The 109,146-nt window shown below is 72.4% G+C and carries 88 protein-coding genes, 1 tRNA gene and 2 riboswitches (1 of these 91 only partly in view); of the genes, 42 read left to right on the top strand and 47 right to left on the bottom strand.

What is annotated here, in order from left to right:
• The 4 genes from APR03_RS11915 to APR03_RS11900 form a co-directional block, all read left to right on the top strand.
• The coding region (locus APR03_RS11915; RefSeq protein WP_253835915.1) for a hypothetical protein at positions 1–322 on the top strand (322 nt) is incomplete at its 5' end.
• 137 nt (positions 323–459) lie between these two features.
• Positions 460–1,353 carry a DNA-methyltransferase gene (locus APR03_RS11910; RefSeq protein WP_253835913.1) on the top strand — a complete coding sequence of 298 codons (894 nt, stop codon included), beginning with the start codon at positions 460–462 and terminating at the stop codon, positions 1,351–1,353.
• A gap of 117 nt (positions 1,354–1,470) precedes the next feature.
• Positions 1,471–2,061 (top strand): TetR/AcrR family transcriptional regulator, encoded by a 591-nt coding sequence (locus tag APR03_RS11905; RefSeq protein WP_253835911.1) that lies wholly within the window; start codon positions 1,471–1,473, stop codon positions 2,059–2,061.
• A gap of 63 nt (positions 2,062–2,124) precedes the next feature.
• On the top strand, positions 2,125–3,531 hold the full coding sequence (locus APR03_RS11900; RefSeq protein ID WP_253835910.1) for an amidase: 1,407 nt from the start codon (positions 2,125–2,127) through the stop codon (positions 3,529–3,531).
• Between the two features lie 155 nt (positions 3,532–3,686).
• On the opposite strand, the gene APR03_RS11895 is transcribed toward APR03_RS11900, so the two are convergent.
• The 4 genes from APR03_RS11895 to APR03_RS11880 all read right to left on the bottom strand — a co-directional run bounded on the left by APR03_RS11895 (position 3,687) and on the right by APR03_RS11880 (position 7,442).
• A complete protein-coding gene (locus APR03_RS11895) occupies positions 3,687–4,103 on the bottom strand; it encodes an Imm1 family immunity protein (protein WP_253835909.1) in 417 nt (138 codons plus the stop codon).
• Positions 4,104–4,692: 589 nt separating this feature from the next.
• Positions 4,693–5,076 carry a nuclear transport factor 2 family protein gene (locus APR03_RS11890; RefSeq protein WP_171107488.1) on the bottom strand — a complete coding sequence of 128 codons (384 nt, stop codon included), beginning with the start codon at positions 5,074–5,076 and terminating at the stop codon, positions 4,693–4,695.
• Between the two features lie 202 nt (positions 5,077–5,278).
• A complete protein-coding gene (locus APR03_RS11885; protein ID WP_253835908.1) occupies positions 5,279–6,241 on the bottom strand; it encodes a 3-hydroxyacyl-CoA dehydrogenase in 963 nt (320 codons plus the stop codon).
• A gap of 124 nt (positions 6,242–6,365) precedes the next feature.
• Complete coding sequence (locus tag APR03_RS11880) at positions 6,366–7,442, bottom strand: alkene reductase (protein ID WP_171107485.1); 1,077 nt, start codon at positions 7,440–7,442, stop codon at positions 6,366–6,368.
• A gap of 199 nt (positions 7,443–7,641) precedes the next feature.
• On the opposite strand from APR03_RS11880, the gene APR03_RS11875 reads away from it, so the two are divergent.
• Positions 7,642–8,352: a CPBP family intramembrane glutamic endopeptidase gene (locus APR03_RS11875; RefSeq protein WP_253835907.1), complete on the top strand. Its 711-nt coding sequence runs from the start codon at positions 7,642–7,644 to the stop codon at positions 8,350–8,352.
• Positions 8,353–8,380: 28 nt separating this feature from the next.
• Here the strand turns inward: APR03_RS11875 and APR03_RS11870 are convergent, their stop codons facing one another.
• On the bottom strand, positions 8,381–8,989 hold the full coding sequence (locus APR03_RS11870) for a TetR/AcrR family transcriptional regulator (RefSeq protein WP_171107481.1): 609 nt from the start codon (positions 8,987–8,989) through the stop codon (positions 8,381–8,383).
• A gap of 195 nt (positions 8,990–9,184) precedes the next feature.
• Here APR03_RS11870 and APR03_RS11865 point away from each other — a divergent pair, with 195 nt between their 5' ends.
• The 3 genes from APR03_RS11865 (at position 9,185) to APR03_RS11855 (ending at position 12,241) form a co-directional block, all read left to right on the top strand.
• Positions 9,185–10,282 carry a Gfo/Idh/MocA family protein gene (locus APR03_RS11865; protein ID WP_253835906.1) on the top strand — a complete coding sequence of 366 codons (1,098 nt, stop codon included), beginning with the start codon at positions 9,185–9,187 and terminating at the stop codon, positions 10,280–10,282.
• 887 nt (positions 10,283–11,169) lie between these two features.
• A complete protein-coding gene (locus APR03_RS11860) occupies positions 11,170–11,745 on the top strand; it encodes a hypothetical protein (RefSeq protein ID WP_253835905.1) in 576 nt (191 codons plus the stop codon).
• Between the two features lie 67 nt (positions 11,746–11,812).
• Complete coding sequence (locus APR03_RS11855; RefSeq protein WP_253835904.1) at positions 11,813–12,241, top strand: hypothetical protein; 429 nt, start codon at positions 11,813–11,815, stop codon at positions 12,239–12,241.
• Positions 12,242–12,305: 64 nt separating this feature from the next.
• Here the strand turns inward: APR03_RS11855 and APR03_RS11850 are convergent, their stop codons facing one another.
• The 3 genes from APR03_RS11850 to APR03_RS11840 form a co-directional block, all read right to left on the bottom strand.
• A complete protein-coding gene (locus APR03_RS11850; protein ID WP_253835902.1) occupies positions 12,306–13,490 on the bottom strand; it encodes a tyrosine-type recombinase/integrase in 1,185 nt (394 codons plus the stop codon).
• Positions 13,491–13,496: 6 nt separating this feature from the next.
• On the bottom strand, positions 13,497–13,739 hold the full coding sequence (locus tag APR03_RS11845; RefSeq protein WP_253835900.1) for a helix-turn-helix domain-containing protein: 243 nt from the start codon (positions 13,737–13,739) through the stop codon (positions 13,497–13,499).
• 184 nt (positions 13,740–13,923) lie between these two features.
• Positions 13,924–13,997, bottom strand: a tRNA-Met gene (locus APR03_RS11840).
• Between the two features lie 111 nt (positions 13,998–14,108).
• Here APR03_RS11840 and APR03_RS11835 point away from each other — a divergent pair.
• Both APR03_RS11835 and APR03_RS11830 read left to right on the top strand, forming a co-directional pair.
• Entirely contained in the window at positions 14,109–14,924 is an 816-nt protein-coding gene (locus tag APR03_RS11835) for a nicotianamine synthase family protein (protein WP_253835898.1), read from the top strand.
• Positions 14,925–14,964: 40 nt separating this feature from the next.
• Positions 14,965–16,344 (top strand): DUF2252 domain-containing protein, encoded by a 1,380-nt coding sequence (locus APR03_RS11830; RefSeq protein WP_253835896.1) that lies wholly within the window; start codon positions 14,965–14,967, stop codon positions 16,342–16,344.
• Between the two features lie 112 nt (positions 16,345–16,456).
• On the opposite strand, the gene APR03_RS11825 is transcribed toward APR03_RS11830, so the two are convergent.
• The gene (locus APR03_RS11825; RefSeq protein ID WP_253835894.1) at positions 16,457–19,486 is read right to left on the bottom strand and encodes a UPF0182 family membrane protein; all 3,030 of its coding nucleotides are present in this window, start codon (positions 19,484–19,486) and stop codon (positions 16,457–16,459) included.
• A gap of 142 nt (positions 19,487–19,628) precedes the next feature.
• The gene (locus tag APR03_RS11820) at positions 19,629–20,729 is read right to left on the bottom strand and encodes a YlbL family protein (protein WP_253835928.1); all 1,101 of its coding nucleotides are present in this window, start codon (positions 20,727–20,729) and stop codon (positions 19,629–19,631) included.
• A gap of 172 nt (positions 20,730–20,901) precedes the next feature.
• Here APR03_RS11820 and APR03_RS11815 point away from each other — a divergent pair, with 172 nt between their 5' ends.
• Positions 20,902–21,441, top strand: coding sequence for a SprT-like domain-containing protein (locus APR03_RS11815; protein WP_253835892.1), 540 nt, complete (start codon positions 20,902–20,904; stop codon positions 21,439–21,441).
• 7 nt (positions 21,442–21,448) lie between these two features.
• On the opposite strand, the gene APR03_RS11810 is transcribed toward APR03_RS11815, so the two are convergent.
• Complete coding sequence (locus APR03_RS11810; protein ID WP_253835891.1) at positions 21,449–22,933, bottom strand: zinc-dependent metalloprotease; 1,485 nt, start codon at positions 22,931–22,933, stop codon at positions 21,449–21,451.
• A 176-nt stretch (positions 22,934–23,109) separates the two neighbouring features.
• Here APR03_RS11810 and APR03_RS11805 point away from each other — a divergent pair, with 176 nt between their 5' ends.
• A complete protein-coding gene (locus APR03_RS11805; protein WP_253835889.1) occupies positions 23,110–24,180 on the top strand; it encodes a ThiF family adenylyltransferase in 1,071 nt (356 codons plus the stop codon).
• Between the two features lie 4 nt (positions 24,181–24,184).
• Here APR03_RS11805 and APR03_RS11800 read toward each other — a convergent pair whose 3' ends face one another.
• Entirely contained in the window at positions 24,185–24,550 is a 366-nt protein-coding gene (locus APR03_RS11800) for a WhiB family transcriptional regulator (RefSeq protein WP_308216487.1), read from the bottom strand.
• 504 nt (positions 24,551–25,054) lie between these two features.
• Positions 25,055–27,121, bottom strand: a complete 2,067-nt coding sequence (locus APR03_RS11795; protein ID WP_253835887.1) for an ATP-dependent helicase — start codon at positions 27,119–27,121, stop codon at positions 25,055–25,057.
• Positions 27,122–27,181: 60 nt separating this feature from the next.
• On the opposite strand from APR03_RS11795, the gene APR03_RS11790 reads away from it, so the two are divergent.
• Entirely contained in the window at positions 27,182–27,451 is a 270-nt protein-coding gene (locus APR03_RS11790) for a mycoredoxin (RefSeq protein ID WP_253835885.1), read from the top strand.
• A gap of 13 nt (positions 27,452–27,464) precedes the next feature.
• Here the strand turns inward: APR03_RS11790 and APR03_RS11785 are convergent, their stop codons facing one another.
• The 3 genes from APR03_RS11785 to APR03_RS11775 all read right to left on the bottom strand — a co-directional run bounded on the left by APR03_RS11785 (position 27,465) and on the right by APR03_RS11775 (position 29,720).
• Positions 27,465–28,382, bottom strand: a complete 918-nt coding sequence (locus APR03_RS11785) for a macrolide 2'-phosphotransferase (RefSeq protein WP_253835884.1) — start codon at positions 28,380–28,382, stop codon at positions 27,465–27,467.
• Positions 28,383–28,476: 94 nt separating this feature from the next.
• Positions 28,477–29,358 (bottom strand): DUF1700 domain-containing protein, encoded by an 882-nt coding sequence (locus APR03_RS11780; RefSeq protein ID WP_253835883.1) that lies wholly within the window; start codon positions 29,356–29,358, stop codon positions 28,477–28,479.
• 29 nt (positions 29,359–29,387) lie between these two features.
• Positions 29,388–29,720, bottom strand: coding sequence for a PadR family transcriptional regulator (locus tag APR03_RS11775; protein WP_253835882.1), 333 nt, complete (start codon positions 29,718–29,720; stop codon positions 29,388–29,390).
• 101 nt (positions 29,721–29,821) lie between these two features.
• Here APR03_RS11775 and nudC point away from each other — a divergent pair, with 101 nt between their 5' ends.
• The gene (gene nudC, locus APR03_RS11770) at positions 29,822–30,733 is read left to right on the top strand and encodes an NAD(+) diphosphatase (RefSeq protein ID WP_253835881.1); all 912 of its coding nucleotides are present in this window, start codon (positions 29,822–29,824) and stop codon (positions 30,731–30,733) included.
• A 12-nt stretch (positions 30,734–30,745) separates the two neighbouring features.
• Here nudC and APR03_RS11765 read toward each other — a convergent pair whose 3' ends face one another.
• The 3 genes from APR03_RS11765 to APR03_RS11755 form a co-directional block, all read right to left on the bottom strand.
• Entirely contained in the window at positions 30,746–34,165 is a 3,420-nt protein-coding gene (locus APR03_RS11765) for an ATP-dependent helicase (protein ID WP_253835880.1), read from the bottom strand.
• The gene (locus tag APR03_RS11760; RefSeq protein WP_253835924.1) at positions 34,162–37,512 is read right to left on the bottom strand and encodes an ATP-dependent helicase; all 3,351 of its coding nucleotides are present in this window, start codon (positions 37,510–37,512) and stop codon (positions 34,162–34,164) included. The genes APR03_RS11765 and APR03_RS11760 overlap by 4 nt, the downstream gene beginning before the upstream one ends.
• Before the next feature lie 157 nt (positions 37,513–37,669).
• On the bottom strand, positions 37,670–38,653 hold the full coding sequence (locus APR03_RS11755; protein WP_253835879.1) for a DUF3152 domain-containing protein: 984 nt from the start codon (positions 38,651–38,653) through the stop codon (positions 37,670–37,672).
• A gap of 192 nt (positions 38,654–38,845) precedes the next feature.
• Here APR03_RS11755 and APR03_RS11750 point away from each other — a divergent pair, with 192 nt between their 5' ends.
• From APR03_RS11750 to APR03_RS11740, 3 genes are all read left to right on the top strand, one after another.
• A complete protein-coding gene (locus tag APR03_RS11750) occupies positions 38,846–39,067 on the top strand; it encodes a DUF3107 domain-containing protein (protein WP_253835878.1) in 222 nt (73 codons plus the stop codon).
• A 305-nt stretch (positions 39,068–39,372) separates the two neighbouring features.
• Positions 39,373–41,013, top strand: a complete 1,641-nt coding sequence (locus APR03_RS11745) for a DEAD/DEAH box helicase (RefSeq protein ID WP_275977416.1) — start codon at positions 39,373–39,375, stop codon at positions 41,011–41,013.
• A gap of 86 nt (positions 41,014–41,099) precedes the next feature.
• Positions 41,100–41,396 carry a DUF1905 domain-containing protein gene (locus APR03_RS11740; RefSeq protein ID WP_253835874.1) on the top strand — a complete coding sequence of 99 codons (297 nt, stop codon included), beginning with the start codon at positions 41,100–41,102 and terminating at the stop codon, positions 41,394–41,396.
• Between the two features lie 17 nt (positions 41,397–41,413).
• On the opposite strand, the gene APR03_RS11735 is transcribed toward APR03_RS11740, so the two are convergent.
• Complete coding sequence (locus tag APR03_RS11735; protein ID WP_253835872.1) at positions 41,414–42,049, bottom strand: MarC family protein; 636 nt, start codon at positions 42,047–42,049, stop codon at positions 41,414–41,416.
• On the bottom strand, positions 42,046–42,894 hold the full coding sequence (locus APR03_RS11730; RefSeq protein ID WP_253835870.1) for a PHP domain-containing protein: 849 nt from the start codon (positions 42,892–42,894) through the stop codon (positions 42,046–42,048). Before APR03_RS11730 ends, APR03_RS11735 begins: the two co-directional genes overlap by 4 nt.
• A gap of 162 nt (positions 42,895–43,056) precedes the next feature.
• Here APR03_RS11730 and APR03_RS11725 point away from each other — a divergent pair, with 162 nt between their 5' ends.
• Positions 43,057–43,893, top strand: a complete 837-nt coding sequence (locus APR03_RS11725) for an alpha/beta fold hydrolase (RefSeq protein WP_253835868.1) — start codon at positions 43,057–43,059, stop codon at positions 43,891–43,893.
• 12 nt (positions 43,894–43,905) lie between these two features.
• Positions 43,906–45,441 (top strand): aminopeptidase P family protein, encoded by a 1,536-nt coding sequence (locus tag APR03_RS11720; RefSeq protein WP_253835866.1) that lies wholly within the window; start codon positions 43,906–43,908, stop codon positions 45,439–45,441.
• A gap of 92 nt (positions 45,442–45,533) precedes the next feature.
• On the opposite strand, the gene APR03_RS11715 is transcribed toward APR03_RS11720, so the two are convergent.
• Positions 45,534–46,490, bottom strand: coding sequence for a type IV toxin-antitoxin system AbiEi family antitoxin (locus APR03_RS11715; RefSeq protein WP_253835864.1), 957 nt, complete (start codon positions 46,488–46,490; stop codon positions 45,534–45,536).
• 739 nt (positions 46,491–47,229) lie between these two features.
• Complete coding sequence (locus tag APR03_RS11710) at positions 47,230–48,204, bottom strand: YflT domain-containing protein (protein ID WP_253835862.1); 975 nt, start codon at positions 48,202–48,204, stop codon at positions 47,230–47,232.
• Positions 48,205–48,277: 73 nt separating this feature from the next.
• On the opposite strand from APR03_RS11710, the gene APR03_RS11705 reads away from it, so the two are divergent.
• Complete coding sequence (locus APR03_RS11705; RefSeq protein WP_253835859.1) at positions 48,278–49,588, top strand: magnesium transporter MgtE N-terminal domain-containing protein; 1,311 nt, start codon at positions 48,278–48,280, stop codon at positions 49,586–49,588.
• Positions 49,581–50,102: a DUF1003 domain-containing protein gene (locus APR03_RS11700; RefSeq protein WP_253835857.1), complete on the top strand. Its 522-nt coding sequence runs from the start codon at positions 49,581–49,583 to the stop codon at positions 50,100–50,102. The genes APR03_RS11705 and APR03_RS11700 overlap by 8 nt, the downstream gene beginning before the upstream one ends.
• Positions 50,103–50,105: 3 nt before the next feature.
• Here the strand turns inward: APR03_RS11700 and APR03_RS11695 are convergent, their stop codons facing one another.
• Entirely contained in the window at positions 50,106–52,070 is a 1,965-nt protein-coding gene (locus APR03_RS11695) for a hypothetical protein (protein ID WP_253835855.1), read from the bottom strand.
• Between the two features lie 125 nt (positions 52,071–52,195).
• Here APR03_RS11695 and APR03_RS11690 point away from each other — a divergent pair, with 125 nt between their 5' ends.
• The 4 genes from APR03_RS11690 to APR03_RS11675 all read left to right on the top strand — a co-directional run bounded on the left by APR03_RS11690 (position 52,196) and on the right by APR03_RS11675 (position 58,607).
• Complete coding sequence (locus APR03_RS11690) at positions 52,196–53,335, top strand: Mrp/NBP35 family ATP-binding protein (RefSeq protein ID WP_253835854.1); 1,140 nt, start codon at positions 52,196–52,198, stop codon at positions 53,333–53,335.
• An 85-nt stretch (positions 53,336–53,420) separates the two neighbouring features.
• Positions 53,421–55,511 carry a choline BCCT transporter BetT gene (betT, locus tag APR03_RS11685; RefSeq protein WP_253835852.1) on the top strand — a complete coding sequence of 697 codons (2,091 nt, stop codon included), beginning with the start codon at positions 53,421–53,423 and terminating at the stop codon, positions 55,509–55,511.
• 2 nt (positions 55,512–55,513) lie between these two features.
• Positions 55,514–57,016 carry an aldehyde dehydrogenase family protein gene (locus APR03_RS11680; protein ID WP_253835850.1) on the top strand — a complete coding sequence of 501 codons (1,503 nt, stop codon included), beginning with the start codon at positions 55,514–55,516 and terminating at the stop codon, positions 57,014–57,016.
• Entirely contained in the window at positions 57,009–58,607 is a 1,599-nt protein-coding gene (locus APR03_RS11675) for a GMC family oxidoreductase (protein WP_253835848.1), read from the top strand. Before APR03_RS11680 ends, APR03_RS11675 begins: the two co-directional genes overlap by 8 nt.
• 9 nt (positions 58,608–58,616) lie before the next feature.
• Here the strand turns inward: APR03_RS11675 and APR03_RS11670 are convergent, their stop codons facing one another.
• The 3 genes from APR03_RS11670 to APR03_RS11660 form a co-directional block, all read right to left on the bottom strand.
• Positions 58,617–59,846: a type II toxin-antitoxin system HipA family toxin gene (locus tag APR03_RS11670; RefSeq protein WP_253835847.1), complete on the bottom strand. Its 1,230-nt coding sequence runs from the start codon at positions 59,844–59,846 to the stop codon at positions 58,617–58,619.
• Positions 59,839–60,099, bottom strand: coding sequence for a helix-turn-helix domain-containing protein (locus APR03_RS11665; RefSeq protein WP_253835844.1), 261 nt, complete (start codon positions 60,097–60,099; stop codon positions 59,839–59,841). The genes APR03_RS11670 and APR03_RS11665 overlap by 8 nt, the downstream gene beginning before the upstream one ends.
• Positions 60,100–60,224: 125 nt before the next feature.
• On the bottom strand, positions 60,225–61,214 hold the full coding sequence (locus APR03_RS11660; protein WP_253835842.1) for an NAD-dependent epimerase/dehydratase family protein: 990 nt from the start codon (positions 61,212–61,214) through the stop codon (positions 60,225–60,227).
• A gap of 655 nt (positions 61,215–61,869) precedes the next feature.
• Here APR03_RS11660 and APR03_RS11655 point away from each other — a divergent pair.
• Positions 61,870–63,948 carry a beta-galactosidase gene (locus APR03_RS11655; protein ID WP_253835840.1) on the top strand — a complete coding sequence of 693 codons (2,079 nt, stop codon included), beginning with the start codon at positions 61,870–61,872 and terminating at the stop codon, positions 63,946–63,948.
• 48 nt (positions 63,949–63,996) lie between these two features.
• A complete protein-coding gene (gene galK, locus APR03_RS11650; protein ID WP_253835838.1) occupies positions 63,997–65,229 on the top strand; it encodes a galactokinase in 1,233 nt (410 codons plus the stop codon).
• 55 nt (positions 65,230–65,284) lie between these two features.
• Here the strand turns inward: galK and APR03_RS11645 are convergent, their stop codons facing one another.
• The gene (locus APR03_RS11645; RefSeq protein ID WP_253835836.1) at positions 65,285–66,109 is read right to left on the bottom strand and encodes an exodeoxyribonuclease III; all 825 of its coding nucleotides are present in this window, start codon (positions 66,107–66,109) and stop codon (positions 65,285–65,287) included.
• Positions 66,110–66,292: 183 nt separating this feature from the next.
• On the opposite strand from APR03_RS11645, the gene APR03_RS11640 reads away from it, so the two are divergent.
• The gene (locus APR03_RS11640; RefSeq protein WP_253835835.1) at positions 66,293–67,021 is read left to right on the top strand and encodes an alpha/beta fold hydrolase; all 729 of its coding nucleotides are present in this window, start codon (positions 66,293–66,295) and stop codon (positions 67,019–67,021) included.
• An 84-nt stretch (positions 67,022–67,105) separates the two neighbouring features.
• Complete coding sequence (locus APR03_RS11635) at positions 67,106–67,762, top strand: trimeric intracellular cation channel family protein (RefSeq protein ID WP_253835833.1); 657 nt, start codon at positions 67,106–67,108, stop codon at positions 67,760–67,762.
• Between the two features lie 17 nt (positions 67,763–67,779).
• On the opposite strand, the gene APR03_RS11630 is transcribed toward APR03_RS11635, so the two are convergent.
• The 3 genes from APR03_RS11630 to glyA all read right to left on the bottom strand — a co-directional run bounded on the left by APR03_RS11630 (position 67,780) and on the right by glyA (position 70,564).
• Positions 67,780–68,265, bottom strand: a complete 486-nt coding sequence (locus tag APR03_RS11630) for a VOC family protein (protein ID WP_253835830.1) — start codon at positions 68,263–68,265, stop codon at positions 67,780–67,782.
• Positions 68,266–68,397: 132 nt separating this feature from the next.
• Entirely contained in the window at positions 68,398–69,279 is an 882-nt protein-coding gene (locus tag APR03_RS11625) for a bifunctional methylenetetrahydrofolate dehydrogenase/methenyltetrahydrofolate cyclohydrolase (RefSeq protein ID WP_253835828.1), read from the bottom strand.
• 4 nt (positions 69,280–69,283) lie between these two features.
• Positions 69,284–70,564: a serine hydroxymethyltransferase gene (gene glyA / locus APR03_RS11620; protein WP_253835826.1), complete on the bottom strand. Its 1,281-nt coding sequence runs from the start codon at positions 70,562–70,564 to the stop codon at positions 69,284–69,286.
• A gap of 96 nt (positions 70,565–70,660) precedes the next feature.
• Positions 70,661–70,747, bottom strand: a riboswitch (ZMP/ZTP riboswitch).
• 131 nt (positions 70,748–70,878) lie between these two features.
• Here glyA and APR03_RS11615 point away from each other — a divergent pair.
• Positions 70,879–71,817 carry a hypothetical protein gene (locus APR03_RS11615; protein ID WP_253835824.1) on the top strand — a complete coding sequence of 313 codons (939 nt, stop codon included), beginning with the start codon at positions 70,879–70,881 and terminating at the stop codon, positions 71,815–71,817.
• A gap of 30 nt (positions 71,818–71,847) precedes the next feature.
• Here the strand turns inward: APR03_RS11615 and APR03_RS11610 are convergent, their stop codons facing one another.
• Positions 71,848–72,357, bottom strand: coding sequence for a GNAT family N-acetyltransferase (locus APR03_RS11610; RefSeq protein WP_253835823.1), 510 nt, complete (start codon positions 72,355–72,357; stop codon positions 71,848–71,850).
• Between the two features lie 94 nt (positions 72,358–72,451).
• Here APR03_RS11610 and APR03_RS11605 point away from each other — a divergent pair, with 94 nt between their 5' ends.
• Positions 72,452–73,096 carry a GNAT family N-acetyltransferase gene (locus tag APR03_RS11605; protein WP_253835821.1) on the top strand — a complete coding sequence of 215 codons (645 nt, stop codon included), beginning with the start codon at positions 72,452–72,454 and terminating at the stop codon, positions 73,094–73,096.
• Positions 73,097–73,105: 9 nt separating this feature from the next.
• Complete coding sequence (purU, locus tag APR03_RS11600) at positions 73,106–73,969, top strand: formyltetrahydrofolate deformylase (protein WP_253835819.1); 864 nt, start codon at positions 73,106–73,108, stop codon at positions 73,967–73,969.
• A 147-nt stretch (positions 73,970–74,116) separates the two neighbouring features.
• On the opposite strand, the gene APR03_RS11595 is transcribed toward purU, so the two are convergent.
• From APR03_RS11595 to APR03_RS11575, 5 genes are all read right to left on the bottom strand, one after another.
• Positions 74,117–75,007, bottom strand: a complete 891-nt coding sequence (locus APR03_RS11595) for a carbohydrate ABC transporter permease (RefSeq protein WP_253835817.1) — start codon at positions 75,005–75,007, stop codon at positions 74,117–74,119.
• The gene (locus APR03_RS11590; protein ID WP_253835816.1) at positions 75,007–75,882 is read right to left on the bottom strand and encodes a carbohydrate ABC transporter permease; all 876 of its coding nucleotides are present in this window, start codon (positions 75,880–75,882) and stop codon (positions 75,007–75,009) included. Before APR03_RS11590 ends, APR03_RS11595 begins: the two co-directional genes overlap by 1 nt.
• A 4-nt stretch (positions 75,883–75,886) precedes the next feature.
• Positions 75,887–77,236: an extracellular solute-binding protein gene (locus tag APR03_RS11585; protein ID WP_253835815.1), complete on the bottom strand. Its 1,350-nt coding sequence runs from the start codon at positions 77,234–77,236 to the stop codon at positions 75,887–75,889.
• Between the two features lie 233 nt (positions 77,237–77,469).
• Complete coding sequence (gene pulA / locus APR03_RS11580) at positions 77,470–82,932, bottom strand: pullulanase-type alpha-1,6-glucosidase (RefSeq protein WP_253835814.1); 5,463 nt, start codon at positions 82,930–82,932, stop codon at positions 77,470–77,472.
• A gap of 98 nt (positions 82,933–83,030) precedes the next feature.
• Positions 83,031–83,477, bottom strand: coding sequence for a GNAT family N-acetyltransferase (locus APR03_RS11575; protein ID WP_253835813.1), 447 nt, complete (start codon positions 83,475–83,477; stop codon positions 83,031–83,033).
• 74 nt (positions 83,478–83,551) lie between these two features.
• Here APR03_RS11575 and APR03_RS25240 point away from each other — a divergent pair, with 74 nt between their 5' ends.
• A complete protein-coding gene (locus APR03_RS25240) occupies positions 83,552–85,039 on the top strand; it encodes an MFS transporter (RefSeq protein ID WP_253835812.1) in 1,488 nt (495 codons plus the stop codon).
• A gap of 100 nt (positions 85,040–85,139) precedes the next feature.
• Positions 85,140–86,669: a glycosyltransferase family 39 protein gene (locus APR03_RS11565; RefSeq protein ID WP_253835811.1), complete on the top strand. Its 1,530-nt coding sequence runs from the start codon at positions 85,140–85,142 to the stop codon at positions 86,667–86,669.
• 37 nt (positions 86,670–86,706) lie between these two features.
• Here APR03_RS11565 and APR03_RS11560 read toward each other — a convergent pair whose 3' ends face one another.
• The 3 genes from APR03_RS11560 to APR03_RS11550 all read right to left on the bottom strand — a co-directional run bounded on the left by APR03_RS11560 (position 86,707) and on the right by APR03_RS11550 (position 93,925).
• On the bottom strand, positions 86,707–90,360 hold the full coding sequence (locus APR03_RS11560; protein ID WP_253835810.1) for an ATP-binding cassette domain-containing protein: 3,654 nt from the start codon (positions 90,358–90,360) through the stop codon (positions 86,707–86,709).
• Between the two features lie 197 nt (positions 90,361–90,557).
• Positions 90,558–92,768, bottom strand: coding sequence for an NADP-dependent isocitrate dehydrogenase (locus APR03_RS11555; RefSeq protein ID WP_253835809.1), 2,211 nt, complete (start codon positions 92,766–92,768; stop codon positions 90,558–90,560).
• Between the two features lie 167 nt (positions 92,769–92,935).
• Positions 92,936–93,925 (bottom strand): malate dehydrogenase, encoded by a 990-nt coding sequence (locus APR03_RS11550; protein WP_253835807.1) that lies wholly within the window; start codon positions 93,923–93,925, stop codon positions 92,936–92,938.
• 173 nt (positions 93,926–94,098) lie between these two features.
• On the opposite strand from APR03_RS11550, the gene APR03_RS11545 reads away from it, so the two are divergent.
• The 4 genes from APR03_RS11545 to APR03_RS11530 all read left to right on the top strand — a co-directional run bounded on the left by APR03_RS11545 (position 94,099) and on the right by APR03_RS11530 (position 97,949).
• Positions 94,099–95,085 carry an aquaporin gene (locus tag APR03_RS11545; protein ID WP_253835806.1) on the top strand — a complete coding sequence of 329 codons (987 nt, stop codon included), beginning with the start codon at positions 94,099–94,101 and terminating at the stop codon, positions 95,083–95,085.
• 147 nt (positions 95,086–95,232) lie between these two features.
• Positions 95,233–96,000: a septum formation family protein gene (locus APR03_RS11540; RefSeq protein WP_253835805.1), complete on the top strand. Its 768-nt coding sequence runs from the start codon at positions 95,233–95,235 to the stop codon at positions 95,998–96,000.
• Positions 95,997–96,791: a CD225/dispanin family protein gene (locus APR03_RS11535; RefSeq protein ID WP_253835804.1), complete on the top strand. Its 795-nt coding sequence runs from the start codon at positions 95,997–95,999 to the stop codon at positions 96,789–96,791. The genes APR03_RS11540 and APR03_RS11535 overlap by 4 nt, the downstream gene beginning before the upstream one ends.
• A gap of 45 nt (positions 96,792–96,836) precedes the next feature.
• Entirely contained in the window at positions 96,837–97,949 is a 1,113-nt protein-coding gene (locus APR03_RS11530) for a septum formation family protein (RefSeq protein WP_253835803.1), read from the top strand.
• A gap of 18 nt (positions 97,950–97,967) precedes the next feature.
• Here APR03_RS11530 and APR03_RS25235 read toward each other — a convergent pair whose 3' ends face one another.
• Positions 97,968–98,414, bottom strand: coding sequence for a DUF3017 domain-containing protein (locus APR03_RS25235; protein ID WP_253835802.1), 447 nt, complete (start codon positions 98,412–98,414; stop codon positions 97,968–97,970).
• A 109-nt stretch (positions 98,415–98,523) separates the two neighbouring features.
• On the opposite strand from APR03_RS25235, the gene APR03_RS11520 reads away from it, so the two are divergent.
• Positions 98,524–99,915 carry an NAD(P)/FAD-dependent oxidoreductase gene (locus APR03_RS11520; protein ID WP_253835801.1) on the top strand — a complete coding sequence of 464 codons (1,392 nt, stop codon included), beginning with the start codon at positions 98,524–98,526 and terminating at the stop codon, positions 99,913–99,915.
• 136 nt (positions 99,916–100,051) lie between these two features.
• Here APR03_RS11520 and purH read toward each other — a convergent pair whose 3' ends face one another.
• Together purH and APR03_RS11510 are read right to left on the bottom strand one after the other, a co-directional pair.
• Positions 100,052–101,704 (bottom strand): bifunctional phosphoribosylaminoimidazolecarboxamide formyltransferase/IMP cyclohydrolase, encoded by a 1,653-nt coding sequence (purH, locus tag APR03_RS11515; protein ID WP_253835800.1) that lies wholly within the window; start codon positions 101,702–101,704, stop codon positions 100,052–100,054.
• Positions 101,705–101,737: 33 nt separating this feature from the next.
• A riboswitch (ZMP/ZTP riboswitch) is annotated at positions 101,738–101,824 on the bottom strand.
• Between the two features lie 57 nt (positions 101,825–101,881).
• Positions 101,882–102,931, bottom strand: coding sequence for an NAD(P)-dependent alcohol dehydrogenase (locus APR03_RS11510; protein ID WP_253835798.1), 1,050 nt, complete (start codon positions 102,929–102,931; stop codon positions 101,882–101,884).
• Between the two features lie 93 nt (positions 102,932–103,024).
• Between APR03_RS11510 and APR03_RS11505 the strand changes: the two genes are divergently transcribed.
• Positions 103,025–103,615, top strand: a complete 591-nt coding sequence (locus APR03_RS11505; RefSeq protein WP_253835796.1) for a TetR/AcrR family transcriptional regulator — start codon at positions 103,025–103,027, stop codon at positions 103,613–103,615.
• 4 nt (positions 103,616–103,619) lie between these two features.
• Here APR03_RS11505 and APR03_RS11500 read toward each other — a convergent pair whose 3' ends face one another.
• Positions 103,620–104,870 carry an MFS transporter gene (locus APR03_RS11500; RefSeq protein ID WP_253835794.1) on the bottom strand — a complete coding sequence of 417 codons (1,251 nt, stop codon included), beginning with the start codon at positions 104,868–104,870 and terminating at the stop codon, positions 103,620–103,622.
• Positions 104,871–104,952: 82 nt separating this feature from the next.
• On the opposite strand from APR03_RS11500, the gene APR03_RS11495 reads away from it, so the two are divergent.
• Complete coding sequence (locus APR03_RS11495; RefSeq protein ID WP_253835791.1) at positions 104,953–105,525, top strand: winged helix-turn-helix domain-containing protein; 573 nt, start codon at positions 104,953–104,955, stop codon at positions 105,523–105,525.
• Here APR03_RS11495 and APR03_RS11490 read toward each other — a convergent pair.
• The 3 genes from APR03_RS11490 to purN all read right to left on the bottom strand — a co-directional run bounded on the left by APR03_RS11490 (position 105,468) and on the right by purN (position 108,722).
• Positions 105,468–106,781, bottom strand: a complete 1,314-nt coding sequence (locus APR03_RS11490; RefSeq protein ID WP_253835788.1) for an MFS transporter — start codon at positions 106,779–106,781, stop codon at positions 105,468–105,470. The two genes, APR03_RS11495 and APR03_RS11490, sit on opposite strands and share 58 nt — an antisense overlap.
• Before the next feature lie 63 nt (positions 106,782–106,844).
• On the bottom strand, positions 106,845–107,840 hold the full coding sequence (locus APR03_RS11485) for a type IV toxin-antitoxin system AbiEi family antitoxin domain-containing protein (RefSeq protein WP_253835786.1): 996 nt from the start codon (positions 107,838–107,840) through the stop codon (positions 106,845–106,847).
• A 237-nt stretch (positions 107,841–108,077) separates the two neighbouring features.
• A complete protein-coding gene (gene purN / locus APR03_RS11480) occupies positions 108,078–108,722 on the bottom strand; it encodes a phosphoribosylglycinamide formyltransferase (RefSeq protein WP_253835783.1) in 645 nt (214 codons plus the stop codon).
• A gap of 69 nt (positions 108,723–108,791) precedes the next feature.
• Here purN and APR03_RS11475 point away from each other — a divergent pair, with 69 nt between their 5' ends.
• A protein-coding gene (locus tag APR03_RS11475; RefSeq protein WP_253835780.1) for a maleylpyruvate isomerase family mycothiol-dependent enzyme crosses the window boundary here: on the top strand, positions 108,792–109,146 show its 5' portion. The gene runs 284 nt beyond the window's last position; 355 of the gene's 639 nt are visible here — the first part of the coding sequence; it begins with the start codon at positions 108,792–108,794; its stop codon lies beyond the right edge, outside the window.

Here is a 109,146-nt window from a genome sequence, read left to right as displayed (position 1 = left end):
GAACGACACCCTGCCGTCCTGGCTCACCCCACGGCCTGCCTGCTACGCCGACACCGAGGACGGCGGCTACGTCGAAGACCCCGGACACGTCGAGATCCTCTCGATGCTCGCGGACCTGAACGCCACCGACAACACGTTCTTCGTGATCTACCCCGAGGACGAAGACATCGACTGGTCGATCTCGGTCCACACCCGCCCCGGAGCGTTCGGCGGCTACGAGATCGAGCACCGCGACCCCGCCACCGGCGAGCAAGCCACCACCGTCGAAGCCGACCACGCCACCATCGCCACCCACGTCCTGGACTGGCTCAGCCACCGCTGACCACTTCCGAAACACGCCCTAGTGCAACACCTGGCGAGCATGACGAACCGAAATCCTGGGCCGGATCGGTACGGACCAGACGACAGCACCGTCACCGTTCTGGTGTCCGCGCTGTCCTGTCCGGTGACCAGAGCGCGATGACGCCCTACTACACCGACGACGCCGTCACGCTCTACCACGGGGACGCGGCGGCGACCCTCGCGCACCTCGAGCCCGGGTCGGTCAGTTGCATCGTCACGTCGCCGCCCTATTTCGGGCTGCGGGACTACGGCGTGGATGGCCAGCTCGGGGCCGAACACTCACCGTCCGCGTATGTGGAAGCGCTTCTCGCGGTGTTCCAACAGGCGCGTCGAGTGCTCACTGAGGACGGCACGCTGTGGCTCAACCTGGGTGACGCGTACTCCAGCGGAACTAGCGGACAGTCAAACCTGACGGAGCTCACCGGCGGTGGCCAAAAGGCCGACTCGTCGAAGACCTCTCGAGCGCGCGTCGATTCTCTCCCGTCCAAGAACCTCCTGGGCCTGCCATGGCGCCTGGCGTTCGCGCTTCAGGACGACGGGTGGGTTCTGCGCAACGACGTTATCTGGTCAAAGCCCAACGCGATGCCGACCTCGGTCACCGATCGCCTGGGCAACCGCCACGAGCATCTCTTCTTGCTCTCGAAGGCCCAGCGCTACTGGTTCGACCTCGACGCGATCCGTCAGCCGTACGACGGCGACCGGGCGCCTTCTCGGCGCGCCCGCAGCGGACATGCGAACAAGCCGAACACGATCGCCCGCCCCTGGGGCGGGATCAAGCAGCCGCAGCCGAACATGGAAGCCACCGGCACCGCCCACACCGCAGCACACGAGCGTGGCCGCAACCCTGGTGACGTGTGGACCATCGCCACTCAACCGTTCCCCGGCGCTCACTTCGCGACCATGCCACCCGCTCTTGCTCGGCGCTGCGTGCTAGCCGGGTGCAAGCCCGGTGGAACTGTCTTGGATCCGTTCTCCGAACCGCACAGGTTCGCGCGAACGTATGCGAGTTGAGGTTCGACTTTCCCAGGTGTCGGCGAGGGACCAGGGACTCTTCGACCATGGTGGCGCTGTGTCTACGCGCGCAAGCGCGCTAGACGACTGGTCTACTCGGCATGGTACGGTTCTTCCATGCCCGCCACCCCGATGGATACCCGCCAGAACATCCTGGACACCGCGCGGCAGATCGTTGCACACAAGGGCTTCTCAGCCGTCGGCCTCAACGAGGTGCTCAGCGAGGCCGGCGTGCCCAAGGGCTCGTTCTACCACTACTTCCGCTCCAAGAACGTCTTCGGCGAAGCGATGCTCGCAAGCTACTTCGAGGACTACCTGGCCACCATGGACCGGATCTTCGGCGAAGCGGACAGGAACTCCGCGGAGCGGCTGATGAGGTACTGGGAGCACTTCTACGCCGTCCAGAGCGCCGACGATTTCCAAGGTGGCTGCCTGGTCGTCAAGCTCGCAGCGGATGTGTCCGACCTCTCGGAGATGATGAGGACCTCGCTGAAGGATGGCACCGACGCGATCGTCGACCGGATAGAGCAGACGATCATCAGCGGCCTCGCCGACGGCTCGCTGTCCGTCGGCACCGACCCCCGAGCGACGGCCGAGTCCCTCTACCAGGCATGGCTTGGGGCCAGCCTCCTGGCCAAGGTCCAGCGCAGCCCCGGTCCGCTCGATCGCGTCATGACGTCAACCCGCCGGCTGCTTCACCTGCCCTGACACCCGCCGCCCCGCCCCCGAGGCAGCCATACCCTGCTAGCCGACTGGTCTACTGGAGATCCCATGACTTCCGAACTCATCCATGCCGATGCAACGGAGCTCGCCGCACTCATCCGCACCCGTGAGGTGTCGCCCGTGGAGGTCGTGCGGGCGCACCTCGACCGCATCGCGGCGACCAATTCCAAGGTCAACGCGATCGTCACACTGGCGGACGGTGCGCTGCAGGCCGCGAAGGCGGCGGAAGAGGCACTCTCCGCAGGAGCCCCGGTCGGCCCGCTGCACGGTGTGCCCTTCACGGTGAAGGACTCGTTCGACACCGCCGGGGTGCTCACCCAGCGCGGCTCGCCGATCTTCAAGGGCCGGGTCCCGGACACGGACGCGACCAGCGTGGCGCGCATCAAGAACGCCGGTGGCATCCTGCTCGCCAAGACCAACCTGCCGGAGTTCTCGTACTCGACCGAGACCGACAACCTCCTGACGGGGCGCGCGAACAACCCGTGGAACCTTGAGCGCACTCCCGGCGGATCGAGCGGCGGTGACTCCGCGGCGATCGCGGCAGGCATGACACCGTTCGGTCTTGGCAGCGACCTCGCCATCTCGGTGCGCGGACCGGCAGCGCACACGGGCATCGTCGCGCTCAAGGCCACACACGGCCGCATCCCGACGACGGGCACGTGGCCCAGGGCACCGCGCCGCGACTGGCACGTCGGACCCATGGCACGCACCGTCCGCGACATCGCACTGACCTACTCACTGCTGACAGGACCAGACGGCGCCGACGGGTTCGCCACGACACCCCGCGAGCTCGACGCGGGAGTGGGCCCTTCGCCGGACTGGCCTTTGCGGGTGGGGTGGCTGGTCGACTCCGGACTCGGGCCGGTCGACGCGGAGGTCGCCGCGACCGTCGAGCAGGCCTCCGAAGCTCTTCGTGGCCTCGGCGTCGTGGTCGACGAGGTGCACATTCCGGCACTCGAGCATGACAACCCCCTCGACCTGTTCAACCAGCAGCACGTGATGGAGGTCAAGCCGGCCTTCCGGGATGCCACTGCTGGCCACGAAGCAGAGATGTTCAAGATCTCCAGGTCCATGCTCGCTGGTCCCGAGACGTCGGTGGAGGACTACGTCCGTGCAGAACAGGGAATCGAGCGGCTCAGAGACGGCTTCGCCGAGTTCTTCCAGCGGTATGACGCGCTGCTGCTGCCGGTGTTGCCCATACCCGCCCACGCGCACGGGCTGTCAGAGTTCGTCATCAACGGCCAGACGGTGCCCGCAACGCACATCCAGACCGCCACGGTCCCGTTCAACGTGACCGGGCTACCGGCGCTGTCGATGCGCTTCGGCACCAGCAGTGACGGACTTCCCATCGGCGTGCAGCTGGCGGCCACATGGCTTGCCGAGTCGACAGTGCTGCATCTGGCCTCCCTGCTGGAAACAGTCAGCCCCGTCCGTGGCCTCCACCCTGAGCTCTGACCCGACAGGACGCCAGCGGCACATGGCCGTCGCTGGCGTCCTGTCAGAAGACAGGGCGACGTCCGTCTGTCGTAAGCAGAGGGTACCGTTGAACCGATCTGCAAGGTGGCGTCGGCAATACGAATGGGATACGAGGGGCCTCCGGCAACGTGGGTCTAGTCCATCGATTGCTCGGCCCATGCGATCCGGCCCGAGGCTCGACCGGTCCGAACGAAATCGGCGGCTATTTCGCGTGCTTGGGTAGGTGTAACCCTCGTGTACTGCGGCTCTGCGGTAAAAGTGCCGCCGGGACGCTCGTAGCGTACATCTGAGCCGTCGGTCAGCACCTCATTGGCGGCGTAGAGCGCGAGACCGTCCTGGTGGACGAGCACGCGGGAATGGGTGGGATGCCCGACAAGGAACTGCACCATGAGAGGACGATCAGTCGGGAGATCTATGTCCCACAGATCGATCTCGAAAACACTGCCCGCAATGTCGGCATCGGCCTCTGCGAGGTCGTACGCGCGTCGAAACTCGTCGACGCCGTTGACGGGCATTCTGATCGCGCCGTGATCGAGCGTTCCCCAGGACATGATGTACAAGCGTGTAGTTCTCACGGCCTGTGTGTCGAAGCGGTGGTTCATCGGGCAGTCGGTCCGCAGGAACTGAGACGGGTTCCCGAGAGCTGTGTGCGCTGAAGGCTGGAGTACTCCGAGGCCAAGACGTTGCCGAGAATCGCCGCCCAAGCGCTGGTCGATTTCCAGGTGCTCCATCGCCAGCGGCGGGCTCCTCGGGACGTGGCTGCAGTTGGCATAGGATCCTTCGGGCTGTCGGTCCGACGTTCTTGGTTCTGTACGGTCTGCTGGTGCGGCAGCTCGTCGTGCATAGGCCCAGCGCGTTCGGCCGGCCACGTGGCGCTAGAGGAGGTCGTCCGTCCCGCTGGCGCTCGGTGACGTTCCGCAGCCTCGGGGCGGAGGACGCGACCGCGGTCGCCGAGGCCCTGGCCGGGAGCCGCTCTCACGTGGACCAGGCCAGTGGCAGTCCCGCTCGGATCCAGCTCGGGTTAGCCCAGCGTGCAGCCGTTCTCCGCTTGGAGCGCCTGGCCGGGGGGGTGAGCGCGCCAGGGGTCCATGGTGGGCGCACCATGCAGGCGATAGGTCGGCATGGTGCGCTCGCCCACGGTCACCAGCGCACGGGGCTGCCCTCGGTATCGACAGGCTCCACGTAGAAGCGGGCCGACTCGATGACGCCTTGGCTGATCACCGTGATGGCCACCCCGCGGAACCAGAACTGCCCGTGCTCGCCGACGTCGCTGGTGTACTCCCACTCGGCCCAGATCTCGTCGCCGCTGTGGACCCTGGACTCCGCCCTCGCGTACACGGTGGGATGGGCAGCAAGGATTCCCTCCCAGTTGCGCCGCACGTTCTCGCGACCGGTGAAGGACCGGGCGGGATGCGCCGGCGTGGTCACCGAGTATCCGGGCGCGAAACAAGTCTCGATCGCGTCAAGGTCATGGGCGTTGATCGCCTCGACGAGGCGATCGATCACAGTGGTCGTCGAAGTCATGTCCAGTCCTTTGCGGTGGCACCGGCCGCGTCGTCCGCGCGGACTGGGGCGGTCGGGTTCTTTGGTTCTGGCGTTCTGAGCGCCTGCACAGCTGTGGTTTCGAGGTCGGCGCCGTCAGGCAGGAGACATCCGCGTCGCGACATGATCGTCGGGCCAGCGTCGTCAGCGCCGATCATGGAATCGGATCGCCGTGCGAGCCGACTCAGCGTGGGCCTGTTGATGCCGCGCCGACGAGTGCCGCGATCTGGGGTGCCGCCTCGATGTCCGGGACAGAGAGGAAGTCGGGGCTCTGATAGGCGGGGCTCGGGTACTCGTAGTACCCCTTGCCGGACAGCAGCCCGAGGTCTCCCTTGTCGACGAAGCGCTCCTTGATGTACTTGGCGTTGGCGAGCATCTGGGCGTCGCCGTTCTTCTCGCCCCAGTAGGCCAGCACGTTGTGTGCCGTCGTCATCCCGATCACGTCATACCAGCCCATCGGGCCGAGCTTCGCACCGCCCAGCAGGTAGGTCCGGTCGATGTCCTCGGGTGTCGCGATCCCGTTGGTCACGAGGGTCTGCGCGGCGTTGAGCAGCGGGACGAGCCAAGAGTTGAGAACGTAGCCGTTCTGCTCCTTGCGAAGCGGGATCGGCACCATGCCGATCTCGATTGCGAACTCGACCGCCTGCGCGATGGTGTCACGCGAGGTCCCGTCGTGAACCATGATCTCGGTCAGGTTCATCTTCCAGATCTGGTTGGCGAAGTGCAACGTCAGAAACTTCTCCGGTCGACCGGTGTCAGCGGCGAAGTCGCTGGGCAGCAGCGTCGAGGTGTTGGTGGCGATGATCGTGCGCTCCGGCAGCAACGGCGCCAAGCTGGTGTACAGCGCCAACTTGATCGACGGGGCCTCCGGGACTGCCTCGATCACGAGGTCCGCCTCAGCGACCGCTGATGCGAGATCTGTGGTGTAGGTCAGCCGCTGATGGGTTGCGTCGATGTCGGCGACGGTGGCACCCAGATCCGCCCTGTAGATCTCGGCGTAACTGTCGATCGCGAGCTTGCTGCGCTCGAGCGGTTCCTCGGCGATGTCATAGACCACCACCGTCTTGCCCTTGAAGGCGCTGTGCCAGGCGATCTGACCGCCGAGCACTCCGGACCCGAGAACCGTCAGCTGGTTGAGAGTGGACATGAGCTGCTTCTTCCTTCTTATCGTGGGGTCGATCGGTCTGCTTGTGGCTGACGGATCGAGAGGGTCAAGGGGTGAGCCGCCGCTCTGGTGGGTCGCCTGTGGGCGGCTCACCCCTCGATGGTTTCTAGCTGCGCGCGAGCGTCGGGTAGTCGGTGTAGCCGGTGTCGTCGCCGCCGTAGATCGTGGTCTGGTCCACCTCGTTCAGCGGGGCGCCGGTGCGGAGCCGCTCGACGATGTCCGGGTTCGCGAGCGCGAACTGCCCCAGCGGGGCGATGTCGGCGAACCCGGCCTCGATGTCGTCGGCGATCTGCTCACGGCCGCGTCCGTAGCGCACGACGAGGACCGAGTTAGGCCACAGGCCGCGCAGGGAACCCAGCAGCTCGTCGTCACCGACGTGGAAGACGTGCAGGTAGACGAGGTCGAGCTTGGCGAGCTCTCCGACCAGGTGCGTGTACTGGGCGCGCACCTCGGCCGGTTCGCCCTCATGGAGCCCGCCGAGGGGAATCGCCGGTGAGATCCGGATGCCGGTGCGGTCGGCTCCGATCTCGTCCGCGACAGCACGCGCCACCTCGATCGCGAACCGTGCACGGTTCTCCACGGAGCCGCCGTACTCGTCGGTGCGCTGGTTCGCGTTCGGTGCCAGGAACTGGTGCGGCAGGAAGCCGTTGCCGGCGTGGATCTCCACGCCGTCGGCGCCGGCCGCGATGGCGGAGGCCGCCGCGTGGCGGAACTCGCCGATCAGGTCCTGGATCTCCGAGACGCTCAGTTCCCGCGGCACCGGGGTCTGCTGGGGTCCGGCCGGGGTGTACACGTCCTGTTCCGCCGAGATCGCGGAGGGTGCCAGCGGCTGACGGTGATGCGGCGTGTTGTCCGGGTGCGCCATGCGCCCCGCGTGTGCCAGCTGGATGAAGAAGTGTCCGCCCGCCGCGTGCACCGCGTCGGTCACGGCCTTCCAGCCCTCGACATGCTCGGGCGTGTAGATCCCCGGCGTGCTCATGTTGCCCTGCCCGTCGTCCGACGGCTGGGTGCTCTCGGAGATCAGCAGGCCGAGCGACGCCCGCTGGGCGTAGTACTCGGCGGCGAACTTGCCGGGGGTCCCGTCGGGGTTCGCGCGGCTGCGGGTCATCGGCGACAGGGCGAGGCGGTGGCTGAGGTCGAGCCGACCGAGTGTGTAGGGCTGCCAGAGAGAGGAAGAGCTCATTGCTTGTGTCGGTCCTTTGCAGTGAACGGGTCGCCATCACCCTCGGCGCGGTACCAGGTCGCATCCGCGCCGCCCAGACGTGCCGGGACAAGGACCGGTCCGCCTGTACGATGATGACTGCACTCATAACTGAGGCCAGTCATTTTGTATTCCCGGCTACTGCGGCCTCGGTGACATCGCCGACGACAGAGGGGTAGTCATGGGCAGATCGACGTACGAACCACCGGCAGGGCGGACTTTCCTGGAGCGGCCCGGGTGGCCGGAGGTGTTGGCGGGCGCCGCCGCATATGGCGCCTCCTTGCTGCTGGTCGCAGTGCTGTTGCCGCTCGTGACAGACCCTGTCGTCCACGGCAACGTGGGACTCGTGGTCTCAGGGGCCATGGGGCTTGTTGCGCTATCTGTCGCGGTCTTGATCCGCATCCGCGGACTGGCGGCCTTTGGCTTCCGGCGGGCTCGGCCGCGACATCTCCTCGTCGGTGCCCTGTTGGGTCTTTTCGCCTACGTGCTGGGCACCATCGCTGCAATCGTCTACATGGTGGCGACCGGGGGTGTGCAGAACGTTCAGGAGAGTTATCAGGCGGCAGCTGCGGGCGGCGGCTTGTCGCTCGCCTTTGCGCTCGTCGCGGGCGCGGTGATCACACCGCTGGGTGAGGAAGGGTTCTTCCGCGGCGTGGTGGCGAACGCCTTGCTAGCCCGGTATGGGGCCTGGGTCGGTGTGCTGGCGAGCGCGGGAGTCTTCGCCGTCGCCCACGGGATCAACCCGATCATGCCGGCGGCGTTCGTCGTGGGTGTACTGACCGCGATCCTCTTCCGGTGGTCGGGTTCGGTCTGGCCGGGCGTGGTGCTGCACGGCGTGAACAACGCGACGGCGCTACTGATCCCGCTCATCGTCGAGCTCGTCGCGGCATGACGAGATTCGCCAGGCCGTCGGCCGACTCTCAACTGACAGCCGGAAGCACGGTCACGATCTGCCGGCGGATGGCTTCCATCACCTCGGCCAGGGTGAAGGCAGGGTCGGCATGCGAAGCCATGGTCAGGAACAGGATCGCTGAGATCACCTGGGCCCGGACGGCCGCGTCGTCCCCGTCTCGGCCGGTGTGCTCGGCGATAAGGTCCGCGACCGCCTGCTGGGTCTGCCCGACGATGGACAGTGCGGTGGCCCGGTTGGGCTCGGCGGGGTCGCCGAACATCATCTCTCGCAGATAGGTATGCCCGTTCTCGATCGGAGCCCGGTTGCACTCCACGATCGGAGTGGCGAGCGCGATCACGGCATCCACGGCGTTCGTGGCTTCCTGAGCGGCGGCAAGGCCCCGTTCGAAGGCGGCGGAATAGCGCGCGTTCTGCACGAGGAGCAGCAGGTCACCCTTGGACTTCACGTAGAGGAACAAGGTGCCAGCGCCGATGTCGGCCTTGTCGGCGATCTCCTGAGTGGTGACGTCGTCCACACTCCGCTGGCTGAACAGCTCGGTGGCAGCCGAGACGATCCGATCGAGCTTGGCCTGCTTGTTCCGCTCCCGCCGGCCGGGCGCGTATGGCTCTCGAGGCATAACCTTCCTTCCTGGAACAAAAGGTGACCCGACTCAGTTCTGACCACAGTCAGCGACGGGCGAGTTCTGTTCCGGGCGCGCTCATTGTCCCATCCGGCCGTGGCATGGCCTGGTGGCCTGGTGGCGTCCCGTGGGCGACATCGGCACGGCAACCGTCACCCACCTTCCACATGTCTACAGAACAGGTCGGGGTAAATGAGTCAGGATCGTATTCGGGTCGGCATTATCGGGGTCCATCCAGAGCGGGGCTGGGCTACGACAGCCCACATACCCGCCTTGCAACAGCTGGCGGAGTTCGAACTCACAGCGGTAAGCCATCACGACCACGAGACCGCCGCCGCTGCCGCGCGCAAGTACAACGTCCCTCATGCGCTCAGCACTGCCAGCGACCTGATCAACCACCCCGACGTCGACCTCGTCGTCGTCGCCGTCAAGGTCACACGACACGAAGAACTCGTCACCAGCGCTATCGAGGCAGGCAAAGCCGTCTTCTGTGAGTGGCCACTGGGCGTCCACCTTGACCAAGCCGTCAGGATGCGCGACCTCGCTCGCGCCCGGGGCATTACCACGGCGATCGGACTCCAGGCTCGGGCGACACCGCCATTCGCGTACATGCGTGATCTCGTCCGGGACGGGTACGTGGGTGAGGTGCTGTCCAGCACGATGATCGGCGCTGGCGTCATCCTCGGTGAGTCGATGAGCCGGGTCCAGGAGTACACGCTCAATCCGGAGAACGGGATCGGGCTACAGCATGTGATGTTCGCCCACTCCATAGATGCCCTGCTCCATGTGCTTGACGGCCGATTCGCCGACGTGAACGCGTTCTTCGCCACGCGACGCTCGACGGTCAGGATCGAGGAGACGGGCGAGGTCCTTCCCATGTCCGTCCCCGATCAGCTCGTGGTCAACGGCACGCTGGAAAATGGCCCCGTCGTCGCCGCCCACTTCCGCGGTGGTCTCTCGCGAGGAACGAACTTCCACTTCGAGATCAACGGCACGAAAGGTGACCTTCTCCTCACCAGTCCGGTCGGCTACACCGGGACAGGCGGCTTCACGCTGAGAGGAGCCACCGGCACCGAGACCCCACATGCCCTGGTCATCCCTGGACCGTACGGCGCCGACCGCTTCGTCAACGATCCGGCACAGGGCGTCGCCAGCGCCTACGCGCAGCTTGCCTCGGATCTCAAGTCCGGAACCCACCTCAGCCCCACTTTCGACGATGGGGTCGAGCTGCACGAGTTGATAGACAGGATCGAGCGCAGCGGTGGCCTTGAACGGCACCGCCCAGACTGAGACCGCCGCGGCGGCCGTCGGGAATGGATCGGGAAGTGGTCGGGGCCGTGCCGATTCCATTCGTCGGCTTCACCCGTACTCCGATTTCGCCGAGATCGATCCGCGCACCGGAAGGCGAATTGACCCATCCGGCCCTGGACCATGCCCCGACCAGCCAGATCGCGCAGAACTTCGGCTCAGTGAGTCCTGCTTTCTGCAGCAGTTGAGGACTGATCTCTCGCCTCACCAGCCCGAATACTGCTGTCACATCTGACACGTGGTAAATGCCGTCGAGGGCCTGGTGCGCGGCTGGACCAAGGCCAGGCCCGGTCAGGCGTACTTCGTCACCGACCGGCATCGGGTGGTCCTGCGCGAGTTTCTCGAGGAGCAGTTCACGGACTACGGCCTGTACGCGCCGATCCCCGACGTGGACGCCGAGACCGCGGCCGAGCAGATCCGTCCCGGCCCGCTGGTTCCTCGGCCAGCCGTGCCTCCTGCACACCGACAAGCCCGCTGCCGAGCTCGGCTACGCGCCAGTCGTCACCCAGGCCGCCAGCCTCGCCGCGCTCCGCACGTCGTTACTGGTCATGTACGCAAGCCTACTGGGGGAAGGGGCTACGGGTTCAATGCTTTGAGTTCCGCCACCAGTGCCGATGTATCGCCAGGCCCGTGAATGACGTCCTAAACCTCCCGGGTCTCGCGGAAGGCGATGTCCTCGCGGTGGACGGCCCCGACGACGTAGTGGAGGGCTGCCTCGGGGGTGATACCCAGCGCTTCAGCGACTACGCGTGGGTCGAGTCGTTGAGTGAGCCATGAAACCGTCAGCGACGGTGGTCCTGCCGACTCCTGTGTCGCTCGCCGGCCTGACCGACCACTGCACGTCGGCTCAAGCCCGTCGGCTGCGACAGGTGGTGCTGCGCACCGTCGTCTCCTCGACCGGCCCGCTGGTCCTGGTCATGCTTGTGCTGGTCGTGGCCATGTTCGTTTACCAGTACGGCTGGCCGACCGCGATCGTCGCGGGAGCCGTGTACAGCACGGTGGTAGTCGTCATGGTCGGACGGATCATTCAGACGGCTGTCCCCGTCCGACGCCAACGTCACCACCCGCGACACGCGACGTACGTGCTGCAGGGCGGGGCAGCAGTGATCGAAGCCCGGATCACCGACCCGGTCCGAGGCGCCGCGGAATTGGCCAACCATGCCAAGGTTCCCGGGACACCCCCGGTCGTCGTCCGGGCGATGCGACAAACCCTGATCACCGCGATCCTGCGCACCAACCCGCAAGCGACTCTGCGGATCACGACCCGCGTCCCCGCGCTCGCACGCCTATACGCAGAAGACTTCGACGCCGCCGCCGAGACGCTCGGCCTGACCCACCGGAGCGTCACGCTCCCGGTGCGGCTGTCACAACGGGTGACCGGGCTGCGGGACCTGGTACTGCTTTCGCCCGGACAGCGAGCTGATGCAACGGAACCACGCCGATAGGCGGCCGATCTCGGCGCCGGCCGCACACCTGTCAGTGTCACGTTCCCGCATAGCCCAGGAGCCGGTCATGCTGACTTACAACCAGCCGCAGCACACGGCAGAAGATGCCGCCGAGGCCATGCGGAACCTGGTGTTTGCGACCCGCACCTTCGCCGACCCGTGCGACACCTACTGGGTGGTATCCGACCTGGCAGCCACGGCCCGTCGCATGGGACAGGTCGCGACCCAGGTCGCCGCCGCCCACAGACAGAACCTGCACCTGGCCCACGACCACACCGGATCCACCGCGCTCGGCGGAGTCAAAGCCCTAACCGCAGCGGCGCACCTGCGCCGGGTCGCCGATCTGCTGCGGCAGGCACACACGAGCCTGGACCTAGCCGCGAAGCATTCCGGTGCGATCGCCTGGTATGGCACGGTGCCAGCACCCACTGGCAAGAAGCAATTCCCGGCTTGCCAGGATCGACGGTCGGAGGCCACCGGCAGGCAGCGGGGCTAGTGCGGCGGGCGCGACGAGGGGGCGGCATCGAATGAGCCGCCCCCTCGACGCGCACTGCTCGGATCTACGTTTCCTTCGGTGCCAGTTCCTCCAGGATCTCGGCGGTCCGGTCGCTCACGTTCTCGTCCTTTTCGATGTAGTGCAGCTTCGTGATGTCGGACGAGGTGTGCCCCAGCAGCTTGGCCGCAAGGTCCGCACCTGCAGATCGCTCGATCGTCGTAGCTACGGTCCGGCGGAAGGAGTGCGGCGTCACCCAGCCCAGTCCGGTGTTCTTCAAGATCTCGCGAAGACGTCGTCGCACATTGTTCGTTGTGAGAGGAGTCCCGTTGCGGGTCTCGAAGATCAGCCCGTCGGGCCGAGCTCCAGCAACATCGACAAGGCGCTTTCGCAGCGCCTCGGCGGTGTACGACGGAACCGCAAGGCGGCGGACCGACGCGCGCGACTTCGGGTGTGGCTGACGGTAGGTCGGCTTCCCCTTGAGCGAGACGATCGTTCCGCTGATCCGGATGGTCGCCGGCGTGGAGGTCACGTCCACGTCGCACTTGCGCAGTGCCAGAACCTCCCCGATCCGCGCCGAGGATCCGATCATCACTTCGATGATCGCTTCCAGCTGACCATCAGGTTTCGGGCCCGAGAGACCCTCCTGGCGACGCCAGCCTTTGGCCGCTGTGCGGACCACTTCGAGTTCTGCATGTGTCAGGGCTCTGGCCTCGGTGTGCGAGCGCTTGAGCCGCTTCACGCCAGCCACGGGGTTACGCTCGATCGCTTCGTACCGCACTGCCAGCCCAAGAGCGAGGCTCAGGACGGTCTTGGCCTGCTTGGCCATGCTGTGGCTCCGATTCTTGGCGAGCGACCGCAGGAACCGGTCGACGCGAGCGACCGTGATCTCGCGAAGGGTGTACCCCTCGAACGCCGGACGGACGAGCTTGTCCATGTTGCGCTCGTAGAGAGCGCGCGTGTTGGGTGCGAGCTCACCGTCCAGGTCGAGGTCCTCCAGCCAGACGTCGACAAGGTCTCCGAATTTGCTGCTGGGTCCCAGGTCCCCGACTCGCGAGGACACTCTGCCGCGCTGTGCGAGCTTCACCTTGAGCTTCGTCTCTGCGGCTTTCGCAGTCTCGGCACTGGCCTCGACCAATCGAAGGTGCCCGTCGACGTCACGGAACTTCGTGCGTGCGCGATAGTTACCGCTCTGGAGCTTGGCGGTGTAGATGTCCCCGAAGGTGCCGATCGGGATGCGCTGCCTAGCCACGACTCATCACCGACTCTCCGACAACTGGCCGGGCTGCGACTCGCGCTGCTCGGACAGCCAGGTCCGCACGTCGCTGACTGTGTATCGCAGGTGCTTGCCGACCCACACGCCACACGGACCCTTCCCCGCAGAGCGCCAGTCGCGCACCGTCGAGACGGGGATACCGAGGTAGGTAGCGAGGTCGTCCGCGGTCAGGAGCGGTTCCAGACCGCTCCCCGGGAGGGCAGTGGGAGTTATGTTCGTGTCCATGTTCGTCAGGGGCAGCAGCGCATCCGACGAAACCTGGGGCAACCCGCGCGAACTCTGGACGGGTACGACGCAACCTCACGGCGAGCACCCTGGGGAGCTCAAAGAGGTGCCAATGGGATGGGAGGGTCAAGTCTCCAGAAACCTTTCAGGCCCGGGATTCCGCAGAATCCCGGGCCTGATTTCGTAGCGGGGGCAGGATTTGAACCTGCGACCTCTGGGTTATGAGCCCAGCGAGCTACCGAGCTGCTCCACCCCGCGTCGGTGATCCCTACTTTACGCACCCCGACGACCGATACGCAAACCGGGACGGGCGGTCGAGACGCAGGTCACAGAGCATCGAACCGATCCGGACGTGGAACCATCGTCCCCATGACGACGGAGCTGAGCGAGACCATCCCGACCGCCGACCGCATCGTCCACCTCACCGACCAGCTCTCCGCCCTGCCCCATCTGCGACCCGACCCGCGCACGAACGCCCTGTTCGGCGATCTGGTGCACACCGTCCTCTCGGCCCCCGAACGGCACGCCCGCGACATCCTGGCGCACGAGGAGGTCCGCCGGCGCACGGCCGCCGTCCGTGACCTGTCCGCACGGGGCGAGACCGCCCTCGAGCACGACTGGGCCGAGCGGATCATCGCCGCCTCCGACCCGCACGCCGCGCTCGCCGCGTTCCCCTACCTCGACAACTACGTGCGGCTCACCGCCCTCGAGGTCCGGCTGCTGCGGGCGGCAGCCGGCACACCCTCCGCCGTCGCCGTCGTGGGGTGCGGGCCCCTGCCGCTCACCGCGTTCGGGTACGCCGACGCCCTCGGCTGCCCCGTCGTGGGCCTGGACCGGGCCGAGGACGCGGTGGCGCGGGCCCGGCGAGTCTCCGCGCGCCTCGGCTCCCCGGTCCGGTTCGAGCGGGCCGACGCCGCCGACGCCGACCTGGCCGGGTACGACGCCGTCGTGCTCGCGGCGCTGGTCGGCGAGACGCCGTCCGACAAGGCTGCCGTGCTCGCCCGGATGGCCGCCGCGATGCGGCCCGGCGCCCACCTGCTGGCGCGCAGCGCGCACGGGCTCCGCACGCTCCTGTACCCGCCCGTGGACCTGCGCGCGATGCCCGGCTTCGAGGTGCTGGAGGTGGTGCATCCCACCGACGACATCATCAACTCGGTGGTCGTGGCCCGCCGCCCCGAACGATGAGGATCTACTACGCTCGAGCTCCGGCTGCCGAAGGACCACCATGACGATCGCTCCTGCTGTCTCCCGCGGTGCCGAGGCCCGGCGCCGGCTACCCCGCCGAGCCCTCGCGTCGCTGCACCTGGCCGCGGACCGGGACCCCGTCGGCATCCTGCAGCACCAGCACACCACACGGCTGCAGGAGCTCGTCCCGGTGCGGGTGGGCCGGATGCTGGAGTCCCCGTTCGCGTTCTTCCGCGGCAGCGCGGCTGTCATGGCCGCCGACCTGTCCGCCGGGCCCACCACCGGGCTGGAGGTCGTGGCCTGCGGTGACGCCCACATCTCCAACTTCGGCTTCTACGCCTCGCCGGAGCGGGAGCTGGTCTTCGACCTCAACGACTTCGACGAGGGCGGGATCGCTCCCTGGGAGTGGGACGTCCGGCGGCTGGTCGCGAGCATCTACATCGCCGCCCGGGCGAACGGCTACTCGGAGGCGGCGTGCCGGGCCGCCTCGCGGGAAGCGGCCCGCAGCTATCAGAGCACGTTGCGCGCGTTCTGCACCCGATCGGCGAGGGACCGCTACTTCGCCCGCGTGGACACCTCCCAGGCCGCGGCGCACTTCGGGGCCACGGGCCGGAACGCCGTCGCGAAGGCCTCGGCGAAAGCCCGCCGACGCACCTCCGAGCAGGTGCTGCGCAAGCTGACGACGCGGACCGACGACGGCGCCGTACGCATCATCGACCAGCCGCCGCTGGTCCAGCACGTCGACCACGCGACCTTCGACGAGATCGAGGACCTCCTCGCCCAGTACCGGTCGACGGTGCGCGAAGACGTCGCCTACCTGCTGTCCCAGTACCGGCTCGTCGACTTCGTCCTCCGTGTCGTGGGCGTGGGCAGCGTCGGCACCCGCTGCTACCTCCTCGCCCTGCAGGGGCCCACCGGAGACGTGCTCTTCCTGCAGGCGAAGGAGGCCCGGCCGACCGTGCTCAGCACGCACGGCGGCCGGCCGGCGGCCGTCCCGGGCGGCGGGGCGGACGCGCACCCCACCGAGGGGCAGCGTGTCGTCGCGGCGCAGCGCATCCTGCAGGCCAGCTCCGACCCGTTCCTCGGGTGGATCACCGGGTGGGCCGGCGAGAGCACGGACAGGCACCGGGTGGACTACTACTGGCGGCAGTTCCGGGACATGAAGGGCTCGGTGGAGCCCCGCGACCTGAGCCGCAAGGAGTTCGTCGCCTACGGCTCGCTGTGCGCCTCGGTGCTCGCCCGGGCGCACGGCCAGTCCCCGAACGCCGACGCGATCGCCGCCTACCTCGGGCGCGGCGACAAGGCCGTGGACGCGCTGGCCGAGTGGGGCGGCGCGTACGCCGACCTGGCCGAGAGCGACTTCGCCGCGTTGCAGGACGCCGTGCGCACCGGCCGGGTGCCCGCACCCGCCGGGGAGTGAACGGGTCCCACGAGGCAGGATCGCGGCCGGTGGTGCTGTCCCGCGCCCCCGACGAGTCAGACCTGCAGGTCACCGGGGTGACCTGCAGGCCTGACGAGGGAGGGAGCGGGGATCAGCCCTGCTGGGCCTCCTCCGCGGCGATCGCGTCCTCCAGCGCCTGCTGGAGGCGGTCCTGTGCCTCGCCGTACGCGGCCCAGTCGCCCGCACGCTGTGCGGCGTTCGCGTCCTCCATGGCGTCCGCGGCCTCCCGCAGGGCGGCGTCGAGCTCGCTCGTCGGGGCACCGGCACCCGGCTCCTCGCCGGTGTCGCCGCTGGGCTCCGTGGAGGGCTCGGTCGACGGCTCCGTGGTCGGCTCGGTACCCGGCTCCGCGTCGTCCGGCGGTGCCGTCGGCGCCTCGTCCTCGGCGGTCCCGGCGTCGCCGGCCTGGGCACCCGAGTCACCGCCGAACACCTGGTCCAGCGCCTCGTCGAGCGTGTCGGCGAACCCGATGTCGTCACCGAAGGACACGAGCACCTTGCGCAGCAGCGGGAACTGCGTGCCACCGGTCGACTGGATGTACACGGGCTGCACGTACAGCAGACCGCCGCCGACCGGCAGGGTGAGCTGGTTGCCGCGCCGCACCGTGGAGGCCCCGATCTGCAGGATGTTCAGCTGCTCGGAGATCGTCGGGTTGGAGTCGAAGTTGTTCTGCACCTGACCGGGGCCCGGCACCGTCGTGTCGCGGGGCAGCTCCAGGAGCCGTAGCTTGCCGTAGTCCTCGGACTTGACGCCGTCCTCGCTGCCCGCGTCGGCGTCCACCGCGAGGAACCCGGTGAGCACCTCACGGTCGGTGTTACCGCCGGGGATGAACGTCGAGGTGAGCGAGAACGTCGACTCCTCCTGGCCCGGCATCTGCAGCGTCAGGTAGTACGGCGGCTGCAGCGGCGCGGGCGTCGTGTCCGACGTCGGGTCGGCCGGGTTGTTCCAGAAGTCCTGGCCCGAGAAGAACTCCGCCGAGTCGGTCACGTGGTACTGGCTGAGCAGCGTGCGCTGCACCTTGAACATGTCCTCCGGGTACCGCAGGTGGCTCATCAGGTCGCCCGAGATCTCCTCCATCGGCTTGACCGCGGCCGGGAAGACGTTGGTCCAGGCCTTGAGGATCGGGTCCTGGTCGTCCCACGCGTACAGGTCCACCGAGCCGTCGTAGGCGTCCACGGTGGCCTTCACCGAGTTGCGGATGTAGTTGACCTCCTCGGGCAGCAGGACGGCGCCGCCCTGCTGCTGCGTGAGGGTGTCCGCCACGGCCTCGTCGAGCGGCGTCGACGTCGAGTACGGCACCGCGTCGCTGGTGGTGTACGCGTCGACGATCCACTTCACGCGGCCGTCCACGACCGCCGGGTACACGCGGTTGTCCAGGGTGAGCCACGGCGCGACCTTGCTCACGCGCGCCTGCGGGTCACGGTCGTAGAGGATCTGCGACTCGCTCGTGACCCGGTCGGAGAACAGGATCTGCTCCTCGCCGAACTTCAGCGCGTACAGCAGCTTGCTGCCGAAGGCACCGACGTCGGGCCCGGCGTCGCCCGTGAAGGTGGTGTTCACCTGGCCGCCGTCGTCCGCGTCGTCGGCCTGGTAGTCGAGCTCCCACGGGTCGCGCGGGTCGGACTCCGGCTTGCCCACGATCGAGTACGTGTCCGTGCTCGGGCTGAAGTAGATGCGCGGCTCGTACTCGCCCTCGAGGTCGGTGATCGCACCCTGCGACGGGATGCCGCCCTCGAAGAACGCCGGGCGGCCGTCAGGACCGGGCTGGTTGCCGTAGGCGGCGACGACGCCGTAGCCGTGCGTGTACACGGTGTGGTCGTTGACCCAGTTGCGCTGGTCCTGGCCGAGGCCCGCGAGGTTCAGCTCGCGCACCGCGATGACGGTGTCCCGCGACTCGCCGTCGATCTGGTACTTGTCCACCGACAGGGAGTCGTTGAAGTTGTAGTACTGCTTGTTCTGCTGGAGCTGGCGGAACGACGGCGACACGATCTGCGGGTCGAGCAGGCGGATCGAGGCGGCGGTGTCGGCGTCCGACCGCAGGGCGCCCTCCTCCGCCTCGGTCGTGGCGTCGTACTGCTCCTTCTCGACGTCGTCGATGCCGAACGCCGAGAGCGTCGCGTCGATGTTGCGCTGGATGTACTCGCTCTCCAGCTCCTGCGCGTTCGGGTTCACCTGGAAGCGCTGCACGACGGCGGGGTAGATGCCGCCGATCGCGATGGCGGAGACGACCATGAGGCCGACGCCGATGGCCGGCAGGCGCCAGTCGCCGCGGAACGCGGTGACCACGAAGAGCAGCGCCACGAAGACGGCGACCACCGTGAGGATGCCCTTGGCGGGGATCACGGCGTGCACGTCGGCGTACGAGGCGCCGTCGAAGCGGTCGCCCGCGTTCGTCAGGATCGAGTAGCGGTCCAGCCAGTAGTTGGCGGCCACCAGCAGCAGGAGCACCGCACCGATGACGGCGAGGTGCACGCGCGCGGCGGTCGTGGTGCGCGGGCCGCCGGCGGCGGCCGGGCCCACGCGGAGCCCGCCGTACAGGTAGTGCGTGATGACGCCGGCGATGCCCGCGATGACCACGACGGAGATGAGGAACCCGACGCCGAACCGCAGCGCGGGCAGCGTGAAGACGAAGAACCCGAGGTCGATGTCGAACTCCGGGTCCGTCCGGCCGAACGGCTCGCTGTTGAACGCGAGGAGCACCGTGCGCCACTGCGCCGACGCCGCGACGCCCGCGAAGAAGCCGACCAGGACCGGCGCGGCGATCATGACGACCCGGCGCAGCGGCTCGACGGCCTCGCGGTACTGGTCGAGCGTGGCCTGCTCGGGGGTGCTCGGTGCGTAGATCGGCCGGGACCGGTAGGCCGCGGTGAACGACCAGAACACCGCCCCGCCCATGATCAGGAAGCCCGCGGCGAACAGCGCCGCGCGCATGCCCCACTCGGTCCAGATCACCCGGGAGAACCCGAGCTGGTCGAACCACATCACCTCGGTCCAGAACTGGGCGAGGAGGAGCAGGGCGGCGATCACGACCGCTACCGCGACAACCGCCACCCCCAGCGGACTGCGTCGTCGGGCTCGAGGGGCGCCGCCGGAGGGGCGGCGAGGTGCTGCGGCGAAGGACACGACTGCGTTACCTCACGTCATCAATGGTTGGGCCGTACCCAGGTGGAACGGCCGGGCGGTGCTCAAGGTTCCCGCACAAGGTTCCCACATCCTCGAGATGTGCAACACACGGTCAACGGGTCCACATGCGGGGGCTCGGGGATCACGAGCAGGTGGGCAGGTCCGCGCCGTGGCCGCGGCCGATCTGCTCGACGGCGGCGCGCGCCTCGGCGAGGGTCGACACCCGCGCCACGTGCAGCCCGTCCGGGACGTTGCCGACCACCTGGTCGCAGTTGTCCGCCGGGGCCAGGAACCACGTGGCGCCGTCCCGCACCGCGCCGTAGAGCTTCTGCTCGATGCCGCCGATCGGGCCCACGGTGCCCTCGGGGCTCATGGTCCCGGTGCCGGCGATCACCTGGCCGTTCGCCTCGTCCTCGGCCGTCAGCTTGTCGATGATGCCGAGCGCGAACATGGTGCCGGCGCTCGGCCCGCCGATGTTCTCGATCTCGATCGAGACGTCCACGGGGAAGTCGTAGCGCGGGTCGATGAAGACGCCCAGCACGGCCCGCTCGCCGTTGCCCGTCGTCGTGATGTCGACGTCGAGCGTGCGGTCCCCGCGCCGCACGCCGAGCGTCACCGTGTCGCCCGGCTCGGTGGCCGCGAGCCCGTCGATCAGGTCCGCGTACGTCCCCACCGGCTCGCCCTGGAACTCCGTGATGACGTCGCCCTCCTCCAGCAGGCCGGCGGCACCCGAACCCTCCTCGGTCCCGGCGACGTCCAGCACGGCGGGCACGTCGTAGTTCAGCTCGGTCAGGGCCGCCGCCGTCGCCGACTCCTGCGAGGAGACCATCTCCGCCTGGCTGACCTCCTGCTGCTCCTCCTGCGTGGTCGTCTCGGGGAAGATCGCCTCGACGGGCAGCACCGAGCGCCGCGGGTCCAGCCAGCCCTGGATCACCTGGCCCGCCGTCATGGGGTAGCCCGGACCGCCCAGCACCGAGACGGTGGTCAGGCGCAGCTCCCCTGTCGACTCGTAGGTGCGGGCGCCCTCGATCTGGATGAGGTCCTGCGCCAGCGTGTCCTCGGTCGGACCGGGCGAGCGCATCGCGTACGGCGTGGGCACCACGAGGGCCAGGGCGGCCAGGATCGCCGTGACCAGCATCGACACGCCAAGGGTCATGGTGCGACGCGTGATCGGCGCGGCCTCGGGCGGCAGGTCCTCGAAGGGCGCCGGCTCGGGCTGCGGGGTGCTCTGGCGGTCACGCATGTCGGTCACCGGCCCATCATTCCGTACTTCGCTGGAGGTTCCATGAACCCGGTCCGACGGCGACCCGCGCACCCGTTCACCTGACGCAACCACTACGCCGTCGTGCAAAGAATTTCCACTCGAACGGTGTGTTCTATCCCACGGGACGCCGATAACACGCTACGGTCGTTCCGTGGCCCACGACGCCCTGACGTCCGTGGAGGTGCGCCGGAGCCGCCGTCGCACCGCCACGGTGAGCGCATATCGCGACGGTGGACGGACCATCGTCGCGATTCCCGCGCGCTTCTCTCGGGCGCAGGAACGGGAGTGGGTGGCCAAGATGGTGGCTCGGCTGGAGGACAAGGAACGACGTCGCCGCCCGTCCGACCAGGAGCTCATGGACCGGGCCTGCGAGCTGTCCGCCAAGTACCTCGACGGCCGGGCCCGCCCCTCGAGCGTGCGCTGGTCGTCCAACCAGGGACGGCGCTGGGGGTCGTGCACCCTGCTCGACGGCTCCATCCGGATCTCCACCCGGGTCCAGGGCATGCCGTCCTGGGTGCTCGACTACGTGCTGCTGCACGAGCTGGCGCACCTGCTGCACGCCGGCCACGGTCCCGAGTTCTGGAAGATCCTGGAGGTCTACCCCCGGACCGACCGGGCGCGCGGCTTCCTGGAGGGCGCGTCCCACGCGCAGGACGACCCGGGACAGCCCACCGCCGACGACGGCGACTGAGCCCGGGTCAGCGCTCCGGGGCGTCGGGGCTGTCCGCTGCGCCGGACTCGTCGGTCCCGGTCTCCGCTGTGCCGCTCTCCCCTGCGCCGGACCCGTCGGTGCCCGCGGCCTCACCGAAGATCTCCTTGAGCGCCGCGTCGACGTCGGCGTGCTCGTTCTCCGCCGCCTCGCGGCGCACCAGGTAGCCCGACGGGTCGTCCAGGTCCTGCGTACCGGGCAGCAGGTCGGGGTGGTCCCAGACCGCGTCCCGTCCCGCCGTGCCCTGCGCGCGGGCCACGATCGCGAACAACGTCGCGGCGTCGCGCGAACGGCGGGGCCGCAGCTCCAGACCGACGAGGGTCGAGAACGTCTGCTCGGCCGGTCCTCCGGCCGCGCGCCGGCGGCGGATCATCTCGCGCAGCGGGACGGCGTGCGGCAGGTGTGGCAGCGTGGCCACGGCCGTGACCTCGTCGACCCAGCCCTCCACCAGCGCGAGCGTGGTCTCCAGGTTGAGCAGCACGGCCTTCTGCTCGTCCGTGTTCTGCAGCCCGAACACGCCGCCCGAGAGCGCGCTGCGCAGCGCGTCGGAGTCGGCCAGGTCGATGTCCCGCACCTGGGCCTCGAGCGCGTCGAGGTCGATCGTGATGCCGCGCGCGTAGCGCTCCACGATCGACAGCAGGTGCGACCGCAGCCAGGGGACGTGCGTGAACAGCCGGGCGTGCGCGGCCTCGCGGACCGCCAGGAACTGCCGGACCTCCTCCAGCGGCGCGTCCAGCCCGTCGGCGAAGGCCGCCACGTTGGTGGGCAGCAGCACCGTGTCGGGGCTGTCGAGCAGCGGCAGGCCGACGTCGGTGGCGCCGAACACCTCGCGCGACAGGGTGCCCGCGGCCTGGCCGACCTGCATGCCGAACACCGCGGAGCCGAGCCGGCGCATCATCTGGGTGGGGTCGATCGTGCCGCCGAGGCCGTGCAGCACGCCTGCGGGCATGCCCGGCACGGCCTCGCCGTCGTCGACGCCCTCGGGAAGCTGGTCGCGGAGCACCGTCGCCAGGGCCTCGGAGACCGACGACGCCACGGGCGCGGCCAGCTCGTTCCAGACCGGCAGCGTGGCCTCGACCCACTCCGACCGGTTCCACGCACGGCGGGTGCCGCCCGCGGGCGGCAGGTCGGTCACGGCATCGAGCCAGAGCTCGGCCACCGCCAGCGCGTCGGTCGCGTCCTTGGCCTGCTTGCCCGTCAGCGACGGGTCGCCCTCGCTCACCGCGACCTGGCGCGCGACGTCGTGGGCGACGTCGGCGTTGACCGGGCCGGTGCCCTCCGCCGAGAGCATCTTCTGCACCTGGGCGAGGGCGTACTGCATCATCACGGGGTCGGGCGGGCCGCCGAGCGCCGTCGGGTCGATGCCCCGCGCCCTCATCTCCGCCATCACGTCGTCTGCGCCGTCGCCGAGCATGGAGCGCAGCATGTCCTCCCACGACTGGGGGGTATCGCCGGGCTGGTGCTGGTCGCTCATAAGGTCACCGTAACCGGGTGGGCAAGGGGCGTGCCGTGCTTTCGGCTCTGGGCGCACACGGGAACTCCGGGGCCGCCCGGCGCATTGGGGCATCTTCGGCACCGGCCGCCCCGGGCACCTCTGGAACTGTGGACGACGGCCGGGCGCGGGCTTCGCCGTCGGGCATCGTTGTCGGCATGACGCGCGCTCCCCTCCTGCGGCTCCGGCCCGGCACGCCCGTGCTCAGCCGGGGCGGCGGGCAGGTGCAGTGCGGATCCGACCCGCGCTGGTCGTTCGTGCTGTCCGGGCTCACGGCGGCCGAGGAGACCTGGCTGGGCGAGGTGGCCGAACGGCGCCACGTGACGGTCGAGCAGGCGGCCGCGCGCTGCGGCGTCCCGGCCGAGCGACGGGACGAGATCATGACCGCGCTGTTCCGCGCGGGCGTTCTGGTACCGGTGCCCAGGTCGGTGGGCGCGGTGACGGCCCCGGCGGACGGCGCGGCCGACGCGACGGTGCTCGGCATGCTGCGGCCCGACGGCGCCGGCCTGGCCACCCTGGCGGATCGGGCACGGCGGACGGTGGGCGTCGTCGGCCTCGGACGGGTCGGGACCGGCATCGCGCAGCAGCTCGCGACGGCGGGCGTCGGCCGGCTGGTGCTGCACGACCCCCTGCCGGCGCAGGTCACCGACCTGGCGGCGGGCGGGCTGCGGTCCGGGGACGTGGGCCGGGCGCGCCACGACGCGGTGCGGTCGCTCCTGGCGGAGCGCGCCCCGCGCATGACGGTCCGGGTGGACGACGACGTCGCGGGCCCCGACCCGGCGGAGCTCGACGTCGTGGTCGTCACCGAACCGCACGCCGCGCACCCGGCGCGCTACCGGCGCCTGCTCGGACTGGGCGTGCCGCACCTGCCGGTGGTCGTGCGCGAGGCCGACATGGTGGTGGGGCCGTTCGTCCGGCCCGGCCTGTCGGCGTGCGTCACGTGCGTGGACCTCGCACGCGCCGACGCCGACCGCGAGTGGCCCGCACTGGCCACGCAGCTGCGCACGGCGGCCGAGCCGACGCACGAGGCGACGCTCGCCGCCGTGGCAGCGGCGACGGCCGCCGGCCAGGTGCTCGCCCAGCTGGACGGGCACCGGCCTGCGGCCGTCGGTGCGTGCCTGGAGATCGCTCTCCCGGCGGGGCTCCCCCGAGCTCGCCCGGCGGACCCGCACCCGCGCTGCGGGTGCGTGGTCCTGCCTGCGGACGGCGCAGGCACGGGCATCACCTGATGCGTCAGGCGGCGGCGACGTTCTCCGACTTGCGCGGCCGGCCACGGCCCCGCTTGCGGGCCACGACGACACCGTCGACGAAGACCTCGCCACCCCAGACACCCCAGGGCTCGTTCCGCTCGAGGGCGCCGGCGAGGCAGCCCTCGATGAGGGGGCAGGTGCGGCAGAGCGCCTTGGCCTGCTCCACCTGCGCGCTGTGCTCGGCGAACCACAGCTCCGGGTCGTTGGTACGGCACGGCAGCAGTGTGTCCATGAGCCGGTCGAACTCCGCCGAGTCCGAACCGGTCCCGCTCGTGGCGGGCTGTTGAGGCGGGTCCCAGGGGCCCGAGCCGCCCTGGGGAAGAGTGTCGAGGAGCGCAGTGAGGCGCACGGTTGTCTCCTGTGTCCTGTGTGATGAACGTCGTCGGTGAACGTCGGGTGGAACAGGACCCCGGGCTAGGTCTTCGCCGGGCCGGCCGAGGGGCCGGGTCTCCGGGCAAAAACTAAGGCCGCGGGTCCTAGGTGGACTCCGCGGCCTGGAACTCTTCGGTCCTAGTGGACCGACAAGTCTCCTGGAGATGCGGAGTCGGGTGCGAGAGCGGACGGCTTGAAGCCTCCACGGTGAGTGCGCGCGCGGACGGGCAGAGCTGCGCCGTTGACCGGGGCCGGCTCGCTGCCGAGCACATAGCCACGCACGTGCAGATCCGCCTGCGAAATCATGTTCATCTCCAAGACACCCACCTCCTCACTCGAATCCGGGTAAGACCTTTCGGTCTCGCCCACTGCTGTCAGGGACATCTGAACACTATGCCGGGCCGCCGGGACGGGCCAACTCTTTTTCCGAACTTTCTTGAGAAGTTTTTCGCGGGCCGGTGGACGACCCGCGAGACACCCCTCAGGAGCGCGCCGCACCCGACACGATCGCGAGGATCGCGGCGCCGTACCGGTCGATCTTGGCCGGTCCGATGCCGTTCACGCGAGCGAGTTCGGCCGTGCCCGAAGGTCGCATCTCGGCGATGGCCGCCAGGGTGGCGTCGGTGAGCACGGTGTAGGCCGGCTTGTCCGTCTCGCGGGCCACCTCGAGCCGCCAGTCGCGCAGCGCGTCGAACAGCTCGGCGTCGTGCTCGCCCGTGAGCAGCGCGCGGGCCTGGTCCCGGGGCGCGGTGCGCGCACGCGGGGCGCGCGACTCGTCCGGCCACAACCCGTCGAGGAACCGCGTGCGCTTGCGCGTCGCACGCCCGCCCGGGTTCCGCGAGCGCCCGAACGAGACCTCGAGGTGCACGCGGGCCCGCGTGATCCCGACGTACAGCAGCCGCCGTTCCTCGTGCACGGCCTCGTCGGTCTCCGCGAGCGAGATGGGCATGAGTCCCTCGCTCATGCCGGCCAGGAAGACGGCGTCCCACTCCAGCCCCTTGGCGGCGTGCAGGGACGCGAGGGTGACGCCCTCGACGGTGGGGGCGTGCTGCGCGGACGCCCGCTCGTCCAGCTCCGCGACGAGCGTCGCGACCGTCGCGGGGTTCTCGCGGGTCGCGGCCGCGGCCAGGTCGTCGGCGAGCCTGACGAGCGCCTGCATGGCGTCCCAGCGCTCGCGGGCGGCGCCGCGCGCCGAGGGGGCCTGGTCGGCCCAGCCGGCCGTGGCGAGGATGTCGCGCACCTGGTCCGGCATGGGCAGCTCCGGGTCGGCGGACCGGGCGGCGCCCCGCAGCAGCACCAGCGCGTCGCGGACCTCCTTGCGCTGGAAGAACCGTTCGCCGCCGCGCACGAGGTACCCCACGCCGGCGTCGGCGAACGCTGCCTCGAAGGCCTCGGACTGGGCGTTGGTGCGGTAGAGCACCGCGATCTCGCTGGGGCGCACGCGACCGGACTCGATGAGCCGGGCGGCGCGGGTGGCGATGCCCTTGGCCTCGGCCTCGTCGTCGTCGTAGGCCTGGAAGGTGACGGGCGGGCCGGGATCACGCTGTGCGACGAGCTCCAGGGCCTGGTGCGCGCCGCCCGCACGCCCCGCGCGCCTGAGCACCTCGTTGGCGAGGTGCACCACCTGGGGCGTGGACCGGTAGTCGCGGACCAGCCGGATCTCCTGGGCATCCGGGTAGGTGCGGCGGAACTCGAGCAGGTGGCGCGGGGTGGCGCCGGTGAAGGAGTAGATGGTCTGGGAGGGGTCGCCGACGACGCACAGCTCCGTGCGGCCGCCGAGCCACTGCTCCAGCAGGAACTGCTGGAGGGGCGAGACGTCCTGGTACTCGTCGACCACGAAGTGCCGGTACTGCGAGCGGACCTCGTCGGCCACGATCTTGTGGCTGTTCAGCATGTCCGCGAGCATGAGGAGCACGTCCTCGAAGTCGATGACGCCGCGCTCGGTCTTGACGTCCTCGTACGCGGTGATGAGGCGGGAGACCGTCTGGGTGTCGTAGCCCGAGGGCGCCAGGCGGCCGGTCGCGGTCGCGGCCTTCTCGTAGTCGTCGGCCGTGACGAGCGAGACCTTGGCCCACTCGACCTCGCTGCTGAGGTCTCGGACGGCCACGCGGTCCACGGACAGCCCGAGCCGCCGGGCCGCCTCCGCGACGAGCTGCGCCTTGTACTCCTGCAGGCGCGGGGGCGCCCCGCCGACGACGCGCGGCCAGAAGTAGCTGAGCTGCCGCAGCGCGGCGGCGTGGAAGGTGCGGGCCTGCACGCCCTGGACGCCGAGCTGGCGCAGCCGGGTGCGCATCTCCCCCGCGGCACGCGCCGTGAACGTCACGGCCAGCATGCTCGTCGGCTTGTACGCGCCGATGCGGACGCCGTACGCGATGCGGTGCGTGATGGCGCGGGTCTTGCCCGTGCCGGCCCCGGCGAGCACCACGACCGGACCGTTGAGCGCGAGCGCCACCTCGCGCTGCTCGGGGTCGAGCGCGGAGAGGATCGCGTCGGGGCTCAGGGGTCCAGGATGATTCGGACCGGCGGCGGAGTTGGTCTGGGTGAGCATCGTCTGCGATTCTCGCAGCAACCACTGACACGCCCCGCACGACCCTGCCAAGGAGGCCCGATGTCCGAGGCGACCTCGCCCGTTCCCGAGACCGGCACCGTCCTGATGTACTCGACGACCTGGTGCGGCTACTGCCGCCGGCTGCGCACGCAGCTCGACTCGGAGGGCATCGGCTACACGGTCGTGGACATCGAGGAGCACCCGGAGGCGGCGGCGTTCGTGGAGCAGGTCAACGGCGGCAACCAGACCGTGCCGACGGTGGTCTACCCGGACGGCTCGGCGGCGACCAACCCGTCGCTGGCCGACGTGCGGCGGGCGCTGGCCGCCTGACGCCGCCCTCGGCTCAGCCCTGGTCCTGGGTCGCCTCGTCCAGGTCCTCCAGCATGGACGTGGCGTCCTCGATGACCTCGGGCAGCCGGTGCCGCACGCCGTGCAGGAGCCACCGGGCGAGAGCGAGCTCGCCGACGAGCATCGCACGCTCGGCCAGGCGCGGGTCGCTCAGCTCCGTGCGGCGCAGCTGGTAGGCCTCCATGATGGAGTCGACGGCCTCGATCGGGGCCGCCGCGATGAGCCAGGCGAGGTCGTCGGCAGGGTCCGCGACCCGCGCCTCCGACCAGCCGGAGACCGCCACCACCCGCTGCCGGTCCACGAGCAGCTGGTCGGGCGCCAGGTCGCCGTGCGCCACGACGGGCCGGAACTTCCACAGCGACACGTCCTCCAGCGCGGTCTCCCACCGCCGCAGCAGCGTCGGAGGCACGCGGCCGGTCCTGGCCGCCTCGTCGACCTCGGTGAGGCGCCGCTCCCGGTACTCGGAGGCGGTGTAGCTGGGCAGGCCGCAGGTCTCCACGACCGAGGTGGGCAGCTCGTGGATCGCGGCGATCGCCCGCCCGAGGTCGGCGGCCAGGCCGGGGCCGGGCTCCAGCGCCTCGACGTCGAGGGTGGTGCCGATGATCCGCCGGTGCACCACGGCCCGGCCGCCCTCCGGCAGCAGCGCGTGGCCCGCGACCTGCGGCACCACGAACGGCAGCACGCCCGTGTCGATGTAGAGCCGCAGCGCGTCGAGCAGCTCGATCTCGGCCTCCAGCGCTGCGCCGGCCACGGTGGTGCGCGGCGCGCGCACCACCCATTCCTGGCCGTCCTGACCGGTGACGACGGCGACGTCGTAGTCGCCCGCGAGGTCTCCGACACGGACGGACTGGGCGTCGAGGCCGGGTACGGCGGCGGTCGAGAGGGCGGCGAGGGCGAGGGGCGTGCGGGACACGTGCACACCGTATTGCAGCGTCGGCGGTGCCACGGACCAGGCCGGGGGTGTGTCCGGCCCTGGTCCGTGGCACCGCCGTGCGGCACCGCCGCGGCTACGCGCGGCCGGTCCGTCGCAGGTTCGCGTGGGCGAGGGCGTGGGACAGGCCGACGGTGAGGAACAGCCCGCCGGCCCACCAGAGGAGGAGGAACAGCATCCCGAGGTCGAGCGTGCCCCAGACGAGCACGCCCGCCCCGAACGCCGCCACGACGACGCCCGGCCAGCTCCGGCCCACGAGGAGCAGCAGGCCCAGGCCCACCGGGACGGCGGTGTAGATCATGGCTTCCGCGTCCATGCCCCAGCTCCCCGCGAGCGCGCCGCTGAGCAGCTGGGCGCTGGGCAGCATCAGCAGGACGCCGCCGGCGATGCGCCAGGCGGGCGCGGGCCGGCCGTGCCGAGCGATGACCGGCACGATCAGTGCCGCCCAGGCGAGCATCGCCGTCGGGACGAACGTCATCTGCGCCGCGAGGGCGAGGGCGGTGAGCGCGGCGAGCACCACGACCGTGGTGGCCGTGCGCGCACGGGCGGGGACGACGAGCGGCAACGCGGCCACCAGCGCCGGGACGAGGCTCCACAGGACGACGGCGAAACCGTCCCCCTGGATCGGGAGGAAGAGGCCGAAGGTCATGCCGTCCGGCCAGAGGAACGTCTCGAACATCGCGGTGAACACCGCCATGGCGACCGCCGTCCACTGCAGGACTCGGCGGATCCGCCCGGCGCGGTCGGCGTCGTGCCCCAGCTCCGCCTGCACGCGCCGGGTGAACGTCGCGGGGTCGCCGAGCCCCTCGACCGCCTGCTCGGGGGTGCGGCCGGCCTCGGCGGCGTCCGCGAAGTGGGCCCGCACGTCGTCGAGCACGGCGGAGCGCTGGGCGGGGGTGAGCGCCCGCAGACGCTTGGCGACGTCCCGCAGGTACGTGTCTTCGGTGTCGGCGTTCATCGTGGTGCCTTCCGTCGTGGTGGCCCGTCTCATCGTGATCCCTCCAGGAGTGCGTCGACCTGCGCGCCGAGCGACACCCAGACCCGGGTGAACGTGGCGAGCTGTTCGGAGCCGTGCTGGGTGATCGCGTAGTAGCGGCGGGGACGGCCGGTGCCGGACGTGTCCCACCGGGGCTCGACGAGCCCGTTCTCGCGCATGCGGGCAAGTAGCGGGTAGAGGCTGCCCTCGCTCGCGATGAGCTCCCGCGCGGTGAGGTCGCCCGCCAGCTCGAGGCCGTACTTCTCGCCGTGGGAGAGCAGCGCGAGCACGCAGTACTCGAGCACTCCCTTCCGGAGGTTGGTGGCGATCCGCTCTTCGCTCATGCCCGCGAGCCTAACCTTGTATAGCAAGACTTGCAATACAAGTCTTGCTAGGCAAGGGCATGTCGTCGGCGCGGCTGCGGCCGGGCGGCTACCGTCGTGCGGTGCACCCTCTCGACCTCCTTTTCCTCCGGGCCGCCCACGACCGCGCCGCGCACCGGCGCGCGGAGCCGCGTCTCGTCGACGACCTCCTCAAGGAGCCCGGCACCCGGATCCTGGTGCTGCAGGGCGACCAGGTGGCCACGGCCGGCCCGCGCGTGGCGTTCCTCGCGCCCGACGACGTCGCCCACCTCGCCGTCGGCGCCCACCTCTTCCTCGGGGAGGCCGACGGCGTGCCGTACCTCGCGGCGGTGCTCGCCCGGACCGCCCCCGAGCCCGCCCTCGGCTCCGTCCCCGAGCCGGGCACGGGCTGGGCCGGGCTGCGCACGCTCGACGTGCCCGACCTGGACCAGGGCCTCGCCGTCGAGGCGATCGCCCTGGCCCGCTGGCACGAGACGCACACGCACTGCCCCCGGTGCGGCACCCCGACCGAGGTGGCCCAGGCCGGCTGGGTGCGCATCTGCCCGGAGGACGGGTCGCACCACTTCCCGCGCACCGACCCCGCGGTGATCATGGCGATCACCGACGCCGACGACCGCCTGCTGCTGGCGCGCGGACCGGCGTGGGGCACGGACCGCCGCTCGGTGCTGGCGGGTTTCGTCGAACCCGGCGAGAGCCTGGAGCAGGCGGTGGTGCGCGAGACGGCGGAGGAGGTCGGCGTCGTCGTGGACCCGGCGACCGTCGAGTACCGCGGCAGCCAGCCGTGGCCGTTCCCGGCCTCCCTCATGCTCGGCTTCCGGGCCCGGGCGACCACGACGGCCCTCGTGCGCCAGGAGGACGAGATCGCCGAGGCCGACTGGTTCACGCGGGCCGAGCTCGGCGCGGCAATCGCGGAGGGCCGGCTGAGCCCGCCCGGCCGCTCCTCGATCGCGCGCGCCCTGATCGAGGAATGGCACGGCGGTCGGGTCGGCGACTGACCGGCGGCTCCCTCACGCGCCCCGGATCAGCGCCTCCAGCTCGGCCTCGTCGAGCAGGCGCTCCGGCCGCACCGTGGCGTCCGACCCGACGTAGTAGAACGCGGCGCTGACCTGGTCCAGCGGCAGACCCGTCCACCGGGACCACGCCAGCCGGTACACCGCGAGCTGCACCTCGCGCGCCTCACGTGCCGACGCGTCGAGCGGTTCGCGACCGGTCTTCCAGTCCACGACGACCACGGCGTCCGGGCCCGCGGCCGGGTCCCGGAAGACGGCATCCATCCGGCACCGGAGCATGACACCGGCCACCGGCGTCTCGACGTCCACCTCGACCGCCACGGGCGTGCGGGCCGCCCACTCCGACCCCAGGAACGTGTCCCGCAGCTTGTCGAGATCGGTGTCCTCGGGCAGGTCGTCGTCCTCGGCGCTGGGCAGGTCGTCGACGTCGAGCAGCGTCGCCGAGGTGAAGAACTGCTCCACCCACTCGTGGAACCGGGTGCCGCGCCGGGCGTGCACCGTGGGCTGCACCGGCACCGGCCGGCGGAGCTGGAGGGCGAACGCGTCCCGGTCCGCCGCCAGCCGGACCAGCCCGGACGCCGACACATGGGCGGGGAAGGCGACCTCCCGGTCGGCGGCCCGGTCCCGGTCGGCGAGCAGCATCCGGGCCAGGTCGACCAGGTCGTGGCCGGCCGCATCCGCCAGCCGGCCACGCGGCGCCGTGAGGGTGTCCGCGGGCAGCCCCGCGGCCGCGAGCGCCGCCAGGCGGCGCTCCGCGGCTTCGTCCACGCGGTCTGCCGTGGCACGCAGCACGTCGCGGGCGGTGGCCCCCCGCCCCGGACCCTGCTCGGCGCTCGGATCGGAGGTGGGCCAGAGCGCCGTGGTCTCCTCGGTGTTGCGAGGGTTCTCGGCGTCCGGCTCGGGCGCGGGCGCCCAGAGGTCGGTGGCGACGAGCCCGGCGTCGGCCAGCTCGGCGAGGAACGGCGAGACGTCCCGCGGCCGGCTCGCCGTGCCCCACCACGAGGACGTCAGGAAGAGCTCGCTCCGGGCGCGCGTGAACGCGACGTAGGCCAGCCGGCGTTCCTCGGCCAGCCGGTGCTCGCCGCAGTCGAGCTTGAACTCGTCCCGGAGCGCCACCAGGTCCTTCGTGTCCGAGGCGTGCTCCCAGTCGAAGCGCGGCAGGTCGTCCGCGTCGCCGCGCAGGTGGTAGGGCAGCTCGCCGAGGTCGGAGAGCCAGCCCGACGAGGTCTCCCCGGACCGCGCGCCCCGGTCCCACGTGGGGAACGCCCCGTCGGCCAGGCCCGCCACGGCCACCGCGTCCCACTCCAGGCCCTTGGCGGCGTGCGCGGTGATCACCTGGACGGCGTCGGGGTCCGGTTCGTGGACCGGCATGTCGAGCCCGCGCTCGCGCTCGCCCGCGACGCCGAGCCAGGCGAGGAACGCACCGAGCGTCGCCGTGTCCGACGACTGCGCGAACGACGCCGCGACGTCCCGGAACGCGTCGAGGTGCTCCCGGCCGCGGTCGCTCACGGCGCCGCCGACCCCGGCGCCCGCGAGGGCCAGCGCGGTGGCCGCCTCGACGTCCAGGCCGAGGGCGCGCTCGGCCTGGACCACCAGCTCGGGCAGCGAGAGGTAGGTGAGGCCGCGCAGGTCGCGCAGCAGCCGGGCGAGGGCGGTCAGCCGCCGGTGGGCGTCCGCGGACAGGACCCGGCCGTCCCGGGCCGGGGTGCCGAGCGGCGGGAGGTCGTCGAGCGCGTCGACGATCGAGCGGTGGTCGGTGACGTCGCCCTCGACGACGCGGGTGCCGTCGTCGGGGTCGGCGGCCGTCCCGTCGGGCGCCGCGCCTGCGCCCGGGGTGTCGGCGCGGGCCGCTCCGGCTGCACGGCGCGGGTCGTCGAGCCGTGCCAGGTCCGCTGCCCAGGAGCCCAGGGCGTGCAGGTCGGCCGCACCGAGGTTGAGCCGCGGCCCGGTGAGCAGGCGCAGCAACGAGTCGCCGCGCGACGGGTCGTGCGCGGCCTGGAGCAGCGCGACGACGTCGACCACCTCGGGCGTGGAGAGCAGCCCGCCCAGGCCCACGACCTCGACCGGGAGGCCGCGTCGGCGCAGGGCCACCTCGAGGGCCGGGAACTGGGCCCGTGCCCGGCAGAGCACGGCGGCCGTGGCCCGCCCGTCGGGGTGCGCACCGGAGCGCCAGCGCTGCGCCACCCACTCGGCGACCGCGTCGGCCTCCTCCTCCGGGGTCGCGGCGACGTGGGCGGAGACCACCCCGTCGCCCGCGCCGGGACGCAGGTCCAGGGGCGGGACCTCGACGGAGCCCCCGGCGCCCGTGCGCGAGCGCAGGGGCGCCGACACGACGTTCGCCGCGGACAGGATCGCGGCATCGTTGCGCCACGACGTCGAGAGGTAGTGCACGGCGGCCGGGGCGCCGTCCCGGTGCCGGAACCGGTCCGGGAACCGGGCGAGGCCGCCCGCCGAGGCGCCGCGCCAGCCGTAGATGGACTGGTGCGGGTCGCCGACGGCCGTCACCGGGTGCCCGCCGCCGAACAGCCCGGTCAGCAGCTCGACCTGGGCGTAGGACGTGTCCTGGTACTCGTCGAGCAGCACGACCTCGAACCGCGCCCGCTCGGCGGCGCCGACCAGCGGCACCTCGCGCGCGAGCTGCGCGGCGAAGGCGACCTGGTCCCCGAAGTCGAGCGTCTCGGCGATCCGCTTGCGGTGCCGGTACTCCACCACGAGGTCCACGAACCGGGCCCGCTCGGCCACGGAGCCGATGAGCTTCTCGACCTCCTTGGTGCGCTTCTTCTGCCGGGGACCGAGCGGGAGCGACTCCAGGTGCTCGGCCATCTCGGTCAGCCGGTCGCGGGCCTCCGCCGGGTCCACGAGGTGCTCCCCCAGTGCCCCCGACAGCGCGACCACCGCGCCGGTGACGGTGCTGACCGCCTTGTCGGTGCCCAGGTCCTCGTCCCAGGACTCCACGACCTGGGACGCGAGCTGCCACTGCTCGGCCTGACCCAGCAGCCGCGCGCTCGGCTCGACGCCGAGCCGCAGGCCGTGGTCGGCCACGAGCGAGGCGGCGTAGGCGTTGTACGTGGCGACCGTGGGCCGGTCGAGGTCGAGACCGGCCAGCGCTTCGCCCGACTCCTCGCCGAGCGCGCGGTTCAGCTGGGCCAGCCGGGTCTGCACGCGCTGCGTGAGCTCCCCCGCCGCCTTGCGCGTGAACGTCAGACCGAGCACCTGTTCGGGGTGCACCAGCTTGTTGGCGATGAGCCAGACCACCCGTGCGGCCATGGTCTCCGTCTTGCCCGACCCGGCACCCGCGACGACGAGCGCGGGCTCCAGCGGCGACTCGATGACACGCACCTGCTCGTCGGTGGGCTCGTGCCGGCCGAGCAGGCGCGCGATCGCGCGGGCGGACAGGCGGATCTCGGGCCCGGTCACTCGACTACCTTCCGTCCCTCGGGCTGCAGCGGGCAGGAACGCCGGACGGCGCACACCTCGCACAGGTCATTGACGCGCGCCGCGAAGCGCGCGGCGGCCATCGTGTCGGCGGCGCCCTCCACCGTGTCACGGGCCCAGCTCCCACCGTCCTCGTCCGGCGCCAGCGCGGGCTGGTTCCGGATGCTCGCCGCGACCGTCTCCGTGCCCACGTAGACGAGGCTCGCGCCCTTGCTGACCGTGCCCTCGGGAAGGTCGAGCGCACCCTCCTCGACCGCCAGCTGGTACGCGCCGAGCTGCGGGTTCTCCGCCGCCTTCGCCTTGCCCGCCGCGGTCTTGCCCGTCTTGAGGTCGGCCACCGTCACGGCACCGTCGCCCGCGTCCTCCACGCGGTCGACCTGGCCGCGCAGCCGGGCCCGCCCCACCCGCAGGTCGAAGTCGGCCTCGACCAGCAGGGGCTCGCCCGAGTCCGCGAGGTATCCCGCCAACCGCTCCACCATGCGCTCGGCCCGCTTGCGCAGCTGGAGCGACGGCCAGCCGTCCGGCAGGGCGAGCTCGGGCCAACGCCGGTCCAGCTCCGTGCGGAGGTCGGCGAGCGAGCCCTTCGGGTGCGTCTGGGCGATAGAGTGCAGCAGCGTGCCGAGGGTCTGGTGGGTCGCGTCCGGTCGCGTGCCGCCCGCCGACTCGAAGGCCCAGCGCAGGGCGCACGTCGTCACCGTCTCGACCTTCGACGGGGACACCGTCACCGTCTCCTGCTCACCCCACAGCGGCACCTCGCTCGACACCCCGGCCACGCCGTACCAGGTGCTCGGGTCCGCCTCGGCGACGCCCGCCGCGGCGAGGTCGGCCAGGAGCGCGGCACCGGGGTGCACACGTGGTGCGTCCCGCGTGGGGTCGTCGGCCGAGCCCTCCGCCGTGTGCTCCGCTTCGTTCGTCGCTCCGTCCGTGCCCGGGTCCGCCCCCCGGTGCACTACCGGGTCCGCCACCGCCGGGACGGGCGCCGCCGCCCGGACGAGCTCCGAGCGGGCCGCGGCCACCACGCCGCGCAGGTCGAGCGGCGGGCCGACCGGCACCCGGCGCGGGTCCGGCCCCTCGCCGCCGTCGTTGCGCGGTGCCACGAGGTCGCAGAACACGCTGGGCGCCTCCTCCGTGTCCTCCACCGCGGTGACCAGCAGCCGACGCCGGGCACGCGAGACCGCGACCGCGAACGCCCGCAGCTCGTCGGTCAGCACCTGCCTCCGGGCCTCCGAGCCGACGACTCGGCCGTCCTGCGACCGGCCCGCCACCAGCTCGACCAGCGCCTGGGAACCGAGCAGCGAGTCCCGCAGCCGCAGGTCGGGCCACACCCCGTCCTGGACCCCGGCCACGACCACCACGTCCCACTCCCGGCCCGCCGCCCCCGCGGGCGTGAGCGCCTCCACCGCGCCGGCGCCCTGGGCCGAGGCCGCCAGGGAGTCCGCCGGCAGGTCCTGCGACGCCAGGTAGTCCACGAACGCGGCGACCGGCGCGCCCGGCATCCGGTCCACGAACGTCTCGGCGGCGCGGAACAGGGCGAGCACCGCGTCCAGGTCGCGGTCCGCGCGCAGGCCGGCCGGGCCGCCCGTGAGCGCGGCGGCGCTCCACCGCTCGGCCAGACCGGTCGCGGCCCAGACCGCCCAGAGCACCGTCTGTGCCGTCGCCCCCGCCTCCCCGGCGGCCTCGCGCCCGGCGGCCAGCACGCGTGCCACGGCGAGCGGCCCCCGGCGCACCTGCGTGGGCAGGAGTGCCGCCCGCGCCGGGTCGGCGAGCACCTCGACGAGCAGCGCGTCCGACGTGCGGCCGCCGCCCGCGGACAGCTCCTCCGACCGCAGCGCGCGGCGCAGCCGGCGCAGGGCCACCGCGTCGAGGCCCCCGATCGGCGAGACGAGCAGCAGCGCGGCCGTCTCCGCGTCCAGCACCTGCTGGTCGCCGTCCAGCTCGTCGGCGATCAGCGCCTCCAGGCTCCCCCGCGGTGCGCCGGCACAGGTCCGGACGGCCGCGAGCAGCGGTGCCACCGCGGGCTCGTCGCGCAGCGGGAGATCCGACCCGAGCAGCGCCACCGGCACGGAGGCCGACACGAGCTCGCGACGGAGCGCACCCAGCCGCGTGCCGCTGCGGGCGATCACCGCCATCCGCTCCCACGGCGTGCCGCGCAGCAGGTGCTCCGCGCGCAGCTCGCGCGCGATCCACGCGGCCTCCTGGGCCGCCCCCGAGAGCACGGCCACCTGCACGGCGGCGGCGTCGGCCCCCTCGTCCGCCGGGCGCGCCGTCGCGCGCCGGTGCAGCGCGCTCGCGGACACCGGGATCCGGTCGGTCACCGCACGCGTCACGGCCCGCAGCTCGGGCTCCTGGCGCCAGACGGTGCCCAGGACCGCCGTCTCGGCGTCGAACGCCCCGAAGGCGCGGCCCCGGCCGGCCGGCGCGGCCGCGCGGCCCGTCAGGCCCGGGGCGGCGCCGCGGAACGTCTGCACCGCGGAGTCCGGGTCGGAGAGCAGCACGAGGCGTGCGCCGGCGCCCGGTCCACCGGGTGCACGGCGGTCCTGCGGGCCGTCCGGCTCGTGCAGCACGCGCAGGAGGCGGACGGTCGCCGCAGTGGCCTCCTGGTAGTCGTCCACGACCACGAGGTCCCACTCCGGCCGCGGCACACCCGGCACCTCGTCCGTCCAGGACCGCAGCGCCTGGGCCGCCTCGTCGATCACGACGGCCGGGTCGTACCGCGGCCCGGCGTCCGGCGTGGCGAGCCGCAGCGTCATGGTGTCCAGGTACTCCTCGTAGAGCTGGGCGGCCATCACCCACTCGGGGCGGTCGTTGGCCCGCCCCAGCTCGTCGAGCTCCACCGGCCCCAGACCGCGCTCGGCGGCGCGCATCAGCAGGTCACGCAGCTCCTGACGCAGCCCACGCAGGCCGAGCGAGTCCTCCGGCAGACCGGCCGGGAGCGTCAGCGGCCGCCCCTCGCCCGCCACGTGCCCCGCCAGCAGCTCGGCCAGCACCAGGTCCTGCTCGGGACCCGAGACGAGCGTGGGGGCGGGAAGCTCCAGGGCGGCGGCCCGCCGGTGCAGCACCGCGAACGCCGCCGACGACGCCGTGCGGACCATGGGCGCGCCGACCGTACGCCCGGCCCGCGCGGCCACCTCGTCCCGCAGGCGGGCCGCGGCGCGCCGCGACGACGCGAGCACGAGCACGCGCTCAGGGCTCGCGCCCGCTGCCAGCGCCCGTACGGCGACCTCGCAGGCCACGGTGGTCTTGCCCGACCCGGGGGCGCCCAGCACCAGCGTCGCGCGGCGAGCGAGCGCGGCCTCGACGGCGACCGCCTGGCTGTCGTCGAGGCGCACGGGAGCGGCGCCGCCGGACGAGGGTGCCGGGGGCGCCAGGCGAGGTGCGAGGGCGAGGGTCGGTGTCACGCGGACGATCGAACCACGACCCACTGACACTCCCGCCGGCCCCGCGCGGGACCGTCACAAATGCCCGGTTTGCCCACCCCGGTGGCGCTCAGCCGGCGTGCGGCGCGGGCCAGGGCTCGGGGATGCAGCCGCTCGTCGTGGTGGTCTGCTGCACCATGACGGTCGCGTGCTCGCCCTCCCCCGCGCACAGGTCGTGCCGGTGCCCGATGACGTGCCCCACCTCATGGTTGACCAGGTACTGCCGGTAGCGGTCGATGTCGTCCCAGGCCCGCGAGCCCGTGGCCCAGCGCCGGAAGTTGAGCACCGCCGTCCCCTCGATGCCGCACGACAGCTCGCTGATCGTGTCGAGCGGGAGGCAGAGCTGGTCGGTGGTGCCGGGGCTCGCCAGCACGACGCGCGCGTCGTAGTCCTCGGTGTCGGTCCAGGCGAAGGTGGAGCCGTCGGCCGCGTTCCAGCCGCGCGGGTCGTTCAGGGTGGCCAGCACCGCCTCCGCGAAGACCTGCCGGTCCACCGGCAGGCCCTTCTCGACCGCGATCTGCACCCGCCAGACCTTGCCCTCGGCGGGCGCCGCACGCGACCCGCGGGCCACGAGGAGCGTGCCGGAGAGCTTCTCCTCGACCACGGTCCGCGTCCCGGTCAGGCCGGATCCCGGGTCGGGCTCCGGCCCGGTGCTGCGGCTCGGGCTCGGCACGGGAGCGGGCGACGGGGGCGCGGACTTCGCGGTCGCGGGCTCGCCCGCCGCGGGCGGGGCCGTCTCCGGGCCGGACGACGGCGCACCGGCACCGGGGTCCGCGCCTGCGGCGGCGGCGTCCACCGCGGCGCCGCCGCCCGGCTCCGGCGTCGCTACCGGGTCCGGCGGCGACGTGCGGTCGCCCGACCGCGCTGCCTCGTAGGCGTCCCGGACCACGTCGGCCGCACCGGCGCCGAGGTTGTCCTCGACCACGCCCGCCACGGCGGACGCCGACGCGTCCGGCTCCGTGGCCATCGTCACCACCACGCCCGCCCCGAGCCCCAGGGCGAGGCACAGGCCGAGCGTGAGGATCGCGCGCCGGGGGGAGGCTGGTCCGCTCACGCCCACCATGGTGCCACGCACCGGCCCGCCGGCCCATGCTCCGGTCCACGGTGCTCCGCGGCCCGTCGTCCACAGGCCTATCGGCTCACGGCGAAACCGGGGGCCGCCGGGCGCAGGGCGTGACTAGGATCGTCTGGCCGGGTTCCCGGACCACCGGCCCCCGGCGCAATCCCCGACCGAACTGGAGTAAACGTGGACGTCACCATCGGTGTGCAGAACCTCACGCGCGAGGTCACGGTCGAGACGGAGCAGACCGCGGCCGACGTCGCGGCCGCGGTCAAGAAGGCCCTGGCCGGCGGCCCGCTCGAGCTCACCGACTCCCGTGGCCGCCAGGTGATCATCCCTGGCAGCGCCATCGGCTACGTCGAGATCGGCTCCGAGGAGCAGCGCAAGGTCGGCTTCGGCGCCGTCTGACGCCATCGGCACGTGGCGGACTGCGCACGAATGCGCCGTCCGCCACGTGGCGTTCGTTACTCCCGGGGTGATCGGACGGGTTTCGCTAACCACGCGGAAACATCGTGCGCGTACCATGACTGGCGTACATCGGTTGCCCGGTCGTCACGTTCCGACCCCCGAGCCTGTGCGCTCAGGTCTCATCCGAGACCGCAGCGCCAGGACGCGCAGCCGGGGCCCCGGTCCTGGCGCGCGATGATTTCCACGATCGGCTGCCGCACGAAGGCGCGATCGCCGGGCCATGAGGGCCCGCCGCGCCGCGAGAGATGAAGGCGCCAGTGACTACCACAGACACCCCGGCCGCGAGCGCGGCCACCGTCAACCCCGAGCCCACCGTCGGATCGGGTCCCGACTACTCCAGCCCGTCCGCCATCCAGGCGCAGAACGTGACCTTCGCGGACTTCGGCGTCCGCCCCGAGATCGTCGAGGCGCTCAAGGACTCGGGCATCACCCACCCGTTCCCCATCCAGGCCATGACGCTGCCGGTCGCGATGAGCGGGCACGACATCATCGGCCAGGCCAAGACCGGTACCGGCAAGACGCTCGGCTTCGGCGTGCCGCTGCTGCACCGCGTCGTCGCCCCCGGCGAGCCCGGCTACGACCAGCTCGTGGCACCCGGCAAGCCGCAGGCCGTCGTCGTCGTGCCCACGCGTGAGCTGGCCGTCCAGGTCGCGAACGACCTGGCCACCGCCTCCGCCAAGCGCAACGTCCGCATCGTCCAGGTCTACGGCGGCCGCGCCTACGAACCGCAGATCGAGGCCATGAAGGCCGGCGTCGACGTGGTCGTGGGCACGCCCGGGCGCATGATCGACCTGCTCAACCAGGGCCACCTCACCCTGCTGCGCGCGGCGACCGTGGTGCTGGACGAGGCCGACGAGATGCTCGACCTGGGCTTCCTGCCCGACGTCGAGAAGATCCTCGCCCGCACCCCCGCGCAGCGGCACACCATGCTGTTCAGCGCCACCATGCCGGGCGCCGTCGTCTCGATGGCCCGGCGCTACATGAAGCAGCCCACGCACATCCGCGCCGCCGAGCCGGACGACGAGGGTGCCACCGTCAAGAACATCAAGCAGGTCGTCTACCGGGCGCACGCCCTGGACAAGGTCGAGGTGCTGGCGCGGCTGCTCCAGGCCGAGGGCCGCGGCCGCACCATCGTGTTCGCGCGGACCAAGCGCACCGCCGCGAAGGTCGCCGAGGAGCTGCAGTCGCGTGGCTTCGCGGCCGGAGCGATCCACGGCGACCTCGGCCAGGGTGCCCGCGAGCAGGCGCTGCGCGCCTTCCGCAACAGCAAGATCGACGTGCTCGTCGCCACCGACGTCGCCGCCCGCGGCATCGACGTCGAGGACGTGACGCACGTGGTCAACTACCAGTGCCCCGAGGACGAGCGCACCTACCTGCACCGCGTGGGCCGCACCGGCCGCGCGGGCAACACCGGTACCGCGGTCACGTTCGTGGACTGGGACGACGTGCCGCGCTGGTCGCTCATCGACAAGGCGCTCGAGGTCGGCTTCCCCGAGCCGGTCGAGACCTACTCGACGTCGCCGCACCTGTTCTCCGACCTGGGCATCCCGGAGGGCACCAAGGGCCGTCTGCCGCGCTCCGCGCAGCACCTGGCCGGGCTCGACGCGGAGGAGCTCGAGGACCTCGGCGAGACCGGCAAGCGCAACAGCGGTTCCCGTTCGGGCGGGCCGCGTGGCGGTGGCCGCCAGGGCGGCCAGCGCTCCGGTGGCCGGCAGGGCGGCGGCACCCGCACGGCGCCGCGGTCTGACGCCGAGGCCGGGCCCACGTCGGACGGCGGGGCACCGGCCGAGCGTCCGGCGTCGGGCGGCGAGGACGACGGCCAGCGCCGGCGTCGCAACCGCACCCGGCGCCGCACCCGCGGCGGCCGCCCCACGTCGGACTCCTGACCCGAACCCCCGACGCTGTCAGACCCCAGGTCGCTCCGGCGGCCTGCGGGTCTGACAGTGTCGGGGGTTTCTGAGAGGCTCAGGGGGTGCAGATCGAGTTCACCGCACCCCTGTGGCAGTGGCAGGCCCGGACCGACTCCTGGTGGTTCGTGACCGTGCCGCCCGAGCATTCCGACGAGCTGGCCGACCTGCCCCTGCCGCCGCGCGGGTTCGGTTCGGTCCGCGTGCGCGTCACCGTGGGGAGCACCACCTGGACCACGTCCGTGTTCCCCAGCGACAGCGCCGACGGCTACGTGCTGCCGATGAAGAAGAAGGTGCGCCAGGCCGAGGGCCTCGAACCGGACGAGCCGGTGTCCGTGACCCTGGAGACGCTCGACGTCTGACGAACGCCCCGGGCGCGTCAGACGGTGCGGACGAACTCGATGACGCCGTTCGCGATCATCTGCGTGGCGATCGCCGCGAGCAGCACGCCCGCGATGCGGGTCACGAGCGTGACTCCGGAGTCCTTGAGCACCCGGTGCACCACGCCCGCGAACCGCATGGCCGCCCAGGTGCAGATGCACACCGCGACGATGCCGATGCCGATCGACGCGTAGTGCCCGATCGGCGACTCCCCCGCGCTCACGCCGCGCTGGACGAAGACCATGGTGGCGACGATCGTCCCCGGCCCCGCGAGCAGCGGCGTGGCGAGCGGCACGAGGGCCACGTTGCGGGCGGACCCGCCGGAGTCGGTCTCGCCCGCGTCCATCTTGCCCATGAGGAGCTCCAGGGCGACCAGGAGCAGCAGCAGGCCGCCCGACGCCTGGAGCGCCGCGAGCGAGATGCCCATGTGCTCCAGCAGGAGCTGGCCGAACAGCGCGAACACCACGATCACACCGAACGCGACGAAGATCGCCGTCCGGGCCGCGCGGCGGCGGTCCGCCGCCGTCATCCGCGACGTCAGCGCCAGGAAGACCGGGACGGTGCCGGGCGGGTCCATGATCACGAACAGCGTCACGAACACCTCGGTGAACAGGGCGACGTCGAACCAGCTCACCGGAGCACCTCGAGCAGACCCTGCTCGGCGATCGCGTCGAGCACCTCGGGCGCCGTCGTGTTCTCGCCGATCCGGTTCTGCTTGCCCGCGCCGTGGAAGTCGCTCGACCCGGTGACCAGCAGGTCCAGGGACTCGGCCAGGTCGCGCAGCCGTCGGCGGGTGTCCGGGGTGTGGTCGCGGTGGTCGACCTCCAGGCCCGCGAGGCCCGCGTCGGCCAGCTCCTCGATCATCGAGTCGGGCACCACCCGCCCGCGCGCGTCCGCGCCCGGGTGCGCGAGGACGGGCACGCCCCCGGCGGCCCGGACCGCACGGACGGCGGCGACGGCGTCGGGCGCGTAGTGGCCCACGTAGTACCGGGTGCCGGGGCGCAGGATGGTGGCGAAGGCCTCGTCCCTGTCGCGGACGGCGCCCGCCGCCACCAGCGCGTCCGCGATGTGCGGGCGGCCGAGGGTGGTGCCGGGCTGGGTCTGGGCGAGCAGGTCCGCCCATGTGATCGGGTAGTCCTCGCTGAGCAGGTCGACCATGCGCCGGGCGCGCGACTCGCGGTCGTCGCGCGTGCGCTCGGTCTCGGCCAGCAGACCAGGGTGCGCCGGGTCGTGCAGGTAGGCGAGCAGGTGCACACCGGTGCCCCAGCCCCGCGTGGCGGCGATCGCCGAGATCTCGGCGCCGCGCACGAGACCGACCCCGTGGCGCGCCGCGGCGTCGGCGGCCTCGGCCCAGCCGGACGTGGTGTCGTGGTCCGTGAGGGCCAGCGTCGCGATGCCCGCCAGCGCGGCGACCTCGACCAGGCGCGCTGGCGAGTCGGTGCCGTCGGACGCCGTGGAGTGCGTATGGAGGTCGATCACCCCACCAGGGTAGAGATGCATCGGCCACCTGAGCGCCCTGAGCGGGGTGAGGTGCGGCACCCCGCGGCCCGCCGCGGGGCGCATCAAGCCCACACAGCACGTTCACGCGGTGTTCCGTCGTCGTCCGCCGGGCGCCCCGAACGTCGGCGCATCATCGAAGGGATGAACAGCAGCCACCGCACGCCCCCGAGCCCGCCCACGAGCGTCGTCTTCGTGCACGGCATGCGCAGCTCCGGCGCGATCTGGGAGAACCAGGTCGAGCACCTGCGCGACGCCGGGCACGAGGCCGTCGCCGTCGACCTGCCCGCGCACGGCGTGCGCCGGGCCGACCGGTTCAGCATGGACGGCGCCTTCGCGGCGCTGGACGACGCCGTGTCGTCGCTGCCGGGCCGTGTCGCCCTCGTCGGCCTGTCGCTCGGCGGGTACACGTCGCTCGCCTGGGCCGCCCGCCCGCAGGCCACCGACCGCCTGGTGGGCGTGCTCGCGGCCGGGTGCACCTCCGACCCGAAGGGCAAGCCGGTGCGGCTCTACCGGGACGTCGCGCGGACGGTGGCCGGCGCCGTGTACCTGGGCAGGCGCCTGACCGGCCGCGTCGTGCACCCGAGCGTGCACCGGGCGCGCCTGTCGGTGCCCACCCTGCGGGCTCCGTTCCGCGCACCGCGCAGCGCGCCGGGCGGCGCCGACCTGCGGCAGGTCGAGATCGCGCCCCGCCAGACGGCCGAGATGTACCGCCCCACCTGGGACGTCGTCACCGACTCCCTCACGCACCTGGCCGGGCGCTCGTCCGTCGCGAACGTACGCGCCGCACGCGTTCCGGTGTGGTTCGTCAACGGCGCCCGTGACGCCATGCGCATCGGCGAGCAGCGGCACCTCGCGGCGGCGCGGGACGGCGCGCTGGTCGTGATCCCCGGGGCGGGCCACGACGTCAACACCGAGGCCCCCGCCGCCTTCAACCGGGTGCTCACCCGGGCGCTCTCCGACTTCGCCCGGCACGCGTGAAACACTGGGCTCATGAGCGAGCCCACCACTGCATCGCAGCCTGAAGAGCAACCGGCCGCCGACCGCGGCTCCAACCGTTCGCACCGTCCCGCCTCGACCGCGTTCAAGAACTTCGTGATGTCGCAGTGGGCCCCCCGCGCCGAGCTCGGTCTGACACCGTCCGCCGCCGCGCCGTACACCGTGGCCCGGCGCGCCGCGCTCTCGGAGCGACTGCCCGGTCTGCGCCTGGTGATCCCGGCGGGCTCGCTCAAGCCGCGGTCCAACGACACCGACTACCGGTTCCGGCCGCACTCCGCCTTCGCCCACCTCACCGGTCTGGGCACCGACCAGGAGCCGGACGCGGTGCTCGTGCTGCACCCGGTCGAGGACGGCGCGGGCGACGGCGGTTCGAACCACCACGCCGTGCTCTACGTGCGCCCGCTCGCCCCGCGCGACAACGAGGAGTTCTATGCCGACGCGCGCTACGGCGAGTTCTGGGTGGGCGCCCGCCCGTCGCTGGCCGACGTCGAGGCCCTGACCGGCATCGAGGCCCGCCACATCGACGAGCTGGGCGACGCGCTGGCCAAGGACGTCGGCGACGGCGGCGTGCGGCTGCTCGTGGTCTCGGGAGCCGACGACGCCATCGAGGCCCTCGTCGAGGAGCTGCGCCTGGAGGCCGGCGAGGACGAGGACGCCCTGACCGACGAAGCCCTCGTGGAGGCCACCTCCGAGCTGCGCCTGGTCAAGGACGAGTACGAGATCGAGCAGATGCGCGAGGCCGTGGCCCGCACCATCGAGGGCTTCGAGGCCGTGGTGCGTGCCCTGCCGCGCGCGCTGGAGCACCGGCGCGGCGAGCGCGTCGTGGAGACCACCTTCGACGGGCACGCGCGCCTCGAGGGCAACGCCGTGGGCTACGAGACGATCGCCGCCTCGGGCGAGCACGCCACCACGCTGCACTGGATCCGGAACGACGGCGAGGTGCGCTCGGGCGACGTGCTGCTGCTCGACGGCGGCGTCGAGGTGGACTCGCTCTACACGGCCGACATCACGCGGTCCCTGCCGGTCGACGGCGAGTACACCGAGGTGCAGCGGAAGATCTACCAGGCGGTGCTCGATGCGGCCGACGCGGCGTTCGCCGTCGCGAAGCCGGGCGTGAAGTTCCGGGACGTGCACGCGGCGGCCATGGAGGTCATCGCGGCACGCCTGGAGGAGTGGGGCTTCCTGCCCGACGGCGTCACGGCGGACGAGGCCCTGTCCGACGACGGCCAGCAGCACCGCCGCTGGATGGTGCACGGCACGTCGCACCACCTCGGTCTCGACGTCCACGACTGCGCGCAGGCCCGCCGCGAGCTCTACCTCGACGGCGTGCTGGAGCCGGGCATGGTGTTCACCATCGAGCCGGGCCTGTACTTCAAGGCGGACGACCTCGCCGTGCCGGAGGAGTTCCGAGGCATCGGCGTGCGCATCGAGGACGACGTGCTGATCACCGCCGACGGCAACGAGAACCTGTCGGCGGCGCTCCCCCGCCGCCCGGAGGACGTCGAGGCCTGGATGGCGTCCCTCCGCTGACGTCGACGGCGCGCGTCCGTCGACTTCGGTCGGTTGCTCCGAGACCGGTCGTTCGAGCGACCGGTCTCGGGGCGAGCGACCGACGTCGGCGATCACGGTGGGAGCAACGGGTCGGGGCGAGCAGCCGTCGCCAGGTCGTGCGGCAGGTGGCGGACGATCCGGTCGATCATCGCCGCGACGTCCCGGCGGTCCGCTGAGCTGACGTTCTCGATCGTGATGCCCGCCTGTCTGATCGCGGCGGCCCGGGCCTTCTCGTCCAGGTACTCCTGGGCAGGGTCGTGCCCTGGACGCACCCCGTCGGGCCGGTACTTCACCCGACCGTCGAACTCGATGCCGAGAGCCCATCCGGTGTACCCGAGGTCGGTGTGGAAGACGCCGACGGCGGTGTGCACGGGCATCTGCGTCACGGGACGGGGCAGGCCGCGCCGCAGGATCTCGTACCGGACCCAGGTCTCCCAGGCCGACTGCGCCCCTCCGTCCGCCAGCTCGATCACCCGCCGTGCCCGGCGGCTGCCACGCCGGGCGGGCAGAAGGGCAAGAACCTCGAGCAGGGTCTCCCGCGTGATCCCCATGGCCAGCGCGGAGTCGGCGATCACCAGGCCGTCGAGGGGGTGCAGCGTCCGTGCGCAGTCGACGACCGTGCGCGCCAGCGAGGTCACGGGCATGCCCGCGGCAGCGGTGACGTCCCCCGCGGAGATCGTCCACGCGTGCCGACGTACGTCGGAAGCGGCATGCCCTGAGGCGCGGTAGCGCTGGTAGATATGCGTCGCCGGCGGCGCCGTCCACAGCCGGCACCCGTGCAGAAGCGCGGCCGACGCGTATCCGAAGACATGATCGGCGCTGAGCTGGGAGTGCAGGGCCCGCACCCGGGCGAGCGCCGTCCGCCGGGCCTCCCTCGGTGTACTGCCCGGTCCCTCGACCCGGATCTGGTCAGGTGCGCAGTACGCCCCGCGCCGTACCCGGATGATCTCCCCGGCCCGCGCAGCGGCCGCCAGCGTGTTGCGGTTGCCCTCCGAGGCAAGCCGGACTGTCGGAATGATGTTCGTCATCCCACGACGGTCCGTCATCGCGGCCTGCCGACGGGCTCGACCAGGCGCGACCTGTGCACAGACCCGGCGGAGCACCGGCGGTGGTGACCGTCCTAGTGTTGGGACCTGGTGGCGAGGGTCGGTCGGCTCCGGCGGCTGACCTTGCCCGCCCTGTCATCCCGTGTGGCGCTTCGGTCGGACGCACACCGCCCAGACACGACATCGGTCGGTTGCCCCGACATCGGTCCATTGCAGGACCGATCTCAAGGCAACCGACCGAAGTCGCCGCCAGACAGATGCAAAGGACCGACGCCACCGCCAGACAAGCGCACAGGACCGACACCGGGGCAGGCGGACCACTCGTGCACCGGTGCAGCTAGCGGGTGCAGGGCCTGCCCCTGGTTCACTTCGGTCAGAAGCACACCGCCCAGACACGACATCGGTCGGTTGCCCCGACATCGGTCCATTGCAGGACCGATCTCAAGGCAACCGACCGAAGTCGCCGCCAGACAGATGCAAAGGACCGACGCCACCGCCAGACAAGCGCACAGGAACGACACCGGGGCAGGTGGACCACTCGTGCAGCGGCGCAGCTAGCGGGTACAGGGCCCGCCCCTGGTTCACTTCGGTCAGAAGCACACCGCCCAGACACGACATCGGTCGGTTGCCTTGAGATCGGTCCATTGAAGGACCGATCTCGAGGCAACCGACCGAAGTCGCCGCCAGACAGATGCAAGGGACCGAAGTCGGGACCAGTGGGTCAGTCGTCCGTCGGTGGGGCGTAAGGGTTGGTGCGGGATGTCGGGGTGTCATCCTCGGGGCGGGGGCCCGGGGAGGTCGGCGGGGTCTCGGGAGACTCGGTGGAGCCCGCCGGGGCAGCGTCGGAGGGACCATCGCCCGCCGTCGTGCCAGGAGCGCCCGGACCCGCCGCGCCCGGAGCCGCCGCACCAGCCCCAGACGCACCCGAGGAACCAGCACCAGAGGAACCAGCACCTGAGCCACCAGCACCAGAGCCACCAGCACCAGAGCCACCAGCCCCGGACGCACCAGCGCCCGTGTCCGAGCCCGGGCGCATCGCGCCGTACCGGGGCTCACCCGAGGGCGTGACCCAGCGCGGGTCGGTCGGCCGCGCCGGCGGTGCGGCGGGGGCCGGCGGAGCACCGGGGGTCGGCGGCGCGGCAGCGGCGGGAGCCTGCGTGCCGTAGACGGGCGGCGAGCCGACGGTGGCGCCACCCCGCGACTTGCCCAGCCCGCCCGGCGACTGCACCAGGAGCGCCCTGGCGTCCGAGGCCAGGTCGTGCCCGCACAGGATCGCGTAGGTGGCGGCGACGATCTGCGACGAGGAGGTGAAGTCGCGGCGTCCGCCCGTGAAGGAGTACGACAGGATCGAGAACAGCAGGCCGAAGCCGGCACCGAGCGCGATGCCCGCGAACATCACCTGGAAGCCGGACGACCCGCCCGCGAAGAGCGTGAGCAGCAGGCCGACGAAGAAGCCGAACCACGCGCCGGAGAGGGCGCCCGCGAGCGCCACCCGGCCGTAGGTCAGGCGCCCCGTGACGCGCTCCACCATGCGCAGGTCGGTGCCCACGATGGTGACGTTCTCGACGGGAAACTTGTTGTCGGACAGGTAGTCGACCGCTTTCTGCGCCTCCAGGTAGGTGGAGTACGCGGCAACCTCGTCACCGGCCGGCAGGGTCGGGACCTTCGGGACGGCACCCGGGCGAGACATGCTCATATCCCATAGTGTCCCCCACCTGGGCAGAAGTGGCGAGGAGCGAGGGCTGGGGGCGGGTCGTAGGCTGACCAGCGTGAGCGCCGGTACCAGGGTTTTCGTCGCACGTCTGGCAGGCACCGTGGTCTTCGACCCGATCGGGGACCAGGTGGGCCGGGTCCGTGACGTGGTCGTGCTGGTGCGGGCGAAGGGGGCGCCGCGCGCCGTCGGCCTGGTGGTCGAGGTGCCGGGCCGGCGCCGGGTCTTCCTGCCTCTGACGCGGGTCACGAGCATCGACTCGGGGCAGGTGATCAGCACGGGCCTGGTGAACCTGCGGCGGTTCGAGCAGCGGGCGATGGAGTCGGTGGTGCTGGGTGAGCTCCTGGACCGCCGGGTGCAGCTCAAGGACGGCTCGGGCGAGGTGACCATCGAGGACGTCTCGATCGCGCAGCAGCGCACGGGCGACTGGCTCGTGGACCAGCTGTTCGTGCGCCGCCGTTCGTCGCGCGGGTCCGCGCCGTTCCGCCGCGGCTCGACGCTGACCGTCCCGGTGGACGCGGTGCAGGACCTCACGGCCCGCTCCGCCGAGCAGGGTGCGGCCCGCCTGCTGGAGGCGTACGAGGACATGCGCGCGGCGGACCTCGCCGACGTGATCCGGGACCTGGGCGCGGGACGGCGGCTCGAGATCGCCACGGCGCTGAACGACGAGCGGCTCGCGGACGTGCTGGAGGAGCTGCCGGAGGACGCGCAGGTGTCGATCCTGTCCGGGCTGGACGTGGACCGTGCGGCCGACGTGCTGGAGGTCATGGAGCCGGACGACGCCGCCGACCTGCTGAACGAGCTGCCGGACGAGCAGGCGGCCCAGCTGCTCAACCTGATGGAGCCGGAGGAGGCGGCGGACGTCCGGCGGCTGCTGGAGTACGCGGAGGACACCGCGGGCGGCCTGATGACCACGGAGCCGGTGATCCTCGGCGCGGACGACACCATAGCGACGGCGCTGGCCTCGATCCGGCGCTCGGAGCTGCCGCCGGCGCTGGCCTCGATGGTCTTCGTGGTGCGGCCGCCGCTGGAGACACCGACGGGCCGGTTCCTCGGCGTCGCGCACTTCCAGCGGCTGCTGCGCGAGCCGCCGCACGCGGCGGTGGCGTCCGTGCTCGACGCCGAGACGGAGTGGCTCACCCACGACGCGTCGGTGGGTCAGGTGACGCGGCTGCTCGCGGCGTACGACCTGCTCGCCCTGCCCGTGCTGGACGCGCAGCGCCGGCTGCTCGGGGTGGTCACCGTCGACGACGTGCTGGACCACATCCTCCCGGACGACTGGCGCGACAGCGACGACGAGGACGAGGTCGCCGCGCAGGCCGCCCCGGCGGCGGCACCTGGGGCGCGACGGGAGGTGCGACGTGGCTGACCGCCTGGACACCCCGCTCGCCCAGCGCCGCGCCCTGGTCCCCCGCCTGCGGATGGACCAGGACGCCGTCGGCCGGGTTACCGAGGGGATCGCCCGGTTCCTGGGTACCCCGCGATTCCTCGTGTATCTCACGGTGTTCTGCGCGGTGTGGCTGGCGTGGAACGCGTGGGGCCCGGAGAACCTGCGGTTCGACAGTGCCGCCAACGGGTTCACCGCGCTCACGCTGATGCTGTCGCTCCAGGCCAGCTACGCCGCCCCGCTCATCCTGCTGGCGCAGAACCGGCAGGACGACCGCGACCGCGTCATGGCGGAGCAGGACCGGCAGCGCGGGGAGCGCAACCTCGCCGACACCGAGTACCTGGCGCGCGAGATGGCGGCGCTGCGGATCGCGCTCAACGAGGTGGCCACGCGTGACTTCGTGCGCTCGGAGATCCGCAACCTCCTGGAGGAGCTGGACGAGAAGGACCGCGAGAAGGACCGGACCCGGGAGCGGGAGCCCGACCAGCAGGGGTGAGGATCACGGCTCCACGTCGTCGTGGAGCACCACGCGGGACAGCTCGAACGCGCCGCCCGGCAGCCGCCAGTAGTGCAGACGGCGGGCCGACGGCGAGTTGACCTGCAGCGCGACCCGCCAGCACTGCGCGCCGTCGTCGCGCTGCCGGGCCGGGTCGTCGCCTCCGGAGCCGGTCCGCAGGCGGTGCACCTGGAGCCCGTTCATCTCGGGGGCCAGGCCGGTCAGCACCATGACCACCGTCCACACCACCCGCTCCCGGCTGACGCCCTCGACGTCGGCCAGGGCCGCGAGGAACCGCGGGCCGAGCCGGTACGGGGCCAGCGGCCGCGTCGCCTTGTCGGCGGCGGGGATGGTCCGGGCCCACTCGGTGAGCACCTCGAACCGGAGCTGCTCCTCGTCGTCGAGGAAGTGGCGCTCCTCGGGCGGCTCGTCGCCCGCGTCGCCCAGCCGGCGGCGCAGCCGCGCGGCCTCCTGCCGCGCCTTGCGCAGCGCGGTCGCCTGCTGCTCGGCGCGCCGTTCCGCACGCTCCAGCCGCTCGGTCAGCTCGCCGACGCGCCCCAGCAGCCGGTCGACCTCCAGCTCGACCTGGTGCCGCTTGACCTTGTCGTCCAGCAGCTCCTTGGCCAGGGCCGCGGCCTTCGCCCTGGCCGCGTCGAGCGACAGGCTCAGGTCCCGGGCCGCCTTGCCCGGCGGCTCCGCCGGGGAGTCGCTCGCCAGGGCGGGCACGGTGGACGACGGCGGAGGCGACGGCAGCGTGTCCTGCCCGCCGGCGTGCCACGCGGCGACGTCGCCGGGGGTCGGCGCCCGCGGGCCACCCGCTTCCGGGGCCGGCGGGCCGGGTGGCGCGCCGCCCCGGCCGGGTCCGGGCGCCGGGCCGAACAGGTCGGCGGGCGTGGGCGGACCGTCGCGGTCCGTCGCGGCCCCGGCGAACCCGTCCGGCGCCGGATCCACGACGGGCGCGGGCAGCACCGCGAGCGGCTCGTCGTCCCGCGCAGGAGGGTCGGGTTCCAACCAGGGCGGGCCGCCCTCCAGCAGGGCGATCGCGGTGACGGGCTTGTCCTCGGACTCGTCGACGTCGTCGAGCCGCAGTGCCAGGCCGTCCAGCGGCGCGGGCACCCTGCGGGCGACCACCACCTCGCCCGGCGTGAACAGGTCGCCGAGCAGGTCCAGGTCGTTGCCGGTGATCTCCGCGCGGCGCACGCGGACCAGCACGCCGGGGGCGAGCGCGATGCGGACGGCGTGGTCCTCGACCGTCTCGACCCGGCCGAGCACCACCTGGCCCACGCGGTAGGCGGCGTGCACCGCCCGGCGCAGCGCGGCGGCGTCGGGCAGCATGCCGCGGACGTCGAGGAGCCGGCGGACCGGGTCGAGCACCCCCGCGACCCGCATCCCGGGCGCGAGCACGCGGGACAGGGGCACGTCGGGCAGCACGAGCTCCTCGGCGATGCTGGCCTGGCCGCCGCCGTCGGTGCTGACCAGGGCGCGCGATCCGAGCAGGCCGAGCACCGTGCCCTCGACGGGGGTCGCGTCCGGGGCGGAGCGGGCCGAGCCCACGATCCCCGCGCGCACCGCGAACCGCATGACGTCGCCGACGAGGCGGTCGTGCACGCGGGCGTCCTCGTCCGGGGAGTAGGCGAAGTGCAGCGGCGAGCGGCGCGGCTGGTGCACCCACTCCAGGTCGGTGCCGTAGACGCGGGAGGCACCGCCGTAGACCTGCGTGTCCGGCGGCATGCCCGACGAGAACGCCCAGGACACGTCGCCCGTGGGGATGACGACCACCTCGGCGAGCCCGTCGACGTCGTCGAGCACGCGCTGCGGGTCCACGAAGGGGGTGTCGTGCCCGGCGGGCGTCGAGATGACCACGACCGGCCGGTCGCGGCCCGGCCGCTGGAGGGCTGCGGCGAGCTCGCGCGCCTGGTCCTCGGAGGAGACGCGCCGAACTCGCGCGGGGACGCGTGCCTCCGTCATCGGCCCTCCTCACCTGTGGTGGTGACGCAGCGTACCGTTCCCACTGATCTTCATTGCAAAAGCATGGACCACGCTTCCGGCGTACCGGTGCCGGACGCGCTGGACCGTCGTCCTAGGATCGAGCCATGACCCTCGTCGACTCCCCCGACCTCGAGGCCCGCGTGCGTGACGCGCTGACCGGTGTGCTCGACCCAGAGATCCGGCGCCCCATCACCGACCTCGGCATGGTCCGGTCGGTGGCGGTGGCCGACGACGGGCACGTCGCCGTCGGCGTGGACCTCACCGTCGCGGGCTGTCCGATGAAGTCGACGCTGGTCAAGGACGTGACCGCGGCGGCGACGGCGGTGGACGGCGTGTCCGGTGTCGACGTCGAGCTGGGCGTGATGACGCCCGAGCAGCGCTCGTCGCTGCGGTCCATGCTGCGCGGCGGCGCGGGCGACCCGGTCATCCCGTTCTCGCAGCCGGGGTCGCTGACCAAGGTGTTCGCGGTGGCGTCCGGCAAGGGCGGCGTGGGCAAGTCGTCCGTGACGGCGAACCTGGCGGTGGCCCTGGCGGCGGACGGGCTGTCGGTCGGCGTGATCGACGCCGACATCTACGGCTTCTCCATCCCCCGCATGCTCGGCGTGGACCGTCAGCCGACCCGGGTGGACAACATGCTGCTGCCGCCCGTCGCGCACGGCGTCAAGGTGGTCTCGATCGGCATGTTCGTACCGGCGGGGCAGCCCGTGGTGTGGCGCGGCCCGATGCTGCACCGCGCGCTCGAGCAGTTCCTCGCGGACGTCTACTGGGGCGACCTCGACGTGCTGCTGCTCGACCTGCCGCCCGGCACCGGGGACATCGCGATCTCCGTGGCGCAGCTCCTCCCGTCGTCCGAGATCCTGGTGGTGACGACGCCGCAGGCGGCGGCCGCGGAGGTGGCCGAGCGCGCCGGGTCGGTGGCCACCCAGACGTCCCAGGGCGTGGTGGGCGTGGTCGAGAACATGTCGTGGCTCGAGCAGCCGGACGGCACCCGGCTGGAGGTCTTCGGCAGCGGCGGGGGCGAGCAGGTCTCGGCCCGGCTCACCGAGCTGGTGGGCACGGACGTGCCGCTGCTCGGCCAGGTGCCGCTCGACGTCGCGGTGCGCGAGGGTGGCGACAGCGGCACGCCCGTGGTGCTGACCGCGCCGGACTCGCCCGGGGCGGCGGTGCTGCGCGAGGTCGCGACGAGCCTGGCGCGGCGGCGGCGCGGCCTGGCCGGACGCAACCTGGGGCTCGCACCGGTCTGAGCGTCGGGCGGGCGCCCTGGGGCGAGTGGACGAAATTCCGGGTAGATGTACGGTAAAGCAGTCCGTGCCCCCGACGAAGGAACCCATGAGCATCCCGGCGACGACCGAGAGCCCGACCACCTCCGAGGACAACGACGCACCACCGAAGCACCATGCGGGGATCAACCCACCCGTGTTCTACGGGTCGGCAGCGCTGATCCTCGCGGTCGCCCTCGCGGCAATCGTCCGGCCCGCGGCCACCGAGCGGTACATCGGCGTGGTGGTCGCCTGGATCGCCGACTGGTTCGGCGCCTACTACGTCGTCGTGGCGGCGGCCTTCCTGGTCTTCGTCATCGGCGTCGCACTGTCCCGCACCGGGCGGATCAAGCTCGGCCCGGAGCAGGCCAAGCCCCAGTTCGGGCTGCTGACCTGGTCGGCGATGCTGTTCGCCGCCGGCATCGGCACCGACCTCATGTTCTTCTCCGTGGCGGAGCCCGCCACCCAGTACCTCGCGCCGCCCGTCGGCGAGGGCGGCACCGTCGAGGCCGCCCGGATGGCCATCGTCTGGACCCTCTTCCACTACGGCCTCATCGGCTGGGGCATGTACGCCCTCATGGGCATGGCCATCGCGTACTTCGCCTACCGCCGGAACATGCCGCTGAGCATCCGCTCGGCGCTGCACCCGCTGTTCGGTGACCGTGTGTGGGGCCGGCTGGGCGACGTCGTCGACGTCGCCGCCGTGATCGGCACGATCTTCGGGCTGGCGACCACGCTCGGCATCGGCGTCGAGATGCTCAACCGCGGCCTGGCCGAGCTGCTGGGCGCGCCCATCGGCGTCGGGGTGCAGGCCGCCCTGCTCGGCCTGGCCGTGGTGATGGCCACGCTGTCGGTCGTGTCCGGCGTGGCGCGCGGCGTGCGGCGGCTGTCCGAGCTCAACGTGGTGCTCGCCCTGCTGCTCGTGCTGTTCCTCGTGGTGACCGGCAGCACCACGTTCCTGTTCGACGCGCTGGTGATGAACCTCGGCGACTACCTGTCCCGGCTGCCCGGCATGACGCTGGACACGTTCGCGTTCGAGGCCCCGACCGACTGGCTGAACGCCTGGACGCTGTTCTTCTGGGCGTGGTGGGTCGCGTGGGCGCCGTTCGTGGGCCTGTTCCTCGCCCGCATCTCGCGCGGGCGCACCATCCGCCAGTTCGTGGTCGGCGTGCTGACCGTGCCGTTCGTGTTCATCCTGCTGTGGGTGTCCGTGTTCGGGAACAGCGCGCTGCAGTTCATCCGCGACGGCGGGGCGGAGGGCGCCGCGTTCGGCGACGCCGCGATGAACGACCCGGCGTCGGGCATCTTCGCGCTGCTCGAACGCTTCCCGGCCGCGCCGCTGACCATCGGCCTCGCGATCTTCGTGGGCCTGCTGTTCTACGTGACGTCCGCGGACTCCGGCGCCCTCGTGCTCTCCACGCTGACGTCGAAGCTGCACCGGGCGGGCGACGACGGGCCGGTCTGGCTGCGCGTCTTCTGGGCGGCCGCGACCGGCCTGCTCACCCTCGGCATGCTGATCGCGGGCGGCATCGCCACGCTCCAGTCCGGCACCATCATCATGGGCCTGCCGTTCTCGCTGGTCATGTTCGGCGTGATGTTCGCCCTGCACAAGGCGCTGCGCAGCGAGGGCCGCAAGCTCGACACGCTGCGGGTCGCGCTGCCGAACAGCCTCTCCGGACGCATCCAGCAGGGCGGCCCGCCGGGCGCGGGCTGGCGGCAACGGGTCGCGCGGCTCGTCTCGTTCCCCGGCAGACGCCAGACGCTGCGGTTCCTCGACCAGACGGTGCGCCCCGCCCTGGCCGAGGTCTCCGCCGAGCTCGCGGAACAGGGCATCACGACCGCGTGCAGCGAGACGCTCGCGGGCGACAGCGGCCTGCCCGCCCTCACGCTCACGGTCGAGCACGGCGACGAGGCCCCGTTCACCTACACGCTGTGGCCGCAGGCCCACCCCACGCCGACCTTCCGGATGAACACCTCCGACCAGGACGACACCTACTTCCGGGTCGAGGTGCTGCTCGCCGAGGGCACGCAGGGGTACGACGTCACCGGGTACGCCAAGGAGCAGCTCATCGCCGACGTGCTCGACCAGTACGAGCGGCACCTGCTCTTCCTCCACGCGAGCACCACGCCCGCCCACGAGACCGAGCAGATCGAGGCCTGAGCATGACCGCACCGAAGACCCTCTACATCGACGGCACCTGGACGGCGGCCGCCGCGGGCGGGACCCGCGAGATCCGCTGCCCCGCGGACGGTTCGCTGGTCGCGGAGGTCTCCGAGGCCGCCCCGGACGACACCGAGCGGGCGATCGCGGCGGCTCGGCGCGCGTTCGACTCCGGCCCGTGGCGTGACACCACCGGCCCGGACCGCGGCGAGCTGCTGCACCGGGTGGCCGACCTGCTCACCGAGCGCAAGGAGGACTTCGCGCTCGCCGAGTCCCGCGACACGGGCAAGCGGCTGGTCGAGAGCCGCATCGACATGGACGACTGCATCGCGTGCTTCCGCTGGTTCGCGAAGCTCGCGGGCGTGGACGCCGGACGCGTGGTCGACGCCGGGAGCGCCGACGTGCTCAGCCGCGTGGTGCACGAGCCGGTCGGGGTCTGCGCGCTCATCGCGCCGTGGAACTACCCGCTGCTGCAGGCGGTGTGGAAGGTGGCGCCCTGCCTGGCCGCGGGCAACACGTTCGTGCTCAAGCCGAGCGAGCTCACCCCGCACACCGCGATGCTGCTCATGGAGGTGCTCACGGACGCGGGTGTCCCCGCGGGCACGGCCAACCTCGTGCTCGGCGCGGGCCCGGAGGCGGGCGGCCCGCTCTCGACCCACCCGGACGTCGACCTGGTGTCGTTCACCGGCGGGCTCGTCACCGGGCGGGTCATCGCGGCCAACGCCGCGGCGACCGTGAAGAAGGTGGCCCTCGAGCTGGGCGGCAAGAACCCGAACGTCGTCTTCGCGGACGCCGACTTCGACGCCGCCGTCGACAACGCGCTCAACGCCGCGTTCGTCCACTCGGGTCAGGTGTGCTCCGCCGGGGCGCGCCTGCTCGTCGAGGAGTCGGTCCACGACCGCTTCGTCGACGAGCTCGTGCGGCGCGCCGAGCGGATCCGGCTCGGCGGCCCGTTCGACGAGGCGGCCGAGACCGGCCCGCTCATCTCCGCGGCCCACCGGGACAAGGTCACGGCGTACGTCGAGCAGGCGGTGGCCGACGGCGCCGTCGTCCGCTGCGGCGGGCGCTGGGGCGACGGCGAGCTGGAGGCCGGGTTCTACTACCTGCCCACCGTGCTCGACGGCGTCCGGCGGGGCACCCCGGCGGTCACCGACGAGGCCTTCGGACCGGTCGTCACCGTGGAGACGTTCCGGGGCGAGGACGAGGCCGTCGAGATCGCCAACGACACCATCTACGGCCTGGCCGGAGCGGTCTGGACGCAGGACGCCGGCAGGGCGCAGCGCGTGGCGAACCGGCTGCGGCACGGCACCATCTGGATCAACGACTACCACCCCTACCTGCCGCAGGCGGAGTGGGGCGGCTACGGCCAGTCGGGCTTCGGCCGGGAGCTCGGGCTGGCCGGGCTGGCCGAGTACCAGGAGTCCAAGCACGTCTACCAGAACCTGCGGCCCGCCGTGACCGGCTGGTTCGGGGGGTCCGACCACCTCGGAGGCACCGATGACTGAGCAGCCCGCGGCCCAGCCCGCCACCCCCACCGCCGACGCCACCTTCGACTACGTGGTGGTCGGCGGCGGGTCCGCCGGCGCCGCCGTCGCGGCACGGCTCAGCGAGGACCCGCAGGTCACGGTGGCCCTGATCGAGGCGGGCCCGTCCGACGTCGGCGACGACGCGATCCTGCGGCTCGACCGCTGGATGGGGCTCCTGGAGTCCGGCTACGACTGGGACTACCTCATCGAGCCGCAGGAGAAGGGCAACTCGTTCATGCGCCAGGCCCGCGCCAAGGTGCTGGGCGGGTGCTCGTCGCACAACTCGTGCATCGCGTTCTGGGCGCCGGCGGAGGACCTGGACCACTGGGCGGAGCTCGGCGCGGCCGGCTGGGGCGCCGCCGACTGCGTGCCGTACTACACCCGGCTGGAGAACAACGACCAGCCCGGCGAGCACCACGGCCACGACGGGCCTGTCCGCATCCGGCAGGTGCCGCCGTCCGACCCGTGCGGCGTGGCGGTGCTCGACGCGTGCGAGCAGGCGGGCATCCCGCGCGTCCGGTTCAACGACGGGTCCACCGTGGTCACCGGCGCGGGCTTCTTCCAGATCAACGCGCGGGAGGACGGCGTCCGCTCGTCGTCGTCCGTGAGCTACCTGCACCCCGTGCTGGACCGGCCCAACCTCACGATCCTCACCGAGCACCGCGCCAAGCGGCTCACGTTCGACGGCACGCGGTGCACCGGCGTCGAGGTGCTCGGCCCGGACCTCATCCACCACCGCACGTTCACCGCTCGTCACGAGGTGGTGCTATCGGCCGGAGCCATCGACTCCCCGAAGCTGCTCATGCTGTCGGGCATCGGGCCCGCCGGGCACCTCGCCGAGGTAGGGATCGAGGTGCTGGTGGACGCGCCCGGCGTCGGCTCCCACATGCAGGACCACCCCGAGGGCGTGATCCAGTGGGAGGCGAGGCAGCCCATGACCACCACGTCGACGCAATGGTGGGAGATCGGCATCTTCGCGGCGACGGAGCCCGGCCTGGACCGACCGGACCTGATGATGCACTACGGCTCGGTGCCGTTCGACATGCACACGGCCCGCCAGGGGTACCCGACCACAGAGAACGGGTTCTGCCTCACGCCGAACGTGACCCACGCGCGCTCGCGCGGCACGGTGCGGCTGCGGTCGCGCGACTTCCGGGACAAGCCCCGGGTGGACCCGCGCTACTTCACCGACCCGTACGACATGCAGGTGATGGTCAAGGGCATCCGGCTGGCGCGCGAGATCGTGGCCCAGCCCGCGATGCGCGAGTGGGCGGGCGCCGAGCTGTACCCGGGGCCCGACGTGCAGACCGACGACGAGATCGCCGACTACATCACCCGCACGCACAACACGGTCTACCACCCGACCGGCTCGGTCCGGATGGGTGCGCCCGACGACGGCGCCTCGCCGCTGGATCCCCGGCTGCGGGTCAAGGGGGTCACGGGGCTGCGTGTGGCCGACGCGTCGGTGATGCCGGAGATCACCTCGGTGAACCCGAACATCACCGTGATGATGATCGGCGAACGGTGCGCGGACTTCCTGAAGGAGGACCGGGCGGGGCTGGGCAGCTGATGCTCCAGCCTAGGAAACCGGGTTGCCGGACAGAAGGTTCTGCGTGAAGGCGCGTATCGCCTCGCGAAGCTTCGGGTCTGCTCGTCGGTCTGGCTCCTCGGTCTCGACAGCGATCAGGATCGCTTCGAGAGTCTCCCGCACGACCGTCTCGGGGTCGGGAACACCCCAGGCGCCGCCTTCCGCCGCGACATCCTCGGCAGTGATCGTCGCGTGCACATACTTCTTGTTCACAGCGAGCGCCAGCCGGCCATCGGTCGGGTGCTGCCGCAACGGCACGACGTCATAAGCAGGCGCGAGCGTCGTGGTCTGGTCCGGCCTGTGGATCAGAGAGATGTTCTTCGCGTGCATGTCGAGATTACCGATGGCGACGGCGAACGTCGTCATCCGGAGCAAGCGCGCCTGCGAGTCGTCGTCCGTCACCCGTGCGAGTACCTCTGCGACACGAGCCAGGCTCACTTTTCCGCCGTACTCTTGGTACTTCTGGTTCCCGACCGCACCGAGGGCCTGATTCATGTCCTCCTGATGGATCCGCATCTGCGGTGCGTCCGGCGACCGGTCATAGCGCTCGATCACCAGGCCGGGCCGTCCCGGGAAGTCCTCGACCCACGAGGCATGACTGGTCAATCCGGTTGCACGGGCAACACGCGTCCCGTACTCCTCGTCGTAGATCAGCGACGAGTGCTCGCGGGTCTCTGGCTTGACGATATGCGTGGACGGATAACCGTCGTGGACACGATGCCATTCGCCATCGACGCGCGCCAGCACGATCTTCTCTTGCACACCTGCGAGCGAGGATTTCCCGGACACGGGCGAGTTACCCAGCGGAGCGGAGCGAGTGTCCTGCAGCATCGCCCCGACCTCGTCGTGGGTCACGGCTGTGGCTCGCGGGGTCCGCGGCTCTCCGGGGAGGTCCGGGTCCCAGATCTGGACGGCGCCGGCGACGTCGCGACCGTAGTGAGCGAGGAATCCGACGACATCATGCTCGGCCACGCCCGCTCTGAGAGCCATGTCGGCGAGCATGTTCCCCTCAGGCAGCAGCTCCGTGAAGAAGACCCGGCGACGCCCTGCCTTGCCTCTGCTGTCCACCACGCTCAACGGTACGGACACCGAGAGCGCCGTCGATCCCAGGCGGAAGTGCTCGAAGGCCGCGGGGTCGGTGCGGAAGTCGAAGGCTCGATCACCCGATGAGTAGAGGTGTCCGACGAGGTGCCCGTACAGCTCCACGCGCAGCTCAGCCATCGACGCCATCCTTCGAGATGCCCTCCGGCAGCGGCAGGTCCGCATACAGTCGGACACCTGTAGCCTTGAGCATGGCGAACATTCGTGTCGTCAGAAGGCCAGGCTTCCCGCCTTCCATCTCCCAGACCCATTTCTGGCCGACACCGAGTTGTGCCGCCAGCTCGCGCTGGCTCAACCCCTTCACCAGCCGGCCCTGTTGCAGCGCGAACCCCAGCATCTCGGGGCTGTCGATCTCGGTGCGGATACTACGCACGACGCTCCTCCTGACATCGATATCGACTTCACTCTACGTGACTTCGATTTTGGCATCAAGGAATCCGACGTCAAGATCGAAGTCAAGGGTTCGGCATGACCACCCAGCACGTGACGCCGACAGCCTCAGCCCCGCACTGCCGCCAGCACCTCCTGCTCCTCCTCGCGCGTCAGACCCGTGACCGTCGCGTCCGGCGTGGCGCGCAGCCACGCGAGGGTGTCCCGGGTGGTCTCGGCGAACGGCCGGATCGTCAGCCCCGCGGCCAGCGACGACGTGACGTCGTGGGTCATGAAGCCGGCGTCGGCCAGGTCCGCCGCCCAGAGCGGGACCGACCGCGGACCCGACCACGGGCGCACGTCGTACTCCGCGAGCGCCTCCGGGGCGACGGGAACCAGCTCGGGGTCCGCCGCGGCGCCGTCGGCCACCTGCGCGAGCAGCTCCGACCGAGGCAGAGGCGGGCAGACGGCGTCGAAGTCGCCGGTGGTGCCCCGCTGGGCCGCCGTGACGATCCACTCCGCGAGGTCGCGGACGTCGACGAGCTGGACCGGGCCGTTCACCGGCTCCGGGACGAGGACGGGGAGGCCGTCCGTGGCGGCCTGCACGAACCGGGCGGGCCAGTAGGCGAACCGGCCGCTGGGGTCGCCGGGGCCGACGATGAGGCCGGGCCGGATCACGAGCGCCGCCGCGGCACCCGCTCGCACCAGGTTCTCGCACGCCACCTTCATGGCGCCGTAGGTCTCGGGGCCGGACGCCGGGTCCTCGTCGGTCTCGACGGGGTCGAGCAGGGGCAGCGTCGCGGGGGTGCCGCCCTGCACGGCGGAGTCCGCGTAGACGTTGACCGTGGACACGAACGTCCAGTGCGCGTCCGGGAAGGCACCCACGGCGCGGCGCACGTGCGACGGGATGCGGGAGACGTCGACGACGGCGTCGAACTCGGCGTCCGCCAGCTCCGGGGGTACCTGCTCCGCGCGGTCCCAGTGCACGAGCGTCGCGCCGTCGGGCACGGTGCCGCTCAGGCCGCGGGCCGCGCACGTGACATCGTGCCCATGGGCGACGGCGGCAGCGGCGACCGCCCGGGAGAGGAAGACCGTTCCACCGAGAACCAGGATGCGCATGAGCCCACCGAACCGCATCACGGGCGGCGGGGCACGCGAATCTGCTCCTGGCGAAGGGGCGGTGGGGCGTCGGGTGTTCGGTCGGGCGATTGGCATCGTTGAGTTCGGTCGGTTGCGCGATCGGCGCGCCTGAGTTCGGTCGCTCGCGCGATCGGCGCCGCTGAGCTCGGTCCGTTGCGCGATGGGCACCGCTGAGTTCGGTCGCTGGCGCGATCGGCGCCGCTGAGCTCGGTCAGTTGCGCGATCGGCACCGCCGACTTCGGTCGCTCGTGCGATCGGCGCCGCTGAGCTCGGTCCGTTGCGCGATCGGCATCGCCGACTTCGGTCGGTTGCCTCGAGATCGGTCGTTCGATGGACCGATCTCGAGGCAAGTGACCGAACTCAGCAACTGGGCGAGGCAAGTGACCGAACTCAGCGACTGAGCGAGGCAAGTGACCGAACTCAGCGACTGAGCGAGGCAAGTGACCGAGCTCAGGGGCCCAGGACGACCAAGCGACCAAACCCAGCGACCAGGCAAGTGACCGAGCTCTGCCACGGGGCCAGCCACGCGACCGAACCCCGCGACAGGACCACCAGCCCCCCACCGTGGGGAAGCGCATTCCCACACGCGCACAAACGACCTAGGGTGGTCGTCTACCCCGTGAAAGGACTCTCCATGCCCAAGACCTCGACCTTCGTGCCCGGACCGCGGTTCGACGGGTGGCTGCCCGGTGTCGACCGGATCGCCTACGGCGGCGACTACAACCCGGAGCAGTGGCCCGAGGAGGTCTGGGCCGAGGACGTCCGGCTGATGAACGAGGCGGGCGTGAACCTGGTCAGCCTCGGCATCTTCAGCTGGGCGCTGCTGGAGCCGCGCGAGGGCGAGTTCGACTTCGGCTGGCTCGACCGCGTGATCGGTCTGCTGCACGAGGGCGGCATCCGGATCCTGCTCGCGACGCCGACGGCGGCGCCGCCCGCCTGGCTGTACGCGAAGCACCCCGACGCCCGGGTGGTCGACCGGGACGGCACGTCGATGGGGCCGGGCGGCCGAGGGCTGCTGGCGCCCACCGCGCCCGCCTACCGGGAGGCGGCCCTGCGCATCACGCGGGCCCTCGCCGAGCGGTACGGCGACCACCCGGCGCTGGCCGGGTGGCACGTGCACAACGAGTACGGGGCGCCGGTCATGTTCGACTACTCGGTGCACGCCCAGCGCGCGTTCCGCGTCTGGCTCCGCGCGCGGTACGGCACGCTCGACGCCCTGAACGCCGCCTGGGGCACCGCCTTCTGGGGCCAGCACTACGCGGACTGGGAGCACGTCCAGGTCCCCGCCGCCACGACGACGCCCGCGAACCCCGCGCAGCAGCTCGACTTCGCGCGGTTCTCCGACGCCGCGCTGCGCGAGTGCTTCGTGGCCGAGCGCGACGCCGTCCGCGAGCACTCCTCCGTGCCGGTCACCACCAACTTCATGGCCACCATCTGCCCGTGGACCGACCTGTTCGCGTGGGCGAAGGAGGTCGACGTCGTCGCCAACGACCACTACCTGTGGGCCGCCGACCCGCGTGGCTACGTCGGGCTGTCGATGGCGGCCGACCTGACGCGCTCGGTCGCCGGCGGCAAGCCCTGGATCCTGATGGAGCACTCGACCTCCGCCGTGAACTGGCAGGAGCGCAACGTCGCCAAGGGTCCCGGCGAGATGGCGCGCAACTCGCTCGCGCACCTGGCCCGCGGCGCGGACGGGATCATGTTCTTCCAGTGGCGCGCCTCCCGGTCCGGCGCGGAGAAGTTCCACTCCGCGATGCTGCCGCACGCCGGCACGGGGTCCCGGGTATGGCGCGAGGTCACGGAGCTCGGCGCGAACCTGGGCCGGCTCACCGAGCTGCGCGGCTCGCGCGTGCACGCGGACGTGGCCCTCGTGTGGGACGACGAGTCGTTCTGGGCGCAGGGCCTCGAGTACCGGCCGAGCGCGGACGCGCAGCCCCGGGAGCGGGTCGACGCCTTCTACGACCGGCTCTGGCGCGACGGCCACACCGTCGACCTGGTCAAGCCCGGGCAGGACCTGTCCGGCTACAAGCTGGTCGTCGCCCCGGCCTCGTACCTGCTCTCCACCGCCGACGCCGCCAACCTCACCGCGTACGTCGAGGCGGGCGGCACGCTGCTGGTCAGCTACTTCAGCGGCATCGTCGACGAGCACGACGCCGTGCACCCGGGTGGCTTCATGGCCCCGCTGCGCGACGCCCTCGGTGTGTGGGTCGAGGAGTTCCTGCCGCTGCGCGCGCAGGAGTCGCTCACGGTCGCGTACCGTGCGGGCGCCGCGGGGGCGGGCGCAGCGAGCACGGACACGGTCGACCTGACGGGCACGGTGTGGGCGGACGACCTGGTCCTGGCCGGTGCCGAGCCCGTCGGCACCTACACGGACGGCCCCAAGCCGGGCGGCGCCGCGATCACCCGGCACCGGCACGGCGCCGGCACCGGCTGGTACGTCTCCACCAACCTCGACGTCGAGACGCTGGCCACGGTCATGGCCGACGTGTACGCCGGGGCGGGGCTGGCGCCGTCGCGCACCGTGGAGGGGCTCGAGGTGGTGCGCCGCACGAGCGACGACGCCGTGCAGTACACCGTGGCGATCAACCACACGGACGACGACGCGACTCTGCCGCTGGAGGGTGCCACCACCGACCTGCTCACCGGCGCCGCGCTCACGGGCGACGTCCCGGTCCCCGCCGGGGGCGTCCGCGTGCTGCGCAGCCGTCCGTAGCGTGGAGCGGCGCGAACCCGCCCCGCCGGGCGAGAGACAATGTCCCCCATGACTGAACCGCAGTGGCTGGAGGCCTGGAGCGCCGAGGAGGGCGCCCGCCGGGTCGACGAGCTCTTCACCCGATCGTTCGACGGCTCGCCCGAGGGCGTCTGGTCCGCCCCCGGCCGGGTCAACCTCATCGGCGAGCACACGGACTACAACGCCGGCCTCTGCCTGCCGACGGCGCTGCCGCACCGCACGTACATCGCGCTGCGGCCGCGCGAGGACGACCGGGTGCGCCTGGTGTCGGCGCAGGCCGAGGGCGTGTGGGAGGCGAACCTGTCCGACGTCGCCCCCGGCACGGTGACCGACTGGGGCGCCTACGTCGCGGGCGTCGCCTGGGCCCTGGGACAGGCCGGCTACAAGGTGGGCGGGTTCGACGCCGCGGTCGACTCGTGCGTGCCCTTCGGGGCGGGGCTGAGCTCGTCGGCGGCGCTCGAGGCCTCGGTCGCCGTCGCGCTCGACGCGGTGGCCGGCCTCGGCCTCGCTGCGTCGGACGCCGGCCGCGCCGAGCTGGTCGACGCCAGCCGGCTGGCCGAGAACGAGATCGCCGGCGCGCCGACGGGCGGGCTGGACCAGTCGGCGTCGCTGCGGTGCCGCGAGGGCCACGCGCTGCTCCTCGACTTCCGGCCGGGGCTCAAGCCCCTGGAGTCGGGCGTGCCGGTGCCGTTCGACCTGGCCACGGCGGGGCTCACGCTCCTCGTGGTCGACACCCGGGCCGAGCACTCCCACGTCTCCGGCGAGTACGGGGCGCGGCGCGAGGCCTGCGAACGGGCGGCGGCGCTGCTCGGGCTGGAGTCCCTGCGCGAGATCGCCCCGACGCTCGGTGGCGTCGGCCTCGACCGCGCGCTCGCCGAGCTGGAGCCGCACGACCCCGACGGCGTGCTGCGCCGACGGGTGCGCCACGTCGTCTCCGAGATCGACCGCACCGCGCGGTTCGCCGACCTGGTGCGCGAGGGCCGCGCGGCCGACGTCGGCCCGTTCATGCTCGCCTCGCACGCCTCGCTGCGCGACGACTACGAGGTCTCGTGCCGCGAGCTCGACCTCGTCGTGGACACCGCCGTGGCGGCGGGTGCGCTCGGCGCGCGCATGACCGGCGGCGGCTTCGGCGGCAGCGCGATCGCCCTGGTCCGCCTCTCCGACGTCGACGCCGTCGCCCGGGCCGTCGCGAACGCCTTCGCCGACGCCGACCTCACGGCGCCCGCGTTCCTGCTGGCCCCGCCGTCGGCGCCGGCGGCCTGACCACGGAGCGTCCCAGGACCCCGGTGCGGCACGACCTCGCCGGGGTCCCGGCGCGCTACAGCTCGTACGTGGCCACCACCGGGGCGTGGTCGCTCCAGCGCTCCGCGTAGGTGGGCGCGCGGTCGACCTCGATCTTGCGGCAGGCGGCGGCGAGGGCCTGGTTGGCGAGCTGGTAGTCGATGCGCCACCCGGAGTCGTTGTCGAACGCCTTGCCGCGCCACGACCACCACGTGTACGGGCCGGGCCCGTCACCCGCATGGACCCGGCCGAGGTCGGCCCAGCCGTGCTCGTCGAGCCAGCGCGTCACGTAGGCACGCTCCTCGGGCAGGAAGCCGGCGCTCTTGAGGTTGCCCTTCCAGTTCTTGATGTCGGCGTTCTGGTGCGCGATGTTGAGGTCGCCCGCCACCACGCTCGGCGTCGGCGAGAGGGCGAGCTCGGCCAGGCGGGCCGTCACCTTCTCCAGGTAGGCGTACTTGGCCACCATCGTGTGCTCCTCGCCCGGGTTGGTGGACCCCGAGTGCAGGTACGTCGACACGACCGTCAGCGCGCCGCCGTCCGGCAGCGTGAGGTCGGCCTCGATCCACCGGCCGGTGTCGGTGGCGGGCTCGGCGCCGGCTGCCGGGGCGTAGGCCGCGAGGCCGGTCCGGACCTCGCCGAGCGGCAGCCGCGACGCGACGAGCACGCCCGCGCGCCCCTTGTTCTCGCTCTCCGCGTGGGCCACGTGCCAGCCGTCGAGCAGCTCGCGAGCGACCTTGTCGGGCGCGCGGACCTCCTGCAGCAGCAGGATGTCGGGCGTGCGGGTCTCGATCCAGGCGTGCATACCGCGGCGGACGGCCGCGCGGATCCCGTTGACGTTGGCGGTGGCGACGATCAGAGGCACCCCGGAAGACTACGTGCCGCCTCTGACACGCGATGCGCGAGCCGCCCCCGGCGGGTGATCCACGACCGTGCTCTTGCTCACACGTGCGGCATGCAATATATTGCATGCACGATGCGTTACGCGGGGGGAACGACGAAGACACCAGGTCTTCCGAGCAGGAAACCGATCCGAGGAGAGAGCATCATGAACACCACCGCCACCAAGCAGACCATCGTCCTGGTCCACGGCGCGTACGCCGACTCGTCGAGCTGGAACGGCTCGATCTCGGCCCTCCGCCAGGCCGGTCACCGCGTGATCGCCGTCGCCAACCCGCTCCGCGACCTGGAGCAGGACGCCCAGTACCTGCGCGACGTGCTGAAGACCATCGACGGCCCGGTCGTCCTCGCCGGCCACTCCTACGGCGGGCACGTGATGAGCCACGCCGCCGAGGGCAACCCGAACGTGACCGCCCTGGTCTACGTCGCGAGCTTCCTCGCGGAGCCGGGCGAGAGCCTGGTCGACCTGGTCGAGAAGTTCCCGGGCGCCAAGCTCGGTGGTGCCGCGCAGCCCTTCCCGTACACGACGCCCGACGGCGAGACCGCCACCGAGCTGTACATCGACCCGGAGCAGTTCCACGAGCTGTTCGCGGGCGACGTCGACGCCACGACGGCGGAGCACATGGCGGCCACGCAGCGGCCCCTCGGGCTCGTGGCCTTCGAGGCGCAGGCCAGCACCGCCGCCTGGAAGTCCATCCCGTCGTGGGTGCTCTCGGCGACCCAGGACCTCGCGATCCCGGCCGAGCTCTCCCGCTTCATGGCCGAGCGCGCGGGCGCCACGCTCGTCGAGGTCGACGCCTCGCACGCCGTGACCGTGTCCCGGCCCGAGGCCGTCACGAACGTGATCCTCGAGGCCGCACGCTCCACCGCCCGCTGACCCGGTCCGCCGGTCCCGGCGCACCCCGCGGTGCGTGACGGGACCGGCGGCGGCCGTTCCGGCGGCTCTGCGAGAGAAGATCCGATGGACACGATCATCCCCTTCGGCATCCCGCTGTGGGCCGAGCTCGCGGCGGTCGCCCTGGGCGCGCTGCAGGGCGCGCTCTTCGCCGGTGCGCTCACCGGCCGTCGCATCGACGTGCTGGGCGCTGTGCTCGTCGGCATCGGCGTGGCGCTCGGCGGGAGCCTGTTGCGCGACGTGCTGCTCGGCGAACCGCCCGTGGTCATCTACGGCCCGTGGTACGTGCTCGTCGCGGCGGTCTCGGCCCTGGCCGGGCTGTCCCTGCAGCGGCTGTTCGCCCGCCTCGACCCCGTCATCCTCCCGTTGGACGCCCTCGTCATCGGCCTCTTCGGCGCGATCGGCACGTCGAAGGCCCTCGCGCTCGGGGTACCGCCCGTCCCGGCGGTGTTCGTCGGCGCGGCGGCGGCCGTCGGCGGCTCGGTGCTGCGCGACGTGACCCTCAACCTCCCCGTCGCCCTGCTGCACGTCGGGTCGCTCTACGCGGTCGCGGCGGCCGGCGGGGCGGCCCTGCTCGTGGCCCTGGTCGCGCTCGGCGTGCCCGTGCTGGGCGCCGCCGTCGCCGCGGTGGTGGTCACCACCGTGGTGCGGCTGCTCGCCGTCCGCTACGGGTGGCAGTTCCCGGACCAGCAGGCGCTCGTCGTGCGGCGCCGCCCGCGCTGAGCGTGACCCCGTCCGGCCTACGCGGCGCCGTCGTGGGCGGCCTGCAGGGCGGCGACGTCAATCTTGCCCATCGTCAGCATCGCCTGCATGGTGGCCACCTCGGCCGGGGTGGAGTACGAGCCGAGAAGCTGCTCCATCTCCTTCGGGATCACCTGCCAGGACACCCCGAACCTGTCCTTGCACCAGCCGCACGGTCCGGGCGCGCCGCCGTCCGCGGTCAGCAGGTCCCAGTAGTGGTCCACCTGCTCCTGGCCCTCGACCAGGAGGTAGAACGAGAAGGCGTCGTCGAGCATGAGGGACGGCCCGGCGCTCAGCCCGACCACCGGCTGGCCCGCCACCGTGAACTCGACCACGAAGTCGACGCCGGGTTCGACGCCCGGCACCCCCTCCGGAGCCTGCACCGCGCGCTCGACGGACGAGTTCGGGATGTGCTCGGCGTAGAACGCCGCGGCCTCGGCGGCCTTGTTGTTCCCGAACCAGAGATGCGGTCGTACGGTCACCATGACGTCCTCCACGGAAGAGATCTGCACTGACCCCGGGTAGACGCCGCTCCCCCGCCGAACTCATCGGCGCACGGAGAAAAGGTCGCACCCCCGGTACCGAGAGAGCGACCTTTCCTCCGTGGGACGGCCGTACTACGCCAGCGCGCGCTCCGCCGACTCGACCACGTTGGCCAGCAGCATCGCCCGCGTCATCGGGCCGACGCCACCGGGGTTGGGCGACACCCAGCCCGCGACCTCGGCGGCCTCCGGCGACACGTCGCCGACCACGCGCGACTTCCCCGTCTCCGGGTCGGTCTCGCGGGAGACGCCGACGTCGATCAGCACGGCGCCCGGCTTGACCATGTCGCCGGTCACGATGCCCTTGACCCCGGCCGCCGCCACGACGACGTCGGCCCGCCGCACCAGGGACGCGAGGTCCTGCGTGCCCGTGTGCGTCAGGGTGACCGTCGCGTTGACGGCGCGGCGCGTGAGCAGCAGGCCGATCGGACGGCCCACGGTGACGCCGCGGCCCAGCACGACGATCTCCTTGCCCGCGAGCTTGATGCCGTGCCGCTCCACCAGCTCGATGATGCCGCGCGGGGTGCAGGGCAGCGAGGACGTGATGTCCTCGTTGACCCGCAGCACCAGGCGCCCGAGGTTGGTGGGGTGCAGGCCGTCGGCGTCCTTGTCGGGGTCGACGAGCTCCAGCACACGGTTGGTGTCGATGCCCTTCGGCAGGGGGAGCTGCACGATGTACCCGGTGCAGGCCGGGTCCTCGTTGAGGCGGCGGACCGCCGCCTCGATGTCCTCCTGCGTGGCGTCGCCCGGGAGGTCCTCCCGGATCGACGCGATGCCCACCTCGGCGCAGTCGCGGTGCTTGCCCGCGACGTACCACTGCGAGCCCGGGTCGTCACCGACGAGCAGGGTGCCGAGGCCCGGCACGACGCCGCGCTCGCGCAGCGCCGTGACCCGGTCCTTCAGCTCCGTCTTGATCGCGGCGGCGGTGGCCTTCCCGTCCAGGATCTGTGCGGTCATCGGTTCAGAGCCCCGGGTAGAGCGGGAACTGCTCGGTCAGCTTCGCGACCCGCGCCGACAGGGCGTCGAGGTCCGTCGAGGCGCCGTCGCGCAGAGCCGTCGCGATGATGTCGGCGACCTCGGCGAACTCCGTGTCACCGAACCCGCGCGTGGCCAGCGCGGGCGTACCGATGCGCAGGCCCGACGTGACGCGCGGCGGGCGTGGGTCGAACGGGACGGCGTTGCGGTTCACGGTGATCCCGGCGTCGTGCAGGAGGTCCTCCGCCTGCTGACCGTCGAGCTGCGAGCTGCGCAGGTCCACGAGCACCAGGTGCACGTCCGTGCCGCCGGTGAGCACCGAGACGCCCGCCTGGGCGACGTCCGGCTGCGACAGGCGGTCGGCGATGATCGACGCGCCCCGGAGCGTGCGCTCCTGGCGGTCGCGGAACGACTCCGACGCGGCGACCTTGAAGGAGACGGCCTTCGCGGCGATCACGTGCATGAGCGGGCCGCCCTGCTGGCCCGGGAACACGGCGGAGTCGATCTTCTTGGCGTGCTCCGCCGTGGAGAGGATGAACCCGGAGCGCGGCCCGCCGATCGTCTTGTGCACCGTGGAGGAGACGACGTCGGCGTGCGGCACCGGCGACGGGTGCAGGCCAGCGGCCACCAGGCCGGCGAAGTGCGCCATGTCCACCCAGAGCTTGGCGCCGACCTCGTCCGCGACCTCGCGGAACGCTGCGAAGTCGAGGTGGCGCGGGTAGGCGGACCAGCCCGCGATGATGACGTCGGGGCGGTGCTCCAGCGCCTTCTTGCGCACCTCGTCCATCTCGATGCGGTAGGACTGCGGGTCGACGCCGTACGCGCCGACGTCGTACAGCTTGCCGCTGAAGTTGATCCGCATGCCGTGCGTGAGGTGACCGCCGTGGGCCAGCTCCAGGCCGAGGATCTTGTCGCCCGCGTTGATGAGGGCGTGCAGCACCGCGGCGTTCGCCTGGGCGCCGGAGTGCGGCTGGACGTTGGCGTGCTCGGCGCCGAACAGGTCCTTGGCGCGGGCGATCGCGAGGTTCTCCGCGATGTCCACCTGCTCGCAGCCGCCGTAGTAGCGGCGGCCCGGGTAGCCCTCCGCGTACTTGTTGGTCAGCACCGAGCCCTGCGCCTCCAGGACGGCGCGCGGCACGAAGTTCTCGGACGCGATCATCTCGAGCGTGTCGCGCTGGCGGGTCAGCTCACCGTCCAGGACGGCGGCGATCTCGGGGTCGAGCTCGGCGAGCGGGGTCGCGAGCGGGTCGGGAGTCGATGCGCTCATAGCTCCTCGATTCATGCGGGACGGGGATGTGTCGGACGGCGGTGGAGGGCACACGCGCCGCGACACGACTGCCCGGGCGCGCACCTCTACAGGGTGACCCGGGGCCCAGGCGAACGACCCGTCGTCGGCATGACTCGTCGCTCCCCGGTGGTGACCCACCTGACGCCAGTTGCGACCCGACGATCGTAGCAGCGGCGGAACTCACCCGTGCGCGACGGCCGATAACTTTCGACGGGGCCGCCGGAGGCGCAAGATCTCGCCGAAAGTACCTGAGACCCTTTTGCGATTCACCCCGACGTCGCTAATGTGCCGACATGCCCTCCCCCGTGTCACCGGACGCAGGCGTTCCGGAACACCAGCCAGACCAGCGTCGCCAGCAGGGCCGCCCCCGGACCGGCGGACTCCACCGGCAGGAACCGAACGGCCCGCCGCCCGGCCGGCCGCAGTCGGGGCAGTACCCGTCGGCCCAGTTCCCGTCCGGGCAGTTCCCGTCCGGGCAGTTCCCCGCGGGCAGCCGGCAGTCCGGCCAGTTCCCGTCCGTGCAGCCTCCGGGCCAGCCGCAGTCCGGGCCGTTCGCCACCGGGCAGCCACAGTCCGGGCCGTTCCCCGCGCCACCCGGCGGTGCGCCGCCGTCCGACCCTCGTCCCTCGCCCGGGCGCGGCGACGGCCGCGGCAGGCGGGCGACCCCGCGCGACTGGGTCTGGTCCGTGGTGGCGTTCGTGGTCGCGGCGGTCGTGATCGGCGCCGTCGGCTTCCAGTTCTTCGGCCCCGACGGCGCTGAGGAGGCCCCCGGCGCGGTCTGGGCGGTCGACTCGTGCGCCGGCCCCGACCCGACGGCACAGGACACCGGCGCCGCCACGGACACCTACCGGCCGCTCACCTGCGACGACCAGGAGGCCACCGTCACGGTGCTCGACATCCAGGACGCCGTCTCCGTGGCCCAGGTGCACTGCCCCGCCGGCACCGACGTCGTCTTCCAGAAGGACGGCCAGGCCGGCGGCGACACCCAGGCCGTGTGCGCGCGCAACCTGTCCGACGAGCACCCCGGCGACCCGGGCAGGGGCGGCGGGCAGCTCGTGGTGCACGACTGCGTCGACGGCGACGGCGCGGAGGTCGCGTGCTCGGCGGACGGCGCACGCAAGGTCACCGGCCTGATGGTCGGCGGCGTGCAGTGCCCCGAGGGCACCGCCGACAAGCTCGAGCTCGGCTTCGACGCCTTCCGCAGCTACGAGACGATCTGCCTCGCCGGGTAGCCGGACGGCAGGGCCGGCCCGCCCGGCGGGTCAGCCCTGCCGGGGCGCGGGCTGCGCGCCGGCCGCGCCGAGCACGCGCCGCAGGTAGGTGTAGGTCAGGTCACCCGCGGCCTTGTCGTACTGCTCCTCGTACCCGTGCTTCGTGTACATGGCGAGGTTCTGCTTCGAGTCCTTGCCGGTGAAGACCCAGATCTCGGTGGTCTGCTCGGGCAGGAACGGCAGCACCGCGAAGAGCATCTCCGTGCCGATGCCCCGGCCCTGCTTGTCCGGGGCCACGGCGAGCCGGCCGAGCGTGGCCTTCTCGCCCTCGATCTCGACGCGCACCGAACCGATCATCCGGTGGCCCTCCCAGGCACCGATCGTCACGACGTCGTCCCGCGCCAGGTCCTCCCGCAGCTCGGCGAGGGTCTGGGTCAGCGGCGGGATGTTCGGGTCGTCGTACAGCTGGGCCTCGGTCACGAACGCGGCGCGCCGCAGCGTGAGGAGCTCGCCCGCGTGGTCGTCCTCGACCAGCGCGATCGTCGTCGTGGAGTTGCTCATGGAGCCCATCCTTCCAGAGGTGACGCGCCCAGGTCGACGAAGACCGCGCCCCGGGTGCGGACTCGATGTCAGTGGTCCGGCGTAGGTTCGGCTTATGAGCGGCACGAGGCCTCGGTGGCCGGACGGATCGGACGTACAGGTCGACGTGCGCCCCGCCGTCGGCCGGTACGACGACTTCTACGAGGTGGTGGGCGTCAAGAAACCGGGCGGCGGGGGCTGCTGGTGCATGTCCTACCGGGACAGCCGGGTCACCAACGAGGACCGGCCGGGCTACATGCGGGCCCTGTGCGCCACCGAGCCGGGACCGGGTGTGCTGGCCTACGTGGACGACGTCGTGGCGGGCTGGTGCTCGATCGCGCCCCGGTCGACCTACCGACGCCTCATGCACTCGCGCACCATCCCGTTCGTGGACGAGCGGGACGCGTGGGTGGCCGTGTGCTTCGTGGTCCGCGCGGGCTTCCGGAAGCACGGCCTCATGCACCACCTCCTGGCCGGTGCCGTGGAGCACGCGCGGGCGCACGGGGCCGAGGTCGTCGAGGGTTACCCGGCCGACACGGGACCGGACCGCGTCGACGTGATCAGCGGCTACGTGGGCACCGTGCGGATGTTCGAGCAGGCCGGCTTCGAGCGCGCGGCCGAGACGGCGGGCGTGAGCGGCGGACGACGGCGCTGGGTCATGCGCAAGGAGCTCGGCCAGCAGCACGGACAGGGCCGAGCCGGACCCGCCGGGCCGGGTTAGCCTGACCGCGTGAACGACGCCCCGCGCCCCGCCACCCACTGGATCCTGACCCTGTCCTGCCCGGACCAGCCGGGAATCGTGCACGCGGTGGCCGGCATGCTCGCGGAGCACGGCGGCAACATCACCGAGTCGCAGCAGTTCGGCGACCCGGCGTCGGGCCTGTTCTTCATGCGCGTCCAGGCCGAGTCGACGGCGTCGCGCGAAGAGCTCACGGGCGCCATGGACCAGGTGGCCGGGCGGTTCGGCATGACGTGGACGCTCGACGTCGTCGGCCGCCGCATCCCGACGCTGATCATGGTGTCCAAGGCCGCGCACTGCCTCGTCGACCTGCTCTACCGCGAGCGGTCGCAGCGCATGCCCGTCGACGTGGTGGGCGTGGTGGGCAACCACCGCGACCTGGAGGACATCGCCACCTTCTACGGCAAGCCGTTCCACCACGTACCCGTCACCCGGGACACCAAGGCGGAGGCGGAGGCGACGCTCCGCGGGCTGGTCGAGGAGTCCGGCGCGGAGCTCGTGGTGCTGGCCCGCTACATGCAGATCCTGTCCGACGAGCTGTGCCGCGACCTCAGCGGGCAGATCATCAACATCCACCACTCGTTCCTGCCGTCGTTCAAGGGCGCGGGGCCCTACCGGCAGGCGCACGACCGCGGCGTGAAGATCATCGGCGCCACGTCGCACTACGTCACGGGCGACCTCGACGAGGGCCCGATCATCGAGCAGGACGTCGAGCGCGTGGACCACTCCCGCACCGTGGAGGACCTGGTGGGCATCGGGGAGGACGTCGAGCGGCGCACCCTGGCCCGCGCCGTCCGCTGGCACGCGGAGCGCCGCGTCCTCCTGGACGGCCGCCGCACGGTCGTCTTCCGCTGACCCCGCGCCGGCCCCCGCCCCGCGCGCCCGCGCCGACGTCCGCGCCGACCCAGCGATTGTGCCCAGATCCGGGGGTGGATCTGGGCACAATCGCTGGGTGGGCGCGGACGCGGGGCGGGGCTAGCCGGGCGGAACCAGCCCGGGGTGTCAGCCCTTGACCGCGCCCGCCAGGGCGAACGCCGAGCCGCTGATGCGGTTGACCAGCACGTACAGGCCGAGCACCGGCGCGGCGTAGAGCAGCGAGTACGCCGCGAGCTGCCCGTAGGCCACCGAGCCGTACTGCCCGAAGAACGCGAAGATGCTCACGGCCGCCGGCTGCTTCTCCGGCGAGAGCAGCAGCACGAACGGGACGAAGAAGTTCCCCCAGGCCTGCACGAACACGAAGATGAACACCACCGCGATGCCCGGCCGCATGAGCGGCAGGACGATGCGCCGCAGGGCCTGCATGGCCGAGGCGCCCTCGGTCCACGCCGCCTCCTCGAGGGAGATCGGCACGGAGTCCATGAAGTTCTTCGTCATCCAGATGGCCATCGGCAACGACGTCGCCGCCATGAAGAAGATGGTTCCCGGCAGCGAGTCCAGCAGGTTGAGCTGCACGAACAGCGCGTACACCGGCACCATGATCGCCGTGATCGGCAGGCAGGTGCCGAACAGCACCGAGTACAGGAAGTACTTGCCGAACCGCATCCGGTACCGCGACAGCGGGTAGGCCGCCAGCACCGAGACGACGACGGTGATCGCCGCCGACCCCGCCGACAGCACGAACGCGTTCCACAGCGGCAGCCAGGTCAGCTCCGGCGTCATGATCGCCGAGAAGTTGTCGACGGTCACGGCGTCGGGCAGGCCGAAGGAGAGGGTCGCCTCCGCGTCCAGGGACGCGACGACGATCCACGCCATCGGCAGCAGGAAGCTCACGGCGATCACGAGGAGCACCAGGTTCGCCGCCACCTTGGTGGCCGTGATGCGCGGGCCGGCCAGGGGGCCGACCGCCCCGCGACGGGTCCCCTCGACCGGGGCGGCAGTCATCGTGTCCGTCATCAGTCCACCTCCGGTCGGAGCGCGCGGATGTAGATCACGGAGAAGATCCCGCCCACGACGATCATCACCGTCGCGATGGCCGTGCCGTAGCCGACCTGCGCGAACTTGAACGCTTCCTGGTAGGCGAGGATGGGCAGCGTCGAGCTGTCCGTCCCCGGCCCGCCACCGGTCATCACGTAGATCAGCGTGAACACCGACAGGGTCTGCAGCGTGGTGAGCATCAGGTTGGTCGAGATGCTCCGCCGGATCACCGGCAACGTCACCCACGTGAGCCGCTGCAGCCCGTTCGCGCCGTCGAGCTGCGCCGCCTCCGTCAGCTCGGGCGGCACCTCCGCGAGCGCGGCGGAGTAGACCATCATCGAGAAGGCGGTGCCGCGCCAGATGTTGGCGAGGATCACCGCGAGCATCGGTGTGGAGTAGAGCCAGTCGGGCCCGGTGACGCCGATGCCGGCGAGCAGCGTGTTGAGCGTGCCCTCGGAGTGGAAGAACGCGTACGCCGCGAAGGCCGCGACGATCTCGGGCAGCACCCAGGCGGCCACCACCACGGTCGAGGCGATGGACCGCACCGGCTTGACCGCCGAGCGCAGCAGCCCGGCCAGCGCGATGCCCATCACGTTCTGGCCCACCACGGCGGAGAGGAACACGAACACGACGGTGAGCCACAGCGACTTCGGGAAGTCGGGGTCGCCGACGAGCGCGACGTAGTTGTCGAACCCGATCCACTCGGGGTTCAGGGCGGCGGGCCCGGTGAGGGCCGCGTTCGTGAACGAGCCGTAGAAGGACCAGACCACCGGTCCGAGCATGAAGAGCGCGAGCAGGACGACCGCGGGCGCGAGCGGGACCACCCGCGCCACGCGGCGGGACGTGACAGCCATCGTGTCAGCCCTGGACGGTGTTCTCTTCGCCGACGATGCCGACGACCGCCTCGTCGTAGGCCGCGGCCGCCTCCTCCGGCGTCTGCTGCCCCGTCATCACGGCCTCCATCGCGACCATGATCTCGTTGGAGACCTTCGGGTAGTCCGAGGTCGCCGGCCGGAAGTTGGTCACGTCGACCAGGCCGGTGAAGAACTCGGTGGTCGGGTTGGTCGCCGTGTACTCCGGGTCCTCGGCGACGTCGGTGCGCACCGCGATCTGGCTGTTGGCGACGTCGAACCAGAGGGAGTTCTCCCGGTTCAGGGCCATCGAGATGAACTCGAACGCGGCGTCCGGGTTCTTGGAGCCGGAGCCCATGGCGAGGGTCCAGCCGCCCGACATGCTCACCGCGCCCGGGTCCTGCCCGTCCTGCGTGGGCATGGGTGCCGTGCCCATCTTCTCGGACCACTCGGGCCACGGAGCGACGCCGGACTCGAGCCAGTTGCCCGCCACCCAGGAGCCGTCGAGCGCGATGCCGACCTTGCCCTCGGGCAGCCACTCGGCCTGCACGGTGTTGCCGATGTTGGTGTCGAGCGCCTGCTGCGGGGTGGGCGCGAGGCCCTCGGTGAACACGGTCTGGACGAACCCGAGGGCGTCGACGAAGCCCTGCGAGCCGGTCACCCACTTGCCGTCCTCGTAGAGCGTGTCGCCCGTGCCGTACAGGAGCATCTCGAAGCCCTGCATGACGGCGGCCTCACCCTGGGGCTTGCCGGAGTACATGTTGAAGGGCACGACGTCGGGGTCGGACTCCTTGATGGTCCGGGCCGCCTCGAGCAGGTCGTCCCACGAGGTCGGAGCCCAGTCCTCGGGCAGGCCCGCCTTGGCGAGCACGTCCTTGTTGAACCAGAGACCGCGCGTGTCGGTGCCCATGGAGACGCCGTAGGTCTTGCCGTCGTCGCCCGCGCCGGCCTCCTTGGCGCTGTCCACGAACTGGTCCCACTCGTCCCACTCGGCGAGGTAGTCGTCCAGGGGAGCCAGGTAGCCGGCCTCGACGTCGGACTTGATCATGTACGTGTCCTCGTACATGACGTCCGGCGCGGTGCTGGGCGAGCGGTTCATGAGGGCGAGCTTGGTGAAGTAGTCGTTCTGCTGCGCCTCGATGGGCACCAGCTCGACGGTGATGCCGGGGTTGGCCTCCTCGAAGTCGGCCTTGACGTCCTTGAACAGCTCGTCGGCCTGCGTGAAGTTGCCGAACTTCTGGTAGGCGACCTTGATGGTCGAGTCGTCCGAACCGCCCCCGCCGGAGCCGCAGGCACCGAGCGAGAGGGCGACCGCCGCTGCCGTGACGGGTGCGATGAGGAATCGTGCCGTGCGCATGAAGCTCCCTTGCGTCGTGCGAGCCCGGCTACACCGCCGAGCCAACTGACGCACACGATTCACCCCAGACGGGCCGTAGTCAAGAGACTCTCCGCACCGATTGTCAGCGCTGTCACACCGACCCCCTGATCTGCCTGGCCCGACGGGCGATTCGCGGGACGCGAACAGGGTCACCGCCGGAGCGTCTCCAGCGGTGACCCTGTCTGCGCCGACGTGCCGAACGGCGCCCCGCGTCAGCCCCGCGGGTCCAGGAGGACGGCGACCGTGCGGGCCGGGACCGTCACCGTGCCCGTCGACCGCTGCCACGTGGTGCCGCGGACCACCGGGTCCACGCCGCGGGCCTGCACGCGGGACAGCGCGTAGTCACGGCCGGCCAGCTCGGGCACCTCGACGGCGGCCGCCTCGGGTGACGCGTTGAGCACCACGAGCACGCCGTCGAGCCGGCGGTCGACGTCGCGCCGCCCCGCCCGGTCGTCGATCGACATGGTGATCACGCCGGGCGCGGCGTCCGGCCCCGAACCGGGGAAGGTGACCTTCTGCTCGATGAGCTCGGCCGAGCCCAGCCGGAACAGGTCGGTCGAGTGCCGCAGCTCCAGCAGCTCCTGGGCCTGCGCGGACGCGAACGCGATGTCCTCCGGCGCCGGCTTGAGCGCCGGATCGGCCAGCAGGGGCCTCTGGTACGGCCACTTCTCCTCGTTGTCCGCCGCCATCGGCAGGCCGCGGCCGAACCCGTTGTCCCGGCCCGACCAGTCGATCGCGTTGAACCAGTCGCCCGAGTCGTAGGAGTTGCGGTCCAGCGACTTGGAGCGCAGCAGGTCGGTCCCCGCGTGCCAGAACGACGGCGACTGCGACAGCGCCGCGGTGGCCAGCGACACCGTGTTCATCCGCACGCGGTCGGACATCGGGGTGTCGGCGGGCAGCTTGAGCGCCAGCAGGTCGAAGAGGGTCTCGTTGTCGTGCGCGTCGACGTACGTGACCACCTCCTCCGGCGAGTCCGCGTAGCCGGCCGGCGAGCCGCGGTAGTCGAGCTCGTCGCCCCGCACCCGCTCGCCCGACGACGTCGTGAGCTCGTAGGCGCGCAGGTTGCCCGCCAGGCCGAGCTTCACCAGGTCAGTCTGGTGGCCCAGGTCGGCCGCCTCGTCCGCGCCGCCGTCGTTGACCGACGCCGGGTCACCGAGCCGGGCGTCACGCCCGTTCGGGTCGGTGAACAGGCCTGTGCCGAAGCCCTGCGTGAACAGGGACGACCCGTCGACCGGGGAGCCGCCGTGCACGGCGTCGCGCAGCCGGTCGCTGAACGTGCCGATGCCGGTACCGCCGAGCTGGCCCTGCGTGGCCTGCTCGAACCGCGCGTTGCCCGCCACCTCGCCGAAGTCCCAGCCCTCGCCGTACAGGTACACGCTCCGGCCGTCCACGCCGTCCCGGCGCAGCGTGAGCGCGTCGAGACCGGCCCGGACCGCCTCCATGTTCTCCCGCGAGTGGTGGCCCATGAGGTCGAAGCGGAAGCCGTCCACGTGGTAGTCCCGGGCCCAGGTGACCACCGCGTCGACCATGAGCTTCTCGGCCATGGCGTGCTCGGTGGCGACGTTCTGGCAGCAGGTGCTGGTCTCGACGGCCCCGGAGGTCGGGTTCAGCCGGTGGTAGTAGCCCGGCACCACGCGGTCGAGCACCGACCGCGGGTCCTGCCCCGACGCCGCGGTGTGGTTGAACACCTGGTCGAGCACCACCTGGAGCCCGGCACCGTGCAGGTTGCCGACCATCGACCGGAACTCGGCGACGCGCTCGCCGCCGTCGGCCCGCACCGCGTAGGAGCCCTCGGGCGCCATGAAGTGGTACGGGTCGTAGCCCCAGTTGAAGCCGTCCTGGCCCTGGATCTCGGCGACCGCGGCCTGCTGCTCGGTGCCGTCGGGCGCGAAGCCGGACAGGTCACCCGTGGTGGCCTGGTCGGCACGGTCCTCGGCGATCGTCGCGATGTCGAACGTGGGCAGCAGGTGCACGGTCGTGAGCCCGGCGTCGGCCAGGGAGCGCAGGTGCCGCATGCCGTCGGAGCCCTTGACCCCGAAGGCGCCGTAGGTGCCGCGCAGCCGCTCCGGGACCGTCTGGTCGGCGATCGAGAAGTCGCGGACGTGCAGCTCGTAGATGGTCTGGTCCACCGGCCGCTCCACCACAGGGGCCTTCGTGGTGCGCCAGACCTTGGGCTGCCAGGTGGTGGCGTCGAGGTCGACGGCGACCGAGTGGGTCGAGTCGAGCGTGAGGCCCACCGAGTACGGGTCGGTCACCACGTTGGTCTCGACCTGGCCCGTGCCCGGCACGTACACCTCGACGGCGTACCGGTAGCGCGCACCCTGCCAGTCCTTGATCCCGCCCGGCCTGCCGTGGCCGCCGTGCTTCGCGGCCGCGTACGTCCAGGCGCCGTCCTTCTGCCGGGTCATGGGGAACGTGCGCGGCTCCTTGTCCAGGCGCGTGCCCGCGGGCCAGACCTGCAGCGTCACCGACCGGGCGGTCGGGGCCCACAGCGCGAACGACGCCCGCTCGCCCTGCCAGGTCACGCCGAGCGCGCGGTCGGTGGCGAACAGGTCGTCCAGCACACCGGGCACCTGCACGCCCGTCGCCGCGGTCAGGGTCTCGCCGTCGTGCCGCGTGACCTGCAGCGGGCCGCGCAGGGCCGCCGCCGCCCGGTCCCGGCTCAGGCCCTCGGCCGCGAGGGCGAGGTACCCGGCCAGGTGCGGGAAGTCGGCGGCCACGTCGCCGGACAGCGCCGTCGGCGTGAGGGGGTACGACGCCGCCTCCGTCTCCAGCGCCCACGTGTCGCCCGCGCCGAACTGCGCGGCCGGCACGAGCACCAGGCCCTGCCGCACCCAGTGGGCGGCCTGCTGCCCCTCGCCCGGGGTGCCGGGCGTGCCCACCTGGACGGAGGGCACCTTGGTCTCGGGGTCCCACGTGAACGTCACGGGCCCGCCGCCGGTCGAGTAGGCGATGTTGGCGCCGTCGCGCACACCGTCCGCGCCGTAGTTCTCCGCCCAGGAGCCGTTCAGGGCCACCTTGAACTCGTAGGAGCCGGCGGGGAGCTCGAAGGTGCCGGTCCAGGTGCCGTCGTCGGCCTGCGTGAGACGCGCGGCCTCGCAGTCCGGGGTCCAGTCGCCGGCGCAGCCCATCTCGCTGTTGTGGGAGCCGGGCACCGTCACGAGGTCGAGGTCCGGGTCGGTCGGGTCGTCCACCACGCCGCTCACGTCGACGCCCACCGAGGCGTAGGAGCTGGCCGCGGTGCGGTCGCCGTCGGCGTCCCGGACCACGGCGCGGTACTCGACGAGCGTGCCCTCGGGCAGGTCGGCGCCGTCCGGCGAGACGTCGTGGAAGACGCGCGGCGACGTGTCCTCGGCCGTGCCGAGGTGGTGCCACTCGTCGGTGCCCACGGCGCGCCAGGCGAAGGACGTCTCGGCCCAGGCGTCGTCGATGCCCGCGGCCACGGGCGCCACCCCGGTCAGCGCGGCACCCGGCCGGGCGCTCGCCCCGGGGACGACGGCGGCCACGCCCGCCGAGCCGGCGCCCACGGTGCGGTCGGCCACGAGCACGACGGCGGACCGCGCCGGGACGGTGAGCGTGACGGCGCCGTCGGCGTCCGCGGTCACGGCCGTCTGGGTGCCGTACAGCGGGTCGAAGGTCGCGCCCGGCGTGAGCGCGTCGAACGTCACCGTGCGCTCCTGGGCCGCGTTGTTGGCGGCGACCAGGTGCTCGACCTGCTCCTCGCGGTCGACGCGCGAGAAGGCGTACACGCCCGCGCCGTCCTCGGCGTACCGCTCGACCTGCGCGCCCGTGGCCAGCGCCGGGTGCTGCTCGCGCAGGGCCGCGAGCGCCGCGACGTGCTCGTAGAGCGGGGCGTCGGTGGCGTACCGGTCGACGCTGCCGGCCTGCTCGCCGGTCACCAGCGGCTGGTCGGCGTACTCGTCGACCTGGGTCGCGAACAGGGTCTGGCGGGCGTCCTTGTCGCCGCCCGTGCCGGCGAAGCCCTGCTCGTCGCCGTAGTAGACGACGGGCTGGCCGCGCGTCAGGTACATGAGCTCGTGCGCGAGCTGGTCGCGGGCGAGCGGGTCGTCGCTGCCCGCGAGCATGAAGCCGACGCGGCCCATGTCGTGGTTGCCGAGGAACGTCGGCAGTGCGGCGGCGCTGCTGTGCGGCGTCGTGTACAGGTCGTCGGACGCGTACAGGTCGGCGAGGCGCTGTGCGCTGTTGCCGCTGGCGTAGCTGGTGGCGGCGGCCTGGAAGGAGAAGTCGAGCACGGAGCTCATGTCGGTGCGGCGCACGTACGGGGAGGTCTTGGCGGCGTCGGCGTCGTACACCTCGCCGAAGGTGAAGAACTCGTCCTTGCCCTGCTCGCGCGCGTAGTCCTGGATCTCGGTGGACCACTCCTCCCAGAACTCGAAGTTGACGTGCTTGACCGTGTCGATGCGGAAGCCGTCGATGCCGAGGTCGATCCAGGCCTTGTAGATCTCCTCGAAGCCGTCGACGACGGTGGGGTGCTCGGTCATGAGGTCGTCGAGGCCGCTGAAGTCGCCGTAGGTGACTGACTCGCCCGTCCAGGTCGAGTTGCCGCGGTTGTGGTACAGCGTGGGGTCGTTGAGCCAGGCCGGGACCTTGACGTCGGCGTCGGCCGGGTCGACGACGGGCGTGTACGGGAAGCTGGTCGCGGCGTCGAGCTCGGGGAAGCTGCCGGTGCCCGCGTGGTCGGCCGGGTCGAACGGGTTGCCGGCGGCGTCCCGGTACGGGGCGGTGGCCTGGGCCACGTAGTCGTAGGTGCCCTCGGCGTAGTCGACGACGTCGGCCGTGTGGTTGGTGATGATGTCGAAGTAGACCTTGAGGCCGCGCGCGTGCGCGTCGTCGATTAGGGCCTCCAGCTCGGCGTTGGTGCCCAGGTGCGGGTCGATCCGCGTGAAGTCGGTGATCCAGTAGCCGTGGTACCCGGCGCTGACGTCATCACCCGTGCCCTGCACCGGGCGGTTGAGGAAGCTGGGGGTGAGCCAGATCGCCGTGGTGCCCAGGTTCTCGATGTAGTCGAGGTTCTGCCGCAGGCCGGCGAGGTCGCCGCCCTGGTAGAAGCCCTTGTCGGTGGGGTCGAAGCCGGTGGTGAGGCGGTCGCCGTCGAGGCCGCCCTCGTCGTTGGACTCGTCACCGTTGGCGAACCGGTCGGTCATCACGAAGTAGAACCGCTCGTCGCTGCCGGGCTGGCGCACGGGGTCGTGGACCAGGGCGCCGTCGGCGTCGGTGTACTCCCCCGCCAGCGTGAGGGGTGTGAGGGCGGTGCGGTGGGTCGTGTCGTCGTAGGTGACGCGGACGGTCGCGGGCCCGGCCAGGTGCAGCGGGGCGTTGTCGGGGCCGCCGTCGCGCCCGTAGGACTCGTCCCAGGTGTCGTCGAGGGCGACCTTGTACTCGTAGGTGCCCGCGGGGATCTCGAAGTCGGCGGTGAAGGTGCCGTCGCCCTGGGCGACGAGCTCCGTGGCGGCGCAGGCCGGGTCCCAGTCGGCGGCGCAGCCGAGCTCGTCCTGCAGGCTGCCCACGAGGGCGGCGGTGCGGTCCTCGGCCGCCGTCGCCGCGGGGGCGAGGGCCGTGCCCGCCGCCGCGGCGAGGCCGGCCGAGGAGGTCAGGGCCAGGGCGAGAGCCGAGGCCCCGAGGCGGAGGGCGCGCGGGCGCGCGGTGCGAGACATGGAAGACCCCTTCGTCGTCCGGAACACCAGTGTGGACCGACCGCGACTGTAACGCTTGCAAGACTTTGCAGCAAGGGTTTCCCGGGGCACTCGCTCTGTCAGAGCGGGAGCTTGAAGCCCTCGTGCGACTGCTCGTAGCCCAGGCCGCGGTAGAAGCGGTGGGCGTCCGGCCGCTGCTTGTCCGAGGTGAGCTGCGCCAGGGCGCAGCCACGGGCCCGGCCGCGATCGTGCGCGTGCTCCATGAGGCGGCGCCCGACGCCCTGGCCACGCAGCTCCTTGCTCACCCGCACGGCCTCGACGAGCAGCCGTGACGCGCCGTTGCGCGAGATCCCGGGGATGAACGTCAGCTGCATGACACCGACCACCGCGCCGTCGGCCTCGGCGACGACGAGCTCGTTGTCCGGGCTGGCCGCGATCGCCGCGAAGGCCCGCACGTGCGCCTCCCCGTAGGTGCCGGTGCGGCGGGCGGCGACCGCGTCGTCCGCGATCAGCTCGACGATGCGCTCCAGGTCGTCGCGGCGTGCCTCACGAAAAGTCAGTTCCATGGCGCCACCCTAGGCACGGCTCCCGGCCCTCGGATCACCCGGTCGGTGCCGCAGCCGCCACGTACGATCCTGTGGTGACGTCAGATCCTCCCGCGGCCGCCGCGCCGACCGCCTCGACCGCGCCGGGCGGTGCGCCGCGCTCCTCCTGGGTCGCGCTCGCCGTGCTCATCCTCGGCGTCTCCATGGCGCTCCTCGACACGACGATCGTGAACGTCGCGCTGCCGACCATCCGCACGTCGCTGGACGCCTCCGAGGGCACGCTGTCCTGGATCATCTCCGGATACGCGCTCGCCTACGGCCTCGCCCTCATCCCGTCCGGTCGCGTGGGCGACCGCGTCGGCCACAAGTGGGTCTTCGTCGTGGGCCTCGCCGGGTTCACGCTCGCCAGCCTCTGGTGCGGCCTGGCCTCCGGGTCGATGGAGCTCATCGTCGCGCGCGTGGTCCAGGGGCTGTGCGGCGGCATCTTCTTCCCTGCCGTGACGGCCCTGATCCAGCTCATGTTCTCGGGCCGCACGCGCGGCAAGGCGTTCGCGGTGATGGGCGCGGCCATCGGCTTCTCGACGGCGCTCGGCCCGATCGTCGGCGGACTGCTCATCGAGGCGTTCGGCGAGGACGAGGGCTGGCGCTCGATCTTCTTCGTCAACCTGCCGTTCGGCGTGATCGCGGTGGCCGCCGCGATCGTGCTCCTGCCACGCATCGTCGTCGGGGGCGTCGCCCGCGGCGTGGACGGGTTCGGCCTGCTGCTGGTCTCGGTGTCGCTGGTCGCGATCCTCGTGCCGCTCATCGAGGGCGAGGACGCCGGCTGGCCCTGGTGGACCTGGGCGTCGCTCGTGGGCGGTCTGCTGCTGCTCGTCGCCTTCGCGTTCTGGGAGCGGCGGGTCGTGGCCCGCGACGGCAGCCCGCTCGTACCGCCCCGCCTGTTCGCGCACGCGGCCTTCACGGGCGGCGTGATCCTCGCGCTGGTCTACTTCGCCGCCTTCACGAGCATCTTCTTCACCATCTCGATCTTCTGGCAGTCGGGCCTCGGGCACTCCGCGCTGGCGTCCGGCCTCGTGTCGGTGCCGTTCGCCGTCGGGTCGATCGTGGGCGCCTCCCAGAGCGAGCGCCTGACCCACCGGCTCGGGCGCCGGGTGCTCGTGATCGGTACCGGCATGGTGGCGGTGGGCCTCGTGTCGGTGTGGCTCGTGCTGTGGCTGGTGCCGACCGGCGACCTGAACCACTGGCACCTCGCGGCACCGCTCCTGGTCGGGGGTGTGGGCAGCGGCCTGTTCATCGCGCCGAACGCCCAGTTCATCGTCGCCACCGTGGACCGCGAGGAGGCCGGCGCGGCGTCCGGGGTGATCGGCACGATGCAGCGCGTCGGGTCGGCTGCGGGCATCGCCGTCGTCGGCTCGGTGCTGTTCGGGTCGCTGGCCTTCCCGCCCGGCCGCCCGACGCCGGAGGTGGTCGCCGACGCCTTCGCGCACGCCGCGACCATGGCGATGGGCACCAGCGCCGCACTGTCGGTGGTCGCGTTCGCGCTGGTCTTCGCGTTGCCGCGGCAGGTACAGCCGACGCGGTGACGCCGGCCGCGGTCCGCCCCCACGACGTGGCCGACAGCGGCTTCACCGGCCGTTCCCACAGGGCTGGCGGGTCGCACGGTGCGGCCGGTACGGTCCCGCCATGACGACGGTTCCCGCAAGCGCGGGCGTTCCGGCCGCACGGGCCGGCGAGGCCCGGCCGGCCGTGGCGTGGGGTCCGGTCGGCGCCGCTGTGCTCGTGCTCGCCGTGCTGCTCACCGCGACCAGCACCCGGTACGGCTACCACCGTGACGAGCTGTACTTCCGCATGCTCGACCCCGCCTGGGGGTACGTGGACCAGCCACCGCTCACGCCGTGGATCGCGCGCACCGGCACCGACCTGTTCGGCGACACGCTGCTGGTCATGCGCGTCCCGGCGACGCTCGCCCACGTCGCCGCCGTCGTCGTGGTCGCGCTCGTGGCGCGCGAGCTGGGCGGACGCGCGGGGGCCCAGGCCCTGGCCGCCTGGGGGTACGGGACGGCGGCGATCCCGTTGGCCTTCGGGCACACCTTTCTCACCGCGAGCCTCGACCTCGTCGTGTGGCCGGCGGTGCTGCTCTGCGCGATCCGGGGCGTGCGGCGCGACCCGCGCTGGTGGCTCGTGGCGGGTCTGGTCACCGGCGTGGCCCTGTACAACAAGCTGCTCGTCGTGGCGCTGCTCGGCGGGATCCTGGTGGGGCTGCTGGTGGCGTGGCCGCGGCGGGCGGCGCAGGACCGGACGCGGTGGCCGCTCGCGACGCCGTGGCCGTGGGCGGGCGCGGCGGTCGCGCTGCTCGTCGGCCTGCCGAACCTCGTCCACCAGGCCACGCACGGCTGGCCCCAGCTCGCGATGGGCGCGGCGCTCGGCGAGAACAACGCCGCCGAGGTGCGCTCGGAGCTGTGGCTCTTCCAGCTGCTGACGCTCGGGCCGCCGCTCGTCGTCGTGTGGCTCGTCGGCATCGTCTGGCTGTGGCGGCGTCTGCCGACGCTCCGCTTCCTCGTGGTCGCCTACCCCGTGCTGCTGGCGTTCACCTACGCGGCCGGTTCACAGGTGTACTACGCGACCGGGCTGCTCGCGGTGCTGTTCGCGGCAGGGTGCGTGCCGGTGGCCGGCTGGGCCCGGACGGCCTGGCGGCGCGCGACCGTGACGGCGCTGGTGGTCCTGAACGGCGCGTCCTGCGTGCTGATCAGCCTCCCGGTCGTACCGGTCGGCGAGCTCGCCGAGACCCCCGTCGCCGACATCAACTCGTCCGCGCAGGACGCCGTCGGCTGGCCCGAGTACGTGCGCCAGGTCGCCGCGGTGCACGCGGCGCTGCCGCCGGCCGACCGGGAGCGGGCCGTGGTGCTCACGCAGAACTACGGCGAGGCGGGTGCCGTCGACCGGTTCGGGCCGGAGCTGGGGCTGCCGCCGGCGTACTCGGGGCACAACGAGCTCTGGGAGTACGGTCCCCCGCCGCGGACGGCGACCGTGGCGCTCGTGCTCACGGAGGCGCCCGGCGCGTGGGGCACCCGGTTTGATTCGTGCACCCAGCGGGCACGGCTCGACAACGGCGTGGGCGTCGACAACGAGGAGCAGGGCGTGGCCGTGCTCGTGTGCCGCGACCCCGTCGGCGGGTGGGACGCGGTGTGGCCGGGGCTGCGGCACCTGGACTGACCGGATCGGAGCGCGTGGCCCCGAGCCGGTCAGAGCGTCAGCCCGCCAGGTGGCTCCACCGGGGGGCGAGACCAGCCCACGGCCCGACGTCCGCCACCGCGCCGTCGACCAGCACCACGACGCGGTCGGCGCGGGCGAGCGCAGCCCGCTTGGACGTGGCCCCGACCACCGTGGTGCCCCGCTCGCGCAAGGCGGCCCACAGCTCGATCTCGGTCGACGCGTCCAGGGCGCTGGACACGTCGTCCGCGAGCAGCAGCTCCGTGTCGGCGGCGAGCGCCCGGGCGAGGGCGAGCCGCTGCACCTGGCCGCCGGAGAGTCGCACGCCGCGGTGCCCGACGAGGGCGTGGGGGCCGCCCGCGTCCCGCATGTCCTGCTCGAGCCGTGCGCCCCGGACCGGGCCGTCGATGTCGCGGGCGTGGTCGAGCTGCACGTTGTCCGAGAACGACCCGGACAGCACGCGCGGCACCTGGGCCACGTGCGCCACCTGGCCCGGGCGCAGGAAGGCCTGCGCGTCGGTGACCTCGGTGCCGTTCCACCGCACCTCGCCGGTGTGCTCCATGAGCCCGGCGAGCGCCGACAGCAGGGACGACTTGCCCGAGCCGACCTGACCGAGCAGCAGCACCAGCTCGCCCCGGCGGATCTCGAGGTCGACGCCGGAGACGCCGATCGTGCCGTCGTCGTGCACCGCGGTCAGGTCGCGCAGCTGCAGCCGATCCAGCGGCTCGCGCGGGGCGGGCTCCGGAGCGGGGGCCGTGCCCGCGACCAGGTCGACCTGGTGCTGCCGCGAGACCAGGTCGGCGCCGTCGGCGAAGCGGGCCGTGGCCACCTGCCACGCCCGGGTGCCGGGCGCCTCGGTGACGACGGCCCCCGCGACCACGCCGAACCACGCGAAGCCGGTCACGGCGTTCGCGACCAGCAGCGTCGTGGCCAGGTCCCAGCGGCCGGTGAGCAGGAACGCCCAGGCCGCGACGACGCCCACGTACAGCGTCACGTGCGGCACCGCGTCGAGCACGGCCTGCACCCGGTGCTCGAAGATGGCGGCCTTGACGCGGCCGGAGTCCACCTCGCCGAGGTGCCTGCGCACGTCGGGCGTGCGCGCGGCGAGCTTCACCGTGCGGGCCGAGTCCAGCGCCGAGACGAGGGCGCGGCCGAACCGGGCGCGCGCCGCGGAGGAGCCGGCGGCCGAGCGGCCCGCGATGGGGCGGCCGATGGCCGAGGCGCCCGCCGAGATCACCATGACGGCGAGCAGCACGGCACCCGCGGTCCACGTCCCGCTGATCACGGCGGTCGCCACGACGATCAGCAGGCCGTTGACGAAGTCGACCCAGCGGTCGGCGTACCGGACGAACCGGTCCGCGTCCATCGAGCGGGCCACGACCTCGCCCGGCGGCGTGGCGGGCAGCCGGTACTGGCGGGTCTGGCCGTGCATGACCGTCATGCGGATGCGCAGCAGCACCTCGACCCACCAGCGCGGGTAGACGCCGAGCGCGCGGGAGATGAACAGCGGCTGCAGGAGCAGCAGGACGGCGAGCGCGACGAGGACGCCGACGGGCAGCACGCCCTGCTGCAGCTCCTCGACGGTGCGGCCCCACAGGAAGCCGCTGACCGCGCCCTGCGCCGCCACCAGGCTCGACAGCAGGAACAGGAGCGCGCCGAACGCTCCCCAGCGCGGCCGCACGAACAGGGCGTGCAGCACGCCACGCGCCAGGCTCGGGCCGGTGCCCGGCTCGGGCAGGTCCGGCGGGGTGCCGAGGCGCCGGCGCCCGCCGACGGCGTCGGTCTCGGGCGCTGCGGCGTCTGCGGCGTCGTCTGGCGCTGCGGCGTCGTCTGGCGCTGCGGCGTCGTCGGACGCCTCGGCGTCCGACGACACGGCCGTGTTGCCCCCTGTCCCTGCCGCGCGGGCGTCGCTGGTGTGCCCGCTCTCGTCCAGCGCACCGTCGCTCGCGCCTGCCTCCAGGAGGGTGCGGAACGGCCCGGGGGTGCGGGCGAGCGTCGTCCGCCGCCCCTGCTGCACCACGCGGCCGTGGTCGAGCACCGCCACGAGGCCGGCCCGCTCGATCGTGCCCAGGCGGTGCGCGATCAGCACGCCGGTGCGCCCGGAGAGCAGACGGTCGGACGCGGCCACGACACGGGCCTCGGTGAGCGGGTCCATCCGCGCGGTCGCCTCGTCGAGCACGACGAGCTGCACGTCGCGGACCAGGAGCCGGGCGAACGCGACGAGCTGCTCCTCACCCGCCGACAGCGTGGTGCCGCCGGGGCCGAGCAGCGTGTCGAGCCCCTCGGGCATCCCGGCGACCCACTCGGTCAGGCCGAGCTCGCGCACGGCGCCCTCGACGTCGGCCCGGGGCACGTCGGCGAACAGTGCGATGTTCTCCGCGAGCGTGCCCGCGATGATCTCGGTGCGCTGCGTGACGACGCCCACGGCGGCGCGCAGCTTCTGCAGGTCCAGGTCGCGCACGTCCGCACCGCCGAGGAACACCGTTCCGGGGGCGGGCTCCACCGCCCGGGACAGCAGCGCGGCCAACGTCGACTTGCCGGAACCGGTGCGGCCCACGAGCGCCACGGTCTCCCCCGCCGGGACCATGAGGTCCACGTCGGTCAGGGCGAACGTGCCCTCCGCGTAGGCGAAGCTCAGGTCCCGCAGCTCTAGTGAGAGCGGGCCGGGCGGCACGTCGTCGCCGCCCTCGGGCTCGGGCTCCACCGCCAGCATCTGGCGGATGCGCAGCACCGCGCCGAGGCCCTCCTGGATGTCCGGCAGGTGGTGCACCAGGTTGTCCATCTGGCCCACGAACATCGCGGTCACCAGGAACAGCGTGACGAGCTGCTGGACCGACAGGCCGCCACCGGAGGCGAGCACGGCGCAGACCACCGCGGTGCCCGCCAGCAGCGCGTACATCACCAGGCCGGCCCGGCGCAGCAGCCGTTCCTCGACCCGGACCACGGCGCGGAACTTCTCGTGCACGGCGGCCGAGAGCTGGGCCAGCCGGCGCACGGCGAACGCCTGGCCCAGGCTGGTGCGCAGGTCGTTGCGAGCGGCGACGGCCTCCTCGAAGGCCGCGGCGTGGTCGGTCCACGCGGCCTCCTCGACCACCTTGCGCCGCGCGATCTCACCGAGCAGAGGCCGGGTGAGCACGGCGACGAGCCCGCCCAGCACCGGGAAGATCACCCAGGCGGGCCACCACGTGACGCCCGCGACGATCCACATCGGCACGGTGCCCACGACGGTGCGCCCGGCGCTCCAGAGCTGACGTCGCACCAGCGTGCCCACGGCGTGGGTGTCGTCGTCGACCCGGTCGAGCACCTCGCCCACGGCCTGCTCGGAGAGCGTGGCGAGCGGCTGACGCAGCGCGGCGCTGAGCAGGTCGCTGCGGAGCCTGCCCTCGGCGCGGTCCACGACACCGGCCCAGACCACCTGGCCCACGCCGTCGAACAGCGCGCCGCCCACCACGCACAGGGCCAGCAGCGCCAGCCCCAGCGCCGTGGCGTGCTCCGCCAGCGCACCGGCCGCCGCCGTGCCGAGGGCCTGACCCACGGCACCGGCGGTGAGGGCGAGCAGGGCGACGACCGCGGCGGGCCCGCGCAGCCGCCGCCAGTCGAGCCGGCGCGCCGGGTCGGCCGGCATCACGGGCGCAGGGCGGGGCGACGCCCCGGGAAGGGGCGTGGTCTCGGGGGTGTGCGGTGCGTCGATCATCGTTTCCTGAGGCTACGACGGGACACCGACACTCCCGGCCTCTTTTTCCACGGGAGCGACCAAGGTCACCTCGTCCCGCCGAGATAGAACCCTGGCGAGGTAGAACCGCAGCGGTCGCTGTGGTTCTACCTCGCCAGAGTTCTATCTCGCCCCAGTTCTACTTCGCCCCAGTTCTACTTCGCCAGGGTTCTCCTTTGTCAGAGGGAGGCCAGGGCCTCGTTGAACGTCGCGCTCGGGCGCATCACCGCGGTCGCCTTGGCGGCGTCCGGGCGGTAGTACCCGCCGATGTCGGCGGGCTTGCCCTGGACGGCGAGCAGCTCGTCGACGATCTGCTGCTCCGACGCGGCGAGCGCCTCCGCGAGCGGCTTGAACGTCGTGGCGAGCTCGGCGTCCTCCGACTGGCCCGCGAGCTCCCGGGCCCAGTACAGGGCGAGGTAGAAGTGCGAGCCGCGGTTGTCGATCGTGCCGAGCTTGCGCCCCGGCGACCGGTCCTCGTTGAGGAAGGTGCCCGTGGCACGGTCGAGGGTGTCCGCCAGCACCTGCGCGCGGGCGTTGCCCTCGTTCACCGCGAGGTGCTCGAAGGACGCGGCCAGCGCGAAGAACTCACCGAGCGAGTCCCAGCGCAGGTAGTCCTCCTCGACGAGCTGCTGCACGTGCTTCGGCGCGGAGCCGCCGGCGCCGGTCTCGAACAGCCCGCCGCCGTTCATCAGCGGCACGATCGAGAGCATCTTCGCCGACGTGCCGACCTCGAGGATCGGGAACAGGTCGGTGTTGTAGTCGCGCAGCACGTTGCCGGTCACGGAGATGGTGTCCAGCCCCTGGCGGATGCGGGCCAGCGAGAACGCCGTCGCCTCCGCCGGGTCCATGACGTGGATCTCCAGGCCGTCGGTGTCGTGCTCCGGCAGGTACTGCTCCAGCTTGGTGATGAGGTTCGCGTCGTGCGCGCGGCGCGAGTTCAGCCAGAACACGGCGGGCGTGTCCGAGAGCCGGGCCCGGGTCACGGCGAGCTTGACCCAGTCGCGGATCGGGGCGTCCTTGGTCTGGCAGGCGCGCCAGACGTCACCGGCGTGCACGGAGTGCTCCATGAGCACGTCGCCCGCGCCGTTGACGACGCGGACCGTGCCGTCCGCGGCGATCTCGAACGTCTTGTCGTGCGAGCCGTACTCCTCGGCGGCCTGCGCCATGAGGCCGACGTTCGGCACCGAGCCCATGGTGGCCGGGTCGAGGGCGCCGTTGGCGCGGCAGTCGTCGATCACCGTCTGGTAGATCCCGGCGTACGACGAGTCGGGGATCACCGCGAGGGTGTCCGCCTCCTCGCCGTCGGGGCCCCACATGTGACCGCCGATGCGGATCATCGCGGGCATCGAGGCGTCGACGATGACGTCGGACGGCACGTGCAGGTTCGTGATGCCCTTGTCGGAGTTGACCATGGCCATCTTCGGGCCCTCGGCCAGCGCGGCGTCGAACGCGGCGCGGATCTCGGCGCCGTTCGGCAGTGCGTCCAGACCGGCGAAGATGCCGCCCAGGCCGTCGTTGGCCGAGAGGCCGGCAGCGGCCAGGTCGGCTCCGTACTTCTCGAAGACCGGCTTGAAGAAGGCCTTCACCACGTGGCCGAAGATGATGGGGTCGGAGACCTTCATCATCGTGGCCTTGAGGTGCACCGAGAACAGCACGCCCTCGGCCTTGGCCCGCTCGATCGACTCGGCGAGGAACGCGTCCAGCGCGGCGGCGTCGAGGAACGTACCGTCCACGACCTCGCCCGCCAGCACCTTCAGCCCGTCCTTGAGCACGGTCACCGTGCCGTCGGCGGCGACGTGCTCGATGCGCAGCGTGTCGTCGGCCGGGATGATCACGGACTTCTCGTTGGAGAAGAAGTCGTCGTGCCCCATCGTCGCGACGTTGGTCTTCGAGTCGGCCGTCCACGCACCCATGCGGTGCGGGTGCGCCTTCGCGTAGTTCTTGACCGACGCCGGAGCCCGGCGGTCGGAGTTGCCCTGGCGCAGCACGGGGTTCACCGCGGAGCCCATGACGCGGCCGTACCGCTCGCGCGCGTCCTTCTGCTCGTCGGTCTCGACGCTCTCGGGGAAGTCCGGCAGGTCGTACCCGAGGGCCTGCAGCTCGGCGATGGCCGCCTTCAGCTGCGGCACCGACGCCGAGATGTTGGGCAGCTTGATGATGTTGGCCGACGGGTCGTGGGCCAGCTCACCGAGCTCGGCCAGCGCGTCCGCCTGGCGCTGCTCGTCCGTGAGGCGCTCCGGGAACTGCGCGATGATCCGGCCGGCGAGCGAGATGTCGCGGGTCTCGACGTCCACACCGGCCTTGGCCGCGTAGGCCGAGACGATCGGCAGGAACGAGTACGTCGCCAGGAGCGGGGCCTCGTCCGTGTGGGTATAGATGATCTTCGACATGGGTGTGGCTGACTCCCCGGGGTTAGTGGAATGGGCCGATCTCTCGATATCAAGATACCTGAGGCGGCCCGCCTGCCCGGAATCACGAGACGCACCTCACGCGCCACGAGCTGTCGGACGCTCAGGTCACCCGGGCGACCCGAGCGTCCGACACGTCGGGGCGGCCGTCAGACGAGGCCCAGGGAGCGGACCGCCTCGCGCTCCTCCGCGAGCTCCGCGACGCTGGCGTCGATGCGCGCACGCGAGAACTCGTCGATCTCCAGGCCCTCGACGATCTTCCACTCGCCGCTGCCGTCGGAGGTCACCGGGAACGAGGAGACCAGGCCCTCCGGGACGCCGTACTCGCCCGAGGACCACACGCCCGCCGACGTCCAGTCGCCCTCGGGCGTGCCGTGCGCCCAGTCGCGCACGTGCGCGATCGCGGCGTTCGCAGCCGACGCCGCCGACGACGCCCCGCGCGCCTGGATGATCGCCGCGCCCCGCTTGGCCACCGTCGGGATGAAGTCGTCGGTGAGCCAGGCCGTGTCGGCCGCGACCTCGGCGCCCGGGCGGCCGCCGACCTCTGCGTGGAACAGGTCGGGGTACTGCGAGGCGGAGTGGTTGCCCCAGATGGTGAGCCTCCTGATGTCCGCGACCGGGGTGCCGGTGCGGGCCGAGACCTGCGAGAGCGCGCGGTTGTGGTCCAGCCGGGTCATGGCCGTGAACCGCGTGGCGGGCACGTCGGGCGCGTTCGAGGCCGCGATCAGCGCGTTCGTGTTGGCGGGGTTGCCCACGACGAGCACGCGGACGTCGGAGGCGGCGCCGTCGTTGATCGCCCGGCCCTGGGGACCGAAGATGCCGCCGTTGGCCTCGAGCAGGTCGGCGCGCTCCATGCCGGCACCGCGCGGGCGCGCGCCGACCAGGAGGGCGACGTTCACGTCGTCGAAGGCCTTGACCGGGTCGTCGAAGATGTCGACGCCGGCCAGGGTCGGGAACGCGCAGTCGTCGAGCTCCATGGCGGTGCCCTCCGCGGCGGCGACCGCCTGCGGGATCTCGAGGAGGCGGAGCCGCACCGGCGTGTCCGCGCCGAGCATCTCGCCCGCGGCTATGCGGAAGAGCAGCGCGTACCCGATCTGGCCAGCGGCTCCGGTGACGGTGACATTCACGGGTTCAGTCATGACCCCACTCTTGCATCGACAGGCCCGCCTCGCCCAGCCCTTCCGCACGATGAAGAATATGCCTGCGGCCGTTCAGGTTTTGTTCAGCCCGGTAATGGCAGGATGTGCGCGACATCGCACGCACGCCGCCATGACGCGCACCGGAGGGTGCGCCACTGAAAGGAACTGACTTCATGTCCCAGGACCTCGCCGCGACCAGCGGCGTCACCGAGGTCGAGGAGCGGTCGCACGGACTGCTCTCCCGGCTGCTCGCCGAGACCTTCGGCACGTTCCTGCTGGTGCTCGTGAGCGTGGGCCTGCTCGTCTACAGCCAGCTGAACAGCACCGGCCTGATGGGCGTGGCGCTCGGTGCGGGCTTCGCCTACCTCGCTGCCGCCGCGGCCGTGTACCGGGTCTCCGGCGCGCACTTCAACCCGGCGATCTCGCTGGGTGCCTGGCTGGGCGGGCGGATCTCCGCCGGCACCGCCTTCAGCTACTGGGGCGCGCAGCTCGTCGGCGCGGTCATCGCCGCGGCCGTGCTCTTCGCGACCTACCCGCGCGACCTCGTCACGCTGCTCCAGAACCAGAACCCCGACATGACGGGCGTCTCCGACGCCTTCGGCGGCGCCGTCAACGGCTTCGGCGAGGGCTCCCCGCTCTACCTGCTGACGCAGGGCGGGGCCCAGTTCGGCTGGCTCGCCGCCCTGCTGGTCGAGGTCATCATCTCCGCCGTGCTGGTGGGCGTGTACCTCGGCGCCAACAACCCGCTGCGCCGCGTCTCCTACGGCCCCGTCGCGGTGGGCGCCGCCATCACCGCGCTGACCCTGATCTCGAGCTTCGTGACCAACACGGGCATGAACCCGGCCCGCTCCACGGCCGCCGCCCTGTTCGCCAACGACTGGGGCTCCGGCGGCGCGGGTCGCCAGCTCTGGCTCTTCTGGCTCGCGCCCCTCGTCGGCGCCGCCCTGGCCGCGCTGTTCTACCGCGCGTTCGCCACGGTGGACCCGGAGGAGGAGCTCGAGCTGGTGGAGGACGACGAGGACGACGACGAGCCGGCCGAGGTCGTCGAGACCGAGACGGTCACGGAGGTCGAGACCACCGAGGCCGAGGCCACCGATCCGGGGACTGCCGAGCCGGAGACTGCTGAGCCGGAGGAGAAGAAGGCCGGCGACAAGGCCTGAGCTGCGGTACGACGGCGGGGCCGCACCTCTCGTACGGGAGGTGCGGCCCCGTCGTCGTACCGGGAGCGAGGACGCACCGGGTGAAGTCGCCTCACGATCTGGTCACGTGGCCCCGGAAACAACGAAGTACCTGGTAGACATCCCGCCGTGACCGCTCCCCCGACCCCCGCCGGACCGTTGCGGGTGCCCCTGCACCGCGGCTGGGTCGTCGCCTCGATGATCCTCTTCTGGCCGCTCGCGATCGCCGCGGTGCTCGCCGCCAACCGTGCGGCCGCGGCGCTGGGCGCGGGCGACACCCCGACGGCGGAGCGCGAGGCACGCGCCGCACGCGGTCACGCCCGGCTCGGCGTGCTGATCGGCGGCGTGTGGACGGGCCTCGCCCTGACGTTCGACATCGCGCTCGTCGTGCTGGGCGTGCAGCACGGGCCCGCCGTGCTCGAGTGGCTCGGCCGGCCGACGCCCCCGGCCCAGTCGGCCGAGACGTCCACCGCGGCACCGGCGTACCGGAGCGCCGCGGCCCCCGAGCGCGACCCCATCGCCGTCGACCCGCTGCGGCTGCAGGTGGGCGACTGCTTCATGGTGCCGAGCGGCGACGGGTTCGTCGGGGATGTCGACGTGATCCCCTGCAGCAGGCCGCACGACGGCCTGGTGGTCAGCGTGACCGAGCACGCCTACGACGAGTTCCCGGGCACCGCAGCGCTCGACGACGGCGTCTGGTACGACTGCGAGTCCCGGTACCGGGCCTACACCGGGCGGCCGCTGGGTGAGGTCGCGCCCCTCTGGGTGCTGCACCCCGACGCCGAGGACTGGCGCACCGGCGAGCGGTCGAGCGTCTGCTATATCGAGGCGCTCTACCCCGAGGAGGGCGAGTTCTCCGAGCACCCGCAGGTCCTGCTCCCGAGGCCCACGTCATGACCGACCCGTACGCTCCCGTCCCGGACGCCTACCGTCCCGCGCCCGGTCCCGCTCCCGTGCCCCGCCCGCCCGCCCCGCCGTCCACCGGCGCCGGCTGGACGGTGGTCGCCCTGCTCTCCCTGTGGCCGTTCGGCCTCCTCGCCTACCCGCACACGCAGCGGGCGACGGCGGCGCTCGCCGCGGGTGACCTCGAGCAGGCCGCCGCCGAGGGCGCGCGGGCGCGCCGGGCCGGGATCGCCGGCCTCGTCGTCGCGATCGTGCTCACCTGTGTCCTGACGGTCGCGCTCACCGCCGGCACGGTCGGGCTCGCCGTGTGGCTCGAGCGGCAGCTGGGCCCCGCGGCGGACCGGCCGCAGTCGGCGACCAGCTACCCGGCGGACGACGTCCCCGGGTCGGGCCCCGCCGAGGGCACCAGCGTGTGGGAGCTGCACGAGGGCGACTGCTACCTCACCGACGGCCTGACCGACGTGGTGCGCACCGTCGCCGTCGTGCCCTGCGACCAGCCGCACGGCGGCGAGCTGTTCGACATCACCTACGTGGCCGCGTCCGCGCTCGAGCCGGCCGACGACGCCGGTGACCCGGAGTACCCCGGTGACCCGTGGATGGCGCGGTACGCGGCGCAGGTGTGCCGGGACTCGTTCGAGGAGCACACCGGTTCACCGGCCGACGACGCCGGGCTGCACCTCTGGCACACGGCCCCGGACGCGTGGGACTGGCGCGCGGAGGGCCGGCGGATCGCGTGCCTGGCCGAGTCCGACACCGCGCTGACCGGGCAGGTCGGGGACCGGTAGCCCGGTCTTCCGTGGTGAAACCTCGCACCGCTACGATCGCGCATCATGGCCGACACCACGCAGACCGCTCGCGATGCCGACGGCCCCGAGGAGGTCGAGCCGACGCCGGGCGAGAGCCCGGACAGCCCGGAGACCGGCGGGTCGGAGACCGCGACGGCGGAGGCAGGGCCCGAGCCGGCCCCGGAGTCCGACGGCCCGGAACCCGAGACCGCCGACGACGACACCCCCACAGGGCCCTCCCCCACGCGGATCGGCTGGGTGGTGGCCGCGTTCCTGTTCTTCTGGCCGCTGGCGATCCCCGCGCTCGTGCTCTCGATGCGCACGGCCGAGGCCAACGCCACGGGCAGCTTCCGCCGGGCCAGGAAGTCGTCGGTACACACCCTCGACTTCGCGCTGGGCGGCGTGACGGTCGGCGTGGTCGCACTCGTCGCGCTCGTGCTCGGTGTCGTGGCCGCGCCGACGTACGCGTCGTCGCTCCCGCCCGGCCTCGTCTCCGCCGCCCGGGAGCTCGTGCCGCCGGCCCTGGCGGGCCCGCTCGGCCTCTCGTCCGACGACGGTGCCGACCTCGCCGCGCCGTCGCCGACCGCCGCGCCGTCCGACGACCCGTTCGAGACCGACCCGTACGAGACCGATCCCTACGCCGACGACCCGTACGCGCAGGATCCCTACGCCGAGGACCCGTACGCCGAGGACCCCTACGCCGAGGCCGGTGACCTCGACGACGGCTCGGAGGCGACGTCCGACGAGCCGACCCCCGGCGGGGACACGACCGCGACGACCGGCGCCGAGATCCCCGACCTCGAGGTGGGCGACTGCTTCGACACCGCGGCCACGGCGGGCCGGTCCACGCTGTACCGGATCCCGGTGGTGCCCTGCACCACCGCGCACGGCGGCGAGATCTACGCGGAGACCACGGCTCCGGACGACCTGGCGAAGAAGGGGCAGGCCCCCACGCAGCAGGCCCTGTGGGATGCCGCCGACGCCTACTGCTACCCGCAGTTCGCCACGTTCGTGGGCCTGCGGTGGGCCCGGTCGGAGCTGCAGTACTGGCCGATCGCGCCGTCCGAGGAGAGCTGGGCCAAGGGCGACCGGCGCATCCTGTGCGTCGTCGAGTCGGAGACCCCGGTCACGGGCACGCTGCGCGACGCGGAGCGCTGAGCCCGGTAGGCCCGGGCGTCAGATGCTCGGCGTCGCGACCGCGAGGACGCCGATGACCACGGCGGTCGCGCCGTACAGCACGATGTCGATGGTCCGCGTGCGGATCACCAGGCCCACGGGGTTGTCGAGCACCGCGCGGAAGATCGCGCAGACCACGAGCACCACGCCGATGCCGATCGCCCCGGCGCGCGCCCCGGCGACCAGGCCGAGCAGCACCGACAGGACGATGCCGACGAGCACCATCCAGATCGCGAGGTTGCTGCGCTGCAGCTCCGGGAGCGTCATGTCGGAGGCCTCACCGCTCGCTGACTCACTGCGATCGGGCTCCCGGGTGATCGTGGTGGGCCCGGTCAGGGCTGCCTGCTCGACGCGTTCGAGCGTAGCGGTTCCGGCGGGGCCTGGCTCGAGGAGCGTCGTGGCGCCACCCGACGCGCCGGGGGCGGTCCGCATCACACTGAGATCCACGCCACGAGACTACAGCCGAAACGTCACGATCCAGGAGATCCGTGACCTCCTTGCAACCTGAATGCCAGCGCGTTCCCAGGTTGGCGGCCCGCGGGCTACCGTGAGGTCCATGCCCTCACCCTCAGCACAGGTTCCCAGCAGCGTCGTGGTCGTGGGTGCGGGCCTGGCGGGCGCGCAGACCGCGGCCGCCCTGCGGACGCACGGCTTCACCGGCCGGCTGACGGTGCTCGGCGCGGAGGGCGTGCCACCGTACGACCGCCCACCGCTGTCCAAGGAGCTGCTCAAGCGCACCGAGCCGGTCTGGCTCGCCGACGACCTCGGCGTGGACCTCACGGCCCTCGCGGACGACGTGCGGCTCACCGACCCGGCGGTCCGGCTGCAGGTGGACCGGGAGCGCGTGGTGGTGCGGACGGCGTCGGGCGACGAGGTGGTGGCCGACGCCGTCGTGCTCGCCTGCGGCAGCGTGCCCGTACGCCCGGACGGCTGGGACGCCGCCGTGACCCTGCACACCGCCGAGGACGCCGAGCGGCTCCGCGCCGCGCTGGTGCCGGGCGCGCGGCTCGTCGTGGTGGGCGCGGGCTGGATCGGGGCCGAGGTCGCCGGGGTCGCGGCCGGGGCGGGCGCCCGCGTCACGGTCGTCGAGGCGGGCCCGGTGCCCCTGGAGCGCCAGCTCGGCCGCCGCGTCGGCGGCCTGCTCGCCCCCTGGTACGACGACGCCGGGGTCACCCTGGTCACGGGCGTCGCCGTGGACCAGGTGACCGAGCCCGGCGACGGCGCGGACGACGGCACGCGCGTGGTCCTCGCCGACGGCCGCGTGCTGGAGGCCGACCTGGTGCTGGCCGCCGTGGGGGCGCGCCCCGCGACTCGGTGGCTGGCCGGCTCGCTGCCGATGGAGTCGAACGGCGCGCTGCGGGTCAACCGCGCGGGCCGGTTCATGGGCCTGCACGCCCCCACCGACCCGGCGGGGCACCTGCACCTCGACGCCCTGCGGCGGGTGTGGGCGGTGGGCGACGTCGCCACGCGTGAGCACCCGGTGTTCGGCCCGGTGCCGGGCGGGCACTGGTCGGCCGCGCTGCACGACCCGGAGCCGACCGTCCGCGCCCTGCTCGGCCTCGACGAGCGGGCCGCCGAGCCGGAGCACGTGCGCGAGCGCCTCGGGCTGGCGCCCGTGCCGGCGCACGCGCCCTACGTCTTCTCGCAGCAGCTCGGCCACGACCTGGCGCTGTTCGGGCTGCCCTCCCCGTTCGACGAGGTGGTGCTGCGGGGAACCCCGGGCGGGACGGGCGGCTGGGCGGCGCTCTACCTGGAGCGGGCGCTCGACCGGCACCCGCGACGCACCGCCGAGGGCCACCGCGTGGCCACCGTCCGGGCCGTGCTGCTGGTCGACTCCCCGCGGGAGGTCGGACAGGTGCGCAAGCTCATGAACCGCGGCGTCCCGCTGGAGGTCGACCTGGACCGCGCCCTGGACCCGGCGGTCCGCCTGCGGGACGCCGTCGTCTGACCGGCCCCGGCCCCGGCGCCGGCGTCCGCCCGGACCCCGCCGCCCCTCCTCTTCGAGACCGAGGTTGCTTCGCTTTCAGCGGCTCCAGAGCGAAGCAACCTCGGTCTCGAAGAGGAGGGAGAGGGTGCGGGGCGGGTCAGTGCGCGAAGTGGCGCGTGCCCGTGAGGTACATCGTGATCCCGGCGGCCTCGGCCGCCTTGACGACCTCCTCGTCCCGGATCGAGCCGCCCGGCTGCACGACGGCGGTGACCCCGGCGTCGAGCAGCACCTGGAGGCCGTCGGCGAACGGGAAGAACGCGTCCGACGCCGCGACGGCCCCCCGCGCACGCTCGACCGGACCGGACTCACCCTCGGCCAGCGTGTTGGCGCGCTCCACCGACAGGCGGCACGAGTCCACGCGGTTCACCTGGCCCATGCCGATGCCGACCGCGGCCCCGTCGCGCGCCAGCAGGATCGCGTTCGACTTGGCGGCGCGCACGGCCTTCCACGCGAACGTGAGGTCGGCGAGCACCTCGGGCGACGCGGCCTCGCCGGTGGCCAGCGTCCAGCTCGCGGGGTCGTCGCCGTCGGCCTGGAAGCGGTCGGTCGCCTGCAGCAGGAGGCCGCCGGAGATCGGCCGGGACTCGACCTGCGTCGCGGGCGCCGAGGGCACGACCAGCAGGCGCAGGTTCTTCTTGGCCTGGAGGATCTCCAGGGCCTCGGGCTCGAAGCCCGGCGCCACGACGACCTCGGTGAACACCGGCGCGATCTGCCGCGCCGCCTCGGCCGTGACGGTGCGGTTGGCCGCGATCACGCCGCCGTACGCGCTGACGGGGTCGGTCGCGTGCGCCTTGGCGTGGGCGGCGGCGATGTCGGAGCCGACGGCGATGCCGCACGGGTTGGCGTGCTTGATGATCGCCACGGCCGGGCCCTCGTGGTCCCAGGCGGCACGCCAGGCGGCGTCGGCGTCCACGTAGTTGTTGTAGCTCATGGCCTTGCCGTGCAGCTGCTCCGCCTGCGCGAGGCCGGTCACGCCGTCGCCGCGCGTGTAGAGGGCCGCGCGCTGGTGCGGGTTCTCGCCGTAGCGCAGCACGTCGGCGCGCTCCCAGGTGCCGCCGACCCAGGCGGGGAAGCCGGTGGCGACGGGGCCGTCGGCGGCCTCCACGACGTCCGTGGGCGACACGACGGAGCCCATCCAGGACGCGACGGCGACGTCGTACGTCGCGGTGTGCACGAACGCCGCGGCCGCGAGCGCCTTGCGCTGGGCGTAGGTGAACCCGCCCGCCCGCACGGCGGCCACGACGTCGTCGTACCGCGCCGGGTCGACGACGACGGCGACCGACGGGTGGTTCTTCGCCGCGGCGCGGACCATGGAGGGTCCGCCGATGTCGATCTGCTCGACCACGGCGTCCGGCCCGGCGCCCGACGCGACGGTCGCGGCGAACGGGTAGAGGTTGACGACGACCAGCTCGAACGGCGCGATGTCGAGCTGCGCGAGCTGGTCGAGGTGGTCCTGCTTGCGGGTGTCGGCGAGGATGCCGGCGTGCACGCGGGGGTGCAGCGTCTTGACGCGGCCCTCGAGGCACTCGGGGAAGCCCGTGAGCTCCTCGACCGGGGTGACGGGGATGCCCGCGTCGGCGATCTTCGACGCGGTGGAGCCGGTGGAGACGAGCTCCACGCCGGCCTCGTGCAGCGCGGTGGCGAGCTCGATCAGGCCGGTCTTGTCGTAGACGCTGAGCAGCGCGCGCCGCACGGGGCGCTGCGAGTCGTCGGTGAGCTGGACGTCAGGGGTGGACGGGGCGCCGGACATGGCGGTTCTCCTCGGAGGTAGCTTCGCGGAAAACCCTGGCACCCAGGCGGGCGGCGCGCATCACGGGTCGCTCGGCCGCTCCCCGGTGGTGACCCACCCTCGCCAGTCACGGCCGGTCGCAGTCTACCGGGCGGCCGGTCGAGGCCGCCGGGCCGTCCCGCCCGGCGGCCTCGGGGGTCACGCCGCCGACAGGTCGGAGAGGTCCAGCACGAACCGGTAGCGCACGTCGTTCGCGGCCAGCCGGCGCAGCGCGGTCGCGACCTGCGCCGAGGGGAGCACCTCGACGTCGGCGGTGATGCCGCGCTCGCCGCAGAAGTCGAGCAGCTCCTGCGTGCGCGGGCGCCCGCCGCTGCCCGCTGAGGCGAGGCTCTTGCGCCCGATGAGCAGGTCCGGGGTCTCCAGCGAGACCGGCCCGAGCCAGCCGAGCGAGACGAGGGTGCCGTCCAGCGCGACGAGCCGCAGCAGCGGGCCGAGGTCGTGCCGCGCCGAGATGGTGTCGATCAGCAGGTCGATCGTGCCGGCGGCGCGGGCGAGGTCCGTGTCGTCGGTGGTGACCACGACGTCGTCGGCCCCGAGGGCGCGGGCGTCGTCCGCCTTTCCGGGCGTGCGGGTGAGCACGACGACGCGCGCACCCAGCGCCGCGGCGAGCCGCACCGCGAGGTGCCCGAGCCCCCCGAGCCCGGCCACGCCGACGGTCATGCCCGGGCCCGCCGCCCACCGGCGCAGCGGCTCCCACACGGTGACCCCGGCGCAGAGCAGCGGGGCCACGGCTGCCGGGTCGAGGTGGGCGGGCCGGTGGTAGACGAAGTTTTCGCGGACCACGTACTCGCCGGAGTACCCGCCGAGCGTGGTCGAACCGTCGTGCCGGTCGCGGCCCCCGTAGGTCAGCGTCGGGAACTCGGCGCAGAAGTTCTCCTGCCCCGCCCGGCACATCGCGCACGTGCCGCACGAGTCGACGATGTTGCCGACGGCGACCTGGTCGCCGACGGCGAACCGCGTCACGGCGTCGCCGACGGCGACGACCTCGCCGACGAACTCGTGCCCCGGGACCAGCAGTCCGTCGCCGTCGGCCGCGTGGGCGTGCAGCGCGGACAGGTCGGAGTGGCAGACGCCGCAGTAGGTGACGCGGACCGCGACGTCGTCCAGGCGGGGGTCCCGGCGCTCGATGGTGCGGAGCGTGAGCTCCTTCTCGGAACCCTGTGCCCCGTAGGCGCGGGTGGTGCGCATGACAGCTCCTCAAATAAACAGACTGTTCGGTCTGGTTTGAGGCTACGGCAGCCACGCCCCGTCCGGCAAGCGGCCGCCGGGTATCCTCGCCACGTGCCCGACAGGAAGCCCCCGACCGCTCGCGGCGCGGCGACGTGGCACCGCATCCTCGACGCCGCGTACGCCGAGTTCGCCCAGTTCGGGTTCGCCGGCGCCCGGATCGAGCGGATCACGAGCGCCGCCCGCACGAACAAGGCGCAGCTCTACGGCTACTTCGGGACCAAGGACGCCCTCTTCGACGCCGTGCTCGCCGAGTCGTTCCGGCAGATCATCGACCTCGCCACCATCGACGCGGGCGACCTGCCCGGTTGGGCGGTGCGCCTCTACGACGAGTACCTCGAGCACCCGGACATCGTGCGGCTGGCGACCTGGACCCGGCTCGAGCGGCGCCCCCAGGGCTACCTCGTCGACGAGTCCGACCGGCAGGACGCCGAGAAGCTGGCCGCCATCGCCGCCGCCCAGGAGGCCGGCGTCGTGCGCCAGGGCGACCCCTTCGACATCATGACCCTGGTGATCGCGATGTCGATGGCCTGGTCGCCGGTGAGCACCGTGTACGCGGCGCACCCCGGCGAGGACCCGGCGGACCACGACCGACGGCGGGAGCTCCTGCGGGAGGCGGTGCGCCGGGCACTGGCACCGTCCTGACGGCTCATGCCGCCGCGGTCCACTCGACCACGTCGTGCTCCCACGTGTCCGGCAGGCCGATGCGCCACAGGGGTCGCACCAGGAACAGGGCCACGAACAGGCAGGCCCACACGCCGGCGAGCACACCCAGCGCGGGCCCGATGCCGAGGTGGGCGAGCAGCAGGCTGCCCACCAGGGGCGCCGCCGGGCCCGCCACGAGGCTGGTGAGGCCCATCGTCGCCGACATCCGGCCCTGCAGGTGGCCCGGGGTGATCGCCGTGACGTACGCGAGCATCCCCGCGTTGAGCGCGGGGGCGAACAGCATCGCGCCGGTCAGCGCTCCGACGAAGCCCCAGAAGGTCGGCAGCACCGCCATCACCGCGAGCGCCAGGCCGAACATCCCGATCGTCAGCGCCGTCAGCGCACCCACGCGGACCCGCTTGACCAGGACGCCCGCGAGGACCGCACCGGCGAGCACCCCGATGCCGACCGCCGTGCTGACCAGACCCACGAGCGCGGGCGCCGTCCCGATCTGGACGAGGTGCAGCGTGATCGCTGTCATGGCACCGTTCAGAACCACGTTGACCAGCATGAACACCCAGATCATGGTGCGCAGCAGGGGTACGCCGAAGACGTACCGCAGCCCGTCGCCGAGCGCGGCCAGGGGGCGCTCCGTCCGGGCGTCGCGGAGGTCGCCGTTGAGGGGCTCGCGCACCAGCGCCGCCGTCGCCACCGAGACCAGCCGGCCTGCGGCCGAGACCGCGAACGGCAGCACCGCGCTCATCCCGTAGAGCAGCCCACCGATCGGCCCCTGGAGCAGGGTCGCGGCGGCGTCGCGCCCCTGCGCCACCGACATGGCCTCGCCGAGCTGCTCCGTGGGCACCACCGCGTGCAGGGCGGCGGTCCCCGCGGGGTCCAGGAGCGAGCCCACCACCGACGACACGAACAGGGCGCCGGCCAGGTGCGGCGCGGTGATCGCGAGGCCGTCGGCGAGCCCCGCCACGACCACGCTGATCCAGGCGAGCGCCGCGACGGCACCGCCGACCATCAGGAGCCGACGGCGGTCCACCCGGTCCACGACCACCCCCGCGGGCAGCGTCATGAGCACGGACCCGAGCTGGCCGACGAACGCGATCACACCGGCCTCGACCACCGACCCCGTGACCGCGTAGGCCGCCAGCGGGACGGCGAACGCCCCGACGGCCGCGCCGACGTCCTCGGCCGTGGCGCCGGTGAGCAGCAGCCGGTAGGAGCGGTTTCTCCAGAGCGTCGTCATGGCCACCACCGTAGATGCGCAACTGCAGTTGCGCAATGAGGATTGCGCAACTGGTGGTGCGGAACTTTGTTAACCTGGTCCGATGGCGACGAAGGAGCCCTTCCGCATCACGGATCCGGAGACCATGCGGGCCCTGGCCCACCCGCTGCGGCAGCGGATCATGGTCGAGCTCAACGTCCGTGAGCACGCCCGCGCGGCCGACCTCGCCAGGACGCTCGGGGAGCCGGCCAACGCGATCAGCTTTCACCTGCGGGTGCTCGCGAAGCACAGGTTCATCGAGGAGGCGCCCGAGCTCGCACGCGACAAGCGCGACCGGGTGTGGCGCCCGCTCGTGGAACGCTTCCTCCTCGACGGGAAGGTCGGCGACGAGGACCAGATGCTCGACCCGATCCTGCGGTGGACGCGGGAGATGTTCCTGCGCGACCGCGACGCCCCCGGCTCCCGGGACGACTTCCACCAGGGCACGGCCAGCGGCGCCTTCTTCACCCGCGAGGAGGCGGAGCAGATGATGGAGGAGGTCTTCGCCGTCATGGAGAAGTGGTGGGACCGGACGGCGGCGGCCAAGCGTGCCGACCCCGACGACCCCGAGCGGAAGTACTACCAGATTCTCCTGGCCGTCGGCCCGCGGGACCTGGCGGCCGAGCCGGATGCCTGAGCCCCTGTCCCCTGTGCCAGCGCGTCGGCCGCCCAGGTGTCCGGCGTCCCGATGCGCATCAGCGGCCGGGTGAGCGCGAGCGCCACGAGCAGCACCACCATCGCACCCACCATCACCCACAGGGTGGCGCCGATGCCCCAGCCCTCCAGGAGCGCGCTGCCCAGGACCGGAGCCGCGGGCGCGGCGACCAGGCCGGTCAGGCCGAGCAGCGACGTGGCGCGCCCCATCATGCGGTCGGGCACGATCACCGTGAGGTAGCCGGTGAACCCCGCGTTGAGCGCCGGGTAGAGGAACACGCCCAGGGCGAGCATCGCGACGAACACCCAGTAGGTCGGCGCGAGCGCCATCACCGCGAGCGCCCCGGCGAGCACCCCGACGGTCAGCACCCCGAACCGGCCCACGCGGGTGTGCCGCACGATCGGGCCCGCGACGATCGCGCCCGCGAGCATGCTGATCCCCGCACAGGCGTCGACGAGCCCGATCAGCCGCGGGTCGGTGCCGGTGCGCACCAGCTCCAGGTTGATCGCCACGACCAGCGCGATCGACGTCAGGTTGAGCAGCGTGATCAGCACGAGCACGGCGCGGAACAGCGGCACGCGCCCGACGAACCGCAGGCCCTCGCGCAGGTCGTCCAGCGGGTGGGTGGGTTCGGTGCGGACCTCGTTGAGCGGACGGCGCACGAACGCCACCGCCACCAGCTCGACCGCGTGCCCGACCACCGAGCCGACGAACGGCAGCACGTGGGCCATGCCGTACAGGAACCCGCCGACCGGCCCCGCGAACAGGGCCACCGCAGCCATCCGCCCCTGGTTGACGGCCATCGCGTTCGGCATCTGGGCCGCGGGGACGACGGCGCGCAGCGCCCCGCCGGACGCCGGGTTCACGAACGCGCTCACCGCCGACGACCCGAACAGGACCGCCGCCAGGTGCCACGCGCTCAGGCCGCCCGCGAGCCCCGCCGCGACGACCGTCGCCCACAGCGCCGTGCCCGTGGCGGCGGCGACCAGCAGGAGCGCGCGCCGGTTCACGCGGTCCGCGACGACGCCGGCCGGCAGGGTCGCCAGGAGGGCGCCCACCTGCCCGAGACCGCTGATCAGCCCGGCCTGCCCGACCGACCCGGTCACCTCGAACGCGAGCAGCGGGATCGCGAAGGTGCCGACTCCGGCCCCGATCGCCTGGGCGAACCGCCCGGTGGTGAGGAGCACGTAGGCACTGTTCCTCCGCAGCGGCGGCGCGGGCGGCGTCTCGACGGTCACGGCGCACAACATATCGGGCACCAGGGTGAAATCCGCCCTCGCTCCCCGCCCCTCCCCTTGGTCTCACAGGAGAGTTCCTACTGCGCCGAGAGTCGCGGGGCGGCCGTCGTCGTCGTACCTGCCCGGCATCCAGCCCGCCGCTCGCAGCACTGCCGACAGGGTCTCGACCATCGCCCCCCGCACGTCCGTGGCGGTGAACCGCAGCAGCCGCGACCCGCCGACCGCGACGAGTGCGTTCTGCCGCCGCCTGTCCCGGAACACGGCCTCAGGGGTGTCGTGGACCTCGGCCCCGTCGACCTCGGCCAGCAGCCAGGTGCCGTCGGGCAGGTGCCACGCGAGGTCGACGCGGCCGAGGAAGACGCCGTCCCCGTCCACCGCCTCCAGCTGCAGGGTGTCCGGCGGGATCCCGGCATCGACGCACGCCAACCGTGCCCGGGACTCGAGCGGCGACTCCGAGCGACCGTCCGCCAGCTGCCACCAGGGATGCGTGGTCTCCACGTGCCGGTGACCTCGGGCCAGGTCGTGCGCCGTCACCAGGTCGTCGACGGTGGCGGTCCGCGTGTGCAGCAGGTCGTCCATCGCGGCCACGGCGTCGTCCCGGCGCATCTGGCCGACGCCGAGGGCGAGCGCGTCCGTGATGCTCGCGATGCGGAACTCCCCGGCGAACCTGGCTGTCACCATGTCACCCGCCGCGCGGAACACGATCCCGTCCCGCGCGGGCCGCCATCCCCCGCCGGGTACCACCACCTCGGGACGGATCGTGCGCGGCAGACCCTTGACCGTGTACAGCGCGAGGGCGCACAGGCCGACGGCGGTCGACCCCGGGCCGCCCGCGAGCAGGCCGATCCACGCCGCACGGCGTCGGAGATGGTCGAGCACTCCAGGATGTGTCCGCAGGTGGGGCGGTACGACGTACGTGTCGAACACGCCCCGGGCGACCCGGATCAGCCGGCACTGCCGCACCAGCCGGTGCCGCCAGGACGCATCGACCCCGATCTCCTCGAGCTGCGCCCCGGAGATCAACCCCTCCTGCCGGGAGGCGATGACTTCCAGCTGCACGGGGAGAGGCTTGAGCGGTCGCATGAGACCTATCGGACCATGCAAGACCCGCTAACTCACATCAACAACCATCATTTGTGGATAACTCCGTGGCCCGACTCGCCGGAGGCCATCCGCCCGATCCTCTTCGAGACCGAGGTTGCTTCGCTTTGAGGCGGCTCAAAGCGAAGCAACCTCGGTCTCGAAGAGGATCCGGCGGGACGGCAGGGGGACGGCGGCCCGGCCCGGCCCGGCCCGTCAGCGGCCTATCGTGGCTCGGCGGCCCGTGACGTAGAGGCCCTCGCGGGCGATGCGGCCCACCGTCTCGACCAGCAGGGCGCGCTCGGCGACCTTGATCCGGTCGGTGAGGGTCGGCTCGTCGTCGCCGTCCTGCACGGGGACGGCGGCCTGGGCGAGGATCGGGCCGGTGTCGACGCCGTCGTCGACCAGGTGCACCGTGCAGCCGGTGACCTTGACGCCGTGGGCGAGCGCGTCGCGGACGCCGTGCGCGCCCGGGAAGCTCGGCAGCAGCGCGGGGTGGGTGTTGACCATGCGGCCCTCGAACCGCCGCACCACCTCCGGCGCCAGGATGCGCATGAACCCGGCGAGGACCACGTAGTCCGGCTGGAACACCGAGATCGCCTCGAGCACGCCGGCGTTCCAGGCGGTGCGGTCCTCGAAGTCCTTCATCGCGACGACGGCGGAGGCCACACCGGCGTCCCGGGCCAGGTCGAGCGCGCCCGCGCCGGGTCGGTCCGAGACGACGCCGACGACGCGCGCCCCGTAGGCCGGGTCGCCGTGCGCCGCGAGGAGCGCCCCGAGGTTGGAGCCGCCGCCCGAGGCGAGGACCACGAGGCGCTTGGCGGAGCTGGACTCGACGGGGTGACCGGAGGGCGTCTGCACGGCGAACAGCCTACGTCGTCGAACCCCGTGGTATCCGGCCGCCACGGAAGACCCTCTAGGGTCTGTGGCATGGAGCACCTGTCCGCCGCCCAGGCCCGGGAGCACGCCGCGCTGGTGGCGGACCTGCACACCCTGACCGCCGAGCAGTGGCGTTCGCCGTCGCTGTGCGGCGAGTGGACGGTGGAGGAGGTCGTCGCGCACCTCGGTGCCGCGTCGCTGCTGGGCCCGGTGCGCTGGCTGCGGAGCATGGCCGAGGCGCGGTTCGACCCGGACGTGCACAACCAGCGGCGCCTGGAGGAGTTCCTCGGGGCCACGCCGCGCGGGACCCTGGACCGGTTCGCCGAGGCAGGACCCATCCGGCTGCCGTTCCGGGAGAGCCCGGGCGGGCTGGGCGAGCTGATCGTCCACGCGGAGGACATCCGCC

The sequence above is a fragment of the Promicromonospora thailandica genome, assembly GCF_024171955.1.
GTDB classification, from domain to species: Bacteria; Actinomycetota; Actinomycetes; order Actinomycetales; family Cellulomonadaceae; genus Promicromonospora; species Promicromonospora thailandica.
The sequence above is the reverse complement of the archived record's forward strand: the minus strand, read 5'-3'. Positions and strand labels throughout refer to the sequence as shown.

What these genes read in the sequence shown, in the direction of transcription:
- APR03_RS11510 (WP_253835798.1), bottom strand. Translation starts at nt 102,931, where the DNA reads ATGCGCACCACCCGCGCCTACGGGGCACAGGGTTCCGAGAAGGAGCTC.
- APR03_RS11865 (WP_253835906.1), top strand. Translation starts at nt 9,185, where the DNA reads ATGAGTCAGGATCGTATTCGGGTCGGCATTATCGGGGTCCATCCAGAG.
- APR03_RS11605 (WP_253835821.1), top strand. Translation starts at nt 72,452, where the DNA reads ATGAGCGGCACGAGGCCTCGGTGGCCGGACGGATCGGACGTACAGGTC.
- APR03_RS11720 (WP_253835866.1), top strand. Translation starts at nt 43,906, where the DNA reads ATGAGCGAGCCCACCACTGCATCGCAGCCTGAAGAGCAACCGGCCGCC.
- APR03_RS11745 (WP_275977416.1), top strand. Translation starts at nt 39,373, where the DNA reads ATGAAGGCGCCAGTGACTACCACAGACACCCCGGCCGCGAGCGCGGCC.
- APR03_RS11610 (WP_253835823.1), bottom strand. Translation starts at nt 72,357, where the DNA reads ATGAGCAACTCCACGACGACGATCGCGCTGGTCGAGGACGACCACGCG.
- APR03_RS11550 (WP_253835807.1), bottom strand. Translation starts at nt 93,925, where the DNA reads ATGACTGAACCCGTGAATGTCACCGTCACCGGAGCCGCTGGCCAGATC.
- APR03_RS11560 (WP_253835810.1), bottom strand. Translation starts at nt 90,360, where the DNA reads ATGATCGACGCACCGCACACCCCCGAGACCACGCCCCTTCCCGGGGCG.
- APR03_RS11725 (WP_253835868.1), top strand. Translation starts at nt 43,057, where the DNA reads ATGAACAGCAGCCACCGCACGCCCCCGAGCCCGCCCACGAGCGTCGTC.
- glyA (WP_253835826.1), bottom strand. Translation starts at nt 70,564, where the DNA reads ATGAGCGCATCGACTCCCGACCCGCTCGCGACCCCGCTCGCCGAGCTC.
- APR03_RS11555 (WP_253835809.1), bottom strand. Translation starts at nt 92,768, where the DNA reads ATGTCGAAGATCATCTATACCCACACGGACGAGGCCCCGCTCCTGGCG.
- APR03_RS11495 (WP_253835791.1), top strand. Translation starts at nt 104,953, where the DNA reads ATGGCGACGAAGGAGCCCTTCCGCATCACGGATCCGGAGACCATGCGG.
- APR03_RS11635 (WP_253835833.1), top strand. Translation starts at nt 67,106, where the DNA reads ATGGACACGATCATCCCCTTCGGCATCCCGCTGTGGGCCGAGCTCGCG.
- galK (WP_253835838.1), top strand. Translation starts at nt 63,997, where the DNA reads ATGACTGAACCGCAGTGGCTGGAGGCCTGGAGCGCCGAGGAGGGCGCC.
- purH (WP_253835800.1), bottom strand. Translation starts at nt 101,704, where the DNA reads ATGTCCGGCGCCCCGTCCACCCCTGACGTCCAGCTCACCGACGACTCG.
- APR03_RS11625 (WP_253835828.1), bottom strand. Translation starts at nt 69,279, where the DNA reads ATGACCGCACAGATCCTGGACGGGAAGGCCACCGCCGCCGCGATCAAG.
- APR03_RS11675 (WP_253835848.1), top strand. Translation starts at nt 57,009, where the DNA reads ATGACTGAGCAGCCCGCGGCCCAGCCCGCCACCCCCACCGCCGACGCC.
- APR03_RS11655 (WP_253835840.1), top strand. Translation starts at nt 61,870, where the DNA reads ATGCCCAAGACCTCGACCTTCGTGCCCGGACCGCGGTTCGACGGGTGG.
- APR03_RS11820 (WP_253835928.1), bottom strand. Translation starts at nt 20,729, where the DNA reads ATGCGTGACCGCCAGAGCACCCCGCAGCCCGAGCCGGCGCCCTTCGAG.
- APR03_RS11680 (WP_253835850.1), top strand. Translation starts at nt 55,514, where the DNA reads ATGACCGCACCGAAGACCCTCTACATCGACGGCACCTGGACGGCGGCC.
- APR03_RS11790 (WP_253835885.1), top strand. Translation starts at nt 27,182, where the DNA reads ATGTCCGAGGCGACCTCGCCCGTTCCCGAGACCGGCACCGTCCTGATG.
- APR03_RS11565 (WP_253835811.1), top strand. Translation starts at nt 85,140, where the DNA reads ATGACGACGGTTCCCGCAAGCGCGGGCGTTCCGGCCGCACGGGCCGGC.
- APR03_RS11870 (WP_171107481.1), bottom strand. Translation starts at nt 8,989, where the DNA reads ATGCCTCGAGAGCCATACGCGCCCGGCCGGCGGGAGCGGAACAAGCAG.
- APR03_RS11575 (WP_253835813.1), bottom strand. Translation starts at nt 83,477, where the DNA reads ATGGAACTGACTTTTCGTGAGGCACGCCGCGACGACCTGGAGCGCATC.
- APR03_RS11500 (WP_253835794.1), bottom strand. Translation starts at nt 104,870, where the DNA reads ATGACGACGCTCTGGAGAAACCGCTCCTACCGGCTGCTGCTCACCGGC.
- APR03_RS11670 (WP_253835847.1), bottom strand. Translation starts at nt 59,846, where the DNA reads ATGGCTGAGCTGCGCGTGGAGCTGTACGGGCACCTCGTCGGACACCTC.
- APR03_RS11775 (WP_253835882.1), bottom strand. Translation starts at nt 29,720, where the DNA reads ATGAGCGAAGAGCGGATCGCCACCAACCTCCGGAAGGGAGTGCTCGAG.
- APR03_RS11715 (WP_253835864.1), bottom strand. Translation starts at nt 46,490, where the DNA reads ATGACGAACATCATTCCGACAGTCCGGCTTGCCTCGGAGGGCAACCGC.
- APR03_RS11905 (WP_253835911.1), top strand. Translation starts at nt 1,471, where the DNA reads ATGCCCGCCACCCCGATGGATACCCGCCAGAACATCCTGGACACCGCG.
- APR03_RS11795 (WP_253835887.1), bottom strand. Translation starts at nt 27,121, where the DNA reads ATGCTCACCCAGACCAACTCCGCCGCCGGTCCGAATCATCCTGGACCC.
- APR03_RS11520 (WP_253835801.1), top strand. Translation starts at nt 98,524, where the DNA reads ATGCCCTCACCCTCAGCACAGGTTCCCAGCAGCGTCGTGGTCGTGGGT.
- APR03_RS11900 (WP_253835910.1), top strand. Translation starts at nt 2,125, where the DNA reads ATGACTTCCGAACTCATCCATGCCGATGCAACGGAGCTCGCCGCACTC.
- APR03_RS11855 (WP_253835904.1), top strand. Translation starts at nt 11,813, where the DNA reads ATGCTGACTTACAACCAGCCGCAGCACACGGCAGAAGATGCCGCCGAG.
- APR03_RS11910 (WP_253835913.1), top strand. Translation starts at nt 460, where the DNA reads ATGACGCCCTACTACACCGACGACGCCGTCACGCTCTACCACGGGGAC.
- APR03_RS11830 (WP_253835896.1), top strand. Translation starts at nt 14,965, where the DNA reads ATGACGATCGCTCCTGCTGTCTCCCGCGGTGCCGAGGCCCGGCGCCGG.
- APR03_RS11640 (WP_253835835.1), top strand. Translation starts at nt 66,293, where the DNA reads ATGAACACCACCGCCACCAAGCAGACCATCGTCCTGGTCCACGGCGCG.
- APR03_RS11545 (WP_253835806.1), top strand. Translation starts at nt 94,099, where the DNA reads ATGTCCCAGGACCTCGCCGCGACCAGCGGCGTCACCGAGGTCGAGGAG.
- APR03_RS11875 (WP_253835907.1), top strand. Translation starts at nt 7,642, where the DNA reads ATGGGCAGATCGACGTACGAACCACCGGCAGGGCGGACTTTCCTGGAG.
- APR03_RS11695 (WP_253835855.1), bottom strand. Translation starts at nt 52,070, where the DNA reads ATGACGGAGGCACGCGTCCCCGCGCGAGTTCGGCGCGTCTCCTCCGAG.
- APR03_RS11690 (WP_253835854.1), top strand. Translation starts at nt 52,196, where the DNA reads ATGACCCTCGTCGACTCCCCCGACCTCGAGGCCCGCGTGCGTGACGCG.
- APR03_RS11660 (WP_253835842.1), bottom strand. Translation starts at nt 61,214, where the DNA reads ATGCGCATCCTGGTTCTCGGTGGAACGGTCTTCCTCTCCCGGGCGGTC.
- APR03_RS11845 (WP_253835900.1), bottom strand. Translation starts at nt 13,739, where the DNA reads ATGGACACGAACATAACTCCCACTGCCCTCCCGGGGAGCGGTCTGGAA.
- APR03_RS11880 (WP_171107485.1), bottom strand. Translation starts at nt 7,442, where the DNA reads ATGAGCTCTTCCTCTCTCTGGCAGCCCTACACACTCGGTCGGCTCGAC.
- APR03_RS11710 (WP_253835862.1), bottom strand. Translation starts at nt 48,204, where the DNA reads ATGAGCATGTCTCGCCCGGGTGCCGTCCCGAAGGTCCCGACCCTGCCG.
- APR03_RS11595 (WP_253835817.1), bottom strand. Translation starts at nt 75,007, where the DNA reads ATGACGGACACGATGACTGCCGCCCCGGTCGAGGGGACCCGTCGCGGG.
- APR03_RS11895 (WP_253835909.1), bottom strand. Translation starts at nt 4,103, where the DNA reads ATGTCCTGGGGAACGCTCGATCACGGCGCGATCAGAATGCCCGTCAAC.
- APR03_RS11890 (WP_171107488.1), bottom strand. Translation starts at nt 5,076, where the DNA reads ATGACTTCGACGACCACTGTGATCGATCGCCTCGTCGAGGCGATCAAC.
- APR03_RS11835 (WP_253835898.1), top strand. Translation starts at nt 14,109, where the DNA reads ATGACGACGGAGCTGAGCGAGACCATCCCGACCGCCGACCGCATCGTC.
- APR03_RS11805 (WP_253835889.1), top strand. Translation starts at nt 23,110, where the DNA reads ATGACGCGCGCTCCCCTCCTGCGGCTCCGGCCCGGCACGCCCGTGCTC.
- pulA (WP_253835814.1), bottom strand. Translation starts at nt 82,932, where the DNA reads ATGTCTCGCACCGCGCGCCCGCGCGCCCTCCGCCTCGGGGCCTCGGCT.
- APR03_RS11885 (WP_253835908.1), bottom strand. Translation starts at nt 6,241, where the DNA reads ATGTCCACTCTCAACCAGCTGACGGTTCTCGGGTCCGGAGTGCTCGGC.
- betT (WP_253835852.1), top strand. Translation starts at nt 53,421, where the DNA reads ATGAGCATCCCGGCGACGACCGAGAGCCCGACCACCTCCGAGGACAAC.
- APR03_RS11590 (WP_253835816.1), bottom strand. Translation starts at nt 75,882, where the DNA reads ATGGCTGTCACGTCCCGCCGCGTGGCGCGGGTGGTCCCGCTCGCGCCC.
- APR03_RS11530 (WP_253835803.1), top strand. Translation starts at nt 96,837, where the DNA reads ATGGCCGACACCACGCAGACCGCTCGCGATGCCGACGGCCCCGAGGAG.
- APR03_RS11780 (WP_253835883.1), bottom strand. Translation starts at nt 29,358, where the DNA reads ATGAACGCCGACACCGAAGACACGTACCTGCGGGACGTCGCCAAGCGT.
- APR03_RS11535 (WP_253835804.1), top strand. Translation starts at nt 95,997, where the DNA reads ATGACCGACCCGTACGCTCCCGTCCCGGACGCCTACCGTCCCGCGCCC.
- APR03_RS11630 (WP_253835830.1), bottom strand. Translation starts at nt 68,265, where the DNA reads ATGGTGACCGTACGACCGCATCTCTGGTTCGGGAACAACAAGGCCGCC.
- APR03_RS11810 (WP_253835891.1), bottom strand. Translation starts at nt 22,933, where the DNA reads ATGAGCGACCAGCACCAGCCCGGCGATACCCCCCAGTCGTGGGAGGAC.
- APR03_RS11585 (WP_253835815.1), bottom strand. Translation starts at nt 77,236, where the DNA reads ATGCGCACGGCACGATTCCTCATCGCACCCGTCACGGCAGCGGCGGTC.
- APR03_RS11615 (WP_253835824.1), top strand. Translation starts at nt 70,879, where the DNA reads ATGCCCTCCCCCGTGTCACCGGACGCAGGCGTTCCGGAACACCAGCCA.